At 70.3% G+C, this 109,487-nt stretch carries 109 protein-coding genes (2 of these 109 running past the window's edge); 57 read left to right on the top strand and 52 right to left on the bottom strand.

The features are described 5' to 3' along the window. From hisN to ACAZ03_RS10975, 3 genes are all read right to left on the bottom strand, one after another. Nucleotides 1–715: the 5' portion of a histidinol-phosphatase gene (gene hisN, locus ACAZ03_RS10965; RefSeq protein WP_373353533.1), read on the bottom strand. The gene continues 92 nt to the left of window position 1, outside the view; the window shows 715 of its 807 coding nt (coding positions 1–715); its start codon is at nucleotides 713–715; its stop codon lies off the left edge, out of view. Nucleotides 716–762: 47 nt separating this feature from the next. Beyond that, complete coding sequence (locus tag ACAZ03_RS10970) at nucleotides 763–1,137, bottom strand: helix-turn-helix domain-containing protein (RefSeq protein ID WP_373353534.1); 375 nt, start codon at nucleotides 1,135–1,137, stop codon at nucleotides 763–765. 328 nt (nucleotides 1,138–1,465) lie between these two features. Beyond that, nucleotides 1,466–1,720, bottom strand: a complete 255-nt coding sequence (locus ACAZ03_RS10975; protein ID WP_373353536.1) for a BolA family protein — start codon at nucleotides 1,718–1,720, stop codon at nucleotides 1,466–1,468. A 74-nt stretch (nucleotides 1,721–1,794) separates the two neighbouring features. Between ACAZ03_RS10975 and ACAZ03_RS10980 the strand changes: the two genes are divergently transcribed. Further along, nucleotides 1,795–2,424 (top strand): J domain-containing protein, encoded by a 630-nt coding sequence (locus tag ACAZ03_RS10980; protein ID WP_373353538.1) that lies wholly within the window; start codon nucleotides 1,795–1,797, stop codon nucleotides 2,422–2,424. A 418-nt stretch (nucleotides 2,425–2,842) separates the two neighbouring features. On the opposite strand, the gene ACAZ03_RS10985 is transcribed toward ACAZ03_RS10980, so the two are convergent. Further along, nucleotides 2,843–3,340 (bottom strand): hypothetical protein, encoded by a 498-nt coding sequence (locus tag ACAZ03_RS10985; protein ID WP_373353539.1) that lies wholly within the window; start codon nucleotides 3,338–3,340, stop codon nucleotides 2,843–2,845. Nucleotides 3,341–3,411: 71 nt separating this feature from the next. Beyond that, nucleotides 3,412–4,623, bottom strand: coding sequence for a hypothetical protein (locus ACAZ03_RS10990; protein ID WP_373353541.1), 1,212 nt, complete (start codon nucleotides 4,621–4,623; stop codon nucleotides 3,412–3,414). Between the two features lie 122 nt (nucleotides 4,624–4,745). Between ACAZ03_RS10990 and cobS the strand changes: the two genes are divergently transcribed. Continuing rightward, nucleotides 4,746–5,732, top strand: coding sequence for a cobaltochelatase subunit CobS (gene cobS, locus ACAZ03_RS10995; protein ID WP_373353543.1), 987 nt, complete (start codon nucleotides 4,746–4,748; stop codon nucleotides 5,730–5,732). A 91-nt stretch (nucleotides 5,733–5,823) separates the two neighbouring features. On the opposite strand, the gene ACAZ03_RS11000 is transcribed toward cobS, so the two are convergent. From ACAZ03_RS11000 to ACAZ03_RS11010, 3 genes are read right to left on the bottom strand one after another with little or no spacing between them, the layout of a single operon-like run. Then, complete coding sequence (locus ACAZ03_RS11000) at nucleotides 5,824–6,120, bottom strand: CcdB family protein (RefSeq protein WP_373353544.1); 297 nt, start codon at nucleotides 6,118–6,120, stop codon at nucleotides 5,824–5,826. After that, a complete protein-coding gene (locus tag ACAZ03_RS11005; protein ID WP_373353546.1) occupies nucleotides 6,120–6,359 on the bottom strand; it encodes a type II toxin-antitoxin system CcdA family antitoxin in 240 nt (79 codons plus the stop codon). Before ACAZ03_RS11005 ends, ACAZ03_RS11000 begins: the two co-directional genes overlap by 1 nt. A gap of 49 nt (nucleotides 6,360–6,408) precedes the next feature. After that, nucleotides 6,409–7,299 carry an NAD-dependent epimerase/dehydratase family protein gene (locus ACAZ03_RS11010; protein ID WP_373353547.1) on the bottom strand — a complete coding sequence of 297 codons (891 nt, stop codon included), beginning with the start codon at nucleotides 7,297–7,299 and terminating at the stop codon, nucleotides 6,409–6,411. Between the two features lie 101 nt (nucleotides 7,300–7,400). On the opposite strand from ACAZ03_RS11010, the gene ACAZ03_RS11015 reads away from it, so the two are divergent. The 5 genes from ACAZ03_RS11015 (at nucleotide 7,401) to ACAZ03_RS11035 (ending at nucleotide 12,218) form a co-directional block, all read left to right on the top strand. Next, nucleotides 7,401–8,054, top strand: coding sequence for a glutathione S-transferase family protein (locus ACAZ03_RS11015; protein ID WP_373353549.1), 654 nt, complete (start codon nucleotides 7,401–7,403; stop codon nucleotides 8,052–8,054). 82 nt (nucleotides 8,055–8,136) lie between these two features. Next, nucleotides 8,137–9,033 (top strand): NAD(P)/FAD-dependent oxidoreductase, encoded by an 897-nt coding sequence (locus ACAZ03_RS11020; RefSeq protein ID WP_373353550.1) that lies wholly within the window; start codon nucleotides 8,137–8,139, stop codon nucleotides 9,031–9,033. A gap of 154 nt (nucleotides 9,034–9,187) precedes the next feature. Next, nucleotides 9,188–11,146, top strand: coding sequence for a DNA topoisomerase IV subunit B (parE, locus tag ACAZ03_RS11025; protein WP_373353552.1), 1,959 nt, complete (start codon nucleotides 9,188–9,190; stop codon nucleotides 11,144–11,146). Between the two features lie 203 nt (nucleotides 11,147–11,349). Next, the gene (locus tag ACAZ03_RS11030) at nucleotides 11,350–11,574 is read left to right on the top strand and encodes a RusA family crossover junction endodeoxyribonuclease (protein WP_373357071.1); all 225 of its coding nucleotides are present in this window, start codon (nucleotides 11,350–11,352) and stop codon (nucleotides 11,572–11,574) included. Then, entirely contained in the window at nucleotides 11,571–12,218 is a 648-nt protein-coding gene (locus ACAZ03_RS11035; RefSeq protein ID WP_373353554.1) for a hypothetical protein, read from the top strand. The genes ACAZ03_RS11030 and ACAZ03_RS11035 overlap by 4 nt, the downstream gene beginning before the upstream one ends. Here the strand turns inward: ACAZ03_RS11035 and ACAZ03_RS11040 are convergent. Then, complete coding sequence (locus ACAZ03_RS11040; protein WP_373353555.1) at nucleotides 12,116–12,520, bottom strand: hypothetical protein; 405 nt, start codon at nucleotides 12,518–12,520, stop codon at nucleotides 12,116–12,118. The two genes, ACAZ03_RS11035 and ACAZ03_RS11040, sit on opposite strands and share 103 nt — an antisense overlap. Before the next feature lie 253 nt (nucleotides 12,521–12,773). Here ACAZ03_RS11040 and ACAZ03_RS11045 point away from each other — a divergent pair, with 253 nt between their 5' ends. After that, nucleotides 12,774–13,451, top strand: coding sequence for a hypothetical protein (locus tag ACAZ03_RS11045; protein ID WP_373353556.1), 678 nt, complete (start codon nucleotides 12,774–12,776; stop codon nucleotides 13,449–13,451). Between the two features lie 60 nt (nucleotides 13,452–13,511). Here the strand turns inward: ACAZ03_RS11045 and ACAZ03_RS11050 are convergent, their stop codons facing one another. The 8 genes from ACAZ03_RS11050 to ACAZ03_RS11085 all read right to left on the bottom strand — a co-directional run bounded on the left by ACAZ03_RS11050 (nucleotide 13,512) and on the right by ACAZ03_RS11085 (nucleotide 21,072). Next, nucleotides 13,512–13,910 carry a c-type cytochrome gene (locus ACAZ03_RS11050; RefSeq protein ID WP_373353558.1) on the bottom strand — a complete coding sequence of 133 codons (399 nt, stop codon included), beginning with the start codon at nucleotides 13,908–13,910 and terminating at the stop codon, nucleotides 13,512–13,514. A 47-nt stretch (nucleotides 13,911–13,957) separates the two neighbouring features. Next, nucleotides 13,958–14,641, bottom strand: coding sequence for an ABC transporter ATP-binding protein (locus ACAZ03_RS11055; protein ID WP_373353560.1), 684 nt, complete (start codon nucleotides 14,639–14,641; stop codon nucleotides 13,958–13,960). After that, on the bottom strand, nucleotides 14,634–15,920 hold the full coding sequence (locus ACAZ03_RS11060; protein WP_373353562.1) for a lipoprotein-releasing ABC transporter permease subunit: 1,287 nt from the start codon (nucleotides 15,918–15,920) through the stop codon (nucleotides 14,634–14,636). Before ACAZ03_RS11060 ends, ACAZ03_RS11055 begins: the two co-directional genes overlap by 8 nt. A gap of 84 nt (nucleotides 15,921–16,004) precedes the next feature. Beyond that, the gene (locus tag ACAZ03_RS11065; RefSeq protein WP_373353564.1) at nucleotides 16,005–16,631 is read right to left on the bottom strand and encodes a TetR/AcrR family transcriptional regulator; all 627 of its coding nucleotides are present in this window, start codon (nucleotides 16,629–16,631) and stop codon (nucleotides 16,005–16,007) included. A 267-nt stretch (nucleotides 16,632–16,898) separates the two neighbouring features. Next, on the bottom strand, nucleotides 16,899–17,678 hold the full coding sequence (locus ACAZ03_RS11070) for a 23S rRNA (adenine(2030)-N(6))-methyltransferase RlmJ (protein ID WP_373353566.1): 780 nt from the start codon (nucleotides 17,676–17,678) through the stop codon (nucleotides 16,899–16,901). After that, a complete protein-coding gene (gene cobT / locus ACAZ03_RS11075; protein WP_373353568.1) occupies nucleotides 17,678–19,561 on the bottom strand; it encodes a cobaltochelatase subunit CobT in 1,884 nt (627 codons plus the stop codon). Before cobT ends, ACAZ03_RS11070 begins: the two co-directional genes overlap by 1 nt. Before the next feature lie 429 nt (nucleotides 19,562–19,990). After that, nucleotides 19,991–20,629 carry a glutathione S-transferase family protein gene (locus tag ACAZ03_RS11080; RefSeq protein ID WP_373353570.1) on the bottom strand — a complete coding sequence of 213 codons (639 nt, stop codon included), beginning with the start codon at nucleotides 20,627–20,629 and terminating at the stop codon, nucleotides 19,991–19,993. Nucleotides 20,630–20,694: 65 nt separating this feature from the next. After that, nucleotides 20,695–21,072, bottom strand: a complete 378-nt coding sequence (locus ACAZ03_RS11085) for a winged helix-turn-helix transcriptional regulator (protein WP_373353571.1) — start codon at nucleotides 21,070–21,072, stop codon at nucleotides 20,695–20,697. Between the two features lie 99 nt (nucleotides 21,073–21,171). On the opposite strand from ACAZ03_RS11085, the gene ACAZ03_RS11090 reads away from it, so the two are divergent. The 8 genes from ACAZ03_RS11090 to ACAZ03_RS11125 all read left to right on the top strand — a co-directional run bounded on the left by ACAZ03_RS11090 (nucleotide 21,172) and on the right by ACAZ03_RS11125 (nucleotide 28,024). Further along, entirely contained in the window at nucleotides 21,172–21,768 is a 597-nt protein-coding gene (locus ACAZ03_RS11090; protein WP_373353573.1) for an NADPH-dependent FMN reductase, read from the top strand. A 92-nt stretch (nucleotides 21,769–21,860) separates the two neighbouring features. Further along, the gene (locus ACAZ03_RS11095) at nucleotides 21,861–22,298 is read left to right on the top strand and encodes a TerB family tellurite resistance protein (protein ID WP_373353575.1); all 438 of its coding nucleotides are present in this window, start codon (nucleotides 21,861–21,863) and stop codon (nucleotides 22,296–22,298) included. Nucleotides 22,299–22,379: 81 nt separating this feature from the next. After that, nucleotides 22,380–23,141: a phosphate/phosphite/phosphonate ABC transporter substrate-binding protein gene (locus ACAZ03_RS11100; RefSeq protein WP_373353577.1), complete on the top strand. Its 762-nt coding sequence runs from the start codon at nucleotides 22,380–22,382 to the stop codon at nucleotides 23,139–23,141. Between the two features lie 95 nt (nucleotides 23,142–23,236). After that, on the top strand, nucleotides 23,237–24,022 hold the full coding sequence (locus ACAZ03_RS11105) for an ABC transporter ATP-binding protein (protein WP_373353579.1): 786 nt from the start codon (nucleotides 23,237–23,239) through the stop codon (nucleotides 24,020–24,022). Nucleotides 24,023–24,093: 71 nt separating this feature from the next. Next, nucleotides 24,094–24,819 (top strand): transporter substrate-binding domain-containing protein, encoded by a 726-nt coding sequence (locus tag ACAZ03_RS11110; RefSeq protein WP_373353580.1) that lies wholly within the window; start codon nucleotides 24,094–24,096, stop codon nucleotides 24,817–24,819. A 106-nt stretch (nucleotides 24,820–24,925) separates the two neighbouring features. Continuing rightward, nucleotides 24,926–25,816 (top strand): ABC transporter permease, encoded by an 891-nt coding sequence (locus ACAZ03_RS11115; protein ID WP_373353582.1) that lies wholly within the window; start codon nucleotides 24,926–24,928, stop codon nucleotides 25,814–25,816. A 64-nt stretch (nucleotides 25,817–25,880) separates the two neighbouring features. Next, on the top strand, nucleotides 25,881–26,690 hold the full coding sequence (locus tag ACAZ03_RS11120; RefSeq protein ID WP_373353584.1) for an ABC transporter permease: 810 nt from the start codon (nucleotides 25,881–25,883) through the stop codon (nucleotides 26,688–26,690). Nucleotides 26,691–26,698: 8 nt separating this feature from the next. Next, nucleotides 26,699–28,024, top strand: coding sequence for a glutamine synthetase family protein (locus tag ACAZ03_RS11125; protein ID WP_373353586.1), 1,326 nt, complete (start codon nucleotides 26,699–26,701; stop codon nucleotides 28,022–28,024). 113 nt (nucleotides 28,025–28,137) lie between these two features. Here ACAZ03_RS11125 and ACAZ03_RS11130 read toward each other — a convergent pair whose 3' ends face one another. From ACAZ03_RS11130 to ACAZ03_RS11150, 5 genes are all read right to left on the bottom strand, one after another. After that, nucleotides 28,138–29,781, bottom strand: coding sequence for a BCCT family transporter (locus ACAZ03_RS11130; protein WP_373353587.1), 1,644 nt, complete (start codon nucleotides 29,779–29,781; stop codon nucleotides 28,138–28,140). A gap of 57 nt (nucleotides 29,782–29,838) precedes the next feature. Next, nucleotides 29,839–30,258 carry a universal stress protein gene (locus ACAZ03_RS11135; protein ID WP_373353588.1) on the bottom strand — a complete coding sequence of 140 codons (420 nt, stop codon included), beginning with the start codon at nucleotides 30,256–30,258 and terminating at the stop codon, nucleotides 29,839–29,841. 147 nt (nucleotides 30,259–30,405) lie between these two features. Continuing rightward, on the bottom strand, nucleotides 30,406–31,392 hold the full coding sequence (locus tag ACAZ03_RS11140) for an MDR family oxidoreductase (protein WP_373353589.1): 987 nt from the start codon (nucleotides 31,390–31,392) through the stop codon (nucleotides 30,406–30,408). 180 nt (nucleotides 31,393–31,572) lie between these two features. After that, nucleotides 31,573–32,529 carry an XdhC family protein gene (locus tag ACAZ03_RS11145; RefSeq protein ID WP_373353590.1) on the bottom strand — a complete coding sequence of 319 codons (957 nt, stop codon included), beginning with the start codon at nucleotides 32,527–32,529 and terminating at the stop codon, nucleotides 31,573–31,575. A gap of 103 nt (nucleotides 32,530–32,632) precedes the next feature. Further along, complete coding sequence (locus ACAZ03_RS11150; protein ID WP_373353592.1) at nucleotides 32,633–33,103, bottom strand: peptidase S1; 471 nt, start codon at nucleotides 33,101–33,103, stop codon at nucleotides 32,633–32,635. A 269-nt stretch (nucleotides 33,104–33,372) separates the two neighbouring features. On the opposite strand from ACAZ03_RS11150, the gene ACAZ03_RS11155 reads away from it, so the two are divergent. The 4 genes from ACAZ03_RS11155 to purF all read left to right on the top strand — a co-directional run bounded on the left by ACAZ03_RS11155 (nucleotide 33,373) and on the right by purF (nucleotide 38,041). Continuing rightward, entirely contained in the window at nucleotides 33,373–34,305 is a 933-nt protein-coding gene (locus tag ACAZ03_RS11155; protein ID WP_373353594.1) for a hypothetical protein, read from the top strand. 126 nt (nucleotides 34,306–34,431) lie between these two features. Continuing rightward, nucleotides 34,432–35,853 carry a DNA repair protein RadA gene (gene radA, locus ACAZ03_RS11160; protein ID WP_373353596.1) on the top strand — a complete coding sequence of 474 codons (1,422 nt, stop codon included), beginning with the start codon at nucleotides 34,432–34,434 and terminating at the stop codon, nucleotides 35,851–35,853. Further along, nucleotides 35,853–36,416 (top strand): CvpA family protein, encoded by a 564-nt coding sequence (locus ACAZ03_RS11165; RefSeq protein WP_373353598.1) that lies wholly within the window; start codon nucleotides 35,853–35,855, stop codon nucleotides 36,414–36,416. The genes radA and ACAZ03_RS11165 overlap by 1 nt, the downstream gene beginning before the upstream one ends. 155 nt (nucleotides 36,417–36,571) lie before the next feature. Then, nucleotides 36,572–38,041: an amidophosphoribosyltransferase gene (gene purF / locus ACAZ03_RS11170; RefSeq protein WP_373353600.1), complete on the top strand. Its 1,470-nt coding sequence runs from the start codon at nucleotides 36,572–36,574 to the stop codon at nucleotides 38,039–38,041. A gap of 3 nt (nucleotides 38,042–38,044) precedes the next feature. On the opposite strand, the gene ACAZ03_RS11175 is transcribed toward purF, so the two are convergent. After that, nucleotides 38,045–39,112 (bottom strand): DUF563 domain-containing protein, encoded by a 1,068-nt coding sequence (locus tag ACAZ03_RS11175; protein ID WP_373353602.1) that lies wholly within the window; start codon nucleotides 39,110–39,112, stop codon nucleotides 38,045–38,047. A gap of 308 nt (nucleotides 39,113–39,420) precedes the next feature. Between ACAZ03_RS11175 and ACAZ03_RS11180 the strand changes: the two genes are divergently transcribed. The 5 genes from ACAZ03_RS11180 (at nucleotide 39,421) to ACAZ03_RS11200 (ending at nucleotide 43,181) form a co-directional block, all read left to right on the top strand. Beyond that, nucleotides 39,421–39,678 (top strand): hypothetical protein, encoded by a 258-nt coding sequence (locus ACAZ03_RS11180; protein WP_373353604.1) that lies wholly within the window; start codon nucleotides 39,421–39,423, stop codon nucleotides 39,676–39,678. A gap of 83 nt (nucleotides 39,679–39,761) precedes the next feature. Continuing rightward, nucleotides 39,762–40,403, top strand: a complete 642-nt coding sequence (locus ACAZ03_RS11185) for an SDR family NAD(P)-dependent oxidoreductase (protein WP_373353605.1) — start codon at nucleotides 39,762–39,764, stop codon at nucleotides 40,401–40,403. Between the two features lie 50 nt (nucleotides 40,404–40,453). Beyond that, nucleotides 40,454–41,236 carry a 5'/3'-nucleotidase SurE gene (surE, locus tag ACAZ03_RS11190; protein WP_373353607.1) on the top strand — a complete coding sequence of 261 codons (783 nt, stop codon included), beginning with the start codon at nucleotides 40,454–40,456 and terminating at the stop codon, nucleotides 41,234–41,236. 44 nt (nucleotides 41,237–41,280) lie between these two features. After that, nucleotides 41,281–41,898 carry a protein-L-isoaspartate(D-aspartate) O-methyltransferase gene (locus ACAZ03_RS11195; RefSeq protein WP_373357072.1) on the top strand — a complete coding sequence of 206 codons (618 nt, stop codon included), beginning with the start codon at nucleotides 41,281–41,283 and terminating at the stop codon, nucleotides 41,896–41,898. A 95-nt stretch (nucleotides 41,899–41,993) separates the two neighbouring features. Further along, nucleotides 41,994–43,181, top strand: coding sequence for a peptidoglycan DD-metalloendopeptidase family protein (locus ACAZ03_RS11200; protein WP_373353609.1), 1,188 nt, complete (start codon nucleotides 41,994–41,996; stop codon nucleotides 43,179–43,181). Nucleotides 43,182–43,298: 117 nt separating this feature from the next. Here the strand turns inward: ACAZ03_RS11200 and ACAZ03_RS11205 are convergent, their stop codons facing one another. From ACAZ03_RS11205 to ACAZ03_RS11220, 4 genes are all read right to left on the bottom strand, one after another. Then, on the bottom strand, nucleotides 43,299–44,249 hold the full coding sequence (locus ACAZ03_RS11205; protein ID WP_373353611.1) for a CorA family divalent cation transporter: 951 nt from the start codon (nucleotides 44,247–44,249) through the stop codon (nucleotides 43,299–43,301). 62 nt (nucleotides 44,250–44,311) lie between these two features. Next, complete coding sequence (locus ACAZ03_RS11210; protein ID WP_373353612.1) at nucleotides 44,312–45,874, bottom strand: acyl-CoA dehydrogenase family protein; 1,563 nt, start codon at nucleotides 45,872–45,874, stop codon at nucleotides 44,312–44,314. A gap of 110 nt (nucleotides 45,875–45,984) precedes the next feature. Continuing rightward, on the bottom strand, nucleotides 45,985–46,743 hold the full coding sequence (locus ACAZ03_RS11215; RefSeq protein ID WP_373353614.1) for an SDR family NAD(P)-dependent oxidoreductase: 759 nt from the start codon (nucleotides 46,741–46,743) through the stop codon (nucleotides 45,985–45,987). A 1-nt stretch (nucleotide 46,744) separates the two neighbouring features. Next, nucleotides 46,745–48,595, bottom strand: a complete 1,851-nt coding sequence (locus ACAZ03_RS11220; protein WP_373353615.1) for a feruloyl-CoA synthase — start codon at nucleotides 48,593–48,595, stop codon at nucleotides 46,745–46,747. Nucleotides 48,596–48,724: 129 nt separating this feature from the next. Here ACAZ03_RS11220 and ACAZ03_RS11225 point away from each other — a divergent pair, with 129 nt between their 5' ends. The 12 genes from ACAZ03_RS11225 (at nucleotide 48,725) to ACAZ03_RS11280 (ending at nucleotide 62,083) form a co-directional block, all read left to right on the top strand. Further along, nucleotides 48,725–49,495, top strand: a complete 771-nt coding sequence (locus ACAZ03_RS11225) for a crotonase/enoyl-CoA hydratase family protein (protein WP_373357073.1) — start codon at nucleotides 48,725–48,727, stop codon at nucleotides 49,493–49,495. Next, entirely contained in the window at nucleotides 49,492–49,986 is a 495-nt protein-coding gene (locus ACAZ03_RS11230; protein ID WP_373353616.1) for a MarR family winged helix-turn-helix transcriptional regulator, read from the top strand. Before ACAZ03_RS11225 ends, ACAZ03_RS11230 begins: the two co-directional genes overlap by 4 nt. Further along, nucleotides 49,983–50,861 carry an amidohydrolase family protein gene (locus ACAZ03_RS11235; protein WP_373353618.1) on the top strand — a complete coding sequence of 293 codons (879 nt, stop codon included), beginning with the start codon at nucleotides 49,983–49,985 and terminating at the stop codon, nucleotides 50,859–50,861. Before ACAZ03_RS11230 ends, ACAZ03_RS11235 begins: the two co-directional genes overlap by 4 nt. A 21-nt stretch (nucleotides 50,862–50,882) precedes the next feature. Next, a complete protein-coding gene (dctP, locus tag ACAZ03_RS11240) occupies nucleotides 50,883–51,977 on the top strand; it encodes a TRAP transporter substrate-binding protein DctP (protein ID WP_373353620.1) in 1,095 nt (364 codons plus the stop codon). Between the two features lie 73 nt (nucleotides 51,978–52,050). Then, a complete protein-coding gene (locus ACAZ03_RS11245) occupies nucleotides 52,051–52,569 on the top strand; it encodes a TRAP transporter small permease (RefSeq protein WP_373353622.1) in 519 nt (172 codons plus the stop codon). Beyond that, the gene (locus tag ACAZ03_RS11250; RefSeq protein ID WP_373353624.1) at nucleotides 52,566–53,867 is read left to right on the top strand and encodes a TRAP transporter large permease; all 1,302 of its coding nucleotides are present in this window, start codon (nucleotides 52,566–52,568) and stop codon (nucleotides 53,865–53,867) included. Before ACAZ03_RS11245 ends, ACAZ03_RS11250 begins: the two co-directional genes overlap by 4 nt. 385 nt (nucleotides 53,868–54,252) lie before the next feature. Next, on the top strand, nucleotides 54,253–55,293 hold the full coding sequence (gene alr, locus ACAZ03_RS11255) for an alanine racemase (protein WP_373353626.1): 1,041 nt from the start codon (nucleotides 54,253–54,255) through the stop codon (nucleotides 55,291–55,293). Then, nucleotides 55,290–56,066: an MlaE family ABC transporter permease gene (locus tag ACAZ03_RS11260; RefSeq protein ID WP_373353628.1), complete on the top strand. Its 777-nt coding sequence runs from the start codon at nucleotides 55,290–55,292 to the stop codon at nucleotides 56,064–56,066. The genes alr and ACAZ03_RS11260 overlap by 4 nt, the downstream gene beginning before the upstream one ends. After that, nucleotides 56,063–56,809 (top strand): ABC transporter ATP-binding protein, encoded by a 747-nt coding sequence (locus ACAZ03_RS11265; RefSeq protein WP_373353629.1) that lies wholly within the window; start codon nucleotides 56,063–56,065, stop codon nucleotides 56,807–56,809. Before ACAZ03_RS11260 ends, ACAZ03_RS11265 begins: the two co-directional genes overlap by 4 nt. After that, a complete protein-coding gene (locus tag ACAZ03_RS11270) occupies nucleotides 56,806–57,615 on the top strand; it encodes a hypothetical protein (protein ID WP_373353631.1) in 810 nt (269 codons plus the stop codon). Before ACAZ03_RS11265 ends, ACAZ03_RS11270 begins: the two co-directional genes overlap by 4 nt. Further along, on the top strand, nucleotides 57,612–58,055 hold the full coding sequence (locus ACAZ03_RS11275; protein ID WP_373353632.1) for a paraquat-inducible protein A: 444 nt from the start codon (nucleotides 57,612–57,614) through the stop codon (nucleotides 58,053–58,055). Before ACAZ03_RS11270 ends, ACAZ03_RS11275 begins: the two co-directional genes overlap by 4 nt. Before the next feature lie 431 nt (nucleotides 58,056–58,486). Beyond that, nucleotides 58,487–62,083: a hydantoinase B/oxoprolinase family protein gene (locus tag ACAZ03_RS11280; protein WP_373353633.1), complete on the top strand. Its 3,597-nt coding sequence runs from the start codon at nucleotides 58,487–58,489 to the stop codon at nucleotides 62,081–62,083. 107 nt (nucleotides 62,084–62,190) lie between these two features. Here the strand turns inward: ACAZ03_RS11280 and modC are convergent, their stop codons facing one another. The 4 genes from modC to ACAZ03_RS11300 all read right to left on the bottom strand — a co-directional run bounded on the left by modC (nucleotide 62,191) and on the right by ACAZ03_RS11300 (nucleotide 66,042). Next, nucleotides 62,191–63,279, bottom strand: coding sequence for a molybdenum ABC transporter ATP-binding protein (modC, locus tag ACAZ03_RS11285; protein ID WP_373353635.1), 1,089 nt, complete (start codon nucleotides 63,277–63,279; stop codon nucleotides 62,191–62,193). A 10-nt stretch (nucleotides 63,280–63,289) separates the two neighbouring features. After that, nucleotides 63,290–63,985, bottom strand: a complete 696-nt coding sequence (gene modB, locus ACAZ03_RS11290) for a molybdate ABC transporter permease subunit (protein ID WP_373353637.1) — start codon at nucleotides 63,983–63,985, stop codon at nucleotides 63,290–63,292. Further along, entirely contained in the window at nucleotides 63,982–64,719 is a 738-nt protein-coding gene (gene modA / locus ACAZ03_RS11295) for a molybdate ABC transporter substrate-binding protein (protein ID WP_373353639.1), read from the bottom strand. Before modA ends, modB begins: the two co-directional genes overlap by 4 nt. A 240-nt stretch (nucleotides 64,720–64,959) precedes the next feature. Next, nucleotides 64,960–66,042, bottom strand: coding sequence for a PA0069 family radical SAM protein (locus ACAZ03_RS11300; protein ID WP_373353641.1), 1,083 nt, complete (start codon nucleotides 66,040–66,042; stop codon nucleotides 64,960–64,962). Between the two features lie 165 nt (nucleotides 66,043–66,207). Between ACAZ03_RS11300 and ACAZ03_RS11305 the strand changes: the two genes are divergently transcribed. After that, complete coding sequence (locus ACAZ03_RS11305) at nucleotides 66,208–66,918, top strand: corrinoid protein (RefSeq protein ID WP_373353642.1); 711 nt, start codon at nucleotides 66,208–66,210, stop codon at nucleotides 66,916–66,918. A 75-nt stretch (nucleotides 66,919–66,993) separates the two neighbouring features. Next, a complete protein-coding gene (locus ACAZ03_RS11310; protein ID WP_373353644.1) occupies nucleotides 66,994–67,971 on the top strand; it encodes an alpha/beta hydrolase in 978 nt (325 codons plus the stop codon). On the opposite strand, the gene ACAZ03_RS11315 is transcribed toward ACAZ03_RS11310, so the two are convergent. Next, nucleotides 67,968–68,564: a hypothetical protein gene (locus ACAZ03_RS11315; RefSeq protein ID WP_373353646.1), complete on the bottom strand. Its 597-nt coding sequence runs from the start codon at nucleotides 68,562–68,564 to the stop codon at nucleotides 67,968–67,970. The genes ACAZ03_RS11310 and ACAZ03_RS11315 overlap by 4 nt on opposite strands. Between ACAZ03_RS11315 and ACAZ03_RS11320 the strand changes: the two genes are divergently transcribed. After that, the gene (locus ACAZ03_RS11320; RefSeq protein WP_373353648.1) at nucleotides 68,547–70,151 is read left to right on the top strand and encodes a hypothetical protein; all 1,605 of its coding nucleotides are present in this window, start codon (nucleotides 68,547–68,549) and stop codon (nucleotides 70,149–70,151) included. The two genes, ACAZ03_RS11315 and ACAZ03_RS11320, sit on opposite strands and share 18 nt — an antisense overlap. Beyond that, complete coding sequence (locus tag ACAZ03_RS11325) at nucleotides 70,148–70,810, top strand: DUF1638 domain-containing protein (protein WP_373353650.1); 663 nt, start codon at nucleotides 70,148–70,150, stop codon at nucleotides 70,808–70,810. Before ACAZ03_RS11320 ends, ACAZ03_RS11325 begins: the two co-directional genes overlap by 4 nt. Here ACAZ03_RS11325 and ACAZ03_RS11330 read toward each other — a convergent pair. Continuing rightward, nucleotides 70,761–71,183, bottom strand: coding sequence for a SufE family protein (locus ACAZ03_RS11330; protein ID WP_373353652.1), 423 nt, complete (start codon nucleotides 71,181–71,183; stop codon nucleotides 70,761–70,763). The genes ACAZ03_RS11325 and ACAZ03_RS11330 overlap by 50 nt on opposite strands. Nucleotides 71,184–71,301: 118 nt before the next feature. On the opposite strand from ACAZ03_RS11330, the gene ACAZ03_RS11335 reads away from it, so the two are divergent. Next, entirely contained in the window at nucleotides 71,302–71,793 is a 492-nt protein-coding gene (locus ACAZ03_RS11335) for a hypothetical protein (RefSeq protein WP_373353654.1), read from the top strand. Nucleotides 71,794–72,253: 460 nt separating this feature from the next. Then, complete coding sequence (locus ACAZ03_RS11340) at nucleotides 72,254–72,982, top strand: invasion associated locus B family protein (protein WP_373353655.1); 729 nt, start codon at nucleotides 72,254–72,256, stop codon at nucleotides 72,980–72,982. Between the two features lie 110 nt (nucleotides 72,983–73,092). On the opposite strand, the gene ACAZ03_RS11345 is transcribed toward ACAZ03_RS11340, so the two are convergent. The 4 genes from ACAZ03_RS11345 to ACAZ03_RS11360 all read right to left on the bottom strand — a co-directional run bounded on the left by ACAZ03_RS11345 (nucleotide 73,093) and on the right by ACAZ03_RS11360 (nucleotide 77,348). Continuing rightward, nucleotides 73,093–74,310 (bottom strand): beta-ketoacyl synthase, encoded by a 1,218-nt coding sequence (locus tag ACAZ03_RS11345; protein WP_373353657.1) that lies wholly within the window; start codon nucleotides 74,308–74,310, stop codon nucleotides 73,093–73,095. Beyond that, nucleotides 74,307–74,570, bottom strand: coding sequence for an acyl carrier protein (locus tag ACAZ03_RS11350; RefSeq protein ID WP_373353659.1), 264 nt, complete (start codon nucleotides 74,568–74,570; stop codon nucleotides 74,307–74,309). The genes ACAZ03_RS11345 and ACAZ03_RS11350 overlap by 4 nt, the downstream gene beginning before the upstream one ends. Before the next feature lie 81 nt (nucleotides 74,571–74,651). Then, nucleotides 74,652–75,722 (bottom strand): UDP-3-O-(3-hydroxymyristoyl)glucosamine N-acyltransferase, encoded by a 1,071-nt coding sequence (locus ACAZ03_RS11355; RefSeq protein WP_373353661.1) that lies wholly within the window; start codon nucleotides 75,720–75,722, stop codon nucleotides 74,652–74,654. Between the two features lie 36 nt (nucleotides 75,723–75,758). Further along, a complete protein-coding gene (locus tag ACAZ03_RS11360; RefSeq protein ID WP_373353663.1) occupies nucleotides 75,759–77,348 on the bottom strand; it encodes a murein L,D-transpeptidase in 1,590 nt (529 codons plus the stop codon). 329 nt (nucleotides 77,349–77,677) lie between these two features. Between ACAZ03_RS11360 and ACAZ03_RS11365 the strand changes: the two genes are divergently transcribed. Then, complete coding sequence (locus tag ACAZ03_RS11365; RefSeq protein ID WP_373353665.1) at nucleotides 77,678–78,247, top strand: YcbK family protein; 570 nt, start codon at nucleotides 77,678–77,680, stop codon at nucleotides 78,245–78,247. A 179-nt stretch (nucleotides 78,248–78,426) separates the two neighbouring features. Here the strand turns inward: ACAZ03_RS11365 and ACAZ03_RS11370 are convergent, their stop codons facing one another. Then, nucleotides 78,427–79,323 (bottom strand): AraC family transcriptional regulator N-terminal domain-containing protein, encoded by an 897-nt coding sequence (locus ACAZ03_RS11370; RefSeq protein WP_373353666.1) that lies wholly within the window; start codon nucleotides 79,321–79,323, stop codon nucleotides 78,427–78,429. Between the two features lie 165 nt (nucleotides 79,324–79,488). On the opposite strand from ACAZ03_RS11370, the gene ACAZ03_RS11375 reads away from it, so the two are divergent. From ACAZ03_RS11375 to ACAZ03_RS11400, 6 genes are all read left to right on the top strand, one after another. Continuing rightward, nucleotides 79,489–80,532: an aldo/keto reductase gene (locus ACAZ03_RS11375; RefSeq protein ID WP_373353668.1), complete on the top strand. Its 1,044-nt coding sequence runs from the start codon at nucleotides 79,489–79,491 to the stop codon at nucleotides 80,530–80,532. Between the two features lie 99 nt (nucleotides 80,533–80,631). Continuing rightward, nucleotides 80,632–81,096 carry a hypothetical protein gene (locus ACAZ03_RS11380; protein WP_373353670.1) on the top strand — a complete coding sequence of 155 codons (465 nt, stop codon included), beginning with the start codon at nucleotides 80,632–80,634 and terminating at the stop codon, nucleotides 81,094–81,096. Nucleotides 81,097–81,186: 90 nt separating this feature from the next. Then, nucleotides 81,187–81,609 carry a DUF1178 family protein gene (locus ACAZ03_RS11385; RefSeq protein WP_373353672.1) on the top strand — a complete coding sequence of 141 codons (423 nt, stop codon included), beginning with the start codon at nucleotides 81,187–81,189 and terminating at the stop codon, nucleotides 81,607–81,609. Between the two features lie 240 nt (nucleotides 81,610–81,849). Then, nucleotides 81,850–83,088 carry an aspartate kinase gene (locus ACAZ03_RS11390; protein WP_373353673.1) on the top strand — a complete coding sequence of 413 codons (1,239 nt, stop codon included), beginning with the start codon at nucleotides 81,850–81,852 and terminating at the stop codon, nucleotides 83,086–83,088. An 82-nt stretch (nucleotides 83,089–83,170) separates the two neighbouring features. Then, complete coding sequence (locus ACAZ03_RS11395) at nucleotides 83,171–83,824, top strand: DUF1194 domain-containing protein (RefSeq protein ID WP_373353675.1); 654 nt, start codon at nucleotides 83,171–83,173, stop codon at nucleotides 83,822–83,824. A 109-nt stretch (nucleotides 83,825–83,933) separates the two neighbouring features. Further along, a complete protein-coding gene (locus tag ACAZ03_RS11400) occupies nucleotides 83,934–84,404 on the top strand; it encodes an SspB family protein (protein ID WP_373353677.1) in 471 nt (156 codons plus the stop codon). A gap of 12 nt (nucleotides 84,405–84,416) precedes the next feature. Here the strand turns inward: ACAZ03_RS11400 and ACAZ03_RS11405 are convergent, their stop codons facing one another. Further along, nucleotides 84,417–85,280 carry a hypothetical protein gene (locus ACAZ03_RS11405; protein WP_373353679.1) on the bottom strand — a complete coding sequence of 288 codons (864 nt, stop codon included), beginning with the start codon at nucleotides 85,278–85,280 and terminating at the stop codon, nucleotides 84,417–84,419. A 195-nt stretch (nucleotides 85,281–85,475) separates the two neighbouring features. Between ACAZ03_RS11405 and fumC the strand changes: the two genes are divergently transcribed. Next, nucleotides 85,476–86,867 carry a class II fumarate hydratase gene (gene fumC, locus ACAZ03_RS11410; protein ID WP_373353681.1) on the top strand — a complete coding sequence of 464 codons (1,392 nt, stop codon included), beginning with the start codon at nucleotides 85,476–85,478 and terminating at the stop codon, nucleotides 86,865–86,867. A 307-nt stretch (nucleotides 86,868–87,174) separates the two neighbouring features. On the opposite strand, the gene ACAZ03_RS11415 is transcribed toward fumC, so the two are convergent. After that, a complete protein-coding gene (locus ACAZ03_RS11415) occupies nucleotides 87,175–87,624 on the bottom strand; it encodes a hypothetical protein (RefSeq protein ID WP_373353683.1) in 450 nt (149 codons plus the stop codon). Between the two features lie 160 nt (nucleotides 87,625–87,784). Between ACAZ03_RS11415 and ACAZ03_RS11420 the strand changes: the two genes are divergently transcribed. The 4 genes from ACAZ03_RS11420 (at nucleotide 87,785) to ACAZ03_RS11435 (ending at nucleotide 90,549) form a co-directional block, all read left to right on the top strand. Continuing rightward, nucleotides 87,785–88,024 carry a DUF4169 family protein gene (locus ACAZ03_RS11420; protein WP_373353685.1) on the top strand — a complete coding sequence of 80 codons (240 nt, stop codon included), beginning with the start codon at nucleotides 87,785–87,787 and terminating at the stop codon, nucleotides 88,022–88,024. Further along, nucleotides 88,021–88,242 (top strand): ribbon-helix-helix domain-containing protein, encoded by a 222-nt coding sequence (locus ACAZ03_RS11425; RefSeq protein WP_373353687.1) that lies wholly within the window; start codon nucleotides 88,021–88,023, stop codon nucleotides 88,240–88,242. Before ACAZ03_RS11420 ends, ACAZ03_RS11425 begins: the two co-directional genes overlap by 4 nt. 105 nt (nucleotides 88,243–88,347) lie before the next feature. Continuing rightward, complete coding sequence (locus ACAZ03_RS11430; protein WP_373353689.1) at nucleotides 88,348–90,144, top strand: aminopeptidase P family protein; 1,797 nt, start codon at nucleotides 88,348–88,350, stop codon at nucleotides 90,142–90,144. 63 nt (nucleotides 90,145–90,207) lie between these two features. Then, nucleotides 90,208–90,549: a DUF427 domain-containing protein gene (locus ACAZ03_RS11435; protein WP_373357074.1), complete on the top strand. Its 342-nt coding sequence runs from the start codon at nucleotides 90,208–90,210 to the stop codon at nucleotides 90,547–90,549. A gap of 135 nt (nucleotides 90,550–90,684) precedes the next feature. On the opposite strand, the gene ACAZ03_RS11440 is transcribed toward ACAZ03_RS11435, so the two are convergent. Continuing rightward, nucleotides 90,685–91,596 carry a hypothetical protein gene (locus ACAZ03_RS11440; RefSeq protein ID WP_373353691.1) on the bottom strand — a complete coding sequence of 304 codons (912 nt, stop codon included), beginning with the start codon at nucleotides 91,594–91,596 and terminating at the stop codon, nucleotides 90,685–90,687. Between the two features lie 180 nt (nucleotides 91,597–91,776). Next, a complete protein-coding gene (locus ACAZ03_RS11445; RefSeq protein WP_373353692.1) occupies nucleotides 91,777–93,429 on the bottom strand; it encodes a chloride channel protein in 1,653 nt (550 codons plus the stop codon). A gap of 219 nt (nucleotides 93,430–93,648) precedes the next feature. Here ACAZ03_RS11445 and ACAZ03_RS11450 point away from each other — a divergent pair, with 219 nt between their 5' ends. Then, on the top strand, nucleotides 93,649–95,043 hold the full coding sequence (locus ACAZ03_RS11450; RefSeq protein ID WP_373353694.1) for an FAD-binding oxidoreductase: 1,395 nt from the start codon (nucleotides 93,649–93,651) through the stop codon (nucleotides 95,041–95,043). Next, nucleotides 95,040–96,785, top strand: coding sequence for a helix-turn-helix transcriptional regulator (locus ACAZ03_RS11455; RefSeq protein ID WP_373353695.1), 1,746 nt, complete (start codon nucleotides 95,040–95,042; stop codon nucleotides 96,783–96,785). Before ACAZ03_RS11450 ends, ACAZ03_RS11455 begins: the two co-directional genes overlap by 4 nt. A 264-nt stretch (nucleotides 96,786–97,049) precedes the next feature. Here the strand turns inward: ACAZ03_RS11455 and recN are convergent, their stop codons facing one another. From recN to ACAZ03_RS11505, 10 genes are all read right to left on the bottom strand, one after another. Then, a complete protein-coding gene (gene recN / locus ACAZ03_RS11460; protein WP_373353697.1) occupies nucleotides 97,050–98,708 on the bottom strand; it encodes a DNA repair protein RecN in 1,659 nt (552 codons plus the stop codon). Nucleotides 98,709–98,724: 16 nt separating this feature from the next. Continuing rightward, nucleotides 98,725–99,582 carry an outer membrane protein assembly factor BamD gene (locus ACAZ03_RS11465; RefSeq protein WP_373353698.1) on the bottom strand — a complete coding sequence of 286 codons (858 nt, stop codon included), beginning with the start codon at nucleotides 99,580–99,582 and terminating at the stop codon, nucleotides 98,725–98,727. Nucleotides 99,583–99,723: 141 nt separating this feature from the next. Continuing rightward, on the bottom strand, nucleotides 99,724–100,644 hold the full coding sequence (gene lpxC / locus ACAZ03_RS11470) for a UDP-3-O-acyl-N-acetylglucosamine deacetylase (RefSeq protein ID WP_373353700.1): 921 nt from the start codon (nucleotides 100,642–100,644) through the stop codon (nucleotides 99,724–99,726). Nucleotides 100,645–100,934: 290 nt separating this feature from the next. Then, on the bottom strand, nucleotides 100,935–102,590 hold the full coding sequence (ftsZ, locus tag ACAZ03_RS11475; protein ID WP_373353701.1) for a cell division protein FtsZ: 1,656 nt from the start codon (nucleotides 102,588–102,590) through the stop codon (nucleotides 100,935–100,937). A 699-nt stretch (nucleotides 102,591–103,289) separates the two neighbouring features. Beyond that, nucleotides 103,290–104,624 (bottom strand): cell division protein FtsA, encoded by a 1,335-nt coding sequence (ftsA, locus tag ACAZ03_RS11480; RefSeq protein ID WP_373353703.1) that lies wholly within the window; start codon nucleotides 104,622–104,624, stop codon nucleotides 103,290–103,292. A 222-nt stretch (nucleotides 104,625–104,846) separates the two neighbouring features. After that, complete coding sequence (locus ACAZ03_RS11485) at nucleotides 104,847–105,725, bottom strand: cell division protein FtsQ/DivIB (RefSeq protein ID WP_373353705.1); 879 nt, start codon at nucleotides 105,723–105,725, stop codon at nucleotides 104,847–104,849. Further along, complete coding sequence (locus ACAZ03_RS11490; RefSeq protein WP_373353706.1) at nucleotides 105,713–106,627, bottom strand: D-alanine--D-alanine ligase; 915 nt, start codon at nucleotides 106,625–106,627, stop codon at nucleotides 105,713–105,715. The genes ACAZ03_RS11485 and ACAZ03_RS11490 overlap by 13 nt, the downstream gene beginning before the upstream one ends. A gap of 85 nt (nucleotides 106,628–106,712) precedes the next feature. Next, on the bottom strand, nucleotides 106,713–107,669 hold the full coding sequence (gene murB / locus ACAZ03_RS11495) for a UDP-N-acetylmuramate dehydrogenase (RefSeq protein WP_373353708.1): 957 nt from the start codon (nucleotides 107,667–107,669) through the stop codon (nucleotides 106,713–106,715). Nucleotides 107,670–107,714: 45 nt separating this feature from the next. Next, a complete protein-coding gene (locus ACAZ03_RS11500) occupies nucleotides 107,715–109,268 on the bottom strand; it encodes a hypothetical protein (protein ID WP_373353709.1) in 1,554 nt (517 codons plus the stop codon). Nucleotides 109,269–109,317: 49 nt separating this feature from the next. After that, nucleotides 109,318–109,487, bottom strand: the 3' portion of a protein-coding gene (locus ACAZ03_RS11505; RefSeq protein WP_373353710.1) for a DUF2484 family protein. 82 nt of this gene lie beyond the right edge of the window; only the last 170 of its 252 coding nucleotides appear in the window; its start codon lies off the right edge, out of view — the gene reads right to left on this strand; it ends in the stop codon at nucleotides 109,318–109,320.

Here is a 109,487-nt window from a genome sequence, read left to right on the forward strand (position 1 = left end):
CGCCCTGCCAGTCGGTCACCACTCCACCGGCCGCCTCGATGACGGCGATGGGGGCGACGATGTCGTAGGCGTTGAGCCCGGCCTCGATCACCAGGTCGATCTGCCCGGCGGCGAGCAGCGCATAGGCGTAGCAATCCATCCCGTAGCGGGTGAGGCGGGCACGGCGCGCCACCGCCTCGAAACCGGCGCGCTCGGCGGCGCTGCCCACCTCGGGGAAGGTCGTGAAGACCAGCGCCTCGGAGAGCGGGCGGGGGGCGCGGGTGGCGAGCAGGCGCTCGCCGAAGGGCCCGTCCATCCGGGCGAGCCCGGGGCCGCCCTCGAAGCGCTCGCCGATATAGGGCTGGTCGATGAGGCCGAGGACGGGGCCGTCCCCGTCCGTCACGCCGATGAGGACGCCCCAGGTGGGCGTGCCGGCAAGAAAGGCGCGGGTGCCGTCGATCGGATCGAGCACCCAGGTGAGGCCGGTGGTGCCGGTCTCGCGCCCGAATTCCTCGCCGAGGATCGCGTCGTCCGGGCGCCGCTCGGCGAGCACGGCGCGCATGGCCTCCTCCGCCGCGCGGTCGGCGAGGGTCACGGGGTCGAAGCCCTCCGCCGCCTTGTTCTCCGCCCCGATGCCGGTTCGGAAATGCGGCAGGATGGCGCCCCGGGCCGCATCGGCGAGGGCGCGGGCGGTGCCGATCAGCTCGGCGGCGAGGGGCGGCGGCAGACGGTCCATCCCTTGCGGGTAAGGAGCGGCGGCGGGCCGGTCAAGCCGGCGCCGGTTCAGGCCGCCTCCGACAGAACCCGCGCCAGCTCGAAGAGCCGCTTCCGCTGGTTTTCCGGGATGGCGTAGTAGGAGCGCAGGAGCTCCAGCGCCTCGCGGTCGGACAGGATGTCGCCGGGCAGCGCGCTGGCGGCGGCCGAGGCGCCCTCGCCCTCGCCCTCCAGCCCCTCGAAGAAGAACGCCACCGGCACGCCCAATGTCCGGGCGATCTCCCACAGGCGGGAGGCAGAGACACGGTTCATCCCCGTCTCGTATTTCTGGATCTGCTGGAACTTGATGCCGACCTTTTCGGCCAGCTGCTGCTGGGTCGTGCCATTGAGCCAGCGGCGATGCCGAATACGTTTGCCAACATGAACATCGACCGGGTGTTTCATGCCACTTCCTTGTAACCGTCCCGTTTGCCCACGCGGATACGGGCCGCAAACGGCCCGCCTCACGCCTGCCTCAGAAGGCCCTAATGCGGAGTGAACGCATGCTCGGGCGCATGGTCTGGATCAAACACGCGGCGGTTGAACTTGTCATCCTGACCTTTTGGGCAGGTCGCGTTGAGCCGGTGGGATCAATTTGCAGAAAATTCGCGCATCGTTGTCCGGATCGGGCCCGATCCGGGCCGCAAGTGGCTCTACGAGCTGCGAATCGCTCCGGCCCGGGGGGCGGCCGGGCGGCCGGATCGGAGGCGGGGCACCGGCCCCCCTGCCCGTTTCAGGCGATCTGGATCGTCAGCGCGTGGATGCGGCCGATCACATCCTCGCCAATCGCCGCGTGAACGGCGCGGTGCCGGGCGACGCGGCTGAGCGGGGCGAGCGCCGGGGCGCCGATCACGATCCGCCAATGGCTCTCGCCGGAGCCATCATCGCCTGCATGTCCGGCATGCAGGTGGCTTTCGTTGACGATCTCGAGCGCCTCCGGGGCGAAGGCCTCCGTCAGCCGCTGGTGCATCAGGGCTTCCACATCCATTTTTGCCAAAGTTCCTTCCATCTGCCGATGGGGGAGTTACACTCTCGCCTCCGAGTCGGAAAGGAGCCCCGAAGATGCCCAAGGCTGACCCTTTCGGTTTCGACATCTCCGTGTCGGCCTCGAAGAAGAAGAACCCGCGCGGGCGGCGCGGCATGTCGGGTGCCTTCGACACCTCGACCCGCGTCTGCGACCATCCCGGCTGCGAGGAGGCGGGCAAGTACCGCGCGCCGAAGAGCCCGGATTCGCTCGAGGACTTCTTCTGGTTCTGCAAAGACCATGTGCGCGAGTACAATCTGAAGTGGAACTTCTTCGACAGCACGAACGAGGAGGAGTTCCAGCACCAGGTCGACAACGACCGGGTCTGGGGCCGCTCGACCAAGCCCTTCTCGAGCGAGGAGCAACGCGCCTGGGCGCGGCTCGGCGTGGACGATCCGCATCAGGTGCTGGGCCAGAACGCGACGCGCAACCCGGGCAAGGCCGTCACCGGCCAGCGCCGCCTGCCGCCGACCGAGCGCAAGGCGGTGGAGATCCTCGAGGTGAAGGACAGCGCCTCCCGCGCCGAGATCCGAAAGGCCTACAAGGCGCTGATCAAGGTGCTGCACCCCGACATGAACGGCGGCGACCGCAGCCAGGAGGAGCAGCTCGCCGAGGTCGTCTGGGCCTGGGACCAGCTCAAGACCAGCCGGAACTTCCGCGACGAGTGACGGGGGCGGGCCTCGGCCGGCCCCAGGCGTAGGGTGGGTTTTCAACCCACCTTCCCCTTTCAACCGAGCGCCCCGTCGCCGCGCAGGGCGAGCGCCGGCCCGGGGGTTGGCGCTCCAGCGGCTGGCCGGCGCGCTTTATGGTGCAACCAACCTCCCCGCCCTGACGCGGCGCCCAGCCTCACCAGAGCGCCAGCCCGCGGGACGGGCCGGCGCTCGCCCTGCGCGGCGACGGGGCGTATCGGGCGGGGACGCAGCACGACCGTCGGACAACCCGTAGGGTGGGTTTGCAACCCACCGCCCACGGCTCAACCGGAAAAACGGTTCCGTGCGGGGCGAGGGCCAGGGGGTGGCGATGCAACGATTGAGCGGCGCGCTTTATAGCGCAAGCCACCTCCCCGCTCTGAGGCTGTGCCCAGCCTCACCCCTCCGGCTGCCAGCGCATAAGCGTGTCCCGCTCGCGCCGCCAGTCGATCATCGAGCGGTGAAGCCGGGCGAAGGCGACGAGCCAGATGACCGCCAGAAGCGGCGCGCCGGCGAGGATCGTCACCAGCGCGAAGGGGCCGAACATCGTGCCGTAGAGCGGCAGGGCGAGCGAGCCGCCGAGGATCCCGGCCAGAAAGCTCGCGAGGACCACGCCCCAGAGGAAGCGGACGAGCCCCCAGCGCCCCTCATGCCCGTAGTGCCGCCGGACGAGCCAGAGCCCCGCCGCCGCACCCAAAGCGCCGGCCAGAGCCACCCAGAGCCCGTAGAGCGGCCCGAGGGCGGCGCCGTCGTTCAGCCGCATCGCCCCGCGAAGCGCCACCGTGGCGCCCACGGCAGCGACCGTCGCCATGGCGAGCGCGACGCGGCGCTCGCCCCCATGCTCGGGGGTGAGCAGCCAGCCGATGCCGCGCAGAAAGGGGCCTTCGTCGTTCATCCGCCCCGCCTCGCAGGCGGGGGTGGCAGGGGTGTGGCGGTTTGGAGGCGGACCGGGGCCGCCTGCCCCCCCTATTCCAGCACCGGCGCCACGCGGGTGAGAATAGGCGCTTCGGGGGCGGGATCGCCGGAGACGCCGAGCTCGGCGCCCTCCGGCCAGAGATCGCCGGGAAGCTGCAGCATCACCTCGCCGCCCGGGCGGATGGCCCCGAGCGGCTGGGCCGGGCCGGCGGCGGGCAGCAGCCAGAGCCAGTAGCGCAGCTCCTCATCGCCCTCGGGCGCGAGCACCGGGCCGAGCTCCGCCGTCAGCCGCCCCGCGGCGACGCTGGCGTCGAGCGCCGGCCCCGTGGTGGCTGCCGGCGCGGCGGCCTCTTCCTCCGCGACCGGCGTCGTCGCCTCGGGCAGCTCGGCATCCGTTACCAGGCCGAAGCGCACGGCAAGGATGAGCACGAGCGCCGCCAGCGCCCCGCCCGCGATCGCCGGAACGATCCCGAGCCGCCGCCAGAGCGGCTGCGCCTCCTCGCCGAACAGGCGCGCGACGAGCCGCGCGCGGAGCTCCGGCTCCGGCGGCACCGGCGGAATATCCTCCGCGAGAAGGGCGAGATGCAGCTCCCAGGCCGCGACCTCCTCCGCCAGCTCGGGGAGGACGGACTCTGCCTCGGCGAAGGCCTCCGCCTCTTCCTCGGTCAGAAGGCCCAGCGCACGCTCGGCGGCGAGGACGCGGTATTCCGAGAGGTCCTCGAGCCCCGGCTCCTCGCCCGCCACCTCGCCGCGCATGAGCTCGAGATTGTCCTCCATCCAGTGGCGGACGCCGGCGAGCGGTAGGTCATGCAGCTTCGCCAGCCGGTCGTAGCCCAGCCCGAAGATCCAGGCCTGGCGGATGGCGATCAGCGCATCGGGGTCGAGCGCCCGTGCCTCGGGATTGGCGGCGAGATAGGCCTCCGGCTTCGGCAGTTGCGGCGGCTCGCCCATCGGCGGCCCGAGCCGCTGACCGGCCGCCGCCCGGTGAAGCCGGAGCGCCGCCCAGGGCCGCGCCGGGATGCCGCTGGCCGCGCGGCGGGGCGCCTCCGCCCAGATCGCCACCAGCGCCGCCTCGAGCGCCTGCTCCGCCGGCCTACCCTCGCCGAGCATGGCGCGCGCCAGACCGTTCAACCAGGGCACGAGCGCCGCGAAGAGCTCCGACGCCGCGCCCCGCTCTCCCCGGCCCACACCGTCCACAACCTTCGCCAGCGTCTCTTCGGCCACCCCGCCCGCCCCCGTTTTTCGCCCTGCGGACATGACCATGCCGCAAGCAGCCGAAAACGCAAGCAACGGCAGGAAAGGGCCGCCCCGGACCCTGCCCTCGGCTTGCGCTCGCCAAGCGAACGTTGCAGGAGAGGCGGGACCCGAAATGAGGAGGGATGGGAATGGCCGAGCAGGACCTCGACAGCAAGATGGTGCCGACGGAAGATATTTCGGTCCGTGAGGTCTTCGGCATCGACACGGACATGAAGGTGCGTGGATTTGCCAACACCACCGACCGCGTCCCCGCCATCGACTCGACCTACAAGTTCGACCCCGACACCACGCTCGCGATCCTCGCCGGATTCTCCCACAACCGCCGCGTCATGATCCAAGGCTATCACGGCACGGGCAAATCGACGCATATCGAGCAGGTCGCTGCCCGGCTGAACTGGCCGACGGTGCGCGTGAACCTCGATTCACACATCTCCCGGATCGACCTCATCGGCAAGGATGCGATCAAGCTGCGCGACGGCAAGCAGGTCACCGAGTTCCACGAGGGGATCCTGCCCTGGGCGCTGCGCAACCCCGTCGCCATCGTCTTCGACGAATACGACGCCGGCCGGGCCGACGTGATGTTCGTCATCCAGCGGGTGCTGGAGCATGACGGCAAGCTGACGCTGCTTGACCAGAACGAGATCATCACGCCGAACAAGCACTTCCGCCTCTTCGCCACGGCCAACACGGTCGGCCTCGGCGACACGACGGGCCTCTACCACGGCGTGCAACAGATCAACCAGGCGCAGATGGACCGCTGGTCCCTCGTCGCGACGCTGAACTACCTCAGCCACGACGCCGAGGCCGCGATCGTGCTGGCCAAATGCCCGCATTACAACACGGCGCAGGGCCGCGAGCAGATCAACCAGATGGTCACCGTCGCCGACCTCACCCGGACGGCCTTCATGAACGGCGACCTCTCGACGGTCATGTCCCCCCGGACGGTGATCAACTGGGCGCAGAACGCCGAGATCTTCCGCAACATCGGCTATGCCTTCCGGCTGAGCTTCCTCAACAAATGCGACGAGCTCGAGCGCCAGACGGTCGCCGAGTTCTACCAGCGCTGCTTCGACGACGAGCTGCCGGAGAGCGCGGTGAGCATGGCGGCGGGGTAAGACCTACGGCTTCGGGAGGATGGGGGGCGCCGCTGGTCGGCGCCCTTTGCTTTGGCGCCCTGCGATTGTCGCGCGACTTCCGGGCCTGCGCTCAAAAGCCGGAGAACACCATGTCGAGCGCGCGCCGGATGGCATCGGCCTCGGCTGCGCCAGACGCGACCGGCTCGCCCTTCAGAATATGCCGCGGAACCGCGGCCATCTCGGCCGTGTGAAGCACATGGCCCCGTCCGTCGATCTCGATGACCGGCTCCAGACGTGTGAGGGGCCGCGGCCCCTCTCCTGCGGGGATCAGCGGAGCGACAACGCGCGGCGGCAGGTCGAGAAGGTCGGTCTGCAGGTCGAGGACGAGCCCGACGCCCGGCAGGCGATAGACATCGAACTGGGCCATCAGCCGAGCTTCAGAACCTGCACACCGGCAAGCGGCGCGCCCCGCTCCTCGATCCAGGCCCGCCGCTCGGCGAGCGCCTCGGCATTCTCCTCCGCCCAGCGCCGCGCCTCGGTGCGCCGCACCTCCTCCGCCAGGGCCCGCTCGCTGATCGCCGAGACGTTGAGCCGAAGCGCCCGGGCGGCCGACAGCACCTCGCCGTCGATCGTCACGGTGGTGCGTTGCTTGGTCAGGTCCGACATGGGCACTCTCCGGGATGCATACTCATGATATGCACCCGCCGGTCGCGCCTCAAGCCCCCAGCACCTCCCGCCACGAGTGCTTCGGCTGGAACCCCACCAGCCGCTTGGCCTTACCGTTGGCGTAGAACGTCTCCCGCTCGCCCATCTCGCCCTTCATCGGCACGCCCTCGTAGAAGCGCCCCATGATCTCGGCGGTCGTGGCGCCGACCGAGGCATCGTCGTTGGAGACGTTGAAGACCTCGTAGCCGAGCCCGTCCGTCGCCAAACAGCAGTTCACCATCTGCCCGAGGTCGCGCGCGTCGATATAGGCGAAGATGTTGCGGCGGCGGAGGCTCGGGTCCTCCAGAAACGCCGGGAACATCTCAGCATATTCATGCGGTTCGATGACGTTGTTGATGCGGAGGCCATAGATATCCGCCCCCGTCCGCGCCTGGAAGCTGCGGGCCGTCACTTCGTTCGCCACCTTCGACATCGCATAGCTGTCCTCCGGGACCGTCGGGTGGTCCTCGTCGACCGGCACATAGTCGGGCTTGCGCTCGCCTTGGGCGAAGCACACCCCGTAGGTCGTCTCGGACGAGGCGAAGATCACCTTGCGGATGCCGAGCCGGGTCGCCGCCTCCAGCACGTTGTAGGTGGCGAGCACGTTGATCCGGTAGGTCTCGCTGTCCGGCACCAGCAGGATCCGCGGCACCGCGGCGAAATGCACAACGGCATCGTAGCGCGGCACGCCCGGCGCGGCGTCGAGATCGGCGAAGCTCGCCGCCCCCGCCATCGATGAGTACACCTGCCCGGCGTCGGTCAGATCCACCCTCAGGTTGTTGACCCCCTCCAGCTCCAGCGGCTGAAGGTCGATATTCGTCACCTCATGCCCCGCCGCCATCAGCTCGGGGATCGCATGGCGCCCGGCCTTGCCGGCGCCGCCCGTGAAATAGACCCGCATCCTCGGCCCTCCATTTGTGCTCCCCCCGTCCTCCCCCGGACGGGGCGGCGTGACAAGAGGGGCCGGCGCGGCTAGACCCTCCCCCGAAGAGGGGCACGCGCATGGCAATCCTTTACGGCACCTGGCGCAGCAGGGCGCTGCGGGTTCTCTGGCTCGCGGCGGAGATCGGCCTGCCGATCGAGTTCCGCCGCGTGATCCAGGCCTATCGGCTGGACGACCCGCTCGCGGACGGCGCGCCGCTCAACACGCTTTCGCCGGAGTTCCTCGCCGTCAGCCCCGCCGGCGCCGTGCCGGTCCTGGACGACGGCGGCTTCATCCTCAGCGAGAGCCTTGCCATCAATCTCTACCTCGCGCGGAAATACGGGCCGCCCTTCGGGCCCGAGACCCCGCAGGAAGATGCCGAGATGCAGCAATGGGCGCTCTACGGCGCCACCTCGCTGGAGGAGGACGCCCTCGCCATCCAGCTCGCCCTCACCGGCGGCGCCCCGGCGGAGGATGTGGCGGAGGAGGCCGCGCGCCTCGCCCGGCCCCTTGCCGTCCTCAACGCGCATCTGGGGCGGCACGGGCATCTCGTCGGCGGCCGCTTCACGGTGGCCGACATCAACATGGCGGAAATTGTGCGCTACGCCCAAGCGCACCCGACGCTGCTCGGCGCCTACGGCGCCCTCTCCGCCTGGCTCGCCGCCTGCCAGTCCCGCAACGCCTTCTGCGCCATCTGGGCGGAGCGCGAGAAGGAACCCGTCAACTTCGCCTGAGCCTTTCGTAACCTTAGTTGTTGCGGTACCTGCTCGTCCAACCTATATCGTCACCTCGTTCGTTACATGAATCAGGTGATACATGACCCAGGCAGACGTCCTCATCATCGGCGGCTCCTTCGCCGGCCTCTCCGCCGCCATGCCGCTCCTCCGCGCCCGCCGGCGGGTGACGATCATCGACGCCGGCGAAAGGCGGAACCGCTTCGCCGCCCAGGCTCATGGCGTCATTGCCCTCGACGGCCTGCCGCCGGGCGAGATCGCCGCCCGCGCCCGCGCCGATGTCTCCGCCTATCCGACCTTGTCCTGGGTTGAGGGCCGCGCCGAGGCCATCGAGGCCGGCCCCGCGGGCTTCACCGCCACCCTGGCGGACGGCACGACGCAGAGCGGTGCCCGGCTCATCCTCGCCACCGGCGTCACCGATGAGCTGCCCGATATCCCCGGCCTCGCGCCGCTCTGGGGGGCCCGCGTCTTCCACTGCCCCTATTGCCACGGCTACGAGCTCGGCGGCCGCCCCGTGGCGGTGCTGGCCACCGGCCCGGCGTCGCTCCATCAGGCGCAGCTTATCCGCGACTGGGGCCCGGTCACGCTCATCGCCAACGGCGCCCTGCCGCTCGACGCCGACACGCGCGCCGCCCTCGCCGCCCGAGACATCACCATCGAGGAAACCCCCCTCGCCCAAGTCGCCCCATCCGGCGCCACCGACATCATGCTCCGCCTCGCCGACGGCCGCGCCCTGACCTTCGCCGGGCTCTTCACGGCACCGCCGCAGCGCCCCTCCTCCGACTTCGCCGCCCGGCTCGGCTGCGAGATGATTGCCGGCCCAACCGGCCCCCTCGTCCGGACCGACGCCATGCAGGCCACCAGCCACCGCCATGTCTTCGCCTGCGGCGATGCCGCCGGCCCCCAGTCGCTGCCCTTTGCCATCGGCACCGGCACGATGGCCGGCACGGCGGCCCATCGCTCGCTCCTCTTCCCCTGACCCTCTCGCTTTTCTGCAAGTACCCGCGGGGGGAGTCGCCCTCCCGGGGGCCTACTGGGGCCGACGGGGGCAGCGCCCCCCTTCCGACATTGCCCATCGCCGCCCGCCCTGTCACAATGCGGCCCACAGGCTCTACCTAACGAGAAGAAGCGGCATGCCCGACGACCTCCTTTCCGGGGCCGAGCCCGGCTCCTACGACGCATCCTCCATCGAGGTGCTGGAAGGGCTCGAGCCCGTCCGCAAGCGCCCCGGCATGTATATCGGCGGCACCGACGAGCGGGCGCTGCACCACATGGTGGCCGAGATCCTCGACAACTCGATGGACGAGGCGGTGGCCGGTCATGCCAACCGGATCGAGGTCGAGCTTCATGCCGACCACAGCGTCACGATCCGCGACAACGGCCGCGGCATGCCCTTCGATCCCCACCCCAAGTTTCCCGGCCGCTCGGCGCTGGAGGTGATCCTCTGCACGCTCCATGCGGGCGGCAAGTTCTCCGGCAAGGCCTACGAGACCTCGGGCGGCCTTCACGGCGTCGGCGCCTCCGTCGTCAACGCGCTCAGCGACCGGATGGTCGTGCAGGTCGCGCGCGACCGGAAGCTGGTGGAGCAGAGCTTCTCGCGCGGCGTGCCGCAGGGCCCGGTGGAAGAGATCGGCGGCGCCCCCAACCGGCGCGGCACCACGACCACCTTCCACCCCGACGAGGAGATCTTCGGCCACCACCGCTTCAAGCCGGCGCGGCTCTTCCAGATGGTGCGCTCCAAGGCCTATCTCTTCTCCGGCGTCGAGATCCGCTGGAAGACCGAGATCGACGATGGCGAGACGCCTCTCGAGGCGAGCTTCCACTTCCCCGGCGGCCTTGCCGATTACCTCGGCGAGACGCTGGCCTCCGCCACCACCTATGCCGATGCCCCCTTCGCCGGCACCGTTTCCTTCCAGGAGAAGTTCGGCGAGCCCGGCAAGGTGGAATGGGCGATCAACTGGACGCCCGTCCGCGACGGCTTCATCCAGTCCTATTGCAACACCGTGCCGACGCCCGAGGGCGGCACGCATGAGGCGGGCTTCTGGGCGGCGATCCTCAAGGGCATCCGCGCCTATGGCGAGCTCGTCTCGAACAAGAAGGCCGCGCAGATCACCCGCGACGACCTGACGAGCGGCGCCTGCGCGCTGGTCAGCTGCTTCATCCGCGAGCCCGCCTTCGTCGGCCAGACGAAGGACCGGCTCTCCACCGAGGCCGCGGCGAAGATGACCGAAGGCGCGGTGCGCGACCATTTCGACAACTGGCTGGCCTCCGACACCAAGTCGGCCAACGCGATCCTCGATTTCCTGGTGCTCCGCGCGGAGGAGCGGCTCCGCCGCCGCGCCGAGAAGGAGACCGCCCGGAAGTCCGCCACCAAGAAGCTCCGGCTCCCCGGCAAGCTGGTCGATTGCTCGAATGCGGCGCGGGAGGGGACGGAGATCTTCATCGTCGAGGGCGACAGCGCCGGCGGCTCCGGCAAGGCGGCGCGCGACCGCAAGACCCAGGCGATGCTGCCGCTCCGGGGCAAGGTGCTGAACGTGCTGGGGGCGGCCTCGTCGAAGCTCTCGAGCAATGCCGAGATCAAGGATATCTGCGATGCGCTCGGCACGGGCATGGGCACGAAGTTCCGCCTGGATGACCTCCGCTACGACAAGGTCATCATCATGACCGACGCCGATGTCGACGGCGCCCATATCGCCTCGCTCTTGATGACCTTCTTCTTCACCCAGATGCGGCCGCTGATCGACGCGGGGCATTTGTATCTCGCCTGCCCGCCCCTCTATCGGCTCACCCAGGGCGCCAAGCGCGTCTACTGCGCGAGCGAGGCCGAGCGCGACGCCTGGCTGGCCAAGGGCCTCGGCGGCAAGGGCAAGATCGACACCTCCCGCTTCAAGGGCCTCGGCGAGATGGACGCCAAGGACCTCAAGGAGACGACCATGGACCCGGCGACGCGCCGGTTGATCAAAGTGTCTCTCGTCGACGAGTTTCCGGGGGAGACGGGGGATCTGGTGGAGCGGCTGATGGGCAAGAAGCCGGAGCTGCGGTTCCAGTACATCCAGGAGAACGCGCGGTTCGTGGAGGAGCTGGATTTGTAGTGGAAGTTGGCGAACCATATCCGGACCTTCCCATTGAATTCGCGGTGCCCGGAACGCCGGTTTCAGCGCAGGCTAAGGGCGGTTCGAAGAAGGCATGGAAGCTTGAAGTGGCGACTGCAGCCCAAGCTGTGGTCGCTACAGATGCTTGGATTTTTAGGGAAACGTCTCTATCTATTACGATCTATGACTTTCCCTCAGACCCAGTGTCGGGAGATGTAGATAACATTGTAAAACCGATACAGGATGCTTTGGTAAGAGTACTATATGTCGATGACAATATTATTCGAAGAGTAGTCGCGCAGAGATTTTTGCCCTTTGAGGTCGCTACCCTCTCACCCGTCCCGGCTTTGCTCGCCAGAGCTCTAGCGACTGACCCGCCATTTGTTTATATTCGGATATCAGGTGATCCGCTCGGAGAAGCCCAATGACTATCAGAGAAGAATTGGCAATTGCCAGCCAGGCAATTTTTGATGAGTATATCGGAAACGGCTACTCGGCAGCCTCTCAGCCTACGAATGCTGAGGCGCCAATACTTGCGCGATATCGACCTGATTTCATCTTCTCGAAGGATGGCAAGCGCGTGATCGTAGAGGTCAAGTATCGGCGCAATGGGGCGATCGACGGGCAGCTAAATGAAATTGCGCGAAAGGTCAGTGAACTCCCCGACACCGAGTTTCGCGTGGTATACGTTGAGGATGGGAGCCAGAGGAGGTTTCGGTCGTACACTTTTCCTCAAATCCAAAGTGCACTGGATGAAGTCGAGGAGCTTTCAAGGGCGGGCCAGACTCGACCTGCTCTATTGCTTTGCTGGTCAGCATTTGAAGCTGCCGCAAGGTATCTTCACGGACGCACTTTTGCAAAGCCTCAAACTCCAGGCCGAATCATCACGGAACTCGCCCAAAGAGGCGTCATTACACCCAATGAAGCTAATACAGCAAGAACCCTAGCTAATGCTAGAAATGCACTCATTCATGGAGAATTGCAAGTTACACCGACCAGTGGAGACATATCGAATCTAGCCGCCATTGCACGAAAGGTGGCGAGCGAAAAGCGGCAAAAGACGACATCCTGACCCCCTACTCCACCCCCCCTGAACACCACCTCCGCCACCACCTCGTCGCCATACATCAGCTCCACCCCCGGCAGGCCCTCCGGCACCAGGTAGACCATGCGGCGGAGCGCCGTTTCCCCCACGCTCACCCCGTTGAACTGCCTGTCCATCAGCTCGCTCATGAAGCGCTCGCCCACCAGCGGCAGGTCGCCGAAGGCCGGGGAGTTGAGGCGGAAGTCGGTCGTCATCCAGTAGAAGCGCTCGTCCTGCTCGAGCTCGTTCGACTTCAGCCCCGTGACTGCCATCTCGATGTCGGCCAGCACTCAACCGTCGGGCGGGGTCAGGCGGCTCTGGACGGCCGCCGTGTCGCGGCCCGTCGTCAGCTCCAGCTCCAGCTTCCGGCTTAGGGCCGCGTCCGTCACCGCGAAGCGCGCGAAGGCGGTGAGGGGCTAGGGCGTATGCTGGGTCGAGCCCGCAACCAACGACCCGCCCTCCGAGGAGAGCCCCCGGACGAGCACGCGAAAGTCAACTCGGGGGCCCCTTCCCTCCGCCCCGGCGCCGGTGCAGTCTTTCCCCATGCGTTCCCTCCTCGCCGCCCTCCTCCTCCTCGCCGCCTGCGGTCGCCCGCTGACCACCGACGAGACGCGCTTCGCCCGCGCCTTCCTCGGGCCGGATTTCGATACCGAGTCCGTCCGGCTGAGGGGCGATCTCGCAGAGGAGCGGCCGAGGTCGATTGCCGTGCGGCCCCGGACCACCTGTCAGGAGCGGATCTATCCCGAGTCGCAGACCGCCACGATCGAGGTCGTGACCGGCGCGCTCACGGCCTTTCAGACCGTCTACTTCCGCCCCGGCCGCTATCTCGACGATTACCTCGAGGGGCTCGGCGGCGAGGTGGTCTCGCTGCCCGCCGCCATGCTTTTCGCCCATGAGATGGTGCATGTCTGGCAATGGCAGAACCGCGCCACGACCGGCTATCACCCGCTCAAGGCCGCCTTCGAGCATGTGCAGAGCGCCGATCCCTATCTCTTCGACCCCGAGACGGAGGCGGATTTCCTCGACTATGGCTGGGAGCAGCAGGGCTCGATCTTCGAGGAATATGTCTGCTGCCGCACGCTCGCGCCCGAGGCGGCGCGGACCTCGCGGTTGCACGAGACCCTCGGCAAGTATTTCGACCTGCCGCCGCTCGATGCGAACCTCGCGCAGAACGTGCTGATCCCCGTCGGCGGCGATGCGCTCGAGGGGATCTGCGACTGAGGGGGGGCGCCGCGGCGAAGTTGGCCCCCCTGCGGCCGGGCCCCGCCCCGCAGGCCGCTGCTACTCCTGGATCCCCGCGAGGTAGTTGGCCACCGCCAGAAGCGCGGCCGGCACGGGGGTGCCGACGCCGGCCTCGTCCTCGACGATCACCGTCGGGCCGAGATCGCCGGCGCCGAATTCCGGCATGACCTCGGCGTAGAGCCCGCCGCGATGGTAGCCGTCCACGTAGCTCATCACCTGGTCGCGCGGGAAGACGCCGCCGTTCATCGCGGAAAGCTGCGTCAGGTCGGCCGGCGGCACCGGCAGGCCCTCGGCCAGCTCGCCGTCGCCGTGGCCCGTGGGCCCGTGACAGGCGGCGCAGTTGGTCTCGTAGAAGGTCGCGCCATCGACCTCCTCCGGGCCTTCGATGCAGGCGGAGAGCAGCGCCGGCAGCGCGAGGGTGGCGAGAATGCGTTTCATGGTCGATCCTTTCAGGTCAGTCCGGGCCCGGTGCGGCCGGGGGGCGCTCAGGGGAGCGCCACCACCTGGCCGGCGTCCAGCCGCAGCCGCCGGTCCATCCGGGCGGCGAGGTCGAGGTTATGCGTGGCGATGAGCGCCGCGAGGCCGGTGCCCCGCACCAGCGCCATCAGCGCCCCGAACACGCGGTCGGAGGTCTCGGGGTCGAGGTTGCCCGTGGGCTCATCGGCGAGGAGGAGCCGCGGCCGGTTGGCGAGCGCCCGGCAGAAGGCCGCCCGCTGCTGCTCGCCGCCGGAGAGCTCCGCCGGGCGGTGATGGCCGCGGTCGTCCAGCCCGACCTCGGAGAGGAGCGCCTCCGCCCGCGCCTCCGCCTCGCCCCTCGCCACGCCGTTGGCGAGCTGGGGGAGGATGACGTTCTCGGCCGCCGAGAACTCGGGGAGAAGGTGGTGGAACTGGTAGATGAAGCCGATCTCCTGCCGGCGCACGATGGTGCGCCGCCGCTCGGAGAGGCCGGTCATAGCCCGCCCGCCGATCTCGAGAAGGCCCCCATCCGCCGTATCGAGGAGCCCGGCGATATGAAGGAGCGTCGACTTGCCGGCGCCGGAGGGGGCGACCAGCGCCACGACCTCGCCCGGCTCGACGGCGAGCGAGATGCCGCGCAGCACCTCCACCGGGCGGGCCGTGTCGCCATAGGTCTTGGTGACCCCTTCGAGTTTCAGCGCGGTCTCACTCATAGCGCAGCGCCTCCACCGGGTTCATCCGCGCCGCGCGGCGGGCGGGAAAGATCGTCACGACCCATGAGAGGACCAGCGCCAGCGCCACGGCCGAGCCGACATCCCCCGCCTCCAGCTTCGCCGGCAGCGCGTAGATGCCGCGGATCGAGGGGTCCCAGACCCCGCCGCCGGAGAGGTAGTTCACCGCCGCGAAGATCGGGTCGATCCAGATGGCGAAGGCGCAGCCGAGGAGCACGCCGAGGAGCGTCCCGATCGTGCCGATCGAGGCGCCGCAGAGGAAGAAGATGCGCAGGATGGAGCCTTCCGAGAGGCCCATGGTGCGCAGGATGCCGATGTCGCGGCCCTTGTTCTTCACCAGCATGATGAGGCCGGAGATGATGTTGAGCGAGGCGATGAGGACGAGGATCGAGAGGATCACGAACATCACGTTGTCCTCCACCGTCAGCGCCCGGAGGAACGAGCCGGAGCTATCCTTCCACGTCCAGATCAGCGCGCCGTCACCGGCGGCTGAGCGGAGCGCGGGGATCATCGCCTCGATATTGTCCGGGTCCTCGACCATGACCTCGATCTCGTCGACGACGCCGTCGCGGTTGAAGAAGCTCTGCGCCTCGTCGAGCGGCATGTAGACCCGCGTCCGGTCGATGTCGTAGCGGCCGGCGGTGAAGATGTAGGTGGCGTCATAGGCCGACGTCCTCGGCGACGTGCCGAAGGCCGTCCGCGCGCCGTTGGGCGAGATGATGCGGATCCGGTCGCCGAGAAAGGCGCCGAGCTCGCGGGCGACGCCGGAGCCGATGGCGATGCCGGAAGGGAAATCGGCGAGGCTGCCCTCCGCCGCCTCGGGCCGGGCGATGCGGGGAATGTTGGCGAGGTCGTCGGGGGCGATGCCCATGACCTCGACGCCGACATTGGCATTGCGCAGGTTCGCCATGACCTGGGCGCGGACGAGCGGCGCGGCGGAGGTGACGCCGGGCACCGCCTCGAGCCGCTCCACGAGGGCGTCATACTCGGCGATGGTGCGCGAGGTCTGGCCCGTCTCGCTGACCGTCAGCTCCTGATAGATCGTCGCATGGGCATTGGCGCCGAGGATCGTGTCGACGAATTCGGCGCGGAAGCCGGCGCGGACGGAGAGCGTCGCGATCAGCGCGGCGACCGAGAGCATGACGCCGAGGAGCGAGATCCACGTCATGACGCTGACCCCGCCCTCGGCGCGGCGGGCACGCAGATAGCGCCAGGCGATCAGGAATTCGAACCGGGCGAAGGGCGGCGGGGATGTGGCCAAGGCCTGCTCCTTTTTGCGGCGACCATGCGGGCGCCGGAGGGCCGGGTCAAGGCGGGGCGGCCGCCGCGCGGGGGATCGGCGGCCCTATCGCTCCCCCGCGCCGGTCAACCGGCGGAGCGCCGCCGGCGCATGGGCGAGCGGCGCCCTTGGGCCGAAAAGCCGGACGGAGGCGAGGATCCCCTCGATTAGGAGCCAGACCGCCTCCGCCGCCGGCTCGGGCGGCTCCAGCCCCTCGGCCCGGGCGCGCCCGGTGAGATCGGCGAGGAGCCGCTTCTTGACGGAGGCGGCGGCGGCATGGACCGGGTGGAACGGGTCGGAATATTCCGCCGCCGCTACCTGGAAGGGGCAGCCCATCGCCCAGTCCCGCGCCGCCCGGCGGATCACCGATTCGCCCCAGGCGGTCAGCGGGCGCGGACCATCGGCCGGCGGGGCGGCATCCTGCAGCGTGGCGCCGACACGCTCCAGCCAGGCGACGATCAGCACGTCCTTGGAGGGGAAGTGCTTATAGAAGGTCGCCTTGGCCACGCCTGCCTCGGCCAGCACGCGATCGATGCCGGTGGCGCGGTAGCCATGCTGGTAGAAGAGAAACCCCGCCGTCTGCAGCAGGCGCTCGCGGAGGTCGCGGCGGCTGGCATCGGGCGGCGGGGCGAGGCCGGGCGCCGGCTGTGCGGCCCGGTCAGCTGCGGGGGGGAATGGATCGGTCTGAGACAAGGGCCCTCCGGGTCCGGCACCCCCCGGAGCCGGATGGCGGGAGGGTAACGCAGCGGCAGGGGGAAGGGAACAGGCGGCGGCGGGAGGGCTGGCGGAGGCGGGGGGCGCTGCACCCCGTCGCCTGAACGGCGACTCCCCCGCGGGTATTTGGAGAAAAGTGAGGGGGGGGAGTTCGGGGCGGCGGGCGCGGACCCGGATGCCCGGGCGCGGCGGGCTCAGTCGCGGGCGCGGTTGGTGGACAGAGAGCCGGCTGCCCGCGCGCCGCGGTCAGAGGGCCTTGAGGCGGGCCATGATCTCGGTCAGGCGGGCCTGTTCCTCGTCGAAGCCGTAGGGCGCGCCCAGGAGGATGAGGCCGGAGCCCTCCATCCGGTGGCCGGGCTTCGGCGGGCGGAGCGGCACCTCGAAGCGGAGCGCGCCGGGGAGCGCGGCGAGGCTTTCGGCCATCTCGCGGTGGGGCGCCGAGGCGAGGATGGGATACCACAGGATCTTCACGCCGACCGGCCAGCGCTTGTGGAGCCGGCGGAGGAGCGTCGCCATCGCCGCGTAATCCTCCTTCACCTCATACGAGGGGTCGATGAGCAGGAGCCCCCTCCCCGGCTCCGGCGGCAGGAGGCGGGTGGCGAGGGCGGCGCCGTCTTCCTTGACCACCTCCGCCCAGCCGCCCGCCAGCCGCTCAAGAGCCGCATGTTCCTGCGGATGGAGCTCGGCGAGGTGCAGCCGGTCGCCGGCCCGCGCGAAATGCTTCGCGACGAGGGGCGAGCCCGGATAGGCCGTGGCGCCATGGGCGGCGCGGGTGGCGTCCAGCACCGCGCGGAAGGGGTGGTCCGCCGGAAAGAGCGGCTCGGCGAGCGCAATGCCGGCGGCGGCCTCGCCGGTCTTCGCCGCCTGCGGAGCGGCGAGGTCGTAGAGACCCCGGCCCGCGTGGGTCTCCACATAGGTGAGCGGCTTATCCTTGGCGGTGAGGTAGGCGAGCACCCAGGACAGGACGGCGTGCTTGTGCACGTCGGCCCCGTTTCCGGCGTGGTAGCCGTGCTGGTAGCTCAGCATCAGCCGGCCTTTCTCAGCGCCCCGGCCATGCCCATCACCTTCGCCCGCGCCCGTGGATCGTTGTCGAAGAGCGAGGCGAGCTGCTCCGTCATCGCGCCGGCGAGCTGCTCGACATCGGTGATCGTCACGGCACGCTCGTAATAGCGCGTCACGTCATGGCCGATGCCGATGGCAATGAGCTCCACCGCCTTGCGCTTCTCGACCATGGCGATGACATCGCGCAGATGCTTCTCGAGGTAGTTGGCGGGGTTCACCGAGAGGGTGGAATCGTCCACCGGTGCGCCATCGGAGATCACCATCAGAATCTTGCGCTGCTCCGGCCGGCCGAGCATCCGCTTGTGGGCCCATTCGAGCGCCTCGCCGTCGATGTTCTCCTTGAGGAGCCCTTCCTTCATCATGATGCCGAGGTTCTCGCGGACCCGGCGCCAGGGCGCATCGGCGCGCTTGTAGACGATGTGGCGAAGATCGTTCAGCCGCCCCGGCAGCGCCGGCCGGCCGGCATTGCGCCAGGCCTCGCCCGCCTGCCCGCCCTTCCAGGCGCGGGTGGTGAAGCCGAGAATCTCCACCTTCACCTGGCAGCGCTCCAGCGTCCGCGCCAGCACGTCGGCGCAGATGGCGGCGATGGAGATCGGCCGCCCCCGCATCGAGCCGGAATTGTCGAGAAGGAGCGTCACCACGGTGTCGCGGAACTCGGTGTCCTTCTCGCGCTTGAAGGAGAGCGGCGTCGTCGGGTTCGCCACCACGCGGGCGAGGCGGCCGGCATCGAGCGTGCCCTCCTCGAGGTCGAACTCCCAAGAGCGGTTCTGCTGGGCCTGCAGGCGCCGCATCAGCTTGTTGGCGAGCCGGCTGACGGCGCCCTTCAGCGGGTCGAGCTGCTGGTCGAGATAGGCGCGTAGCCGCTCGCGCTCGGCGGGCTCGGCGAGGTCCTCCGCCGCGATCTCTTCATCGAAGCTCGAATCGTAGACCTTGTAGTCGGGGTCGGCCTCGGAATGCGGGGCGGGCTGCGGAGGCTCCTGGGGCGCGTCGCCCTCGGGGACGAGCTCTTCCTGCATCTCCTCGGCATCGCCGCCGTCCTGCTCCATCGAGGCCTGGGCCTCGCCTTCCTCTTCCTGCTCCTGCTGGCTCTGCTCGGGGGTGGCATCCTCGACATCGCCGCCGGAATTCTGGTCGTCCTCGCCCTCTTCGGTCTCGGGCTCGTCCTCGGCATTCTCCTCCGACAGATCGTCCTCGGCATCGGGATCGTCGCCGAGCTGGTCGCCGTAGCCGAGCGCCGAGATCATGTCGCGGGCGAAGCGGGCGAAGGCCTGCTGGTCGTCGAGAAGCGTGTCGATCTCGCTCAGCCGGTCGCCGAAGCTCTCCTCCAGATGGCCGCGCCAGAGATCGAGGACGTTCTCGGCCCCGCCCGGCAGCTTGCGGCCGGTGGCGAGCTGGCGGACGAGATAGCCGGCGGCGGCGGCGAGCGGCGCCTCGGAGGCGTCACGGACCTGGTCATAGCCCTTGCGGCGCGCCTCATTGCCGATCTTGGCGTCGATGTTCTTGGCGGTGCCGGGCATGTAGCGGGCGCCGAGCGCCTCGACCCGGGCGGTCTCCATCGCGTCATAGAGATCGCGGGCCATGGGGCCCTGCGGCAGGTAGCGGTTGGAGAGGGTGGCATCGTGCAGCTTGTGGCGGAGCGCCAGCGCATCGGCGGTGCCGCGGGCCAGCAGCACCTCCTCCGCCGTCATCCGGCGGGAGATCTGCGGCAGGCGGATCGAATCGTTGCTGCCGCCCGGCGGGTCGACGGAGAACGAGACGGCGAGCTCGGGATCGTCGGCCATCACCTTGGTGGCTTCGGCAAGCGCCTTCTTGAACGGATCGGCCGGGTTGTCGTTGGGCTTTTTCATGAGGGTCATTAAGCACCCGGGCGCGCTGGCGGCAAGCCGGGTTGGCGCTAACGGATAGGTGGGGGGAGGCCCTTGGACCGGGAGAGATGGGGCCGTGCGCGGCGAGCGCCCGGACGGTGGCGCTCCGGTTGGGGGCAAAGTTCCGACCGCCCCGACAAGGCGTAGGGTGGGTTTGCAACCCACCGCCCCCTTCTCATCCGGGAGAAACGGCGCCGCGCAGGGCGAGCGCCGGCCCGGGGGTGGCGCTCCTGCCGGTCCTGCATCGCACTTTATAGTGCCGCCACATCCGCCGCCCGACCGCCAGCGCTGCCCCACGAGAGCGCCGACCCGCGGGACGGGCCGGCGCTCGCCCTGCGCCTGCGGCGCGTACCGGACGGGGGAGCCGCACGGGCGTTGCGCCATCGTTGGGATGCGGCGGGTCGCCGGCCCCTACCCCACGCTCTCGTAGAACGCCCTCGTGTCCTCGCAGACAGAGAGCGCCCGCTCGTAGCAGGCCCTCGCGCGCACCCGGGCGAGATAATCGCTCACCACCTCGTCGAACTTGAACCGCGCGCCGTAGCCGGCCTGGTTCAGCGCGTAGACGACCGAGATATCGGCGGCGGTGAAGGCCTCGCCGGCCATGTAGGGCGCCTTGCCCAACTGGCGGCGGACGAGGTCCAGCCGGCTCTTGAAGGTCCAGAGCGTGTGGCGCGCCGTGGGGTTGGTGCGGTCGGCCTCGGTGGGGAGCCTCAGCGCGTTCGTGTAGTAGAACATCGGCATCGAGAGCCCCGCCTCGCCCATCAGCAGGAACTGCAGCCAGAGCGGATAGCGCGGATCCTCCGGTGCGACGGCCAGATCCGTCGGCCCGTGGCGGGCCATCAGGTACTGAAGGATGGCGATGGATTCGACCATCGTCACCTCGCCGTCGACCAGCGCCGGGATGAAGCCCGCCGGATTGATCTTGAGCAGCTCCGGGTCGTTCTCGACCCCGGCGAGGAGGTCGACGCCGCGCAGGCGATAGGGAAGCCCCATCTCCTCGAGGAGCCAGACGACGCGAAAGCCGCGGCCTTCGCCATTGACGGTGAGCATGCAATCCTTCGGGCGGCCCTTGTCCGGCCCATCATGCCCGCGCCCCGCGGGGGCGGAAAGCCCGCTCAGGCGGCGGCGGCCGCGCCGTCGCGGGAATCGTAGGCGCGGCGGGCGGCGTCGATCTTCTCGGCATTCTCCACCGTCCAGCTCGCCAGCGCGCCGACGGGGCAGAGGAGATCGCGGCCGAGATCGGTCAGCGCATATTCCACCATCGGCGGCGTCACCGGCGTGACCGTCCGCGAGACGAAGCCGTCGCGCTCGAGGTTGCGCAGCGTCGCCGCCAGCATCTTCTGGCTGATGTCGCCGATGTCGCGCTTCAGGGCATTGAAGCGCATCGGCGCGGGCTCGAGGGCGCGGATGACGAGGATCGTCCATTTATCGCCGACCCGGGACAGAAGATCGCTGATCCGCGAGCAGGTTTCCTCGGTCTCACCTACTTCCATTTCTGTGCCTTCCTTTCCAGATCGTGCCTTCTTGCGGGAGGAATCGCGCTCCCCAATATGCAGCTAGTTTCGAATCGTAACTACTGCAAGGAACCCCCGATGTCCAAACTTCGTATCGCGCTCATCCTCTCCACGACGCGCGAAACCCGCTTCGCCGACAAGCCGGCCGCCTGGCTCCACGAGGTCGCCGCCGAGCGCGACGACATGGTGCTCGAGACGCTCGACCTGCGCGATTTCGACCTGCCGTTCTTCGCCGCCCCGGCCTCCGACCTCTGGATGCCGGCGAGCGACCCCAAGGTCATCGCCTGGCAGGAGAAGCTGGCCGAATATGACGGCTATGTCTTCCTGACCGCCGAATACAACCACTCGGTTCCGGGCGAGCTCAAGAACGCCATCGACCAAGCCTACATGCCCTTCGTGCGCAAGCCGATGGCCGTCTTCGGCTATGGCGGCGTCGGCGGCGCCCGCGCGGCCGAGCACCTGCGCGGCATCGCAGTGGAGCTGCAGATGGCCCCCGTCCGCGCCGGCGTGCATCTCGGCGGCGGCGAGTTCATGAAGGTCTCCCCGCTCGGCGCCAATGGCCCGATGAGCGAAGTGGATGCCATCCTGAGGCCGACCGCCGTGACCATGCTCGACGATCTGGCCTGGTGGGCCAATGCCCTGAAGCCGGCCCGCGAGGCCGCCGCTTCGGCCTGAGCCGCGTCTGCCTGAGCCGCACTGGCACAGGCAAGCTGACAGCTTCGGGAGGGCGCTGGCATCGGCCGGCGCCCTGCCCTATCTAGGCGATCATGTTTCGCAACCTCCTCCAGCGCCTCAGCGAACCCGGCCCCGAGCGGCTGCCCGAGCCCGACGAGCGGCTCGCCCTTGCCGGCCTTCTGGTGCGCATCGCCCGGACCGACGGCGATTATGCCGAGGCCGAGATCCGCCAGATCGACGCAATCCTCATCCGCCGCTACGGACTTTCCCCCTTCGAGGTGGCGCGCCTGCGCGGTGATGCCGAGGCGCTCGAAGCCGAGGCGCCGGATACCGTGCGTTTCACACGTGCTCTCAAGGATGCCGTGCCCATCGAGGAGCGCGAGGCGATCATCGCCGCAGCCTGGGCCGTGGCGCTGGCCGACGGGCAGCGGGATACCGACGAGACCTCGCTGATGCGCCTCGTGGCAAGGATGCTCGGCATCGACGACACCGCGTCCAACCGCATCCGGCTGGGGCTCGAGGATGGCTAGGGCCGGCGCCACGGCGCCGGGTGGAGGCTCTGATTCCACACCTCCGAGGTATTTTTGGCCAGATGAAAGGGGATCCGGGGCGTGATCGCGGCTCTGCCGATGTACCAGCGGGCGGAGAATGCCGCGGCGCATGGCGTGCTCTGGGGGCTGATCCGGGACGGCCTCCGGGCGCGCGGGGTCTCGGCGCCGGACGCGCTCGATACCGAGACGGATCACAAGGAGGGCTGGGCGCGGCCGGATCTGGTGCTCAGCCAGATCTGCAACCTGCCCTACCGGGCGCTCTTCAAGGGCCGGGTGACGCTGATCGGGGCCTCGGATTACGGGCTGGATGGCTGCGGGCCGGGCGAGTATTTCTCGTGGTTCATCGTGAGGCGGGACGACCCGGCGGAGCGCCCCGAGGACGCGGCCGCCTATCCGCTCGCCCATAACGACCCGATCAGCCAGTCCGGCTGGGGCGCGGCGCAGCTCTGGGCGCGGGCGCGCGGCTTCACCTTCCCGGCCGGAGAGGAGACCGGCGCGCATTCCGTCTCGCTGCGGCGTGTGGCCGAGGGCCGGGCGCGGCTCGCGGCGATCGACGCCGTGACCTGGCGCAGCCTCGAGCGCTGGGCGCCGGAGGAGGTCGCCGCGGTGAAGATCATTGGACGAACGGAGGCGAGCCCCGGCCAGAGCTTCATCACCCGCGCCGGGGAGGATCCGGCGCCCTATGCCGCGGCCATCGCCGATGCCATCGCCGCCCTGCCGGCGCCCGAGGCGGCGCTCCTCGGCCTCAAGGGGATCGTGCCGCTGCCGCCCGAGGCCTATGACCTGCCGCTGCCGCCCAAGCCTGAGGCAACTGCCGCCTGATCGGGCATTTGCCCGACCGGAACGTGCCGGCACTTATTGCCATGGCCGGGAAAATAGGCTCGACTGGCCGGCAACAAGGGAAAAACCGCCAGCCGATGACGACACCGCCGAACCTGCCTCCGGTCATCGAGATCCGCGATCTCCATAAATCCTATGGGCAGCTCGAAGTGCTCAAGGGCGTCGATATCGCCGCCCCGGCGGGGCATGTCGTCGCGATGATCGGCTCTTCCGGCTCCGGCAAATCCACGCTCCTGCGCTGCTGCAACTTGCTGGAGGACAGCCAGCAGGGCCATATCTGCGTCAACGGCGAGGAGGTGCGCTGGCGGGGCCAGGGTCCGAACCGCCGGCCGGCGGACCATGCCCAGCTCGTCCGCATCCGCACGAACCTCTCGATGGTCTTCCAGCAGTTCAACCTCTGGGCGCATATGACGATCCTGCAGAATGTCATGGAGGCGCCGCTCACCGTGCTCGGCCGGCCGAGGGCCGAGGTGGAGGAGAAGGCGCGCCATTACCTCGACAAGGTCGGCATCGGCGACAAGGCGGGCGCCTGGCCCGCGCAGCTTTCCGGCGGGCAGCAGCAGCGGGCCGCCATCGCCCGGGCGCTCTGCATGGAGCCGAAGGCGCTTCTCTTCGACGAGCCGACCTCGGCGCTCGACCCCGAACTCGAGCAGGAGGTGGTGCGCGCCATCAAGTCCCTCGCCGAAGAGGGACGCACGATGCTGCTCGTCACCCATGACATGAAGATGGCGCATGACGTGTCGGATCATGTCGTCTTCCTGCACAAGGGCAGGATCGAGGAGGAGGGCCCGCCGTCCCGGCTCTTCGGCGACCCGCAGACGGAGCGGCTGAGACAATTCCTGTCCGCCAGCAAGGCCGCGTGAGGCCGGCGGACAGGCAAGACCCGGGCCCCGCCCGGACCAGAGAAACGACCCGGATCAACAGGGAGACCAACATGAAGAAGCTGATCCTCACCACCGCCACCCTGGCGCTCATCGGCGGCGCCGCCGCCGCGCAGGATGTCGTCCGCCTCGGCACGGAGGGCGCCTATCCTCCGTATAACTACATCGACGACACCGGCGAGGTCGCCGGCTTCGAGCGCGAGCTCGGCGACGAGCTCTGCGTGCGCGCCGAGCTGACCTGCGAGTGGGTCACCAACGACTGGGATTCGATCATCCCCAACCTCGTGGCCGGCAACTACGACGTCATCATCGCCGGCATGAGCATCACCGCCGAGCGCGACGAGGTGATCGACTTTACGCAGGATTACTACCCGCCGACCGCCTCCGCCTATGTGGCGAGCGCCGAGGATGTCGACGTCATGGGCGGCGTCGTTTCCGCCCAGACCGCGACGATCCAGGCCGGCTATGTCGCCGAATCCGGCGCGACGCTGCTGGAATATGCGACGCCGGACGAGACCATCGCCGCCGTCCGCTCCGGCGAGGCCGATGCCGTCTTCGCCGATTACGACTACCTCGCGCCGGTCGTCGAGGCCTCCGGCGGCGAGCTCATGTTCGTCGGCGAGCGCGTGCCGCTCGGCGGCGGCGTCGGCATGGGCATCCGCGAGAGCGACGCCGAGCTGAAGGAGGCGATGGACGCCGCCATCACCTCGATGAAGGAAGACGGTTCGCTGAACGAGCTTCTGGTGAAGTGGTTCGGCGACGCGGTCATGACCTACTGAGCCAAGACGGGCGGGGCGGCTCTGGCCGCCCTGCCCCCGCCGCTCGCCTCATGCGACAGTCCCGACCAGATAGCGCCGCGCCCGCCGGCAGAACCGAGGGGCGCTGATGTTCGACTTCTGCACCGACCCGTCGGAGCTGGCGCGCCTGCCGTGGCTCGCCTGCTACCTGACGACGGGCAAGCACATGGCGATCTACTGGTCGGTGGGCACCGTGCTCCTGCTCCTCGCCATCACGGCACCGGTGGCGCTGGCCTTCGGCTTCGGCGGAGCCGTGGCGGCGCGGAGCCGCTTCGCGCCGCTCAGATGGCTCGGCAAGGGCTATATCGCCATCGTCCGCGGCGTGCCCGACATCGCCTTCTTCCTCTTCTTCGTCATCGCTCTGGACCAGCTCTTCGAATACATCCGCCACCGGGTGAAATGCCCGGAATGGGAGAATTCCGTCTGGCAGGGCAACGATTTCATCGTCTGCCAGGAGGCGAAGCTGCCGCTCTCCTCGGCGCCGCAATGGGTGCACGAGGGCTACGGCTTCGGCCTCGCCGTCATCACCTTCGCCATCGTCTTCGGCGCCTTTGCGGCCAACGTGCTCTTCGGCGCCATGCGCGCCGTGCCCCATGCGCAGCTCGAGACGGCGGAGGCCTACGGGCTCAGCCGCGCCCAGACCTTCCGGCGCATCCTCGTGCCACAGATGTGGGTCTATGCGCTGCCGGGCCTCTCCAACCTCTGGATGGTGCTGGTGAAGGCGACGCCGCTCCTCTTCCTTCTCGGGGTGGAGGATATCGTCTACTGGGCGCGTGAGCTCGGCGGCACCAAGACACCGCAATTCACCGCCTATCCGCATGGCGACTGGCGGGTCTGGTATTTCGCGGCGCTGCTGGTCTTCTACCTGGCGATGACCAAGGTCTCCGAATGGCTGCTCGGCAAGCTCTACGACAAGCTGAGCCACGGCCAGGCCACCGCCTCGGGCGAGCGGCTCCGGCGGGCGGAGGTGACGGCATGAGCTGCGGCCTCGCGCTCCGGCGAACTCCCGATGGCTACCGCCGCCGGCCCGAGGGCCTGCGCCCATGACCTGCCTCGAGACGATCCAGGCCTATGCGCTCCGCTCCATGGGGATCGGCGAGCGGCTTCTGCCGCAGACGGATTTCACGCTCTGCCAGCAGATCACGCTGATCGGCTCCGGCATGCTCTGGAACATCTATTTCGGCACCATCGCGCTCGTCACCGGCTTTTTGCTCGCCAATGCCGTCGCCGTCGCCCGCAACTCCCACCGGCGCTGGCTCTCCTGGCCGGCGGACTGGTTCATCCTGATCTTCCGGGGCTCGCCGCTCTTCATCCAGTTCTTCTTCGCCTATTTCGCGTTTCTCTCGCTGAAATCGGTGCATCCGGCCTTCGACCCCTTCACCTCGGCCTGGCTCGGGGCGGCGCTCGTGCTCTTCCTCAACACCTCGGCCTATTCGGCGATGATCTTCTACGGGGGGCTGCAGTCGATCCCGAAGGGCGACCTCGAGGCGGCCGACGCCTATGGCCTCTCCGGCTTCGCACGCTGGCGCCGCGTCGTCTGGCCGACGACGATGCGGCTCGCTTGGCCGGCCTATACGAACGAGGCGATCTTCCTCTTCCATGCGACGACGCTGGTGTTCTTCTCGGGCTTCCCGGCGGTGCGTCAGCGCGGCGACGCGCTCTATTACGCCTCCTATTTCGCCGACAAGACCTTCAACCCTTTCGTGCCCTATCCGATCCTCGCCTGCTACTTCATCCTTCTGACGCTGTGCATCATCGGCGTCTTCGGGCTGGTGAACCGGCGGCTGAACCGCCATCTTCCAGGGGAGCGGCGGGCGCGCCTGCGCCTGCGGCCCGCGCAACTTATCCGGTAGTTTCCCAAATGAACGGCCCCCCATCGACGATCCGCAACATCCGCGCCGGCGCGGCAGACCTCAATGGCGTCGCCCGCGGCAAGCGCGTGCCCTGGCGCTTCGCGGCCAAGCTCGAGGAGGAGGGGATGCGCTTCCCGCTCTCCGTCCTCAATCTCGACATCTGGGGGGAAGACGTCGAGGACAGCCCGCTGGTCTTCGAGATCGGCGACCCCGACGGTGTGCTCATGCCGACCGAGCGCGGCTACGTGCCGATGCCCTGGCTCGAGACGCAGACGGCGCTGCTGCCGATGTGGATGTATACCGAGGAGGGCGAGGCCTTCGCCGGCGATCCCCGCCATGCGCTCGCGCGGGTGGTCGACGGGTTCAAGGCGCTCGGCCTCACCCCCGTCGTCGCCACGGAGATGGAGTTCTACCTCATCGACGACAGCGGCCACGAGATCCGCCAGCCGCCCTCCCCCCGCTCCGGCAAGCGCCGGCCGGGGGCGGAGATCCTGAGCCTGCGGGCGCTCGATGCGTTCGACGTGTTCTTCACCGAGCTCTATGACGCCTGCGACATCATGGGGATCCCGGCCGAGGCGGCGATCAGCGAAAACGGCGCCGGCCAGTTCGAGGTGAACATGGTCCATGCGCCCGACGCGCTGAAGGCCGCCGACGACGCCTGGCTCTTCAAGATGCTGGTCCGCGGCCTCGCCCGGAACCACGGCATGGCGGCGAGCTTCATGGCGAAACCTTACGAGGAATACGCCGGCTCGGGCCTGCACATGCATTTCTCCGTCCAGGACGAGGCGGGGGAGAATGCCTTCGCCAACGGCACCTTCGAGGGCTCCCAGCTACTCCAGTACGGCATTGCCGGCTGCCTACGCGGCATCCCCGACCTCGCGCTTCTCTTCGCGCCGCATGGCAACAGCTACGACCGGCTCGTGCCCGAGAGCCATGCGCCGACGGGGGTCTGCTGGGCCTACGAGAACCGGACGGCCTCCGTCCGCGTGCCCGGCGGCTCCTGGGGGGCGCGGCGCATCGAGCACCGCGTCGCGGGGGGCGATGTGAACCCCTATCTGTTCATGGCCGCCGTGCTCGGCTCGGCGCTGACGGGCATCCAGGATGCGGTCGCCCCGCCGCCGCCGATCTCGGGCAATGCCTATGAGCAGGAGATGGCGCAGATCCCCGCCACCTGGGAAAGCGCCATCGACGCGCTGGAGGAAAGCGCCTTCGCGCGGCGCATCTTCCCCAACCTCCTCATCGAGAACCTCGTGCGCACCAAACGGCAGGAGGCGCGCTACTTCGCCGAGCTGACGAAGCGCCAGCAGCTCGAACTCTATCTCGATACGGTCTGATCGGGGGCCGGGAGGTCTTCGGGGAAGGCTCTGCCGCGGGCGGTGGCTCCGGGTCGGGAGCATAGACTGGGGGATGGGGCCGCCCCGAGATCGGGGGCGGCCGCCGTTTTTACTCAGCTCCGGCGTTCGGCCATGAGGCCGCGCCAGATGGCGACGCACATCACCAGAAGCACGATGGTGAAGGGCAGGCCCGTCGAGATCACCATCGATTGCAGCGAGGCGAGCCCGCCGGCGGAGAGCAGCAGCACGATGGCCACCGCGCCCTCGAAGATGCACCAGAACACCCGCTGCGGCACCGGCGCGTCGACCTTGCCGCCCGCCGTGATCGTGTCGATGACCAGCGAGCCGGAATCCGACGAGGTCACGAAGAACACGATGACGAGCACGATGCCGATGATCGAGGTGATCCCGGCCAGCGGCAGCTCCGCCAGCATCTTGAAGAGCTTCAGCTCCAGGGGCGCGTCCTGCGCGGCCGTGTAGCCGTCCGAGACCACCTGATCGACGGCGACGCCGCCGAAGACGCTCATCCACAGGATGCAGACGAGCGAGGGGATCAGCAGCACGCAGACGATGAACTCGCGCACCGTCCGGCCGCGGGAGACGCGGGCGATGAACATGCCGACGAACGGTGACCAGGAGATCCACCAGGCCCAGTAGAAGCTCGTCCAGCCCTGCTCGAAGTTCAAGTCTTCCCGGCCGACCGGGTTCGACAGCGCCGGCAGGTGCTGCAGATAGGCGCCGAGATAATCGACGAAGCCGGTCAGCGTCGCCAGCGTCGGCCCGACGAGGAGCACGAAGAGGAGCAGCAGGAACGCCAGCCCCATGTTGATCTCGGAGAGCACCTTCACCCCGCCGTCCAGCCCGCGCAGGACCGAGACGAGCGCGATGGCGGTGATGCCCGAGATCAGCAGCACCTGCGTCGTCGAGCCGATCGGCACGCCGAAGAGCTCGTTGAGCCCGGCATTCGCCTGGGTGGCGCCGAAGCCCAGCGAGGTGGCGAGACCGAAGAGCGTCGCGAAGACCGCGAGCACGTCGATCACATGGCCCCACCAGCCCCAGACCCGTTCCCCGAGGATCGGGTAGAAGGCCGAGCGGATCGTCAGCGGCAGGCCCTTGTTGTAGGAAAAGAGCGCGAGCGCGAGCGCCACGACGGCATAGATCGCCCAGGGGTGCAGGCCCCAGTGGAAGATCGTCGCCGCGAATCCGAGCCGTTCGGCGGCGATGACATCGCCCTCGGCCCCGCCGAGCGGCGCCCAGTCGGTGCGCACCCCGTTCTCGCCGACGGTGACGCCGCCGAGCGACGTACCGAAATGCGTGAGCGGCTCAGAGACGCCGTAGAACATGAGGCCGATGCCCATGCCGGCGGCGAAGAGCATCGCGAACCAGCCGATGTAGCCGTAATCGGGCCGCGCCTCCGCCCCGCCGAGCCGGACGGAGCCGACCGGGGTGACGATGAGCAGCAGGCAGAAGAGCACGAAGATGTTCGCGGCCGACAGGAAGAACCAGTCGAAGCTCTTCGTCACCGTGTCGAAGAGCCAGGAGAAGACGGACCCCGCCTGCTCCGGCAGCGCCAGCGTGTAGAAGACGAAGACCACGATGGCGAGGCCCGAGATCATGAAGACCGGGTTATGGATATCGAGGCCGAAGGGGCCGATCTGTGTCTCGATATTGTCCTGACCGACGGAATATTCCGTCTCGATGACATCCGAGGCGCCCTCCGGCGCCGGGATGCCATGGTTTTCTGTGTCATCTGACATACTGTCCTTCCCTTTGGTCAGGCCGTTAGCCGGCCTTGTGGTGTGGGTGCCGGGCCGTCAGAGGCCGCGGATGATGAAGGTCGAGACCTTCGCGTGGCGCGCGATCTTGCCGCCGTTCGACGGCCAGAGGTGGTCGGCAAGGCCGGGCACATGGCTGGCCATGGCGATGAGATCGGCGCCGATCTCGTCCGCCGCGGCCAGGAGCTTGTCGTCGAGATCGACGGCGGGGTCGTGGCTGACGACGTCGTGCGCGGCGGTCTCGATGCCGTGGCGCTCAGCCTCAGCGGCCGCGAAAGCCCCGAGCTTGCTGGCAAATTCTTCGGGCGTATGCGCCACGCTGCCGGGCTCGCTGCCGTGGACGGCGACATAGGTGACGCGCGCGCCGTAGTGCCGGGCGAGCTCGCCGGTGGTTTTCAGCGCCGCCTCGATCCGACCCGCATGGGCAAGATCGACCGGCGCCATGATATGACGGAACATGTCCCCTCCTCATGGTTCTGGCCGCCGGAGGCGCCGGCGACCTCTCGGTCTCGTGACACTGTGTCATAGGATGGCGCTGCAGGAAACGGCAGCGACACGAAGTGTCGCATTTTGGCATCAAGGGCGGGAGGGGACCCGCCCCCGTGATCAGCCGTTCACATCGACGACGACGCGGCCGCGCACCTGGCCCTTGAGGATTTCCGCGCCCAGCCGCGGCAGATCGGCGAGGGTGGCGGAGACGCTGATCTCTTCGAGGAGCGCCATGTCCATGTCCGCCGCGAGGCGCGCCCAGATGGCGCGGCGCTCGTCCACCGGGACGTAGACGGAGTTGATGCCGAGGAGGTTGATCCCCCGCAGGAGGAACGGCGTCACCTTCATCGGCACCTCCGCCCCGCCGGCGAGGCCGATGGCGGCGACGGAGCCGCCCGCCACGACCTGCCCGAGCAGCCTCGCCAGCATGGCGCCGCCGACATTGTCGACCGCCGCCGCCCAGCGCTCGTGCTCGAGCGGTTTGCGCGTGACCTCGGCGAGCTCCTCCCGCGCGACGATCTCGGTCGCGCCGAGTGAGCGCAGATAGCCCTCCTGCTCCGGCCGGCCGGTGACGGCGGCGACCTTGTGCCCGGCCCGCGACAGGAGCGCCACCGCGACGGAGCCGACGCCGCCCGAGGCGCCGGTGACGAGGACGGGGAGCTCCCCCTGGGTGAGCCCCTGCGCCTCCAGCGCGCGAATGGCCATCATGGCGGTGAAGCCGGCGGTTCCGAGCGCCATGGCCTGGCGCGTCGTCATGCCCTCCGGCAGCGGCACCAGCCAGTCGGCGCTGACCCGCGCCTTCTGCGCATAGCCGCCCCAATGCCGCTCGCCGACACCCCAGCCGGTGAGGATCACCTTGTCGCCGGGGGCGAAGCGCGCGTCGTCCGAAGCCTCGACCGTGCCGGCGAAGTCGATGCCGGGCACATGCGGATAGGTCCGCACGAGGCCGCCGCCGGGCCCGATGCAGAGCCCGTCCTTGTAGTTGAGCGTCGAATGCTCGACCGCGACGGTGACATCACCTTCCGGCAGGCGCGACTCGTCCAGCTCCTGCACGCTGGCGCTGGTGCCGCTGTCCGTTTTCTCGACGAGGAGTGCTTTGAACATGGGGGCCTCCGGTGGGGCTGCTGCTCGCGCGAGCTTGGGCGGGCGGAGGCACTGGGTCAAGCGACGGCGCCTGGGGGCCCTGCCCTCCGTGGGCCTCTGCTGGCCGACTCCCCCCGCTTGTATCTGGAGAAATACGAGGGGGAGCGGCGGCGGCGGCTCGAGCCCCTTGCCGATGGCGGGTCAGCGGCGGCGGAGCGTGGCGATGATCTCTGCGAGGATCGAGACGGCGATCTCCGCCGGGGTGACGGCCTCGATGTTCAGCCCGATGGGGGCATGGATGCGCTCGAGCGCCTCTGCAGGCTGGCCGGCCGCGGCCAGACGCTCCAGCCGCGCCGCATGGGTGCGGCGGGAGCCCAGGCTGCCGATGTAGAAGGCGGGCGTGGCGAGCCCGGCAAGGAGCGCGGCATCGTCGACCGGGTGGTCATGGGTGAGCGTGACGAGCGCCGTCCGGGGGTCGGGCCGGGCGGCGGCGATGGCCTCCGCCGGCGGCGCCGTGATGACCGGCGCGGCGGAGAAGCTCGCGGCGATATCGGGGCGCGGGTCGATGACCTCCACCGTGAAGCCGGCGAGGCGCGCCATCGGCACGAGCGCCTCGGCGATCTGGCCGGCGCCGGTGACGAGGAGCCGGAGCGGCGGCGTGTAGAGGGCGACGAAGACCCCCTCCTCCTCCCCAGAGCGCCCGGTGCGGAAGCGCTCGGGCCAGGCGGCGGGGCCGTCGAGGCGGGGCGGTGGCCCGGGCGGCAGCGGGGTGACGAGGGCGAGCGAGCGGCCCTCTGCCTCCGCCTCCGCCAGTTCGGCGAGGAGCGGCTCGGGCAGCGCCGGGCCGACGGGTTGCAAGAGCACGCGGATCGCGCCGCCGCAGGCGAGCCGGGCGGCGCGGGCGGTCTCGTCGGTGACGATGAGGCTCAGCTCGCGGGCAGCGCCCTCGGCGAGCGCCGCGAGGGCCTCGGGGATGACCCGGGCCTCGACGGCGCCGCCGGCGAGCGTGCCCCGGCTCTCGCCGCTGCCGCAGATCGCCAGCATGGCGCCGGGCCGCGTGGGCGCGGAGCTCCAGGCCTCCGTCACCGTGGCGAGCACGGCGCCCTCGCCGGCGCGGTGCCAGGCGAGAAGGGCTTGCAGGATCGTCGGCTCGGCCATGGCGGGCTCCTTTGCCGGGAGCCTAGCGCCGACCTTTGCCCCCGAAAAGCGGAACGGCCGCGGAGGTGCCCCCGCGGCCGCTCGTCAGGATGCTGGGACCGCCTTACCAGCTGTTGAGCTCGGTGATGACGAGCTGGCCGGGGTTGCGGCGCGAGCCGTCATAGGTGCCGATCCAGATGTCATAGAGCCCCTGCTGGGGGTTCGAGAAGGTGATGGCCGGATTGAAGCCATTGGCATCGTCATTGTACCAGAACGTCCCGTCCGGGGCGCTGACGAGCAGGATGGAATCGACGTTGGCCTGAACGGCGATCGTCAGCTGGCTGGAGCTGCCCGTCCAGTAGAGGTCGAAATCGGGGCGCGAAGTCGTGTAGCCGGCCCAGTTCTGGCCGAGGCAGCCCGCGAGGCTCTGCGTGCCGCCGGCGGTGATGTTGCGCCGGTAGGGATCGGGCACGAAGCCGGCGTTGAGCCGGATCTCGCCGAAATAGGGCGCGCCGCGCCAATCGGGGCAGGCTTGCGCGGCGCTGGCGCCGAGGCCGAGAGCAAGCACCAGACCCACGATAAATTTCTTCAACATGTTCTTCCTCCTTGGCGCCGGAAATGGGCGGCGCTCCCTATGATGCGATGTAAATTCCCTCTTCACGATCGATTGAGTCAACGGGGAACCGGCCCCCGTCGCTCCCCGGTGGGGAAATCCTGACCCCGGCCCCACGCACCGACCGGCGAGCTGACCTGCGTGCCGCAATTCACCGGGGCGTGAACGCCGTGTTTCCATTCCTAAGACTTTGCTAAAATGCAAGCAAATGTCACAATGGGGGCCAGAGCAGCCGCCACTCAAGAGCCCCGATGCCGGATTACGACGAGATCCCGAGCCCCGATCTGTCGCTCAGCGACCTGCCGGCCGAGGCCTGGTCGGCCGAGCTGGCGCGCCTCGGCGAGGCGCAGGGGCATTACGAGCAGGTGGGCCCCGATCACGCCGCGCTGTTCTGCGAGGCGGGGCGCAACCTCCTCGTCACCTTCACGAGCTTCGAGGAGGCGCGGCGGGCGCCCGGCGCCCTGCCCTTCGGCTACCGGCTCGCCGCGCGGCTCGGCTGGTCGCATCTGGCGGTGCTGTCCCGCGGCGAGACCTGGTTCCGCGACAGCAGGCTCTGGGGCTATTTCGACAGGATCTGCGACGACGGCTTCCTGGAGGATTTCGACCGCGTCCTCTTCTACGGCGCCCATGCGGGCGGCCATGCGGCGGCTGCCTATTCGCTGGCCGCGCCCGGCGCGCGGGTGCTGGCGCTGCGCCCCGTCGCCACGCTGGAGCCGTCGCTGGCCGGCTGGGACAGGCGGCATATGGAGGCGCGGCGGCTCGACTTCACCAGCCGCTACGGCTTCGCCCCCGACATGATCGAGGCGGCCCGCGCGGCCTATGTCGTCTATGACCCACATCTCGGCGCCGACGCCGCCCATGCGGCGCTCTTCCGCTCCGAGCCCTGCCTCGCCCTGCCCGCCCGCTTCGCCGGCGCCGGGCTCGAGCCGATGCTGAAGCGGCTGGGGCTCCTCGAGCCGATGCTGGAAGCGGCGATGGAGGGGAGCCTTGAGCCGGAGGGCTTCGCCCAGCTCTGGCGGCACCGGCGAGAGGATCCCTCGTGGCTGCGCGCCCTTGCCCGCCGGCTGGAGGGGCCGGCGCATCGTCGGCGGCTGAAGGCGGTCGCGACCTATGGGGCGACGACGAAGGACGCCGGCTATTACCGCCGGGTGCTCGAGACGCTGGAGGCGGTAGAGGCGGCCTGAGGGGTTGCGCGGGATGAGGGGTGAAGAGTGGGGGCGCTGCCCCCACACCCCCGAGGTATTTCTGGCCAGATGAAAGGGGATCCGGGACCGGATGGACGGGGCGCGCGCGCCCTGCCAAAAGGGCGCATGGCCAAGGATCTGCCCTATGTCTGCTCCGCCTGCGGCGCCGCCCATCCCAAATGGTCGGGCCAATGCGATGCCTGCGGGGCCTGGAACACCCTCGTGGAACAGACCGCCCTCAGCGCAGGGCCGGGCTCCAAGAAGCTCGTCGCCCGCGGCACCAAGCTGGCGCTGACCGACCTCTCCGCCCAGGCGGAGGAGGCGCCGCGCCGCCCGGCCGGCGTCGCGGAGCTCGACCGGGTGCTCGGCGGCGGGCTGGTGCCGGCCTCGGCGATCCTCCTCGGCGGCGATCCCGGCATCGGCAAGTCGACGCTCCTTCTGCAGGCTGCCGCCCGCTTCGCGCGGGGCGGGCTGCGCACCGTCTATGTCTCCGGCGAGGAATCCGCCGCGCAGATCCAGCTCCGCGCCCGCCGGCTGGGGCTGGAGGAGAGCCCGGTGCAACTTGCCGCCGCGACCAGCCTCCGCGACATCCTGACGACGCTGGACGAGGACCCGCCCGGGCTCGTCATCATCGATTCGATCCAGACCATCTGGCACGACGGGCTCGAGGCGGCGCCCGGCTCCGTCAGCCAGCTCCGTGCCGTGGCGCAGGAGCTCGTGAGCTTCGCCAAGCGCCGGGGCTCTGCGCTGGTGCTCGTGGGGCACGTCACCAAGGAGGGCGCCCTCGCCGGGCCGCGTGTCATCGAGCATCTCGTTGATACGGTTCTTTATTTCGAGGGCGAGCGGGGCCACGCCTTCCGGCTGCTCCGCGCCGTCAAGAACCGCTTCGGGCCGGCCGACGAGATCGGCGTCTTCGAGATGACGGGCAAGGGGCTGGCGGAGGTGAAGAACCCCTCCGCCCTCTTCCTCTCCGAACGGGGGGCGGAGGTGCCGGGCTCGGCCGTCTTCGCCGGGATCGAGGGTACGCGGACGCTGCTCTGCGAGATCCAGGCCCTCGTCGCCCCCGCCCCGCCCGGCCAGTCGCGCCGTTCGGTGCTGGGCTGGGACGCGGGCCGCCTGTCGATGCTGCTCGCCGTCCTCGAGGCGCGGGCCGGCATCTCCTTCGCCGGGCATGACGTCTATCTCAACGTCGCGGGCGGGCTCAGGATCACCGAACCGGCCGCCGATCTGGCGGTGGCGGCGGCGCTCCTCTCCGCCCGCGAGGGCAAGGCGCTGCCCGGCAGATGTGTCTTTTTTGGCGAGATCAGCCTCTCGGGCGGGCTCCGCCCGGTGCCGCAAACCGAAAATCGGTTGAAAGAGGCCGAGAAACTTGGTTTCACCGCGGCGGCGCTGCCCCGGCTTCGGGGCCGCGGCGCCGGCAGCCGCAGCACCTTGCAGCTGACTGAACTGGACGAGATCGCCGGCTTCGTCGCGGAAACCTTCGGGGAGACCGCGGGAGACAGCCGAGACAGCAGCCCTCGCGAAGATGGGCGAAGGCAGGAGAGCTGATGGACGGTTTCACCCTGATCGACGGCGTGGTCGCCATCGTCATCATCCTTTCCGCGCTTCTCGCCTATGCCCGCGGGCTCGTGCGCGAGGCGCTGGCCATCGCCGCCTGGGTCGGCGCGGCGATTCTCGCCTTTATCTTCGCCGACGAGGTCCGCCCGCTGGTCGAGCAGATCCCGGTCGTCGGCGATTTCATCGGCGATTCCTGCGAGCTTTCGGTCATCGCCGCCTTCTTCACGGTCTTCGCCGTGGCGCTCATCGTCTTCTCGCTCTTCACGCCGCTCTTCTCGAGCCTCGTGCAGCGCTCCGCCGTCGGCGGGATCGATCAGGGGCTCGGCTTCCTCTTCGGCGTGGCGCGCGGCATCCTGCTCGTCGCCGTGGCCTTCTTCGTCTACGAGACGGTGCTCTCCGCCCAGGCGATCCCGATGGTCGACAACAGCCGCGCCGCCGCCGTCTTCTCGCGGCTGACCGGCTCCATCGCCGAGCAGAACCCCGAGGGCGCGCTCACCTGGTTCCAGACGCAGTATGCGTCGCTCGTGGCCGATTGCACCGGCGAGGCGATCTGAGGCGAGGCACCCGCCGAGGGTGAACACCGGCGGGGCGCTGTGGCGCCCCTGCCCGCCTGCCGCCGGGTCAGGCCCGGCTCATGTGATCGTTCCGTGACAGCGGCGCCGCGAGCGTCTATGCAGCGGCCAGCTGCCCCAGACAGACGGAGCATGACTTGCCCCATCCTGCGCCCGCGCATCCCTTCGACGATGACAAGCTGAAGGAGGAATGCGGTGTGTTCGGCGTCGTCGGCACCGCCGATGCCGCCAATTTCGTCGCTCTCGGGCTTCATGCCCTGCAACATCGCGGCCAGGAGGCCTGCGGCATGGTCACCCATGACGTGGCCACCGGCTTCCACTCCGCCCGGCGGATGGGAATCGTGCGGGACAATTTCACCTCGCCCGAGGTGATGGCCACCCTGCCCGGCGAGATCGGCATCGGCCATGTCCGCTACTCGACCGCCGGCAACAAGGGCCAGACGGCGATTCGCGACGTGCAGCCCTTCTTCGGCGAGTTCTCCATGGGCGGCGCGGCGCTGGCCCATAACGGCAACATCACCAATGCCGCCTCGCTGCGGCGGGAGCTGATCGAGCGCGGCTCGATCTTCCAGTCCTCCTCCGACAGCGAGTGCATCATCCACCTGATGGCCCGCTCGATGGGCAAGACCATCCCCGACCGGATGGAAGAGGCGCTGCGGAAGACCGAGGGCGCCTTCTCCGTCGTCGCCATGACGCGCACCAAGCTGATCGGCTGCCGCGACCCGCGCGGCGTCCGGCCTCTGGTGCTCGGCAAGCTGGCCACCGGCTGGGTCCTGTCGTCGGAGACCTGCGCGCTCGACATCATCGGCGCAGAGTTCATCCGCGACATCGCCCCCGGCGAGATGGTCGTCGCCTCCGCCGAGGGCGGCGTCGAGAGCTACTTTCCCTTCCGCCAGAAGGGCTCGCGCTTCTGCATCTTCGAGCATGTCTATTTCTCGCGCCCCGATTCGATCCTCGGCGGCCGCTCCGTCTACGAGACGCGCGAGGCCATCGGCCGCGAGCTCGCCCGCGAGGCGCCGGTGGAGGCGGATCTCGTCTGCCCCGTGCCCGATTCGGGCACGCCGGCCGCCATCGGCTATGCGGCGGAGAGCGGCATCCCCTACGGGATGGGCATCATCCGCAACCAGTACATGGGTCGGACCTTCATCGAGCCCTCCGAGCAGATCCGCAACATGGGCGTCAGGCTCAAGCTCAACGTCAACCGGGCGCTCATCCGCGGCAAGCGGGTGATCCTGGTGGACGACTCGGTCGTCCGCGGCACCACCACGCGCAAGATCAAGGAGATGATCCTCGATGCCGGCGCGGCGGAGGTGCATTTCCGCATTGCCTCGCCGCCGACGGCCTGGCCCTGCTTCTACGGCGTCGACACGCCGCAGCGCGAGAAGCTGCTCGCCGCGACGATGACCGAGGAAGAGATGCGCGAGCATCTGGCCGTCGATTCGCTGAAGTTCATCTCGCTCGACGGGCTCTACCGCGCCGTGGGCGAGGCCGGCGGGCGGGACCCGGCCCGGCCGCAATATTGCGACGCATGCTTCTCGGGCGAATATCCGATCGAGCCGGCCGACATGATCGAGCAGGGTTTCCAGCTCAAGACGGCGGCCGAATAGGCTCTATTCGGCCAGCCGCGCCAGCACCTCCGCCACATCCACCGACCAGGCCCAGGCCTGACGGCCATAGAGCCGCCGGGGCAGCGTCTTGACGCGCGCCGCGAGCGGCGGGGCGGCGAGCGGGGCGCTGCCGCTGACGACCTCGTGGCGGAGGCCGAGCGCCAGGGTGGAGACAGCCATCCAGGGCTCGTCCACCGCCGACGGGCGGAGCTCGACGACACGGGCGCCGGGGGCGAGGTGGATGAGGTTGCCGAGCGCCGCGCCGCTCGGGCCGGCGAGCGTCCGCGCCCCGCGCGCCGCCTCGGCCTGCGCCCGCGCGCTCATCCCCTCGGGCCGGATCACCCTGCCGCCGCCCTGCAGGATGGCCCGCTCGAGCCGCGCCTCCTCCAGCAGCACCCGGCTCCAGACGCCTCGCCGCGACAGGTAGAGCGCGCCGGCGAAGGGCCCGGGCCCGGGCGGCGGCGGGGGCGCCGCGGGCCGGCCGAGCCGCGCGGCGGCGGCGAAAAGGAGGCCGTCGCCCCGCTGCAGGTAATGGTTGATGCTGGTGAGGATCACCGCCTCCCCGACGTTCACGGCCGCCTCGCGCCGGATCAAGGGCGCCGGCAGGCCGGCCATGGCGAGGATCTCCCGCTGCCAGGCGGCAAGGGGCGGCGCCAGCGGCGGATAGGCGGCGCCGACGCCGCTCTCGTCCAGCCAGGTGAGCCCCGGCAGCCCGTCGAAGAGGAAATGCCCGTAGTTGCGGCAGGCGCCCTTGCCGAGCCAAATGGCGGCACGCGGGATCCGCGGGGCGGAGCCGGGCGCCTCCGGCAGCGGCCTGTCGCGAAGCCGCGAGGCGCTGTGCGCATGGGCCGGGACCCGCCCGTCCGCCAGCCGGACGAGCCCGAGCCGCGGCCAGATCGTCACGTCCCTCGCGTAGAGCAGCCGCACATCGCCGACGGCATGGCCCCCCGCCTGTCGCGGCGGCTCGATCACTGCCTGCGCCGGCCCCTCGGGCGGCGTGCCGGCCGCCAGTGCCGCCGCCAGCCCCTCAACCTCGGGGAAGAGCCGTGCCTCGTCCTCGATCTCGCTCATGCGCCCGCCGTCCGCCCTGCCCCGCTCTTCGGCCGGCACGCTAGGCGGCGGGCCGCCCCGGCACAACCGGGCGCGCCCACCCGGCGAGTCGGCGCCCCTTGCAAGAGGGGGGTTTTCCGCTCGGCTTGTCCTGGCCGATGCCGCCCCCCCTGTTGCGCAGATCGGCGCGCATGGACCCCGCCCCCCCTTTCGCCGCCGCGCCGCCGCCCATAGGCAGCGCCACGTCCCCAGTGCCCGCTCCGGCCCGCTGCCCCCGCCCGGGCGGCAGGCCGGGGCGGGCGCCTTTCTTCAAGAGTTGAGCCTTTAGCATGACCGACCAGACCCCGCCCGATGTCGACGCCGCCGCGACCACCCGCATCGAGGTGCCCATGGAGGGCATCCTTCTGCTCGGCACCTTCGCGGCGCCCGGCGGCGGGGCCGCGCTTCTCAGGCTCTCCGACGGCTCCATCGCGCGGGTGACGCCCGGCGAGGCGACGGGCGCCGGCGAGGTGCTGGCCATCGCGGCCGGTCAGGTGACCTTCCGCCGCAGCGGCGGCGAGGAGATCACGCTCGGGATGCCCGGCTAGGCTCCCCCGGGCCGGGGCTCCCGCCGCGCTCGCGCCGCGCGCCGCCCCTTGACCTCGCCCGCCCCCTGCCGCATCCCGCCGGCATGACGACGCCCGCCCTCATCACCGGCGCCAGCCGCGGCCTCGGCCATGCCATCGCGCTGGCCCTCGCCCCGACCATGCCCATCGTCGCCGTCGGCCGCACCACCGGCGCGCTCGAGGAGCTCGACGATGCCATCCGCGCCAAGGGCGGCGAGGCCGTGCTCGCGCCGATGGACATCAACGTCGACGCCGCCATGCAGCAGCTCTGCCGGTCGATCTACGACCGCTGGGGCGGCATCTCGCTCTGGGTGCACACCGCCATCCATGCCGGCCCGCTCGCCCCCGCGCCGCATCTGGCGGAGAAGGATTTCGACAAGTCGGTCAACACCAACATCACCGCCACCCGGCGGCTGATCACCTATGTGGCGCCGCTCCTCGGCAGCTCCGGCCGGGCGATCTTCTTCGACGATCCGCGCGCCGGCGAGCGCTTCTTCGGCCATTACGGGGCCACAAAGGCGGCGCAGATCGCGCTCGCCCGCTCCTGGGCGGCGGAGGCGGAGAAGATCGGGCCGCAGGTCCGCATCCTGACGCCCAATCCGATGCCCACCGCCACCCGCGCCCGTTTCTTTCCCGGCGAGGACCGTGCGCCTCTGGCCACGCCCGAGGCGGAAGCGGCGCGGCTTCTGCCCGAAATCCTGGGCTGAGCTTGCCGCAAGCTGCCCCCTCGCCTAGACGGGGGCAAAAGGGGCGGGGCATGCGGATCCTTCTGACGAATGACGACGGCATCAACGCGCCGGGGCTGAAGGTCCTGGAGCATATCGCCGCGGCCATCGCCGGCACCGGCGGCGAGATCTGGGTCGTGGCGCCGGCCTTCGAGCAATCGGGCGTCGGGCACTGCATCTCCTACACGCATCCGATGATGATCGCCGAGATGGGCCATCGCCGCGTTGCCGCCGAGGGCTCGCCGGCCGATTGCGTGCTGGCCGCCATCCATGACGTGATGCCCCAGCCGCCCGACCTCATCCTCTCCGGCGTCAACCGCGGCAACAATTCGGGCGAGAACGCGCTTTATTCCGGCACCCTCGGCGGGGCGATGGAAGGGGCGCTGCAGGGCGTGCGCTCCATCGCGCTCAGCCAGTTCTACGGGCCGGACAACGCCGAGCTCGACGATCCCTTCGAGGCCGCGCGCCAGTTCGGCGCCGGGCTCGTCCGGCGGCTGATCGACAAGGCGCCCTGGGGCGCCGGCGATTACGGGCTCTTCTACAACGTGAACTTCCCCCCTGTTCCGGCGGCGGAGGTGAAGGGCGCGGTCTCGTCCCGCCAGGGCTTCCGCCCCGATACGGGCTTCTCGGTCGAGCCGCATATGTCGCCCTCGGGCCGGCGCTTCCTCTGGATCAGGGGCGCCAAGCAGGCGGTGGAGACGGGCCGCGGAAGCGATGTCACCGCGAACCTCGCGGGCTATATCTCGGTCACGCCGATGCGCGCCGACCTCACCGCCCACGAGAGCCTCGCCCCCCTGGCGGAGGCGCTGCGGTGAGCGAGGCGGACGAGGACGGCCCCGACGGCCCGGCCGTCACCAAGATGCAGTTCCTCTTCGCGCTGCGCTCGCGCGGCGTTACCGACAGCGCCGTCCTCGGCGCCATGGAGAAGATCGACCGCGCCCCCTTCGTGCGCGGCATCTTCTCGGCCCGCGCCTACGAGGACATGCCGCTGCCGATCGCCTGCGGGCAGACGATCTCGCAGCCCTCCGTCGTCGGGCTGATGACCCAGGCGCTGGAGATCAATCCCCGCGACAAGGTGCTCGAGGTCGGCACCGGCTCGGGCTATCAGGCTGCGATCCTCAGCCAGCTCGCCCGGCGGGTCTACACGATCGACCGCTACCGGCGGCTCGTCACCGAGGCGCGGGTGGTCTTCGAGGACCTCGGGCTGCACAACATCACCGCCATCATCGGCGACGGCAGTCACGGGCTGCCCGACCAGGCGCCCTTCGACCGGATCCTCCTGACCGCGGCGGCCGAGGACCCGCCGGGGCCGCTCTTGGCCCAGCTGCGCGTGGGCGGTATCATGGTGCTGCCCGTCGGCCAGTCGGACCAGGTGCAGAGCCTCATCCGCGTCCGGCGGAGCGAGGCGGGCTTCGATTACGAGGAGCTGAGGCCGGTGCGCTTCGTGCCCCTGATCGAAGGGCTGGGACAGGAATGAAACCGGCCCCGAGAGCCGGACGAGCGAACGAACGAAGATGGGCAGAGCGGAGTTTTGACATGCGGGCAACGGTGACGTTGAGCGGGCCGGGCAGGATGCGGGCCGGAGCGGCGGCGGGGCTCTGCAGCCTCGTGGTGCTGGCAGGCTGCCAGGACGGGCGCTTCGACTTCGATCTCCGCGGCCTCTCCCGCGGCTCCTTCGAGACCAGCTCGGCGCTGCAGACGCTGCCCGAGCGCCCGGCGCCGGATGCGCGGGGCGTCATCTCCTACCCGACCTTCCAGGTCGTCGTGGCCCAGCGGGGCGAGACGGTGCGGGGCATCGCCCAGAGGCTTGGCCTCGATGCCGAGGCGCTCGGCGCCTATAACGGCATCAACCCCGACACGCAGCTCCGCCGCGACGAGATCGTGGCGCTGCCCGGCTCCGGCGCCGGGACGGGGGCCGGCACCGCAAGCGTGCCGGCCGCGCCGATCCAGCCCTCCGGCACCGCCGTCACCACGACGACGCTCGACCCCGCCCCGGGCGGCACCCCGGCCCCGGTGACGACGCCGAGCCCGGCGCCCGCGGCCCCCGTGCAGACCGGCACCGAGCCGATCCGCCACCGCGTGGCCAGCGGCGAGACGGTCTACATCATCGCGCGGCGCTACAACGTGCCCTCCGATGCCATCGCGCGCTGGAACGGGCTCGATGCGAACCTGACGATCCGCGAGGGGCAGACGCTGCTGATCCCGCAGCCCGGCGATGCGCCCTCCACCGCCGCGCTGGCGCCGCCGCCGGAGACCACGGCGCCCGGCGTCGGCTCGCCGACCCCTGTGCCGCCCTCGGCCGCCGCCCCCCTGCCCGCAGAGACGCCGGCCCCCGCCGCCGTGGCGGAGCAGACGCCGCCGCCCGAGACGGCCCCCGACCTCGGCGAGAGCCAGACCCCGGCCGCCGACACGTCGCAGCTCGCGATGCCCGTCTCCGGGTCGATCATCCGCGGCTATGCGCCGGGCCGGAACGAGGGGATCGACATCGGCGCCGCCGCCGGCTCCCCCGTCCGTGCCGCCGATGCCGGCACCGTGGCGGCGGTGACGACGGATACCGGCGGCGACAATATCGTCATCATCCGGCATTCGAGCGACCTGCTCACCGTCTACATGCGCATCGACAGCCTGACCGTGGGCCAGGGCGACCGCGTCAGCCGGGGCCAGCAGATCGCCGAGGTCGCCGCGGGCGATCCGGCGAACCTGCATTTCGAGGTCCGCCTCGGGATGGAGAGCGCCGACCCGACCGACTACCTGCCCTGAGGGGGCGCCCGGTTGAAAGCGGGGAGCCGGGGGGCTGTCTGCCCCCCGTCGCCTTGCGGCGACTCCCCCCGAGGATGCCCGGGAGCAAAGACGGGGGAGGCCCCGGGGCGCCGGGGCCTAGAGCATCCGCTTCCAGCGGAAGAAGGCCCAGGTCAGCGCCGCGCTCGCCACCATGGCGGCGACGGCGATCGGGTAGCCGAGCGGTGCGTCGAGCTCGGGCATGAAGGCGAAGTTCATGCCGTAGAGCGAGGCGATCAGCGTCGGCGGCAGGAAGATCACGCTCATGACCGAGACGATGCGCACCGTGGCGGACTGGTCGAGGTCGATCATGCCGAGCGTCGTGTCGGTGATGAGGCTGAGCCGGCTGCCGAGGAAATCGGCATGAAGCTCCAGCGCGTCGATATCGCGCTGCCGCGCCTTCACCGCCGCCTTCACATTGCCCCGGGCATTGCCCCGCCGCGCCAGGAAGAAGCCGAGCACCCGCTCGATGGAGAGAAGCCCGAGCCGCACCCGGCTCATCACCTCGCCCTGCCGCCCAAGCTCACGGAGAAGCTCGCGCATGTCGCCCTCCTCCCGGTCCTCCGCCTCGTAGACGCCGCGCGCCGCCGCATCGAGCGCCCGGCCCACCGCCTCCAGCAGGTCGGCGGCGCGGGCCACGATCTCTTCCATGAGGCCGAGGAACAGCGTCTCGACGCTCTCCGTCCCGACGGAGCTCTGCCCGGCCCGGGGCCCGAAGGTCTCGAAGGGCTGCGGCGCGTGATAGCGCACGGTCAGAAGCTGCTCGGGCGTCAGGATGAAGCTGACGGGGCCGGAGGTCTGCGTGCCGTCCGGCAGGCGGCCGGGCAGGATCGCGGTCATCACCTCGCGGCCGCCCTCGACATAGAGCCGGTTGGAGATCTCGATCTCCTCCATCTCCTCATGGGAGGGCACGGGGAAGCCCAGCGCCTCCACCTGTGCCACCTGTTCGGGCTGCGGGTGATAGAGGTCGATCCAGAGCGCGTCGGCCAGCGGCGCGCCGGGCTCGAGACGGGTGAGGGCCTCGCCGTCGCGGCCCCAGGCATAGAGCATGACTGTCCTCCCCTTTCGGCGCCGGTCCGGTCGGCCTCACCTCGCCCTGGACGGCGCCCGGGTCAAGGGGCGAGCGCGGCCTCGACCTCGGCGGCGTGAAGGGCGAAGCGCTCCGGCAGCGCCCGGCGGAGGATGCGGGCCGAGGCGGGGTCGATCGCCTCGATCCGGCCCGCGAGCCAGCCGGTGACGGCGCACCAGCCGGCGCGGAGGAACGCATCCGCCGCCGCGAGCCTGGCCGGCTCCGGCGCGGCGGCGATGCGCTCGGCGAGCGCGGCGAAGCGCGGCGCCTCCGCCCGGGCGAGGAAGGCGGCGAGCCCCGCCTGCCCCCGCACCACCCGCCGCTCGAGAAAGTCGATGGCCTGCATGCCCGAGGTGCCCTCGTAGATCGCCAGCACCCGCGCGTCGCGCAGCATCCGCTCCAGCGGGTAGTCGCGCGTATAGCCGGCGCCGCCGAGCACCTGGATGGCGCGGTGCGGCGCGTCGAAGCCCGTCTCGGCCCCGAAGGTCTTCACGAGCGGCATGAGGAAGGCCGCGAGCGCCTGCGCCTCGGCGCGCTCTTCCGGCTCGGGCGCCCGGGCGGCGAGGTCGATCTGGCAGGCGAGCTCGAGAACGGCGGCGCGGAGGAGCTCCGTCTCCGCCCGCAGCTGCCCGAGCTGGCGGGCGACGTCGGGATGGGTGGCGATGGGCACCGGCGGCGCGGCCGGGTCGCCGCCCTGCCGGCGCTCGGCGGCATAGGCCTCCGCCAGCTCGGCGGCGGCGGTGGCGAGGCCGAGCCCCTGCACGCCGGTCTGCAGGCGCATGAGCTCGATCATCGCGAAGAGCTGGGGCAGTCCCCGCCCCTCCTCGCCGATCAGCCGCGCCTCCGCCCCGTCGAAGGCCAGCGCGCAGGTGGGGGAGCCGTGAAGGCCCAGTTTCTCTTCGATCCGCAGGAGCGTGACGCCCGGCGCGCCCCGCCGCGCCGGGACGAGAAAGAGCGACAGGCCGCGGGTCCCGGGGGCGTCGGATGTGCGCGCCAGCAGGCAATGGCCGATGATCGGGGCGAGGTCGTGATCGCCGAAGCTGATCCAGATCTTCTGGCCGGTGACGCGCCAGGCGCCGCCCTCGCGGGTGGCCTTTGTGGCGATCCGCCCCACGTCGGAGCCCGCCCCGGGCTCCGAGATGCAGATCGTCGCCGCCCGCTCGCCGGCGATGAGCGCCGGCACCCAATCGGCGAGACCCTCGCCGCCGTGCTGTGCCAGAAGATGCGCTGCCGAGCGGGCGGCGCCGGGGGCCATGAGGAAGGCCGGCGCCTCGGCATCGAAGAGCGATTCCGCCGCGGCCTGAAGGGCGACCGGCAGGCCGGAGCCGCCCAGCGCCTCCGGCAGGTCGAGCCCGATCCAGCCGCCGCCGGCCACCTCAGCCCAGGCCCCCGCGAAGCCCTCGGGCAGCACGACGCGACCATCCTCGACGCGCGCGCCGACCCGGTCGGAGGCTTCGGCGATCGGCCGCAGCACGCCACGCGCCAGCCGCCCGGCCGCCGCGAGCACCTCGCCCGCCACCTCGTCATCGACATGGCCAAGCGCGCAGAGCCGCCGCCACCCCGGCGTCACCCCCAGCATAGCCAGAAGCCGTTCTTCCCCCGTCACCCCGTTCCCCCAGTCTTTGCTCCAAAGAAATCCTCAGGGGGGATCTCGGGGGGCGCGAGCGCCCCCCGAGGCGGGGGGACCGGGGGGCCTGCGGCCCCCCGCGCGCCGCCTCACTTCGGCGGCAGCCGCGTCGCCGCATCCAGCCGGATCACTTCCCCGTTCAGATAATCGTTCTCGACCATGTACTTGACCGTATGCGCATATTCCTCGGGCTCGCCGAGCCGCACCGGGCCCGTGATCGTCCGCGCCAGCGCGTCCTGCGCCTCCTCCGGCAGGCCGTCGAGCAGCGGCGTGCGGAAGATCCCCGGCGCGATGGTGTTCACGCGGATGGCGAAGCGGGCAAGCTCGCGGGCCGCCGGCAGCGCCATCGAGACGATGCCGCCCTTCGAGGCCGCATAGGCGGCCTGACCGATCTGCCCCTCGAAGGCCGCGACCGAGGCGGTGTTGATGATCACACCCTTGCAGCCCGTCGGCCCGTCCGTGAGGCTGATCTGATGCGCGGCGATGCGCATCACGTTGAAGGTGCCAATCAGGTTGACCCGGATCACCTTCTCGAAATCCGACAGCGGCATCACCCCGTCGCGGCCGACGATGCGGCTGGCGCCGCCGATGCCGGCGCAGTTCACCACGATGCGCGGCACGCCGAAGGCCTCGCTCGCCACGTTGAACGCCGCCCAGACCAGCTCGGAGGAGGTAACGTCGACCGCCAGCCCGTGGCCGCCGATCTCCTTCGCGAGGTCTATGGCGCCGCCCTCGTTGCGGTCCACCACCGTGACCTTCGCGCCTTCCCTCGCCAGCATCCGCGCCGTCGCCGCGCCGAGGCCGGAGGCCCCGCCGGTGACCAATGCGCTGGTTCCCTCGATCTTCATCCTACCTCGCCCTTTCGCCCGCATGAATGACACCGGGACCGCCCTCGTAGAGCGCGGCCACGGCCCCTTCCCTGCGGTTCAATACGGCGCGTTGGTTTACGGACCCTTTGTCCGTCACCTCTCCGGCATCGAGCTTTAGAGGTTCGGTTAAGAGCAGCGCCCGCACCACGCGGCTGGCGGAGCCGGTGGCGGCGCGGGCATGGGCGGCGAGCTTGTCGGCCAGCGCCGCATGGACGGAAGGATGGGCGAAGAGCTCTTCGTCGGAGAGCTTCGCGCCGCCCTCGACCAGCCGCTCGAGCCCGGGGCGGAAGGGCACGAGGAGCGCCCCCAGCTCCTCCTGCCCCTCGCCGGCGATGACGCAATCGCGGATCAGCCCGTCCATCGCGTCGATGAGCTTGGCCCTGAGCGCGCCGACGGCGACCCAGGTGCCGGTCTGCAGCTTGAAGTTCTCGGCGATGCGGCCGTCGAAGAAGAAGCCCTTCTCCGGCCGCCCGGGCTCGGCGAAGCGGAGCGCGTCGCCCATCCGGTAGAAGCCCTCCTCGTCGAAGGCCTCGGCGGAGAGCTTCTCCGCCCGCCAGTAGCCGGGCGTGACATTCGGGCCCTTGAACCGCGCCTCCAGCTTGTCGCCGGAGGGGACGAGCTTCAGCGTGACGCCCTGCGCGGGCACGCCGCAATTGCCGGGGCCGGGCTGCGGCTCGGTGCAGAAGATGGCGAAGGGCGCCGTCTCGGTGGAGCCGAGCCCGGCGCACATGAGCACGCGGGCGCCGATTGTCTCTTCCGCCAGTTCTTCGAGCCGCCGCCAGGTATGCGCGGCCATGCCGGCGCCGGCATAGAGCAACATCTTGACCCGGCTGAAGAATTTTTCGCGAAGCGCGGAATCCTCTTCCATCGCTTCGATCAGCATCTCGAATCCGGCGGGCACGTTGAAGTACCAGGTCGGCGCGATCTCGCGCAGGTTGCGGATCGTCTCTGCCATGTCGTCAGGCGTCGGCTTGCCGGCATCGATATAGAAGGTGCCACCGTTGTAGAGCGCGATGTTGAAGACCTTCGTGCCGGAGGCGACGTGGTTCCAGGGCGCCCAGTCGACCAGCACAGGCGGCTCGTCGCGCAGCCAGGCATAGCAGTCGAGCACCTGCTCCATGTTGGCGCAGAGCATCCGCTGGGTCTGGATCACCGCCTTGGGGCTGCCGGTGGTGCCGGAGGTGAAGAGGAACTTCGCCACCGTATCGGGGCCGGTGGCGGTGCGGGCCTCCTCGGCCTCGGGTCCGGCCTCCGTCGCCATGACATCGGCCCAGCGCAGCACCTGCCGGCCGGGGATCTCGCCACGGGCGGCGATGACCGGCACATCGGCGCCGAAAACCGCGGCGATGGCCTTGGCGAAGGGGCCGGCATCCTCGACGAAGAGCGCGCCGGGGGTGATCTGGCCGGCGATGTCCTTCAGTTTCGCGTAATCCTTGCTGACGAGCGCGTAGGCCGGCGCCACGGCGGCGGAGGGCACGCCCACATATTGCGCCGAGAGCGCCGCCACCGCATGGGCGAGCGAATTGCCGGAAAGGATCATGAGCGGCCGCTCGGGCGAGAGCCCTAGCCCCAGAAGCGCCGTGCCCACCCTGGCCATCGCGTCGGCGAGCCCGGCATAGGTCATCTCCGCCCAGCCATCGCCATCGCGCTCGGCCATCCAGGTGCGATCCGGCGCCGCCTCGGCCCAGTGGAGGATCCTGTCGGAAAGCCTGTCGGGATAGGCGCCCAGCGCGTCCTCGCGCCAGACCAGCATCGAGCCGTCGGGGCGCTCCTCAAAGCCGATCCGGGGCTCCCAGATCGTCACCTCGCGTATCGGCGCCTTTGCCGCCATGGCCATCCTCCCTGCCTTGCGGCCCGGAGTATCAGACACGCGGAATTAGTTTACAAGGAAAATACCCTCGCCTAAGCTGCGCCCGACTGAACGGGAGTGCGACGGGTGAGTGACGGCAGCGCCGAAACCATGGTGACTTATGAGCTGCGCGGCGATGTGGCGCTGATCGGCCTCAACCGGCCGGAGAAGCGCAATGCCATCTCCGACCGCTTCGTCGGCGAGATCGAGGCCGCCGTCCTGCGTGCCCGCTCCGAGGCGCGCGCCGGGGTGATCCACGGCCACGGCAAGCATTTCTGCGCCGGGCTCGACCTCGCCGAGCATGTGCAGAAGACGCCGCTTCAGGGCGTCGAGGGCAGCCGCAAATGGCATGACGTCTTCACGCTCATGGAATTCGGCCGCATCCCGTGGTTCTGCGCGCTGCATGGCGCCGTCGTCGGCGGCGGGCTGGAGCTCGCCTCGGCCACACATGTGCGCGTGGCGGACGAGACCGCCTTCTTCGCCCTGCCCGAGGGCACGCGCGGCATCTTCGTCGGCGGCGGCGGCTCGGTGCGGGCCGCGCGGCTGATGGGCGTCGCCCGGATGACCGACATGATGCTCACCGGCCGCTCGGTGGATGCCGAGACGGCGGAGCGGTGGAACCTCGTGCAATATGTCGTCCCCGAGGGGCGGGCGCTGGAGAAGGCCGTCGAGCTCGCCGCCCGCGCCGCCACCAACGCCGATTTCTCCAATTACGCCGTCATCAACGCCCTGCCCCGCATCCAGGCGATGGCGCGGGACGACGGGCTCTTCGTCGAGAGCTTCATCTCCTCCTTCTCCGCCACGACGCCGGAGGCGGAAGAGCGGCTCCGCGCCTTCCTCGAAAAGCGTGCCGGCAAGGTTGCCGCGCCGGGCCGCTCATGAGCCGGGCCGACACCCTCCCCGCCGCCGCCAACGCCGACGCCGGCACGGCAAGGGTCGAGCTCGGCGAGCTCGGCACCTCGCTCGGCTTCATGATGCGCATCGCGCAGCTCCGGCTTTTCGAGCGTTTCTTCGAGCGCTTCGGCGGGCTCGACCTGAAACCGGGCGAATTCTCGCTGCTCTGGGTGATCCATCTCAACCCCGGCATCCGCCAGGGCGGGCTGGCCCATGCGCTCCGCATCAAGCCGGCGCATATGACCAAGCTCATCCGCAAGCTGGAGGAGCAGGGCATCGTCACGCGCCACATCCCCGACGACGATCGCCGCTCGGTGGAGCTGACGCTCACCGAGCCGGGCAAGCGCTTCGTCGAGGAGCGGCAGGCCGATTTCTTCGGGGCGGACGATTACCACGGCAATGCCCTCACCCGCGCCGAGCGGCTGCAACTCGCGGAACTCCTCCAGAAATACTGCGGCCCGGACTGGTGGCACGAATGATAGACCTCGAGAAGATCCGCGCCATCGACATCCATACCCATGCCGAGGAGCCCTGCTGCGGCCCGCGCGACGATGGCTATGACGAGTTCCAGGCCGGCATGGCGCGGTATTTCAAGAACCCCGCCGGCAAGGAGGGGATGCTCCCCTCGGTTCAGGAGACGGCCGCCTATTACCGCGAGCGCAACATCGCGGCGGTGATCTTTCCCGTGGATGGCGAGCGCGAGACGGGCTTTCGCCGCTATTCCAACGAGGAGGTCGCGCAGATCGCGGCCGAGAATGACGACATCCTGATCCCGTTTGCCTCCATCGACCCCGCCAAGGGCCGCGCCGGCGCGCGGGAGGCCCGGCGGCTGGTGAAGGAGTTCGGCATCAAGGGGTTCAAGTTCCACCCCACGATGCAGGGCTTCTACCCCAATGACCGCTTCGCCTATCCGCTCTACGAGGCCATCGCCGAGGAGGGCTGCATTGCGCTCTTCCACACCGGCCAGACCGGCGTCGGCGCGGGGATGCGCGGCGGCATGGGAATGAAGCTGAAATATTCCAACCCGATGTATCTCGACGATGTCGCGGTGGACTTCCCCGACATGCCGATCATCGCCGCCCATCCCTCCTTCCCCTGGCAGGAAGAGGCGCTGGCGGTCGCGACGCACAAGCCGAATGTCTACATCGACCTCTCCGGCTGGTCGCCCAAGTATTTTCCGAAGATCCTGCTGCAATACTGCAATTCGATCCTGCAGGACAAAATGCTTTTCGGTTCCGACTGGCCGGCGATCACGCCCGATCGCTGGCTGGACGATTTCGCGAAGCTGGAAATGAAGGAGAGCGTGATCCCGAAGATCCTGAAGGAGAACGCTCGAAAACTACTGAAGCTTTGAACGCAATCCAGGGAGGACCTCATGTTCAAAGATAAAGTGATCGGCGCTTTCGTCGCCGCCGCTGTTCTCGGGGGCGGCGCTGCCGCCCAGGCTCAGGAGCTGCGGCTTGCCCCCGCCGCGCCGCCGGCCCACCCGGCCTATTACATGTACGAGCATTTCGCCGAATTCCTCGCCGAGGAATCGGACGGCGCCATGACCGGCACGATCCTCGGGCCGGAAGTCGTGGCCCTGCCGCAGGTGAAGGACGCGCTGCAATCCGGCCTCGCCAATGTGGCGAACGGCCTGCCGCTCTATTTCGCCGCCGACTTCCCCGAGACGGGCGTCGCCGGTGACCTGGCGCTCCTCGGCCGCAACCCCCATGCGATGGCCTGGGCGATGACCGAGTTCGGCGTCAATTGCGAGCCCTGCCAGGCGGAGTTCAACGCCTTCGGCTCGGTCTTCCTCGGCGCCGGCTCGTCGGATGTCTACGTGCTTCTGACCACCACCCCGGTGCGGACGGCGGAGGACCTGCAGGGCCTGCGCCTGCGCTCCGGCGGCGCGCCCTATTCGCGCTGGGCCGAGCATTTCGGCGCGACGCCCGTGAACATCGCCGTCGGCGACCAGTTCGAGGCGATGAGCCAGGGCACGATCGACGGCACGATGGCCTCCATCGTCGACATGCTGTCCTACCGGCTGATCGACGTGGCGACCTATGTCACGATGATCCCGCTCGGCACCTACCACGTGACGTCGAACTTCACGACCTCGCTGGAGACCTGGGAAGGCATGAGCGTCGAACAGCGCGAGATGTTCGTCGCCGCCGCCAACCGCGGTGACCCGCAGCTCACCGACCGCTGGGCCTTCCAGCTGCCGGCCGAGGCGACCGCCGCCGTCGAGGGCAATGCCAACATCGAGGTGATCCAGCCGGACGAGGCCTTCATCAGCGCCTCCAACGCCTTCGCCGCCGAGGACATCCAGGCCCGGATCGACGCCAACCCGCTCGCCGGCGACTTCGCCGCGCTGGTGGAGAAGTGGACGGCCATCGTCGAGGAGGTCGGGGAAGACCCCGAGGCCCTCGCCGCCCGCGCCCAGGAAGAGATCTGGTCGAAGGTCGACCTGTCCACCTACGGGCTCTGAGCCGAGCCGCAAGACCGGCCCCGGCCCGCACCACAGGCGGGCCGGGGCTTTCCATCGGGAGGGGACGTCAGGGATGCAGGGGCTGGCCAGGCTGGCAGGCGGGGTGAGCCGGGGGCTCGCCTATCTGGGGGCGTTCGCGGTCATCGCGATGATGCTGCACATCTGCCTCGATGTGCTTTTGCGCAATCTCTTCAACATCGCCATGAACACGACGCCCGAGATCGTGGCCCGCTACTACATGACCGGCATCGCCTTCCTGCCGCTCTCCTATCTGGAGTTCCGGCGGCAGATGATCTCTGTCGAGCTTCTCGATTTCGCCCTGAGCGACCGGATGCGCAGGGGCTCCGACGTGCTCGTCATGCTCGTCGCCTGCGGGACCTACGTGCTCCTCGCCTGGGCCAACTGGCCGAAGGCGCTGAAGGAGGCGCAGGCCGGCACATTCGTCGAGCTCGTGAGCCTGCAATTCCCCGTCTGGCACAGCTATTTCGTGCCGGCCGTGGGCTTCACGCTGGCGGCCGTCGCCAGCCTCTTTGCCGCCTGGGGGCTCATCAACCCGCGCGTCGCCACCGAGCTCGGGATGCAGGAAGAATGAATGTCGATATCGGTCTTTGGGGGATCGGCATCCTTGCCCTCCTCCTCGTGCTGCGCCTGCCGGTCGCCCTGTCGCTGATCCTCGTCTCCTTCGGGGGGATCTGGTCGCTGATCGGGCTGAACCCGGCCATCGGCATCCTCGCCAACACGCCGTATTCCTTCGTCGCCTCCTGGACGATGTCGGCCGTGCCGATGTTCCTCCTCATGGGCTTCGTCGCCTTTCACACCGGCATGACCGGCGGGCTCTTCGAGGCGGCCAAGGTCGTGCTGGCGCGGCTGCCGGGCGGGCTCGCCATCTCGTCGATCTTCGCCTGTTCGGGCTTCGCCGCCGTCTCGGGCTCGTCGCTCGCCTGCTCGGCCGCCATGGGCCGCATCGCCATCCCCGAGATGGTCAAGGCCGGCTACCGCCCCTCCGTCGCCGCCGGCTGCATCGCCGCGGGCGGCACCATCGGCGCGCTGATCCCGCCCTCGATCCTTATGATCATCTATGGCGTCATCGCCGAGACCTCGATCACCCAGGTCTTCGTCGGCGGCATCTCGATCGGCATCCTGACGGCCTTGGGCTATTGCCTCGTGGTGCTGGTGATCTGCTGGCTCCGGCCCGACGTGATCCCCTCCCGCGCCGAGATGGCGGACAACCAGGGCTATGGCGCCCTCGCCAAGGTGCTGCCGGTGCTGGCGCTGGTGCTCCTCGTCTTCGGCGGGCTCTTCTCGGGGCTCTTCACGGCGACCGAGGCGGGGGCCGTCGGCGCCCTCGGCACCATGCTTCTGGCGCTCGCGACGCGGACGCTGAGCTGGGCGGCGCTGCGCACCTCGCTGATCGAGACGGTGACGACCACCGGCTCGCTCCTCATCATCGGCATCGGGGCGACGATGTTCACCCGCTTCCTCGGCATCTCGGGCCTGTCGAACTTCATCTCGCAGGCGGTGGCGGGGTCGGACCTGTCCTATTTCGCGCTCATGCTCATCATCGTCGCCATCTACCTCGCGCTCGGCACCTTCATGGAGCCCTTCGGCGCCATGCTGGTGACGCTGCCGGTCTTCCTGCCGGTGCTGGAGGCCCAGCAGATCTCGCTGGTCTGGTTCGGTGTCCTCGTCGTGAAGCTCCTCGAGATCGGCATGATCACGCCGCCGGTGGGGATGAACGTCTTCGTCATCAAGAACGTGGCGGGGAAATACGTGAGCGTGACGCAGGTCTTCGCCGGCGTGCTGCCGTTCCTTCTGTCGGATCTCTTCGTGGTGGCCATCGTGGTCGCGGCGCCCTCGCTGGTGCTCTTCCTGCCGCAGCTTCTGCAGTAGGGGGGCGGCCGGGTGGTGGGTTACAAACCCACCCTACGCTAGGGCCGTCCGTTCGGCGCTGTCCCGCCCCACGCGCAACGTCGCAGCGCAGGGCGAGCGCCGGCCCGGGGGTGGCGCTCCAACGGTTCCGCGGCGCACTTTATGGCGCAACCAACCTCCCCGCTCACCGGCCGGGCCCAGCCCCACCAGAGCGCCAGCCCGCGGGACGGGCCGGCGCTCGCCCTGCGCCGTGCCGGCGCGTACCGGGCGGGGGCACATCTCGACCGTTGGTCCAGACGTAGGGTGGGTTTGTAACCCACCACCCCGCATCCCCGCGCCCAACGGTCCCACCCCCCGTCCCCGCCCCGCTCTTGACGGGCGCGCCCCACCTGTCAGAAGGGTGCCCATGAGCACAGGGCTTCTGACCATCCGCCTCGACGCGATTGCCGAGAACTGGCAGGCGCTTGCCGCCAAATCCGCCGGCGAGACCGGCGCCGTCGTCAAGGCCGATGGCTACGGGCTCGGCGCCAAGCAGGTGGCCCGCGAGCTGGCCCGCGCCGGCGCCCGCTCGTTCTTCGTCGCCGTGGCGGAAGAGGCCGTGCCGCTCCGCCCCGTCCTCGGCGAGGAGCCCGACATCTACGTCTTCTCCGGTCACATGGCCGGCGATACCGAGATGATCCGCGACCTCGGCCTCGTGCCGCTCCTCAATTCCATCGACCAGCTCACCCGCCATGTGGAGGCCCTTCCGGGCCATCCCTTCGGCATCCAGCTCGACACCGGCATGAACCGGCTCGGCATGGAATGGGAGGAATGGTCCGCCGTCGCCGAGATCGCGCTCGAGGCCGGCGCCTCGCTCCTGATGTCGCATCTCGCCTGCGCCGACGAGCCCGACCATCCGATGAACGCCTACCAGCTCGACCTCTTCCGCCAGATGACCGACGGCACCGGCGTGCCGCGCTCGCTGGCCGCGACCGGCGGCATCCTCCTCGGGCCGGATTACCATTTCGAGCTGACGCGTCCCGGCATCGGCCTCTATGGCGGCCTGCCCTTCGCGGGTGCCGCGCCCGCCGCCCGGCTTGACCTGCCGGTGGTGCAATGCCGGACGCTCACCCCGGGCGAGGTCGTCGGCTACGGCAACACCTGGCAGGCGGAGCGCGAGACGCGGCTCGCCACCATCAATTGTGGCTATGCCGACGGGATGCTGCGGAGCGCCTCCGGCAACGGCCTCACCCTCTGGTACGAGGGCGTGCCCTGCCCGGCCGTCGGGCGCATCTCGATGGATCTCATCACCGTCGACGTCACCGATCTCGGCCGCGACCCCGAATACTTGTCGCTCCTCTGCCCGGAGAGCCCGGTGGACGAGGTGGCCGCCGCCGCCGGCACCATCGGCTACGAGGTGCTGACCTCGCTCGGGAGCCGCTACCAGCGGCGCTACGCCCGCTCATGACCGCCGCCCTTGCCGGGATCGGCGCGCGGGCGCTTCGGCTCCTCGCCGCGCTCGGCGCGCTGGTGATCTTCACCGGCCAGGCGCTCGGCCGGCTCTTCCGCCGCCCCTTCGAGGCCCGCGCCTTCGGCACCGCGCTCCTGCAGATCGGCTGGCTGTCGCTGCCCGTCGTCGGGCTGACGGCGATCTTCACCGGGGGCGCGCTCGCCTTGCAGATCTATGCCGGCGGCTCCCGCTTCTCGGCCGAGCAGTTCGTGCCGCAGATCGTCGCCGTCGGCATGGTGCGCGAGCTCGGCCCCGTGCTCGTCGGCCTGATGATCGCCGCCCGCGTCACCTCCTCCATCGCCGCCGAGATCGCGACGATGAAGGTGACCGAGCAGATCGACGCGCTGGTGACGCTCTCGGCCTCGCCGATGGGCTATCTCGTCTCGCCCCGCCTGCTGGCGGCGACGCTGACAGTGCCGGCGCTCGTCGCCATCGGCGACGTCATCGGCATCCTCGGCGGTCAGCTCGTGGCGGTGGAGCGGCTCGGCTTCAACGCCTCGACCTATGTCGCCAACACCTGGGCCTTCCTCGAGCCGCTCGACATGGCCTCCTCGCTCGCCAAGGGCGCCGTCTTCGGCTTTCTCGCCGCGCTGATGGGCTGCTGGTACGGCATGGGCTCGGCGAGGGGGGCGGAGGGCGTCGGGCGCGCCACCAAGGGCTCCGTCGTCGCGGCGGCCGTGGCGATCCTCGCCGCCAACTTTCTGCTGACGGGGGTGTTCTTCTCGGCATGATCGCGCTCGACGGCCTTCAGAAGAGCTTCGGCGACAACGCGGTGCTTCGCGGGATCAGCCTCGAGGTGCCGAAGGGCCAGTCGCTGGTCGTCATCGGCGGCTCGGGGACGGGCAAGTCGGTGCTGCTCAAGTGCATCCTCGGGCTCGTGCGGCCCGACGCCGGGCACATCCGCTTCGAGGGCAAGGAGATGGACGGCCGCGCCCGCGCCGCCTTCCTCTCCCGCTTCGGGATGCTCTTCCAGGGCGGCGCGCTCTTCGATTCCCTGCCGGTCTGGGAGAACATCTCCTTCCGCCTGACCCGCGGCCCCGGGCGCCTGCCGCGCGAGAAGGCGAAGGCGCTGGCGGTGGAGAAGCTCGCCCGCGTCGGGCTCGGGCCGGAAGTGGCGGAGCGCTTTCCCGCCGAGCTCTCGGGCGGCATGCAGAAGCGCGTCGCCCTCGCCCGCGCCATCGCGGCCGATCCCGAGGTGATCTTCTTCGACGAGCCGACCACCGGGCTCGACCCGATCATGGCGGGTGTCATCAACGAGCTGATCCGCTCCATCGTCACCGACATGGGGGCGACGGCGATCACCATCACCCATGACATGGCCTCCGTCCGCGCGATTGCCGACGAGGTGGCGATGATCCATGCCGGCAAGATCCGCTGGAAGGGCCCGGTCGGCGAGATGGACGCGGCGGAGGATCCCTACCTCCGCCAGTTCGTCACCGGCGCCGCGGAGGGGCCGATCGAGACGATCCGATGAGGGGGCCGGTAGCGCCCGAGCTCCCGGTCTTCATCCACGTCCCCAAGACGGCCGGCTCGACGCTCAACGCCGCCCTCTTCGCCCATCACGCCGCCGGCCACCCCGCCCTGCCGCTCCTGCGGACGCTGCCCGGGGGGCTTCGCGACAATTCCGTGTTGCTCCGCCGCCTGGGCCCGAGCGTCGCCGAGGGCGTTCCCCATATCGGCCATTACGAGGGCGATCCGGCGCGGATGACGGGGCTCCTGCGGCAGGCCTCCTGGGTCTCCGGCCATATCCAGCGGCGGCGCTTCGCTTCGTTCCTGGAGGAAGCCGGCCGCATCCCCCGCTGGGTGTCGCTCATCCGCGACCCGACCGAGCAGGTCGCCTCGCATTACCAATGGTGGATCGAGATCCACGACCGCGGCTGGCTGCGCTTCCGCCGCTACCCCGCCTTCTTCCGCCAGCTCTCGGCGGACATAAGGGCGGCGGACAACAACGACCCCAAGGCGGTCATTCATTTCCTGGCGCTCCACCATACATTGTTCCTGAACCTGCAGGCGGATTACCTGATGCCGGACGGACGGGAGACTTCGGTGGAGGACATGCCGGCGGCGCTGGCCGATTTCGCCGGGCTCGGCCTCGGCAGCGACATCGCCCCGGCCTTCCGCGCCATGACGGGGGCGGAGGCGCCGCCGCTCCCCCGCCGCAACACCTCCCGTTCCGCCTTCGACCGCGCGGTCTTCCGCACCGAGCGGATGCGCGCCTTCCTCGCCGAGCACAACGCTTTGGACGAGCGGCTCTGGGCGCTGGCCGGGGGGCGGGGATGAGCCGGGCGCTCAAGGTCGCCAATCTGGCGCTCCTGGTGCTCTTCCCGCTCTCCTGGTTCGCGCCGCTCATGCGCGCGGGGATGCTGCCGCTCTTCGGGCTGGAGGAGATCTCGGTGATCTCGGGGCTCCAGTCGCTCTGGGAGGCGGATGTGGCGCTGGCGCTCCTCGTCACCTTCTTCGCGCTTGTGGCGCCGATGCTGAAGGTCATCGGGCTGGCGCTCATCCAGTTCGGGCTCCTGTCAGCGCGCGTCCACGGGGCGCTGATCTGGCTGGGGCGGCTGGCGATGGGGGATGTCTTCCTCATCGCGCTCTACGTCGCCATCGCGAAGGGCATCGGCATCGGCCGCGTGGAGACGGCCTGGGGGCTCTGGCTCTTCACGGCCTGTGTACTGGGGTCGCTGGCCGTGTCGGCGCTGTCTCGACGCGGCGAGGTGGGGTGAAGCCCCTTTAGCGGGGGAGACGACCGGGTGCCGCATGTCGTAGGGTGGGTTTCCAACCCACCACCCCCTTCGCCACCGGGCGCTACCTCGCCGCGCAGGGCGAGCGCCGGCCCGGGGGTTGGCGCTCCTGCCGGTGGTGCGGCGCGCTTTATGGTGCAGCCATTCCTTCGCTCTGAGGCCAGGCCCAGCCCCAGCAGAGCGCCAGCCCGCGGGACGGGCCGGCGCTCGACCTGCGCCGTGCCGGCGCGTACCGGGCGGGGGCACGGAACGAGCGTTGCGCCGACGGTGGGTTACAAACCCACCCTACGCCGGAATGCATGCCCCCCGATTTTCGCCCGAAAATCGCGCCCCGCCCCGCCGGCGCCCGAGCGCTGCCCTTGACCTCCTCCCGCCCCTCGCCCACCCATGGCGGACCATCGAGGGAGCATCACATGTGGGATTTCTGGATCGACCGGGGCGGCACCTTCACCGATGTCATCGGCCGCGCGCCGGATGGCCAGCTCCACCCGCTGAAGCTCCTCTCCGACAATCCCGAGGCCTATGAGGATGCCGCTGTAGAGGGCATCCGCCGGCTGCTCGGGCTGAAGGGCGATGCCCCCCTGCCCGAGGGCAAGGTCGGCCGCATCCGCATGGGCACCACGGTCGCCACCAATGCGCTGCTCGAGCGCAAGGGGGCGAAGGTCCTCCTCCTCACCACGCGGGGCTTCCGCGACGCGCTCCGCCTCGGCTACCAGGCCCGGCCGGAGATCTTCGCCAAGGAGATCCTCCTGCCCGAGATGCTCTATGCCGAGGTGGCGGAGGTCGACGAGCGCCTCGCCGCCGACGGCTCCGTGCTGACGCCGCTCGATCCCGCCTCCGCCGAGGCCGCCCTCCGCACCGCCTGCGAGAAGGGCATCACCGCCGTCGCCATCGCGCTCATGCACGGCTGGCAGAACCCGGCGCACGAGATCGCACTGGCCGAGATGGCCCAGGGCCTCGGCTTCACCCAGATCAGCACCAGCCACGAGACCTCGCCGCTCATCAAGTTCGTCGGCCGGGGGGATACGACGGTGGCGGATGCCTACCTCTCCCCCATCCTCTCCGCCTATGTCAGCCGGGTCGCCAAGGCGCTCGGCACGACGGCCGACAAGGGCCCGCGGCTCGAATTCATGATGTCCTCCGGCGGGCTCACCGCTGCCGACCGCTTCCGGGGGAAGGATGCGATCCTCTCCGGCCCTGCCGGCGGCGTCGTCGGCATGGTGCTCTCCGCAAAGGCCGCCGGCTTCGAGAAGGTCATCGGCTTCGACATGGGCGGCACGTCGACCGACGTCGCCCATTCCGCCGGCGATTACGAGCGTGCCTTCGACACCGAGGTCGCGGGCGTGCGCATCCGCGCACCGATGATGCGCATCCATACGGTCGCCGCGGGCGGCGGTTCGGTGCTGCATGCCGAGCCCGGGCGCTTCCGCGTCGGCCCCGACAGCGCCGGCGCCGACCCCGGCCCCGCCTGCTACCGCCGTGGCGGCCCGCTCACCGTCACCGATGCCAACCTCATGCTCGGGCGCCTCCGCCCCGAGTTCTTCCCCGCCATCTTCGGCCCCGGGCAGGACCAGCCGCTCGATGCAGACGCGGTCGAGACGGCGTTCCAGGAGATCGCCGCCCGCGAGGGCAAGGCGCCGGAGGAGGTGGCCGAGGGCTTCCTGCGCATCGCCGTCGCCAACATGGCGAACGCGATCAAGAAGATCTCCGTCCAGCGCGGCTACGACGTGACGCGCTATCTGCTCAATTCCTTCGGCGGTGCCGGCGGGCAGCATGCCTGCGCCGTCGCCGATGCGCTTGGGATGGAGGCAGTGCTGATCCACCCGCTCTCCGGCCTCCTCTCCGCCTATGGGATCGGCCTCTCCGGCATCTCGGCCACCCGCAACCAGGGGCTCCTGAAGCCGCTGGAGGAGGGCTCGCTCGACGCCATCGGCGCGCTGCAAGGCGAGCTGGCGAAGGCGGTCTCCGCCGAGATCGCCGCCCAGACGGAAAAGCCGCAGGAGGCCGCCACGCGGCTCCACCTCCGCTACGAGGGCACCGACACGGCGCTGCCCGTGGCCTGGGACGGCGCCATCGCCCCCGCCCGTGCCGCATTCGAGGCGGCGCACAAGGCGCAGTTCGGCTTCATCAGCCCCGGCCGCACCCTCGTCGTCGAGGCGGTCGAGGTCGAGGGCTGGGAGGTCCCCGACGATGCCGCCCCGCCCCGCGAGGAGCCCTTCGAGGCGCACGAGCCCGAGGCCCCCCGCACCGGCCGGCTCCATTCCGGCACCTGGCACGAGGCCGGCATCTGGCGGCGCGAGGAGCTGACGACCGGCGCCCGGATCACCGGCCCCGCGCTCATCATCGAGCCCAACCAGACCATCGTCGTCGAGCCCGGCTGGGCGGCCGAGCTGACCCGCGGCGACGAGATCCTGATGCGCCGCACCGAGGCGGCAACCCGGGAGGAGGTGCATGGCGCGGCGGAGGCCGACCCGATCCTCCTTGAGGTCTTCAACAACCTCTTCATGAACATCGCCGAGCAGATGGGCGTGGCGCTCCAGATGACCGCCCAGTCGGTCAACATCAAGGAAAGGCTCGACTTTTCCTGCGCGGTTTTCGATGCCACCGGTGCGCTGGTGGCCAACGCCCCGCACATGCCGGTGCACCTCGGAAGCATGGACCGCTCCGTCGAGGCGATCATCCGCCAGAACGAGGGCAAGATCCGCCCCGGCGATGCCTGGGCGCTCAACGCCCCCTATAACGGCGGCACGCATCTGCCCGACATCACCGTCGTCTCGCCGGTCTTCGACGAGGCGGGCGAGCGCCTGCTCTTCTGGGTCGCCTCGCGCGGCCACCATGCCGATGTCGGCGGCACGGCGCCGGGCTCGATGACGCCGCTCGCCACCAATGTGGATGAGGAGGGCGTCCTCATCGACAACCTCCTGATGGTGGATCGGGGCGAGTTCCGCGAGGAGGCGCTCCATGCCCTGCTGACCGACCACCCCTGGCCCTGCCGCAACCCGGGGCAGAACATCGCCGACCTGAAGGCCCAGCTCGCCGCCAACGAGCGCGGCGCCGCCGAGCTCCGCCGGATCACGGGCGAGTTCGGGCTCGAGGTGGTCGAGGCCTATATGGGTCATGTACAGGACAATGCCGCCGAGGAGGTCGCCCGCCTCATCGCCAAGCTGGGCGATGCGGAGTGCCGCTACGAGACCGACACCGGCCAGGTGATCGCGGTGAAGATCCGCGTCGACCGCGAGGCCCGGCGGGCGACGGTCGATTTCACCGGCACCTCGGAGGCGGCGGAGAACAATTACAACGCCCCCGAGCCGGTGGCCCGGGCGGCGGTGCTCTATGCCTTCCGCGTCATGGTCGAGGCGCCGATCCCGATGAATGCCGGATGCCTCAGGCCGATCGACATCGTGATCCCCGAGGGCTCGATGCTCCGCCCCGCCTATCCGCGCGCCGTGGTGGCGGGCAATGTCGAGACCTCGCAGCATGTGACCAACGCTTTGTTCCAGGCCCTCGGGGCGCTGGCGAATGCGCAAGGCACGATGAACAACACGACCTTCGGCAACGAGACCTACCAGTATTACGAGACGATCTGCTCCGGCTCCCCCGCCGGGCGGCTCAACGACGGCACGGGCTTTGCCGGAACGGGAGGGGTGCATACGCATATGACCAATTCCCGCCTGACGGATCCCGAGATCCTCGAGACCCGCTATCCGGTGCTCTTGGAGGAGTTCTCGCTCCGCCCCGGCTCCGGCGGCGGCGGCGCCTTCCCCGGCGGCGACGGCACGCGGCGGGTGCTGAGGTTCCTCGAAGAGATGGACCTCGCCATCCTCTCCTCCCACCGCCACCGCCCGCCGAGCGGCATCGCCGGCGGCGGCGACGGGCAGGTCGGCAAGACGGAGGTGCGCCGGGCGGACGGCACGCTGGAGGAGCTGCCCCACGCGGCGCAGACGCGGCTGAAGGCCAGCGAGGCGGTCATCATGACCACGCCGACCCCGGGGGGCTACGGCGAAAAGTAAGCGCCCCGCCCCCCTGTCTCTGCTCCCAAAAAATCCTCAGGGGGGTCGCCATTGGTGCGCCATCGGTTCGTGCGCCAATGGCGACGGGGGCAGAATGCCCCCCGTACTCAACCGCCGAGATCCGCCGGCCCGATGGCCACCGACTTGACGATGGCCGTCAGCGCCAGCCCCTCCCGAAGCCCCATCGCCTCCGCCGAGCGCGCGGTGATGCGGGCGAGGAGCGCCTCGCCCCCGCACTCCAGCCGCACCATGACGCCCGGGCCGCGCCCGCGGTGGAGGCCGGCCACCCGGCACTCCAGCATGTTGAGCGCCGAGAGCCCGACGGGCGGCGTCAGCGCCAGGATCACGTCGGAGGCCGCGATGCGCACCGGGATCGCCGCACCCGCCGCCGCCGTGACGCCGGGCAGGTGCAGCGTGCCGCCGGCGAGGCGCACCTCCGTCAGCCCGTCCGGCGCCGTCCGGCCGACCCGGCCCTGAAGCACGGCGCCCGCCTCGCGCGGGCCGAGGAATTCCGCCGCCTCCGGGTCGGCCAGCAGATCTGCCGCCGGCCCGGCGCGGAGGACCCGCCCCTCCCCCATCAAGACGATGCGCGCGGCGAGGCGGGCGACCTCGGGCAGGGAATGCGAGACGAAGAGGATGGGCAGGCCGGCATGATCGCGGAGGCGCTCGAGCCAGGGGAGGATCTCCTCGCGGCGGGCCGCATCGAGCGCGGCAAAGGGCTCGTCGAGCATCAAAAGCCGCGGCTCGGCGAGCAGCGCCCGGCCGATGGCGACGCGCGCCGCCTCGCCGCCCGAGAGCCCGGCCGGCCGGCGGGCGAGGAGCGCGCCGATGCCCAGCATCTCCACGATCTCCGCCTCGCGGGCCGGGTTGGCGGGCAGCCCCAGCGCCCGGCGCCCATAGCGGAGGTTCCGCAGGACGGAGAGATGCGGGAAGAGGCGCGGTTCCTGGAAGACCAGCCCGAAGCGGCGGCGGTGGGGCGGCAGGTCGACGCCCGCCGCGCTGTCGAAGACCGGCGCGCCCGCCATGGCGATGCGCCCCTCGTCGGGGCGAAGGAGCCCCGCAACGGCACGAAGCACCGAGCTCTTCCCCGCGCCCGAGCGGCCGAAGAGCGCCGTGACCCCGGGCGGCGCCTCGAAGGCGACGTCGAGCGCGAAGCCGGCGGAGAGCCGGTGGCGAAACGCGACCTCAAGCGTCATGCCGCCCCCATCAGGCCCTGATCCGGGCGGCGACGCGGCGCGCCAGCCATTCCGAGGCGAGAAGCGCGGCGAGGGAGAGGGCGATGGAGACCAGCGTCAGCCGCAGCGCCGCCCCCTCGCCCCCCGGCGCCTGCAGGAAGGCATGGATGGCGCTGGCGATGGTGCGCGTCTCGCCCGGGATATTGGCGACGAAGGTGATCGTGGCGCCGAATTCACCCAGCCCCTTGGCGAAGGCCAGCACCCAGCCGGCGAGGAGCCCGGGGGCGATGAGCGGCAGGATCACGGTGGCGAAGATGCGCGCCCGCGCCGCGCCGAGCGTGCCGGCGGCCTCCTCGAGCCGGGCATCGACAGCCTCCAGCGACAGGCGGATGGCGCGGACCATGAGCGGGAAGGCCATGACGGCCGCCGCCAGCACCGCCCCCGTCCAGCGGAAGGCGAGCGGCAGGCCGAGGGCGTCCAGCGCCCGCCCCGCCGGCGCCTCCGGCCCGAAGGCGAGGAGGAGCAGGTAACCGGTCACGACCGGCGGCAACACCAGCGGCAGGTGCACCAGGGCAGAGAAGAGATCGCGCCCCGGAAAGCGCCCCCGGGCCAGCGCATAGGCAGCGGCCAGCCCGAAGGGCAGCGAGACGAGAGCCGCCACCAGCGCCACCTTGAAGGAGAGCGCCACCGCCTGCCATTCCGCCGGGCCGAGCCAGGCCCCGGTCACCGGGCGGGCTCCGGCGGGTCGGTGAACCCGGCATCCGTAAAGAAAGCTCGGGCGGCGGGGGTCTCAAGGAAGGCGAGGAAGGCCTCGGCAGCGCCCGGGGTCAGCGCGGCGCCCGGATAGGTGATCGGGGCGTGGCTTTCCGCCGGGAAGGTGGCGACGACATGGACGCGCGGCTCGGCCCCGGCATCGGTCGCATAGACCACCCCGTAGGGCGCGGCGCCGAGGGCGACGAAGGCGAGCGCGGCGCGCACGCTGTCCGCCTCGGCGAGCCGGGGGGCGAGAGAATCCCAGAGGCCGAGCGCGGTCAGCGCCTCGCGGGCGTAGATGCCGGCGGGGACGGAGTCGGTGAGCCCTGTGGCGAGGCGCCCGCCGCCGAGGGCAGAGGGCAGGTCTTCGAGCGCCAGCGCCCCCGGCGCGGCCGCGACGAGGACGAGCGCATTCCCCCAGAGATCGCGCCGGCTGCCGGGCACGATCCGGCCGGCCGCCTCCACCTCGTCCATCCAGGCCGCATTGGCGGAGAGAAAGACATCGGCCGGCGCCCCGGCGAGGATCTGCCGCGCCAGCGTCGACGAGCCGCCGTAGGAGAGGACGGCCTCGTGGCCGCTCTCCTCCTCCCAGAGCGCCGACGCCGCATCGAGCGGTCCGGCGAGGGAGGCGGCAGCGAAGATCGTCACCCGCTCGGCCAGGGCCGGCAGGGGCAGGAGCGCGAGGAGGAGGGCAAGGCCGCGGAGCATGGCGCCATCCTCCTCCCTGCCGCGGGGCGTGGCAAGCGGGGGCGCGTCGTGCATCCGGCTGTTCAAAGGAGCGCCTGCGGCGCATTCCTTTGAGTGCGGTGGGGGCGCTGCCCCCACACCCCCGGGATTTTCGGGAGCAAAGACAAGAGCCTCCTGCCTCCTGCCCCTTTTCAAACACCCTTCGGGGAGCGCGAGGGGCAGACGGCCCCTCGCTCCTGCCCTCTCCACCCGCGCCACGCTTCAGAAGAGCGCCAGCTGATCCCCCACCTTCGGCGGCACCTTGAAAAGGTCCGTCCGGAGCGGCGGCAGGCTCCGCGCCAGCCCGTGGCGTTCGAGGGCCAGCATGAAGCGGTGGCGGAGGAGCGCGGCCCAGGGCCCCTGCCCGCTCATCCGCCGGCCGAAGGTCGCGTCGTAGTCGCGGCCGCCATGCAGCTCCTGCACACGGCCCATCACCCGCGCGGCGCGGTCCGGGACATGCGCCGCCAGCCAGTCGCGGAAGAGCGGCGCCACTTCGAGCGGCAGGCGGAGGACGATCATGCTGGCGGCGACGGCGCCGGCCTCGGCCCCGGCGGCGACGATCTTCTCCAGCTCGTGATCCGTCAGTGCCGGCACCACCGGCGCGATCATCAGCCGCACGGGGATCCCCGCCGCCGAGAGCCGCCGGATCGTCGCCAGCCGCCGCGCCGGCGAGGGCACCCGCGGCTCCATCGCACGGGCGAGCCCCGCATCAAGCGTCGTGACGCTGATGCCGACGCGCACCAGCCCCTCCGCCGCAAGCGGCGCCAGAAGCTCGATGTCGCGTTCGATAAGCGTGCCCTTGGTGGTGATCGCCACGGGATTCCTGTGCGCCGCCAGCACCTCCAGCACCTGCCGCATCACCCGCCGCTCCTTCTCGAGCGGCTGGTAGGGGTCGGTGTTGGTGCCGATGGCGATGACCTCGGGCCGGTAGCCGGGGGCGGAGAGTTCCTTCTCCAGCATCGCCGCGGCATCGGGCTTGGCGATCAGCCGGGTCTCGAAATCGAGGCCGGGGGAGAGGCCGAGATAGGCATGGCTCGGCCGGGCGAAGCAATAGATGCAACCGTGCTCGCAGCCGCGATAGGGGTTGATCGAGAGGTTGAAGGGCAGATCGGGCGAGGTGTTCTTCGAGATGATCCGCCCGGCGCGTTCGTCCGACACCTCGGTGCGGATCGGCGGCAGTTCCTCCGGCAGATCCCAGCCGTCCCAGACGCGCTGGCGCACCGCCGCCTCATAGCGGTTGGCGGGATTTCCCCGCGCGCCACGGCCGCGGCGCCTTTGCTCGTCCACCACATCCATGGCCCACATATAGAACAAACCGGGAACACATGAAAGGTCTTCATCATCTCTTCCGGCTATTTTCCATTGACCACTGGTCGGTTGCACCGCAACTGATGTCGCATTTCAGAAAGCCGCCCGCCGCGTCTTGCCGCAGGGAGGGAGGCGAGACACTTGCCGTGAAAGGGCACGCCCATGGCCGAGGACGACGCCGAGATCATCCTCTCCGAGCTGAACGACGAGGATCTGGTCAACCAGATGTTCGACGACCTCTACGACGGTCTGAAGGACGAGATCACCGAGGGCGTGAACATCCTTCTGGGGCGCGGCTGGGCCCCCTACCGGGTGCTGACCGAGGCACTCGTCGGCGGCATGACCATCGTCGGCGAGGATTTCCGCGACGGGATCCTCTTCGTCCCCGAGGTGTTGCTCGCCGCCGGCGCCATGAAGGCCGGCATGGGCATCCTCAAGCCGCTTCTGGCCGAGACCGGCGCGCCGCGCATCGGCAAAATGGTGATCGGCACCGTGAAGGGCGACATCCACGACATCGGCAAGAACCTCGTCGGCATGATGATGGAGGGCGCGGGTTTCGAGATCGTCGATATCGGCATCAACAACCCGGTCGAAAGCTACCTCGAGGCGCTGGAGCGCGAGGATGCCGACATCCTCGGCATGTCGGCCCTGCTGACGACGACCATGCCCTACATGAAGGTCGTCATCGACACGCTGAAGGAAAAGGGCATCCGCGACGATTACATCGTGCTGGTCGGCGGCGCCCCCCTCAACGAGGAATTCGGCCGCGCCATCGGCGCCGATGCCTATTGCCGCGACGCCGCCGTGGCGGTCGAGACGGCGAAGGCGATGATCGCCCGCAAGCACAACCAGGGCGTCGCCCGCACCGCCTGACCGTTCCGCCCCAATTGTCGGGGCGGGAACGAACCGCTACTCCGGGCAGGGCAAACCGCCCGGAGGAGACGCCCGATGCCCAGCCCCGAAGCACTCGCCGAAATCGGCAGGCTGCGCGCCCGGTCGGAGGCGCCCGCCGCCACGCTGGATGAAGCGCGCGCCGCCTGGGCGGCCGAGGCGGCGGCGGAGCCCTTGCCCGAGGGCACCCAGATCTCCGCAGAGACCATCGGCGGCATTGCCTGCGAGCGCGTGACGGCGCCCGGGGTGGCTCCGCCCGCCGGGGCGCAGGAGGCCGCCGAATGGGCGGCGCTCGGCGCGCTTTCGGGCGGGGCGCCGGGGGCCATGCCGCCGGGCAACATCGGGCTGATCGTCCTCCTTCATGGTGGCGGCTATGTCAGCGGCAGCCCGGTCACCCACCGCAAGCTGGCGGCGCATCTGTCGGCGGCGAGCAGGTTGCCGGTCATCGTGCCCGACTACCGGCTGGCGCCGGAGCATCCCTTCCCCGCCGGGCTCGACGATGCCCATGCCGTCTGGCAGGCGCTGACGGGCGGCGGGCTCGGGCCGGAGCGGATCGTGCTTTGCGGTGACAGCGCCGGCGGCGGGCTCGCCCTGGCGCTGATGCTGCGCCTGAAGGCGGAGGGCGCCGCCCAGCCGGCTGGCGCCGCGCTCCTTTCCCCCTGGACGGACCTTCTCAGCCGGGGCGACAGCTTCGAGTCCAACCGCGACAGCGACCCCTCGATGACTCGGCAGAGCCTGATGGAGGCCGCGGCGCATTACACGGGCGAGGCCGACCCGCTGGATCCGCTCCTGTCGCCGGTGGAGGCCGAGCTTGGCGGGCTGCCGCCGCTTCTCGTCCATGTGGGCGGCAACGAGATCATGCTGAGCGATTCCCTCGCCCTCGTCCGCAAGGCTGAGACGGCGGGCGTGTCCACCACGCTCACGCTCTGGGACGGGCTCTGGCATGTCCATCAGCATGCGCTGCCGCAAGTGCCGGAGGCGGCGGCCGCCGTGGCGGAGATCGCCGCCTTCGCCCGCGAGCGGCTGGAGCTCTAGAGGTTGCCGAAATCCCGCCCGAGGCGGCTGTAGGCGCCGTGCAGCGCCAGCCCGCCGGCGGCGGCGGCAAAGGCCAATGCGAGCATGAAGGGGATTCGCGCCTCGCTTCTCCGGGCGGCATCCTCGACGAGACTCTCTTCGGGATGTGCCCGCATGAAATGCACCTGAACCGGGTCGCCGGCATCGAGCTGGCGCCAAAGCGCCTCGCTCACCGCATGACCGCCACGGTACTCGGCCCCGCCCGTCTCGAACGCATAATCGAGCCGCCATTCCTCCGGCAATCGCGTGCCGGGAAGATCGAGCGGGCCTTCGGGGAAAACCTCTTCCTTCTGAACCACTTCCCCAGTGACGACGGTGCCGTGCATGATCCGCGCCGTTGCCAGGATATCGTAAAGGCCGATAAGGCCCGCAATTGCCGCCGAGACCACAAGAACGGCCAATAGAGAAAGCTGCCTTTTCACCGGGCGAAGGTTATTGCGGCCTTTCATCTCAGGCAATGGGCAGTGCTCCTCTTGTGCGAGATAAAGTCCGGGTCCATGCTCTTTTTCGGCGAAATCGCGATCCGGGGGAGAGCGATGGAAGACGAAAACCATTTCGCCGGCCTGGCCCGGCTGCAAACAGCCATGACGCCGCCGCTCTTTCAGGCCGGCTGGCCCGGCTACATGCGCGGCTGGCTCGCCTGCCTTGGTGTCGCACTGCTGCCGCTCCTCGTGCCGCTCCTCGTCGCCCTGCTCTCCGGCCCGGCCCCCGGCCAGCCGATTGAGGCGGCCGAGCCCCCGACACCCGCCGCGCTCAGTGCGGCGGAAGAGGCGAGCGGCACGCTCCTCGCCTCGCCATCGCCGCCGCTTGCCACCCGCCCCGCCGAGCTGGCGGAGGATATTGCGGCGCTCCGGGCGCTTGCCGCGGATGCGGAGCCGGCGCCCGCCGCCGCCGCCGATGACGCCGCCGACTCCGACGCCGCCGAACCTCCGGCCCGGCCGCCGCATGCCGTCTATCAGGCGCGGGTGCGGGCGCTGCTGGCGATCTTCGCGACCATCGCCCTGGCCCTCGCCATGGCGGCGGCGCAGCGGCAGATCATCGACCGGCATACCGAGGATTTCTGGCCCGCCGGCGATCTCGGCCTGCCCGTCCTTCGCGATGGCAAGCTCGAGGGCTACCGGCCGGTCTATCTCGGCTGGGCCATCCTCGGCACCGGCAGCATCGCCGGCGCGCCGCTCCTCGGCCATGCCGGGCTCGTGCCGCCCTGGCTGGCGCCGCCGGCGCCGCTTCTCGGCCAGCCGGGGCTCTGGGCGATCCTCCTCGCCTTCGCGCTTTCCTGCGTCGCGCTCGCCGTGGTGATGACGGCGCTCGGCGCCCGCATCTTCGCCGGCAATTACCCGGCGATCGGCGATGTGGAGGAGATCGGCAAGGCGATCCGGCGGGGCGCCACGCTCCGCCGGGCGAAGCTGGCCGCGCGGGAGGCGAACATCCTCTTCGACGCCCGCGCCGTGCCGGTGGAAGACACGCGCTTCGACGCCACGGAGCTCGCCAAAGATGCACTCTACCTGGCCGAGCAGGACCCGGCGCCCCGCCCGCCCGTGCCCGTCAACCGCAGCCTCGCGCCCGCGCATCTGAAGGCGGCGCTCGATGCGCTGATGGTGGCGCTTCTGCCGGTCGTCGTCGCCGGGCTCGTCGCGGGGGCGCTCTGGCTCGACCTCGCGGAAATCACCGGCAGCGGCGGCGCGCCGGTGGCGGAGGCGCTGGCCGGCAGCAGCGACGTTCTGATGATCGCGGCCGGTCTGGGCGCCTCGGCGATGCTGGCGCTGATCTACCTGCCGGCGGCGACGCGCCTTGCGCCCTATATCTCCGCCGCTGCCGATGCCGCGGCGAAGCCGGCCGCCGCCGCCCCGGCCGAATGGCGCTTCGGCGCCGCGCCCTCCGAAGCGGCCGACGGCAAGGGCCGCAGCGCCGAGATCGTCATGTGGGAGCCGGCGCCGGAGCCGGGCCCGGGCGAATGGGACAAAGAGATCCGCTTGCGGCTCGGCTGCACCCGGTCCAAGTTCATCGCCATCATGCAGGCCGCACATTACGGCGGCGGGCTGCACGAGATGCTCGAGAAACTGGGCTCCGCCCGCCTGAAGGAGGCCGCCGGCCTCCTCGCCCCCACCGCAACCGGATTGCTACTGGCCCTCATCGGATGATCCCCTCTGACGCGACCTTGACGGAGACCGGCCTCGCCCCGGCCGGCACCGGCCGCGTGCTGGTCATCGCCTGCGGCGCACTCGCCCGCGAGATCCTGGCGCTGAAGGCCGCGGGCGGCTGGGATCATCTGGATCTCGCCTGCCTGCCGGCGATCCTCCACAACCGCCCGGGCAAGATCCCCGCCGCCGTCGAGGCGGCGGTGGCGGAGCACCAGGCCTCCTACGAGACGATCTTCGTCGCCTATGCCGATTGCGGCACCGGGGGGATGCTGGCCGAAACCTGCGCCCGGCTCGGGGTGGAGATGCTCGAGGGCCCGCATTGCTACGCCTTCTTCGAGGGCAATGCCGCTTTCGCCGCCCGCGACGAGATCGACGCCTTCTATCTCACGGATTTCCTCGCCCGGCAGTTCGAGGCCTTCGTGGTCAAGCCGCTGGGGCTCGACCGGCATCCCGAGCTGAAGGAGATGTATTTCGGCAATTACACGCGGCTCGTCTATCAGGCGCAGACGGAGGATGCAGCGCTTACCGAACGGGCCGAGGCGGCGGCGCGCTATCTCGGCCTCGCCTTCGAGCGGCGGGTGACGGGCTATGGCGAGCTCGGGCGCGACCTCAGCCGGCTTGCGACGCGAACGCCTGGATCCGGCCGATCATCGCCCTGAGCCCGTTGGAACGCTGGGCGGAGAGGTTGTCCTCCAGCTTCAGCCGCGCCAGCTCGGCCTTCGCGTCGACCTTCGCCACCTCGGCCAGCGTCAGCCCGGCATAGAGCGCATGGAGGACGGCGATGAGCCCCTTGACGATGGTCGCGTCGCTGTCGCCCTGAAAGTCGAACCGCGCTTTTGGCCCCTCGCCTTCGAGCTCGGGGACCAGCCAGACCTGGCTCGCGCAGCCCTCGACCTTGGTGGAGGGGATCTTCAGCGCCTCGTCCAGGGGGGGCATCGCCTTGCCCATGTCGATCACATGGCGGTAGCGATCTTCCCAGTCGTCGAGGAAGTCGAAGGTTTCGGCGATCTCTTCGAAGGCTTCGGTGGCCATGGGCATCTCCTTGGCCCTCCGAGCTAATGTGCCGGGGGCCTGCCGTCCAGTGCACGCTTTTCAAGCGGGGGCGATTGCGCTACCCGGAGCCAAGGCCGCCGTTGAAGGAGAGCCCGAGATGATCCGCCCTGCCCCGCTCCTGGCCCTTGCCCTGGCGCTCGGCCTCGCCGGTTGTGCGAGCTGGCAGAGCTCGCGGCTCAACCCGATGACCTGGTTCGGCGGCGGCTCCGTGCAGGCGGCCGCGGCGCCCTCCGGCCCCGTGCGGCCGCTGGTGGAGCCGGGCCAGGTGGGGGTGGTCGCCGATGCCCGCGCCCCGATCGCGACCGTCACCGCCGTCGAGATCGCGCCGACGAGCACCGGCGCCATCGTCCGCGCCACCGGCACGGCCGCCGGTCCCGGCTGGTACAATGCCGAGTTGGTGCGCATCGGCATCGAGGGGTCGGTCCTGCGCTACCAGTTCCGCGCCGAGGCGCCGGAGGTGGGCGGCACGGGCGTGCCCGTCGCGGCCCGGCAGATCACCGCGGCCGACCTGCTGACCGCCGCCGAGCTCGCCGGCATCACCGGGGTGCGGGTCGAGGGCGCCAGCAACGCGCTGCAGGCCCGCCGCTAGGGACCCGGGCGCCGCCCGGCAGATCCATCGCCCTCCCCATTCGTCGTGAATGGAATCTTAAGCTTTGTGGGTCAGTTTCGACGTGTCCGGCCCTCCATTCCTCCCCGGGGAGCCGGATTGACTTCCTCCCTGTCAGACTTGCCGCGCCCTCGGGCGCGGCTTTTTTGAACGCTCCGGAGGGGCCCCGGGCCGCACCTCTATCAGCGAAATTTTGCCTGTTGACCTGTGGTTGGCCTTCGCCTAGCCTCCGCGTCAATTAGTCGGCCAAGTCCGGCAGGGAGAAAGCGAAAAAGGGGCCGCCGCTCGGCCCCTTTTTCCATTGTTGCAATAGCTTGCAGCCCTTTCCTCATGCGAACTCTCGCCATCGTCAGACCGCCGCCGGCCACCGCCCCCTGACAGGGCGCGACGGAGGTGCTACATGGGCAAAAAACGGATCACGGGAAGGCTTTCCATGCTCATCATGCCCAAGACCTGGCTGCCGGCCGCCGCCGTCGCGCTCGCCGCTCTCGCCCCGGCCCTGCCGGCCATCGCGCAGGACGACACGACCACCGAGCCGGCCGCCGACACTGCAGCCGAGACGCCAGCCGAATCAGACGATGCCGCGACGCCCGAGGCGGATACCGCCGCGGACGGCGAGACCGAAGGCAATGCCGAGACCGGTACGGAGCCCTCGACCGACCCCGATGTCTTCGACCTCGGCACCCCCGCCGATGCGAGCGGCGACAGCTCCACTCCCGGCAGCGCCTATGTTCGCGAGGAGTTCCAGGACTGGCAGATGCGCTGCCTCGTCGCCGAGGAAGGACCGGACCCGTGCCAGCTCTACCAGCTCCTCATGAACGAGGACGAGACGCCGGTCGCCGAGTTCACGCTCGTCCCGCTCCCCCCGGGGACGGAGGCCGTCGCCGGTGCCGTCGTCATCGTGCCGCTCGAGACGCAGCTCACCGAACGGCTGACCATCTCCATCGATGGCGGCCAGGCGCGGCGCTATGAGTATGACTTCTGCAATCTCGGCGGCTGCGTCGCCCGCTTCGGCCTGACCGCCGACCAGATCGCCTCGTTCAAGGCCGGCAATGCGGCGACGGTGAGCATCGTCCCCGCCGCGGCGCCCGATCAGCGCGTCGATCTCAACCTGTCGCTGTCCGGCTTCACCGCCGCCTTCGACTACACCGAGAACCCGCCGGAGGAGTGATCCTCCCCGGTCAGCGAGGGGGCGCGAGGGGGAGGCCCTTCGCGCCCTTTTTGCATTCGGGAGGGCGATTTCTCTCGAGACGCGTGCCGGGCACCATGGCCCTCGGGCCGTCAGGCCGCCTTCAGCGCCAGCACCGCGTTGTGCCCGCCAAAGGCGAAGGCGTTGGACAGCACCGCCCCCACCCGCGCCTGCCGCGCCTCGTTCGGCACCACGTCGAGCGCGCAATCGGGGTCGGGCTCGCGGTAGCCGATGGTGGGCGCGATGACCCCGTCCCTCAGCGCCATCAGGCAGGCCAGCAGCTCCACCGCCCCCGTCCCGCCGATCAGATGCCCGTGCATCGACTTGGTGGAGGAGATCATCAGCCGCTCGGCATGGGCGCCGAACGCCCGCGCCACCGCCAGGCATTCCGTCCTGTCATTGGCGGCCGTGCCCGTGCCATGCGCGTTGATGTAGCCCACCGCCTCCGCCGGCAGCCCGGCATCGGCCAGCGCGCCCGCGATGGCGCGCTCGGCACCCTCGGCGGAGGGGGTCACGATGTCGGAGGCGTCCGACGTCATGGCGAAGCCCGCCACCTCGGCGAGGATCTCTGCCCCCCGGGCCATGGCATGGTCCCAGTCCTCGAAGACGAAAACCGCCGCGCCCTCGCCCTGCACCATGCCGCTGCGATCGGCCGAGAATGGGCGGCAGGCCTCCTTCGACATGACGCGCAGACCCTCCCAGGCCTTGATGCCGCCGAAGCAGAGCATGCTTTCGGAGCCGCCGGTCAGCATCACCGGCGCCGCGCCGGAGCGCACCATCTGGAAGGCGAGGCCCATGGCGTGGTTCGACGAGGCGCAGGCGGTCGAAACGGTGAAGCTCGGCCCCATGAGCCCGTGCGCCATGCTGACCTGCGCGGTCGCGGCATTGTTCATCAGGCGCGGCACGATGAAGGGGTGAACGCGGTTCTTCCCCTCCTCGTAGACGGCGCGGAAGTTCTCGTCCTGCGTCGAGAGCCCGCCGCCGGAGGTGCCCAACACCACGCCCGCGCGCATCCCGAGCTCGCCGGCGAAGTCCAGCCCCGCCTGCCCCACCGCCTGCCTGGCGGCGAGCAGCGCGAATTGCGTGAAGCGGTCGAGGAGGCTCAGCTCCTGGCGGGAGAAATGCGCGGCCTCGTCATAGCCGCGGACCTGCCCGCCGATGCGGATCGCGAGGCGCTCGGCGTCGCGCACGTCCAGAGGGCCGATGCCGCAGCGCCCCTCGCGCATCGCGGCGAATGTCGCGGGCACATCGGCCCCGAGAGGGTTGATCGTGCCGGCGCCGGTGACGGCGACGCGCCTGAGGCCGCTCATACCTCGGCTTGCGCCTTCACCAGCCCGTCCACCTCGCGGATGATGCTGCCGACCGACGAGATGTCGAAGCCGGAGCCGGCGGGGTCGTTGGCGTTGAAGGGCACGGAGATGTCGAAGGCCTCCTCGATGGCGAAGATGCTCTCCACCAGGCCGAGGCTGTCGATGCCCAGCTCCTCCAGCGATTGCTCCTCGCTGATGTCCGAAGGTTCCAGCACCGCCTGTTCGGCGATGATGGCGATGACCTTGTCACGCACGCCCATGGCCGCCACTCCCAATCGTCACGCGCTCATGTAGTGGCTCGAGGCGCATTTGAAAACCGCATTTCGGGGGGAAGGCCGGGCTCAGGCGCCCCCCCGCCCCAGCCGGGCGATGAGCCGCGGCAGGCGGCGGAGCGCCTTGTAGCTCTCCAGATGCCGGGTCAGCGGCATGGCGGGATAGCCGAGCATCACCCGCCCCGCGGGCACGTTCGACAGAACGACGCTGCCGCCGCCCAGCACCACATCGGCCCCTATGGTGAGATTGTCCGCCACCCCGGCCTTGCCGCCGATCACCGTGCGGTCGCCGACGCGGGTGGAGCCGGCGACACCGGCCTGCGCGGAGAGCAGCACATGGGCGCCTAATGTGACGTTGTGTCCCACCTGGCAGAGGTTGTCGATCTTGCAGCCCGGGCCGATCCGCGTCGGGCGGATCGTGCCGGCATCGACGGTGGCATTGGCGCCGATCTCCACCTCGTCGCCTATTTCCACCCCGCCGAGGGAGTGGATCTTGTGCCAGCGCGGGTCAGTGAGGACGGGCGGCGGCGCGTCGCCGCCGGTCTTGCGCGACAGCTCCAGATGGTTCGGCTCGGCGGTGGTGAAGGAAAAGCCGTCGGCCCCGATCACCACGCCCGGATGGAAGAGGCAGCGGGCACCGATGCGCACGCGGGCGCCGATCCGGCAACCGGCATGGAGCACCGTCTCTGCCCCCACCTCCGCCCCCGGCGCGACGCTGACATGGGGGCCGAGCCGGGCGCCCGCGCCGATCTTCGCGCCTTGGCCGATGACGGCGAAGGGGCCGATGCCGGCGCCCGGGCCGATCTCGGCGCCCTCTTCGACGATCGCGGTGGGGTGGATCCCCTCGGGCAGGCCGGAGCCGCCGCCGAGCACTTCGGAGAGCCGCGCCATGGCGAGCCGCCCGCGCGGCGCGGCGATGGCCCCCTTGAGGCCGAGGCCCTGCCAATCGGCGCCGTCCCAGAGCAGCGCGGCCTCGGCGCGGCCCGAAGCCAGACCCTCCGCCCAGGCGGGGCTGAGCGCGATGGCGAGCTGGCGCGGGCCGGCGGAGGCGGGCTCGGCCGCTCCCTCGATCACGAGACCGCCGTCCCCCATCAGCTCAGCGGAGAGGGCGCGGGCGATCTCGGCGAGGGTCAGCGGCATGAGGCAGGCCTTTCGGGGGGCAGGTCCCCCCGAGGCTTAGCTCTGCGGGGCCGCGATCTCCACCCCTTCGGCGGCGAGCAGCTCCCAGAGCCGCGCGTCGCGGCCGTAGACATCATTGCGGAACTGCAGCTCGCCTTCGACATTCGTGAAGGCGGTGAAATAGACGAGATGCACGGGGATCTGCGTCTGCAGCTCCACCGGGGTCTCGGCACCGGTGCGCAGCCGCGCCTGGAAGAACTCGACCGGCTCCTCCACCTCGCGCGAAAGCAGCTCGTAGGCGAAATCGAGCGGATCATCGAGGCGGATGCAGCCATGGCTGAAGGTCCGCACCTCGCGCTGGAAGAGGCTCTGGCTCGGCGTGTCGTGCAGATAGATGTTGTAGGGGTTGGGGAAGAGGAACTTCACCTGCCCGAGCGCATTGCTCGGCCCCGGCGGCTGGCGCATCGAGAAGGGGAAGGACGAGGCGGAGAAGCGCGAGAAGTCGTTCGCGCGGCTCACCACCCGGCCCCGGCTGTCGATGATCTGCATATGGCCGTTGGAGCCAGGGTTGGCGCGCAGCGCCGGCAGATATTCGTTCACCACGATCGAGCGGGGCACATACCACGACGGGTTGATGACCATCCGCTCCATCACGTCGGAGAATTCCGGCGTCTGCCGGTCGGCGCTGCCGGCGCCGATGACGGCGCGGGTCTCGAAGGTCACCCGGTCAAAATCCACGATCTGTGCGGTGAAATCCGTGAGGTTCACCCAGACATGCCGGTCGCCTAGGTCGTAGTTCATCCAGCGCAGCCGCTCCATCGCCGCATAGACGGAATGGAGCCGCTCGGTGGCGGGAACGTTGATGGCGGCGAGGGTCGAGTCGCCAACGATGCCATCGGCCTCGATGCCGTGGTCAGTCTGGAAGCGCATGACCGCCGCCGTGAGCGCGCCATCATAGGCGGTGACGGCGGTGCGCGGCAGATAGCCCATGGCGATCAGCCGGTTGCGGAGCGCGACGACCTGCGGGCCGCTGTCGCCGGGGTCGAGCCGGCCGGGCCGAAGCTCCGGCCCCCAGCCGCCGGAGGCGATGGTCTCTTCCAGCCGCATCCGCGCCCGCATCAGACGGGCATATTCGGGGTTGGAGGGCGCGAGGGAGAGCATGTAGGCGGCCGGATCCGCCGCCTCCGCGAGGCCGGCGAGCACCGCGGCGCCGTCGAAATCCGGCAGCTCGCGCTTGATGAGGGAGGAAACCGCCCTCGGCTCGATCATCCCCCAGCCGACGTCATGCGCATAGGCGAGGAAGGCGCGGGACAGCGCCACCTCCATCTCGCCCTTCTCTTCATCCGTCGCCGCGGCCTGCAGGGCGGCGATCACCGTCTCGGGGTCATAGAGATGCGCGGGGATGCCATGAAGCGGCGCGTTGGCGAAGGCGGCCAGCAGCGCGTTCCGCCGGGCGATGGCGGCCTCGTCGGCGCCGGACCAGAGCGGTGCGAAGCCGCGCGCCCGGTAGAAGGCGGCGAGCCCGTCATCGCGCGCGGCGCTTTCGGCAACGGCCTGCCGGAAGGGCGAGACGACCTGGGCGGAGGCGGACAGGGCCGGCAGGGCGAGCGCGGCGGCGAGGGCGAGAACTTTGAAATGGGGATACATGCGTGACAAACCGAGATGACCTTCCCTTCGTTGATCGGGCCGGGCCACGCCCGCCGTCCAGTGGCTAAAGCCCCGGAAGGGGGCCCTGGTTCCCGTTTGTTGCGCCTCTGCCGCGCCGGCGTGGCGGCAAGGCCGCAAAAAGTTCCCTCCCGTGCAGGAAGATCCGGTTTTCTGTGCAACTTTCCGCCGATTACCCCCGCGTTCACCCTCTTTGGTTAAATCGTCCCTTGGTCAGGGAATCGAGCTATGGCATCAATGCCGTGCATCTGGGGATGAGATGAAAAACCCTCGCGTCAGCGGGGCAATGGGCGGCAGGACAGGCTGAAACCATGACAAAAAACGTGTCTACGGGCATTTCCCGGCGCGCGCTTCTGCGCGCCTTCTCCGCAACGGCCGTTGTGGCGGCCCCGACCTACTCCAAGGCGGCCGGCTTCCTTCGGGGCGGCGGCGACATCCGCAAACTCGAGATGTATTCGGGCCGGACCGGCGAGCAGATCAACACGATCTACTGGATCGACGGCGAGTATATCGGCGAGGCGATTCGCGAGATCACCATGTTCATGCGCGACTGGCGCAACAACAGGGCGATCAACATCGACACCCGCACGATCGACATCATGGCCGCCTCGCACCGGCTTCTCGACACCTCCGCCCCCTACATGCTGCTCTCGGGCTACCGCAGCCCCGAGACCAACGCGATGCTGCGCGCCTCCTCCTCGGGCGTCGCGCGCAATTCCCTGCACATGCAGGGCCAGGCCGCCGACCTGCGCGTCGAGGGCCGCTCGGTCAACCAGATCGCCGGGGCGGCGACCGCCTGCCATGCCGGCGGCGTGGGCCGCTACTCGAGCTCGAACTTCGTGCATATGGATTGCGGCGCCGTCCGCAGCTGGGGCGCCTGAGCCCCTGACCCCTCGCGGTTTTCAAAGGCCCCGCTCCGGCGGGGCTTTTTGATTCGGGGCGGAGGCAGGGCGATTTGCGGGCGCCGGTTGGTTCGGGGGGCCGGCCCGTACCGGGCCGGGTGGAGGCTCTGCCTCCACACCTCCGAGGTATTTTCGGCCAGATGAAAGGCAGATCCGCCTCAGGCGGAGAGCTGGGCGCGCATCTCGGCCCCGTCGCGGCCGGGCGGGGCGCCGAAGAGCCGGCGGTATTCGCGGCTGAACTGCGAGGCGCTCTCGTAGCCGATCGCATAGCCGACCCGGGCGACATCGGCCCCCTCGGCGAGGAGGAGGCGCCGCGCCTCCTGCAGGCGAATCATCTTCTGAAACTGGACGGGCGTCATCGCCGTCACCGCCTTGAAATGCCGGTGGAAGGTCGCGGGGCTCATCCCCGCCAGCGCCGAGAGCTCGGCGATGCTGAGGGGTGCCGCGAATCGGGCGCGGATATGCGCGACGGCGCGGGAGATGCGCGTCACATGGCTCTCGGCGAGGCCGATCTGGCGAAGGTTGGGGCCGAGCGGCCCCTGCATTAGCCGCCAGACGATCTCGCGCTCGGCGAGCGGCGCGAGGACGGCCACATCGGCGGCGGGGGCCCGGCAGAGCCGCATGAGCCGGTGAAGCGGCTCGATGAGCCCGGCGTCCAGCGGCTCGACATCGAGCGCAGCCCGGGGCGCCGGCGGCACCACGGCGGGGGCCGGCGGCAGGGCAAGCAGCAGCTCGGCCACCAGCGCCGCGTCGAGGCCGAGCGAGAAGGCGAGGTAGGGCTCCGCCGCCGAGGCGCCCGTGATCTCTGCCCGGATCGGCACGTCGAGTGAGGTGATCAGGCATTTGCCCGCGTCATAGCGGAAGGCCCGCTCGCCCAGCAACGAGGTCTTGGAGCCCTGCAGCACCACGCAGAGCGATGGCCGGTAGAGCGCGTGGATCGGCCCCTCCGGCTGGCGGCGGAGCGTGATGCGGAGGCCCTCGACGGGCAGCGGTTCGATCCCCGCCTCGCCCAGGGCCCGCGCCTCCGCCTTCAGATCGTCGAATGTGAGTGCCATGGGCCTGACTACCTTCCGGGCCGCCCCCGGTCACCCCCGAAGGCGTCGCTCTGAGAGGATCGTGCAGGAATTCGACAGGATCGGCGTCGCGCCCCGGCCCCGCCCCGGCCCATATCGGGGCAAGGGCGGCCCGCAGCGGGCAGCCGCCAGGAAAGGACCTCACCCATGCGCTATCGCAAACTCGGCCCCTCGGGGCTTCTCGTCTCGGAACTCTGCCTCGGCACCATGACCTTCGGCGGCGAGGGAGATCTCTGGGGCAAGATCGGCCAGCTCGGTCAGGACGAGGCCGACGGGCTCGTGAAGACCGCGCTCGACGCCGGCATCAACTTCATCGACACGGCGAATGTCTACGGCTTCGGCAATTCCGAGCGGATCCTCGGACAGAGCCTACGCAACCTCGGCGTGCCCCGCGACGAGGTGGTGATCGCCACCAAGGCCATGGGCGTGATGTCCGAGGGCCCGAACGGCGCCGGCGCCTCGCGCTATCACCTCCTCTCCCAGGCGGAGGAGAGCCTGAAGCGCCTGCAACTCGACCATATCGACCTCTACCAGATCCACGGCTTCGACTCGCTGACCCCGCTGGACGAGACGCTGGAGGCGCTGGATACGCTCGTCCGCCATGGCAAGGTCCGCTACATCGGGCTCTCCAACTGGGCGGCCTGGCAGATCATGAAGGCCATCGGCATCGCCGGCGCTCGGCAATTGGCGCCTATCCTGTCGCTACAGGCCTATTACACGCTCGTCGGCCGCGATCTCGAGCGCGAGCTGGCGCCGATGCTGAAGGATCAGGGGATGGGCCTGATGGTCTGGTCGCCGCTGGCGGGCGGCTATCTCTCGGGCAAGTATTCCGGCGAGGGAGCCGGCACGGAGGGGCGGCGCAAGGCCTTCGACTTCCCGCCCGTGAACCGCGAGCGCGGCGAGCCGGCGATCGAGGCGATGCGGGGCATGGCCGAATCGCGGGGCGCCAGCATCGCGCAGATCGCGCTGGCCTGGCTCCTCCATCAGGAGGTGGTGACGAGCGTCCTCGTCGGCGCCAAGCGGCCCGAGCAGCTCACCGACAATATCGGCGCGACGGAGATCCGGCTCGGCGATGACGAGCTCGCCACGCTCGACGGGCTGACGGCGCTGCCGCCCGAGTATCCCGGCTGGATGCTGGAGCGGCAGGGCACCTACCGGACCGGCAAGCACCAGCCCGGCCGCCCCGCCTGAGCGGGACGCGGCGCGCCGGGATCCCCTCGGCGCGCCGACGCTTGACGAATCCGACTCTTTCGCTCAGGTATTGGGAGACCTCTCAGCCGGAGCCCCGCCATGCCAGCCTCCTCCCCCCTGCCGCCGCGCGGCGCCGCCCCCGTCGGCCAGCTCGCCGAGCTCGGCACGATCGAGACCGGCGCCGTCCTGGCCCTCCGGCTCTGGGGCGACGGGGCGCAGGGCGATCTCGGCCTCTCCGGCGCCGGGCTCGATGCGCTGGGGGGCGCCATGACGCTCCTCGCGCGCCACGGCCGCCGGCGGCTGATGCGGCATGGCACCACCTGCGCCTGCCTCGGCGGCGACGAGGCCTGCTTCGCGCAGCTCGTCGCCCTCGCCGCCGCCGGCGAGGAGGAAGAGGCGCTGATGCTGGCGATGCTGATGGTGCGCGGCGACCGCGCGCCGGAATTGTCGCACCATGCCGGCTGCCTCGGCCGGGCCATCGCCGCGGCCTGCGCCCGCGCCCACATGTCCGGCGGGGACTCCCCCGCGCCCCGGACGCATCCGGGCCATGTGGTGCTGCACTGACCCCCATTGCTGCGGCGCCCGGACGGCTTATGTTAAGGATTCTCCGGCACAATCCCGCCGGGGCCGACCGATGCCGCGACAGATTGGGCCATGATCCGCTACGCACTCTCCTGTGCCGAAGGGCATGAATTCGAAAGCTGGTTCGCCAGCGCCGATGCCTATGACACGCTCGCCGCCACCGGTCATCTGAGCTGCGCGGTCTGCGGCTCGCCCAAGGTCTCCAAGCGCCTCATGGCGCCCGCCGTCGCGGCGGAGGAGCCGGCCGACAAGTCCAGGCTCGGCACCCCCCGGACCGAGGTGGAGCAGGCGCTCGCCGAATACCGCCGCAAGGTGGAGGCCGAGAGCGATTACGTCGGCCTCTCCTTCGCCGAGGAGGCGCGCGCCATGCACGATGGCGACCGGCCGAAGCGCTCGATCTACGGCGAGGCACGGCTGGAAGAGGCGAAGCGCCTCATCGAAGACGGCATTCCTGTCGCCCCCCTGCCCTTCCGCCCCCGCGCCAAGTCCAACTGAGCCCCCCGCAGCGCTCCGGCGTCCTCCGTGCCGGCGGATGCGAGGGGCTGTCTGCCCCTCGCGCTCCCCGAAGGTATTTCGAAAGGGGCAGAGGCAGATGCGCCCCCCTGCTCTTGCCCCTTTTCAAATACCTCGGGGGTGTGGGGGCAGAGCTCCCACGCAGCTCTCGCCCACGCGCAGCCATTGCGGAGCCCGCACCGCTTGATTAAGACCCGCCCGGACGTTTGACGGGAAGACCTCATGCCCATTCTGGTGATGAAATTCGGCGGCACCTCGGTCGCCACGATCGACCGCATCCAGCGGGCCGCCAAGCGGGTCTCGCTCGAGGTCGCCAAGGGCTACGACGTGATCGTCATCGTCTCGGCCATGGCCGGCAAGACCAACGAGCTGGTCGGCTGGGTGGGCGAGACCTCGCCGCTCTATGACGCGCGCGAATACGATGCCGTCGTCTCGTCGGGCGAGAACGTCACCGCCGGGCTCATGGCGCTCCGCCTGCAGGAGATGGACGTGCCCGCCCGCTCCTGGCAGGGCTGGCAGGTGCCGGTGAAGACCACCTCCGCCCATGGCTCGGCGCGGATCGAGGCGATCCCGACCGATAACATCCTGAAGAAATTTGCCGAAGGCATGCGCGTCGCCGTGGTCGCCGGCTTCCAGGGCGTCAGCCCCGAGGGCCGGATCACCACGCTCGGCCGCGGCGGCTCGGATACGACCGCCGTCGCCTTCGCCGCCGCCTTCGATGCCGAGCGCTGCGACATCTACACCGATGTCGACGGTGTCTATACGACCGACCCGCGCCTCTGCGAGAAGGCCCGCAAGCTCGACCGCATCGCCTTCGAGGAGATGCTGGAGCTCGCCTCGCTCGGCGCCAAGGTCCTGCAGACCCGCTCCGTCGAGCTGGCGATGCGCTACAAGGTGAAGCTGCGGGTGCTCTCCAGCTTCGAGGAACCGTCTGACGCGGCCGGCACCCTGGTCTGCGACGAGGAGGACATCGTGGAAAGCAACGTGATCTCGGGCATCGCCCATTCCCGCGACGAGGCGAAGATGACGCTGATCTCGGTCGCCGACCGCCCCGGCATCGCCGCCGCCATCTTCGGGCCGCTGGCCGAGGCGGGCGTGAACGTCGACATGATCGTGCAGAACATCTCGGAAGACGGCCGCACGGACATGACCTTCTCCTGCCCGACCGACCAGGTGCTCCGCGCCCAGACGGCGCTGGAGGCGGCGCGGGATGCGGGACACATCAACTTCCACGACCTCGATTGCGACAATGGCGTCGCCAAGGTGTCCGCCGTCGGCATCGGTATGCGGAGCCACGCGGGCGTCGCCGCCAAGATGTTCAAGGTGCTGGCCGAGGAGCGGATCAACATCAAGGTCATCACCACGTCGGAGATCAAGATCTCCGTCCTGATCGACCGCAAGTACATGGAGCTGGCCGTGCAGGCGCTCCATGATGCCTTCGGGCTCGACAAGGCCGCCTGAGCGGGCGCCCCCCCGGGCGCCCCCCGGGCGCCCCGCTGCCGAGATCCTTGCGCCACGCCGCCCGGGCGGCCACCATGGGCGCATGATCCGGCGCCTCGCCCTTCTCGCCTCGCTCAGCGCCGCCCCGGCGGCCGCCTGCGATACGGCGCTCCTTCTGACCATCGACGTCTCCAATTCCGTCGACACCGCCGAATACCGGCTGCAGGTGGACGGGCTGGCCGATGCGCTCCTCGATCCCGAGATCGCCCAGGCCGCCGTCGACGGCCAGGTGGCGCTGGCGGTGATGCAATGGTCGGGCGAGGATCGTCAGGCGCTGTCGATCCCCTGGCGCCGCATCGGGACGGCGGCGGATCTGCCCGCCCTCGCCGCAGAGGCGCGCGCCCTGCCGCGGGCCTTCACCCTCTCCGACACCGCGCCGGCGGAGGCGATCTTCGCCGCCCTGCCGCTCTTCGCCGAGACGGCCGATTGCCGGCGCCATGTCATCGACATCTCCGGCGACGGCACCGCCAATGCGGGGCGGGACGTCGCGCTCTCGCGGGCCGCCGCCGAGCGCGCCGGCGTCACCATCAACGCCATCGCCATCGAGGCTCTGGGCCGCGGCCTGCCGATCACCGGCTTCTACGCCCGCCGCGTCACCACGCGCGACGGGTTCACCGTCACCGCCCGCAGCCACGCCGCCTATCCCGCGGCCATCCGCCGCAAGATCCTGCGCGAACTCGCGCGCGTCTTCGGCTGAGGCCCCCGTCCCCCGGGGCACCTCGCCCCGGCCGCATCCGCCCTTTTCTCTGCCGGCGAATCCCTTATGCTCCCGCACGTCCCCCCGAAGGCAGAAGAGCGAGCCTCCCTTGTCTCAATCCATCGACTACGGAAAGATGATGCACCGGGCGCTCCGCGGCCTGATCCAGGCCGTGCTCACCCGGGTCTCGGACGAGGGCCTGCCGGGCGCGCACCATTTCTTCATCACCTTCGACACGCGGCATCCCGGCGTCGCCATCGCCGACTGGCTGACGGATCGCTATCCCGAAGAGATGACGATCGTCCTGCAGCATTGGTTCGCCGATCTGGAGGTGGGGGACGACGGCTTTGGCGTCACGCTCAACTTCGGCGACAAGCCCGAGCCGCTCTACATCCCCTTCGACGCCATCCGCACCTTCGTCGACCCCTCCGTCGAATTCGGTCTGCGCTTCGAGACGCAGGATGAAGACAGCGACGAGGATGACGACGAGGACGCGCCCGAGGCGGACGAGGCGGAGGAGGACGACGCCCCCCGCAAGGATGCCGAGGTCGTCAGCCTCGACAGCTTCCGCAAGAGCTGAGGGGCGTGCCCTTCAATCCCGCTCGTCCTTCAGGACGAGATTGAAGAGCCGGCCCTTCACCACCCAGCCGACGCCGAAGGCGACGAGGGCCGCGAATTCGCACCAGAACATCCCGTCCTTCGGCTTCCACCAGGCAAAGCCGTCGCCCCGCATCACGTCCTTCATGACGAATTGCGCCAGCATCAGCCCGGCCGCCACGGCGATGACCAGCGCGGTTGCGTAGTAGATCATGTTGCGCGTCGCCTTGGTGCGGGTGATCCGGCCCGTCCCGTCCGTCTGCTCGCCTGTCGATTTCGCCGGGAAGATCCGCAGCGCGTACCAGAGGAGGAAGAGGAAGAGCACGATGGCGCTCACGTAGTGGAACACCTCCGCCGCCGGCACGAAGCGGAAGGCATCGGCCCCGAAAAGCTCGAAGCGCGGCAGCGGGCCGCCGGAGGCCTCGTCGATCACCAGCGCCGCCCCGCCGTCGAAGCTCATGAGCGGCCGGCCGGTGAAGCCCCGCCCGTCGTCGCAGCCATGCTGCGATGTGGGGAAGAGCGCCACGGCGATGGCCGCGACCCCGGCGATGCTGGCGAGCACGTTCTCCATCAGCCGGTCGCCGCGATAGGCGATGAGGAAGGCGCCGATGAAGGCGAGGGCGGCGACGAAGACCGTCCCCGGAAAGGCGCTGTAATAGAAATGGCTGATGGAATCGCGCATGCATTCGCCCGTCGCCTTCGGCCAGAGCCAGAGGAAGACCGGCAGGAGGATCGCGACGAGGCCGACCAAGCTCGCCATGATCTTCTCGTTCAGCCTGTAGTGCCGTTCGGCGGCCAGGCGCATCGCCCCCGGCGCCACGCGCCGCTCCGGCGCCAGTTTCGTCAGCATCTGCCGCATGATCCGCCCCCTGCCGGCTCCAACCCGCTGGCGTCGAGACTGCCCTGCCCATGCGGCAGGCGCCAAGCCCGGAATTCCTGCCCTCATGCGGCCGGCCCTGCGACGCCCCGCCGTGCCGCCGCCGTGCCGCCGCCGATTGAACTGGCCTGCCCCGAGGGCTAGACACGCGCCAGCTTTGCCGCAGGGAGAGAGACAATGAGCGCCACCCGCACCGAGACCGACAGCTTCGGGCCCCTCGAGGTCGCCGCCGACCGCTACTGGGGCGCGCAGACCCAGCGGAGCCTCATGAACTTCCCCATCGGCTGGGAGAAGCAGCCCGTCGCCATCGTCCGCGCGCTCGGCGTCATCAAGCAGGCCTGCGCCGAGGCCAACAAGGCCCGCGGCAAGCTCTCTGGCGAGATGGCCGATGCGATGATCGCCGCCGCGGCCGAGGTCGTGGCCGGCAAGCTCGACGATCACTTCCCGCTGGTCGTCTGGCAGACCGGCTCGGGCACGCAATCGAACATGAACGCCAACGAGGTGATCTCCAACCGCGCCATCGAGATGCTGGGCGGCGAGATGGGCTCCAAGGCGCCGGTGCATCCGAACGACCATGTGAACATGGGGCAATCGTCCAACGACACCTTCCCGACCGCCATGCATATCGCCGTGGCGATGACGGCGCGGGACGTGACGATCCCGGGGCTGCGCAAGCTGCTGGAGGCGCTCGAGGCGAAGGTTCAGGAGTTCGACGGCATCATCAAGATCGGCCGGACGCATACGATGGACGCGACGCCGCTGACGCTGGCGCAGGAATTCTCCGGCTATGCCCATCAGGTGCGGATGGGGATCGAGCGGGTGGAAAGCGCCCTGCCCCGGATCTACGAGCTCGCGCAGGGCGGCACCGCCGTCGGCACTGGGCTCAACTCACCCGTGGGCTGGGGAGAGACGGTGGCGGCCAACATGGCGCGGATCACCGATCTGCCCTTCGTCACCGCGCCCAACAAGTTCGAGGCGCTGGCGGCGCATGACGCGATGGTCGAGATGTCGGGGCAGCTCAAGGTCGTCGCCACCTCGCTCTTCAAGATCGCCAATGACATCCGTCTGCTGGGCTCCGGCCCCCGCTGCGGGCTCGGCGAGCTGATGCTGCCGGAGAACGAGCCGGGCTCGTCGATCATGCCGGGCAAGGTCAACCCGACCCAATGCGAGGCGCTGACCCAGGTCTGCGCCCATGTGCTCGGCAACGACGCGGCGGTGGGCTTCGCCGGGAGCCAGGGGCATTTCGAGCTCAACGTCTACAAGCCGATGATGGCCTATAACGTGCTGCAGTCGATGCAGCTTCTCGGCGACGCGGCCTCTGCCTTCACCGACAATTGCGTCGTCGGCATCCGGGCGAATACCGACCGGATCGAGAAGCTGATGCGCGAGAGCCTGATGCTGGTGACGGCCCTCGCCCCGACCATCGGCTACGACAACGCCACGACGGTCGCGAAGACCGCCCACAAGAACGGCACGACCCTCAAGGAAGAGGCCGTCAGGCTCGGCTTCGTCGACGAAGAGACCTTCGAGCGCGTCGTTCGGCCGGAGGAGATGATCGGCCCGAAATAGGGCTGCGGGGGAGGCAATGGGCAACGGATGGCCCTTGGCGTAGGGTGGGTTTGCAACCTACCTGCCCGGCCCGCCAACGGCACCACGGCCCGCACGCCGGCCCGTGGGGTGGCGCCCCGACGCCGGTGCGGTGCGCTTTATGGCGCGACCCACCTCCCCGCTCCGAGCGAAGCACACAGCCCCACCAGAGCGCCAGCCCGCGGCGACGGGCCGGCGCTCGCGCGGCGGCCTGCGGCCTTGATTCCGCGCGGGGGGATCAGGCGGCGACGGTTCTCCAGCGGCCTACGGCGGGCCTCCCCCCCTCCTCTCAGAAGAACCCGCAATCCCGCGCCAGCACCTGACTGATCGCCGTGTCGGAGCCGTTCAGCCGCACATTGCCGAGCTCGCCGCGGCGGTAGAGCCCGAGCTTGAGAAGGCTGCCGATGCGCAGCCCCTCCACCGTGCTCTCCGCCATCTCCATCGAATCGAACTCCAGAAGGCAGCTCCCGCCGGTGCATTGCGCCGCGATGAGCTGCTCGCCGTAGCTGTCGACCTCCCAGACGAAGATGTCGCTCTCGGCGCCCGGGTCGTAGCCCTTCACGAGCACGGCCGGCAGCCCGCCATTGCCGCATTCGACAACGACGGAGAGCCCGCGCTCGCCCATGCCGATGGCCTGGCCGGAGGACAGCGGGCCGGGGTCGTAGAACCACTGCGCGGCGGCGGGGGCGGCGAGGAAAGCAAGGGCCGCGGCGAAGGTCGAGGCGAGAGGAATGCGCATGACGGGACTCCGGAAAAGGTCACAGGACAATGCGCCGAGAGTGGCGTCGCGCCCGAGCTCCGGTCAAGGTGGGAATGCCCGCCGCTTTTCCCCCTCCCGGCCCCGCGCTAGGATGGCGAGGCGGCGGGGGCCGCCAGAGCGCCGGCAAAAGGGAGGGCCGATGGCCGAAATCGTCAACTTCCGCCGCGCCCGCAGGGCCCGTGCCCGCAGCGACGCCCGCCAGGCCGCGGACGAGAACGCCGCCCGCTTCGGGCGGACGAAGGCCGAGCGCCGGCTCGAGGAGGCGCGCGCGGTGAAGGACGAGGCGCGGCTCGACGGGCACCGGCTCGAGCCGGAAGACCCCGACCCCGACCCCGACGCCGACCCCGACCCCGACCCCGACCCCGACGGGACGCCATGAGCGACGGCCGGCCGGTCAAGCGCTCGCTGACGCTGAAGGGCCACCGCACCTCCGTCTCGCTCGAAGACAGCTTCTGGCGGGAGTTCCGCCGGCTCGCCACCGCACGGGGCACCGGGATCAACGGTCTCGCGGCCGAGATCGACGATGGCCGGGGCGAGGTGGGGCTCGCCAGCGCCATCCGCGTCTTCGTTCTGGCCGAGGTGAAGGCCGGACGGTAGTCGCGCGCGGGGGCCGACGCCCCCTCGGCATCTGAAGATGAGCGGCGGCGCTGGCACTCCCGGGGAGGGGCTGGCATGTAGGGCCCGAAGGAAAGGGCGAAAGACATGTTCCAGACATTCGAGGTGGCCAGCAATCCCGAGCAGGGCCCGCCGCGGCTGGCAGCGCTGAGGGGCGCGCTGGGGCCGGCCGGGCTCGGCGGCTTCATCGTGCCGCGCGCCGATGCGCATCGGGGCGAATATGTCGCCCCCGCCGATGCCCGCCTCGCCTGGCTCACGGGCTTCACCGGCTCGGCCGGCTTCGCCGTGGTGCTGGACGAGACCGCCGCCATCTTCGTCGACGGGCGCTACCGCGTGCAGGTCCGCTCGGAGGTGGATCCGGTGTTCGCCCCCGTCGACTGGCCCGAGACCTCGCTCGCCGACTGGCTCATCGCCCATGCCCCGGCGGGCGCCGTCATCGGCTTCGACCCCTGGCTCCACAGCGCCGGCGAGATCGCCAAGCTGCGGGAAGCGCTAGAAAAGGAGGGTATCGCGCTGAAGCCCGCCCCCAACCTGGTGGACGGTCTCTGGGAGGATCGCCCCGCCCCGCCCGCCGCCCCCTTCTTCGCCCAGCCCGAGGAGCTGGCCGGCGAGAGCGCCGCGGACAAGCGGGCGCGGCTGGCCGGAGAGCTCCGCGAGGCCGGCCAGCGGGCGGCGCTGCTGACGCTGCCCGATTCCATCGCCTGGCTCCTCAACATCCGCGGCCGCGACATCGAGCGGAACCCGGTGCCCCATGCCTTCGCGCTCCTGCATGACGATGCGCGGGTCGAGCTCTTCTGCGGCCCCGGCAAGGCGGATGCGGTGGCGGATCACCTCGGCCCCGAGGTCGCCATCCTGCCGGCCGACGGGCTCGTCGCCGCGCTGCAGGATCTCGACGGGCCGGTCCGCTATGACCCCGCCTCCGCCCCCGAAAGGCTGGCCGAGGCTCTCGGCGACCGCGGCGTGGAGGGGCCGGACCCCTGCCTCCTCCCCAAGGCCATCAAGAACCCGGTGGAGATCGCCGGCATGCGCGTCGCGCATCTGCGCGACGGCGCCGCCATGGTGCGCTTCCTCGCCTGGCTCGATGCCGAGGCGCCGAAGGGCGGGCTCACCGAAACCGCCGTCGTCCGCGAGCTCGAGGCCTTCCGCCGCGCCACGAATGCGCTGGAAGACATCTCGTTCGAGACGATCTGCGGCGCCGGCGAGCATGGCGCCATCGTCCACTACCGGGTGAACGAGAAGACAGACCGGTCTGTCCGCCCCGGCGAGCTGCTGCTTGTCGATTCCGGCGGCCAGTACCGCGACGGCACCACCGACATCACCCGGACCATCGCCGTGGGCCCGCCGCCCGAGGGCGCGGCGGAGGCCTATACGGCCGTCCTTCGCGGCATGGTGGCGCTCTCCCGCGCCCGCTTCCCCAAGGGCGTCACCGGCGCGCATCTCGATGCGCTGGCGCGCTTTCCGCTCTGGCTCAAGGGGATGGATTACGACCACGGCACGGGCCATGGCGTCGGCGCCTATCTCTCCGTCCACGAGGGGCCGCAGCGCTTCAGCCGGACCTCCCACGACATCGCGCTGGAGCCCGGCATGGTGCTCTCCAACGAGCCCGGGCATTACCGCGAGGGCGCCTATGGCATCCGCATCGAGAACCTCGTCGTGGTGGAAGAGGCGGAAGCCCTGCCGACCTCCGACCCCGGCCGCATGCATCTCTCCTTCGAGACGCTGACCTTCGTGCCCTTCGACCGCCGGCTGATCCTCGCGGAGGTGATGGCGCCGGACGAGCGGGCCTGGATCGACAGCTATCACGCCGAGGTGCTGGACAGGATCGGCCCGCAGGTCGATGGCGCCGCGAAGGACTGGCTGGAGGCCGCCTGCGCGCCGCTCTGACATAAGTTGAAACTCCGCCCGTCATGCCCATGTCATGAGCTGACGCGCACATTCGGAGGCATGATGGCTGACCATATCAAGATCGCACCCGCCGGCGGGCACTGGGTGGTCCGGGCCGGCGGCGCCGTGCTGGGCGAGACCGAGCGGGCGCTGGAGCTGACCGAGGGCGACTACCCGCCGGTCATCTACTTCCCGCGCGAGGATATCGCCATGGCCTTCCTCGAACCCTCGCCGACGCGCTCGCAGTGCCCCTGGAAGGGCGAGGCGAGCTATTACGGCATCGTCGCCAAATCCGGCGTCATCGCCGATGCCGCCTGGTCCTACGAGACCCCGAAGGACGATGTGGCGGAGATCGCCGGCTATCTGGCGTTCTACCCGAACAAGGTCGCCGTCGAGAAGGTCTGAGGGGCGGACGGACCGGTCTGTCCGGGGCGGCATGCGGGCGCCGGCCCTCTCCCCCTCGCTTTCTTCCAAACACTCCGGGGGGGAGTTGCCGTTCAGGCGACAGGGGGCAGCGCCCCCCTTTGCCCCGGCCCCCGGCTATTCCGCCAGCACGGTCTGCAGAAGAAAAGCGGCGGGATAGACCCCGCCGCCGGTGATGACGATCGTGGGCAGCGGCGCCGCCGAGACGCGCCCCTCCGCCCCGGCCGGCAACCCGGCGGCGAGCGCATCGAGGAGCGCCCGCGCCTCCTCCGGCGCGGCGGCGGGGAGGATAAGAACGCCCGCATCGGGGCCCGGCGCCGCGATATCCGCGATGAGAAACGGCATGGGCCCGGCCGGCAGGATCACCACGCTCGCGAGGACGCTGCCCTCCGGCACGGGCGCCGCATCGAGCGCTGCGAGGAGCGGCAGGAGCGTCTCGCTCTCCGCCAGGCGCGGCGGGCCGGGGCGGCTCAGCGCCGCGATGCCCGCCCAGTCGGGCGCGCGGTAGACGAGGTCGCCCGCGATGGCGATGCGGGTCGGCCCGCCCTCCGCCCCGCCGAGCGGGTCGCCGGGGGCGGGCGGCAGCGCCTCGCCCTCGCCGCCGAGCGCCCAGATCTGCAGGTCATAGCCCGGCGCGAGGATGAAGCCCCGCGCCTCGAGCGCCAGGCCGATCCGCTGCCATTGCAGGCCATGGACGCGCATCAGCCGCCAGTCGAACCCCTCCCCCGTCACACGCAGCATCTCGTCGAGATCGCCAGCCCGGAGCCCGAGCGCTGCGTTGATCCCCCCGAGCATCGCCGCCACCTCCGGCACCAGCGCCGGGCCTGTCGCCCGCGCCACCGCCTCCGCCGCCGCCTCCGGCCCGGTGGGGGCGGTGGAGAGCGGGCGGAGCGCCACGGGCTGGGCATAATCGAGGCGGAGCACCTCCGCTGCCGGCAGGGCGGCGAGGAGGGCGCGGAGCGGATCCGTCAGCCCCTCCGCCGCGGCGGGCGGGGCGAGGAGGAGGGCGAGGGCGAGCGCGCGGATCATGGGGCGAGCGTGGCAAGGACCGCGGGCCGCGTCCATCCGCCATTTCGGGCGGGGCGCGGGGGGAGAGCTGCGTGGGGCGCTGCCCCCACACCCCCGGAGTATTTGAAAGAAAGCGGGAGGGGGAGCGGAGGAGATCGGGGCGGCGGGTGGCCCTGCATCAAGGGGGCGGCGCCCCTCCCCTCAGGAATGCGCCTCGGCCGCACGGCGGCTCAGGGCGCGGTTGAGGGTGCGGAGCGCGTCGACATGGAAGAGCGCGCCGCGCAGCTCCGGCGGGGCGTCGCCGCTGGCGAAATGGACGACGGGCAGCGCGGGGGCGCCGGTCGTCTCGAAGAGCGGCATCGCTTCCTCCAGCGTCTGGCCTTCGCGGAGCCAGGTGCCGCCGGAGATCAGCTCCCTCAGCGCCGCCTCGTCGGCCGCCCTTGGGTGGGACATGGCGCGCATGACGCTCTCCACCCGGAACGTGCCGAGGAGCCAGGCCTGCGGGCCGGCGGCGAGATGCACACCGCGGCGCTCCAGCTGGGTGAGAAAGAACGATCTGTCTACCATCGCCGAGGAGACGGCGGTCGAAAGCGAGACGGAGACCATGACGGCGAGCCCGGCCTGCCAGTCTCCCGTCAGCTCGAAGACGATGAGGATGGTCGAGATCGGCGCGCCGAGCACCGCCGCCGCCACCGCCCCCATCCCGGCGAGCGCATAAAGCCCGGTGCCGCCCGAGAGCTCCGGCGCAAGATGGGTGGCGACGATGCCGAAGGCGAGGCCGGTCAGCGCCCCCAGCATCAGCGAGGGCGAGAAGATGCCGCCGCCCATCCGCCCCGCCATGGTGATGGAGGTGGCGGCGACCTTCACCGCGGCGAAGATAACCGCCTGCCAGAGCACGAGCTCGCCCGTCAGCGCGCGGCTCGTCGTCTCGTAGCCGACGCCGATGATATGCGGGAAGGGGATGGCGATGGCGCCGAGGAGTGCGCCGGCCAGCGTCGGCCAGGCCCAGCCGGGCAGCGGCGCGCGCGCCCGGAGCCGGAGCGCCAGGCTGTCGGCCCAGAAAACGGCGCGCATCAGGATAACCCCGGTGACGCCGCAAACGAGGCCGAGGATCAGGAATGCCGGCAGCTCGACGTAGAATTCCAGCGCGTTCTGGAAGGGGAGCTGGAACTCCGTGATGTCGCCGAAGACCAGCCGCCCGGCCACCGTGCCGGCGGCGGAGGCGATGACGATGGGCGCGAAGGCCTGCACAGCGAAGTGCCTGAGGACCACCTCCATCGCGAAGAGCGCCCCGGCGATGGGCGCGTTGAAACTGGCGGAGACGGCGGCGGCGACGGCGCAGCCGAGCAGCTCCCGCCCCTCGATGCCGGAGGCGCGGGTCCAGGAGTTGACGTAGGAGGCCATGACGGCAGCCAGATGCACGACCGGGCCCTCGCGACCGGTGGAGCCGCCGGTCGAGAGCGTGATCAGCGAGGCGAGCGCCGAGACCAGTCCGCGCCGCCGCTGCACCCGCCCGTCATGGAGCGCCGCGGCCTCGATGACATCGGCGACGGAGCGGACGCGGCCATCCTCCGTCAGCCGGTCGACGAGGAGGCCGACGACGAGCCCGCCGCAGATCGGGATGGCGAGGAGCCAGTACCAGTCGAGCCCGGCGGCGAAGCTGTGGATATGGGCGGGGTCGTCGGTGCCGTAGACCAGCGCCTGCAGCCAGGCGATGCCGAGCCGGAAGAGCAGCGTCGCGAGCCCGGCGGCGAGGCCGATCACCAGGGCCAGCGCCCAGAGCCGCGCGCGGAGCCCGCCCCGCCGCGCCTGCGCCCGCATCCAGGCCCGTCTGCCACCCTGCCCCGCGTCCATGCCCCTACCTGCGCCGGTTTCGGGCGGCTCGGCAAGTGGGGCGCGCTTCGGGGTGGGCCGAGAGGGCGGGACTGGGGGCCGGCCCCCACACCCCCTGGGATGAGCGACGGGAGGGGAGCCATGGGCCCCGCACCGCGCAAGGGGAAGATTCGCCCCGCTTGCGCCTTTTCACGAAGCTGACCAGCCCGTAACCTTCCGGTGACGAAAGACCAAAAGACAATGGCTTATTCAGACGCCCTCGAGGATCTCTCCCAACTGCTCGGCCCGCGGCTGACGCGGGGCGAGGCCGAGCGCGCCGCGCATGGCCAGTCGGAAAGCTGGTTCGCCCCCGCCCCGCCCGATGCCGTCGCCTGGCCGGAGAGCACCGGGGAGGTGGCGGCGATCCTCAAGATCTGTTCCCGCCACGGCCTGCCGGTCATCCCCTTCGGGGCCGGCACCTCGCTCGAGGGGCAGACGCTGGCCCCCATGGGCGGCCTCGCGCTCGACATGAGCCGCATGGCGAAGGTCGTGGCCCTGGCGCCGGAGGACATGGACGTCCGCGTCCAGCCCGGGATCACCCGCGGGGCGCTCGATGCCGAGCTTCGGACCAGCGGGCTCTTCTTTCCGGTCGATCCGGGGGCGGATGCGAGCCTCGGCGGCATGGCCTCCACCCGCGCCTCGGGGACGACGACGCTCCGCTACGGCGGCATGCGCGAGAACGTGCTCGGGCTCGAGGTCGTCCTTGCCTCCGGCGAGGTGATCCGCACCGGGGGGCGGGCGCGCAAATCGGCGGCGGGCTACGATCTGACGGCGCTCTTCCTCGGAGCAGAGGGGACGCTCGGCGTCATCACCGAGCTGACGCTGCGCCTCCACGGCCGGCCCGAGCATGTCGCCACCGCCACCTGCGCCTTCCCCGATGTCGCCGCGGCCGTCGCGACGGTGACGGAGACGGGGCAGGCCGGGCTCCGCCTCGCGCGGATGGAGCTGATGGATGCGGCCGTTGCCCGGGCGGTGAACGCGGCCGATGACGCGGGCTTCCCCGAAGCGCCGCATCTGCTGGTGGAATTCCATGGGTCCGAGCAGGCCGTCGCCGCCGAGGTGGCGCTCTTCGAAGCCATCGCGGAGGGGCATGGCGCCAGCGGCTTCGCCTGGGCCAGCCGGGAGGAAGACCGGCGCGCGCTCTGGCGGATGCGCCACCGCGCCTATTGGTCGATCCTCGCCGGGCGGCCCGGCGCCCGGGCCATCGTGACCGACATCTGCGTCCCCGTCTCCCGCCTCGCAGAGGCCATCGCCGAGACGCAGGCCGACATCGCCGCCTCCGGCCTCGCCGGGCCGATCCTCGGCCATGTGGGGGACGGCAACTTCCATGCCATCCTGATGGTGGATGGCTCGGTGGGCGAGATCGCCACGGCCAAACGCCTCGCCACGGCCATGGGCCGGCGGGCGCTGGCCATGGGCGGCACGGTGACGGGCGAGCATGGCATCGGGCTCGGCAAGGCGGGGCTCCTCGAAGAGCAATACGGGCCCGCCGTCGCCACGATGGCGGCGCTGAAGGCAGCGCTCGACCCGCAGGGCATCCTCAACCCCGGCAAGATCTTCCGGGCGCCCCCGGCCGGCCAGGAGGGCGCGGCATGAGCGATGGCGCGCGCGGCGACGACAAGCATCTCGAAGAGGATGTGATCCACCGCATCTACGAGGTGGCCATCGACCCGAGCCGCTACGAGGCGCTCATCGACCGCTGGCAGAGCCTCATGAACCGCCGCCTGATGGAGGGCGGCGAGGCCGGCGACCTGCCCGGCGTCGCGCCGCATGTCGCCCGCGCCGGCCAGACGCTCGGCCGGCTGATGGAGGCGGAGGAGCGGACGGCCGAGGCGCTTCTGAGCACCATCCAGCACAATGCCGCCTTCGTCGTGGACGAGGGGCTGGTGGTCACCGCCGCGAACCGCGCCGCCACCGCCAGCCTCGGCCTCGCCGCCGGGGCGCGGCTCGGGGATCTCGGGCGGCTCCTGGTGGAACCGGCGCCGCTGGAGGACGGGGCCCGGCGGGCGCTCCGCGGCAATTCCGCCGCCCCGCATATCCTGCGCCTGCATGGCTCGCGCACAGGGCGGACGGTGCTCGTCTCGTTCCGCCGGCTCCTGGGCGAGAGCGGCGCGCCCGAGCTCCTCGCCATTACCTCCGAGCTGACATGGCCGCCGGCCTTCGGCGAGCTCCTGCGCGAGACCTTCGACCTGACCGGCGCCGAGACGGAGGTGATGCGGGCCCTCGCCGAGGGCACCTCGCTCACCGACATCGCCTCGGCCCGCGGCCGCTCGGTCGAGACGGTGCGCGCCCAGCTCAAGTCGGTGATGGGCAAGACCGAGACCTCCAGCCAGATCGAGCTGATGCGGCTGACGCTCTCAATGCTCGAGATCGCCCGCTTCTCGGAAGCGCAGGGCGACATGGGCGAGGCGGAGGGCGAGATCTCCCGCTCCGGCCTCGCGGCGCGGCCGGTGCAGAGCCTCGCCCTGCCGGACCGGCGGGAGATGGATTACCTGATCCTCGGCGACCCCAAGGGCCAACCCTGCCTCTACCTGCCGCTCGATTACGGGCTGACCCGCTGGCCGGCGAGCGCCGAGGCGGCGGCGCGGCGGGCGGGCATCAAGGTGATCGTGCCGATCCGCGCCGGCTACGGCCGCTCCACCCCCGTGCCCGGCAAAGCCGACGTGCTGGCGACGCTGGTGGCGGATCACATCGCGCTGCTCGACGCGCTGAAGGTGAAGGCCCTGCCGGTGATCGCCATGGGCGACGATGCCGCGCTGGCCTTCCGGCTTCATGCCATGGCGCCGGAGCGGGTGAGCGCGCTCATCTGCTGCGCCGGGGTGCTGCCGCTCGCCAGCGCCGAACAGGTCGAGCGGATGGACAAGTGGTACCGCTTCATCATGGCGGGCGCCCGCTACACGCCGCACCTTCTGCCTTTCATGGTGCAGGCCGGCTTCGCGCTGGCGCGCAAGGCCGGCAAGCGGGCCTTCCTCGAGAGCGTCTACCAGAACTCCGCCGCCGACATGGCGACGTTCCAGGTGCCGGAGGTCTTCGAGGCGCTGGTCAGCGGCTCCGACGTCGCCCTGTCAAAGACGCATATGGCCAACGAGGCCTTCACGCGGGAGCTGCTCTTCAAGGTCAACACCGACTGGAAGCCCGATGTCGCCTTCGCCGAGGGGCGGGTGCCCGTGCACTACCTCTCCGGCCTGCAGGATCCACAGGTGCCGGAGGCAACGCTGCGCGAGCATCAGCGCGACTATCCCTGGATCGATTTCCGAATCTATCCGGACGCCGGGCAGCTCCTGTTCTTCCTGAAATGGCGCGAGGTTCTGCCTCTGATCCTGCGCTATCTGGGCTAGGCCGTGGAAAATCGTTTCATCGTGATAAATTCGTTAATCCCTACCCCATATGGGGTATGCGAAATTTGACCATGCGGTCTAATCCCTACGTCATTGTTGAGCAGGGCCCAAAGCTTCGGCGGAGGGTCCGTATTTCAGGCCAGGGGCGGTGAGTGGCCCCGGTGCCGCAATGACGGACGGGGCGGGTCGGGCAACCGGGCCGCCCTTATTTCGCGTAGGCTCTCGCCGGACGGGCGGACCCAGGCTTGCGGAGCCCGCGCCCCCTCAGGAGGCCGCCAGCAGGGCCTCCGCCGCCGCTTTCGCCTCGGCCGTCACATCGGCGCCGGCGAGCATGCGGGCGATCTCGGCAATGCGCTCTTCCTCGCCCAGCGGCGCCACCTGGCTGAGCGTCGCCGTGCCGCCCTCCGTCTCTTCCTTCTGCACCCGGAAGTGATGCGCCCCGCGTGCCGCCACCTGCGGCGAATGGGTGACGACGAGCACCTGCCCCGCCTCCGCCAGCCGCGACAGCCGCCGGCCGATCGCATCCGCGGTGGCGCCGCCGACGCCCCTGTCGATCTCGTCGAAGATCAGGATCTGGCCCTCGGCCCCCGCATGAAGACAGACCTTCAAGGCGAGGAGAAACCGCGACAATTCGCCCCCGGAGGCGACCTTCTCCAAGGGCCCCGCCGGGGCACCGGGGTTGGTGGCCGCGGTGAAATGCGCGGCATCTGTGCCCGAGGCGCCCGGCTCGCCCGGCGCGATCTCGACGTTGAAGACCGCCCGCTCCATCTTGAGCGGCGGCAGCTCCTCCGCCATCGCTGCCTCGAGCCGCCCGGCCGCCGCATGGCGAAGGCCGCTCAGATGCGCCGCCGCAGCGTCGAAGGCCGCCTCCGCCTCCGCCACCCGCGCCTTCAGCGTGCCGATGTCGCCCTCGGAGGCGTCGAGCGCCTCGAGCTTGGCGGAAAGGTCGGCGCCGAGCGCCGGCAGCTCGTCGATCTGCACCCCGTGCTTGCGCGCGAGGGCGCGGAGGGCGAAGAGACGCTCCTCTGTCCGCTCCAGATCGCCGGGGTCGAACCCCAGCGCATCGAGCGCCGCGGCCACCCCCTGCTCGGCCTCGCCGAGCGCATCCACGGCGCGCGAGAGCGCCTCGAGCGGCGCATCGAGCGCGCCCTCGGCGGCATCGGCGGCGCCTTCGAGCCAGCGGATCGCGTCCATCGTCAGCCCCTCGGCGCCCTCGCCGGTGAGGGCGGCATGGGCGCGGGCGATGTCCTCGCGGATGCGGGCACCGGCCTGCATGCGCCGGCGGGCGGTGTCGAGCGCCTCTTCCTCGCCGGGCTCGGGGGAAAGCGCCTCGATCTCGGCGGCGGCGTGGCGGAGGTATTCCTCCTCCTCGCGGAGCGCCGCGAGCCCCTGTTCGGCCTCGGCCAGCGCCTTCCGCGCGGCGCGAAGGCCGGACCAGGCCATGCGGGTCGCGACCAGCGGCTCCTCGGCATCGGCGAAGGCATCGAGGAGGCCGAGGTGAGACCTGGGGTCTAGCAGCGCCCGGTCATCCCCCTGCCCGTGCAGCTCCACCAGATGCTCGGAAAGCCGCCGCAGGAGCTCGCCGGAGGCCGGCCGGTCGTTGACCCAGGCGCTCTTGCGGCCGGAGGGCGTGTTGACGCGGCGGAGGATCAGCTCGTCCTCGACCTCGATCCCCGCCTCCTCCAGCACCGCCAACGCCGGATGGCCGGGCCCCAGTTCAAAGATGGCCGTCACCTCGCCCCGCTCGGCGCCCTGCCGCACGAGCTCTGCCCTGCCCCGCCAGCCGAGCGCGAAGCCGAGGGAATCGAGAAGGATCGACTTGCCCGCCCCGGTCTCGCCGGTCAGCACGTTGAGCCCCGGCCCGAACCCGAGCTCGGCCCGGCGGATCAGCAGCATGTCGGTGATGTCGAGCTGCCTCAGCATGGGGCGCCCCGGGGGCTCAGAGCCATTCTCCCAGCACCATCTGCCGGTAGACCTGTGCCAGCCAGCTATCGCCCGCCGGCTGCGGCTCCAGCCCGCGGCCGGTCAGCAAGGCATAGCTGTCCTCGTACCATTCGGTGGACTGGAAGTTGTAGCCGAGGATCGCACCGGCCGTCTGCGCCTCTTCCGGCAGGCCGAGCGCCAGATAGGCCTCCACCAGCCGGTGCAGCGCCTCGGGCGTGTGGCTCGTCGTCTGGAAATCCTCCACGACGACGCGGAAGCGGTTGATCGCGGCGGCAAAATGGTTGCGGCGGAGGTAGTAGCGGCCGATCTCCATCTCCTTGCCGGCGAGATGGTCGAAGGCGAGGTCGAACTTCAGGATCGCCGAGCGGGCGTATTCGCTGTCGGGATAGACCTCGATCACCACGCGCAGCGCCTGCAGCGCCTGGAAGGTCAGCCCCTGGTCGCGGCCGATCTCGTCGATCTGGTCGTAATAGCTGAGCGCCAGCAGATAGGCGGCATAGGCGGCGTCGCTATCCGTGGGGTAGAAATCGAGGAAGCGCTGCGCCGAGGCGCGCGCGTTCTCGTAATCCCCGTCGCGGTGGTAAGCCATCGCCTGCATGACGAGCCCGCGTTTGGCCCATTCCGAATAGGGATAGAGCCGCTCGATCTCGCCGAAGTAATAGGCCGCATCATCGGCGCGGCCGCGGTCGAGCTCGACCTCGCCGCGCTGGTAGATCTCTTCCGGCCCGTAATTGTCGAGCGGCGGGCGGGATTGGAATGCGCCGCCGCCACAGGCGGCAAGGAGGGTCAGGCTCAGCCCCAGGGTCACGCCCCAGGCCAGCCGCCGCGCATTGGACCAGCTCGTCTGCCTCACTGTCAGATGCCCCCCGGGGTCTTTGTCTTGTCCGGCCTGCGGCTAGGATGCCCCGCCCGGCGGCCTCGGGTCTAACACGATTGCTTTGGGGGCAAAATGCCTTTTGCGCCATCGATGCGTGACGGCAGCGCTGCCCCGCCGTCAGGCCACCCGCGCCAGATCGGCGGGCGCGAGCCGGTAGCCCGGCAGGCGGCGCGCGGTGGCCTCGTCGACCTCCACCCGGCGCCATGCCGTGGGCTCGGCGAAGAGCGCCCGCAGGAGCTGGTTGGTCATCGCATGGCCGGCGCGCACGCCGGTGTAGCGCCCGAGGATCGGCGCGCCGGCGAGGGCCAGGTCGCCGAGCGCATCGAGCATCTTGTGGCGCACGGGCTCGTCCCGGTGGCGGAGCCCGCCGGGCGAGAGCACGCGGTCGCCCTCGACGACCACGGCGTTGAAGAGCGTGCCGCCAAGCGCCTTGCCGGTCGCGCGCATCGCATCCACATCCGCCTGCCGGCAGAAGGTCCGGGCATCGCAGAGTTCGCGGAGGAAGGCGCCGTTCGCCATGTCGAGCGTCTTCACCTGCCGGCCGATGGCGGCATCGGGAAAGTCGATCGCGAAGGAGACGACGAGCCCTGCCCCGGGGTCGAGCCGGGCGGAGGCGGCGCCGGCGCGCGCCTCGACGGGCCGCAGGATCTCGATCGCCTCGAGCGGCGCCTCCTGCCGGGCGAGCCCGGCGGAGAGGATGGCGCGCGCGAAGGGGGCCGACGAGCCGTCGAGCACCGGCACTTCCGGCCCGTCGATCTCGATCACCGCATTGGTGAGCCCGGTGCCGGCGCAGGCGGCCATCAGGTGCTCGACGGTCGAGACGGTCACGCCGAAGGCGTTCTGAAGCTGCGAATTGAGCGGCGAGGGCGTCACCAGATCCCACCGCGCGGGGATGCGGGCACCGGGGCCGGCGACGTCACGGCGCAGGAAGCTGATGCCGGCGCCAATGGGGGCCGGCTTCAGGACAAGCCGCGCCGGCCGACCGGAATGGAGCCCGGTGCCGCTGAGGCTGATCTCATGGTGCAAGGTCGTCTGCACGTCTTCCCCATCCATCGCACGTCTGCCCCGCCTGCCGGGGGCGCGCGTTTGTCAGGGAGGAGTTAAGGAAGGGTGAAGCGCGGGACAACTCACCTTTTGCAACATGATGTAACAGGCGTGGCCTGCCCGCCTGCCCTGCAGGCGCAAGCGCCCGCCCGCCCGTGATCGGGTCCCGCGAGTGTGATGCGCCCGTGACGCCGGTGGGAGGGGATCTGCCGATCCGGCCCCAAACGGAAACCGGCCGCCGGGGATCTCCCCCGGCGGCCGGTCCCTTCGAAGCGGTCCGGTTGTCAGTTTGCCTGGCGACGCAGGAACGCCGGGATCTCGATGCGCTCCTGTTCCGGATCCGCCTCCTCCTCGTCCCAGGAGTTGACGCGGGGCTGCTGGCGCGGCGCCTGCGGCTGGGCGGCCGCGGCGCTACGGGCGACGGTGTCGGGCTGGTTGGCCATGCGGCCGAGAAGCCCGCCGATGCCGGAGCGGCGCGGCGGCTCCTCCGCCTTGCGCGCGGCGGGCGCGGCGGCGGCGGCCGGAGCGCGGGCCGGGGCCTCGCCCGAGCGGCGGGCGGTGAGCGCACGGAGGCGCGCGACGGCCTCCGGCGTCGGCGTGCCGGCCGGCGGACGTGCAGGGGCGACGAAATCCTCGGCCGGCCGGGTCACCGGAGCCTCGGAGCGCGGGCGATAGGCCGGGGGCGGCAGGTCGTCGGCGACGGCCTCGTCCTCGTCATACTCGCCCTCCTCGTCGAAGGCGCTGTCGAAGAGCCCGGGCTCGGGCTCCTGGTAATGCGCCATCTCCTCGCGGCGGGCCGGCGCGGCGGCGGGCTCGGCCTTCGGCTGCGACACGGCCTCGACGGCGGCGGCGCGGCGGGCGGCGATGCGCTCGGCCGGGGTCTCCTCGACCTCCGCCGGGGCGGCGGTCGCCGGGGCCTGGGCCAGCGGCTGGGCCATCTTGCGGCGCGGCACCGGCATTTCGGCCGGGCGCTCCGCCGCGTCGATGCCGGTGGCGACGACGGAGACGCGCATAGCGCCTTCCATCGACGGGTCCAGCGTCGAGCCGACGATGATGTTGGCGTCGGGATCCACCTTCTCGCGGATCTTGTTGGCAGCCTCGTCGAGCTCGAAGAGCGTCAGGTCATGGCCCCCGGTGATGTTGATGAGCACACCGCGCGCGCCCTCGAGGCTGATCTCGTCCAGCAGCGGGTTGGCGATGGCATTCTCGGCGGCGATGATGGCGCGATCCTCGCCCTCCGCCTCGCCGGTACCCATCATGGCCTTGCCCATCTCGTCCATCACCGCGCGGACGTCGGCGAAGTCGAGGTTGATGAGGCCGGGGCGGACCATGAGATCGGTCACGCCCTTCACGCCCTGGTAGAGCACGTCATCGGCCATCGAGAAGGCCTCGGTGAACGTGGTCTTCTCGGTGGCGATGCGGAAGAGGTTCTGGTTGGGGATGATGATGAGCGTGTCGACGACCTTCTGCAGGGCCTCGACGCCCTCCTCGGCCTGACGCATCCGCTTGGAGCCTTCGAACTGGAAGGGCTTGGTGACGACGCCGACGGTCAGCACGCCGAGCTCGCGGGCGGCCTGCGCGATGATCGGCGCGGCGCCGGTGCCGGTGCCGCCGCCCATGCCGGCGGTGATGAAGCACATATGCGCGCCGGCGAGATGGTCGAGGATCTGCTCGATGCTCTCCTCGGCGGCGGAGGCGCCGACCGTCGGGCGGGCGCCGGCTCCGAGGCCCTCGGTCACCTTGATGCCCATCTGGATCTTGGCGGTGGCGCGGCTCTGCTGCAGCGCCTGCGCGTCGGTGTTGGCGACGACGAACTCCACGCCGTCGAGCGCCTTCTCGATCATGTTGTTCACGGCATTGCCGCCGGCCCCGCCGACGCCGAAGACCGTGATGCGCGGCTTGAGGTCGTCCTGCCCGGGCATGGAGAGATTGAGTGTCATGTCGGTCTGCCTGTCCTCATTGTTGTCGTCCGGCCCGTCCCCCGGGCGCCCTGCCTCTTTGTGCTGGTGATTCTAGCGGGCCGTTGGCGGTGCGTCACGCGTAAACCGCATAATAACCACGAAATATGCTATAAACAGGCCGGCGACCGGCGACATGATGCCGATCAGACGAGCCCTAGGAGGCGGCAGACTGCCGCCTACGACATATTGGGCAGACAGGAGCACGCGCCGGAGCGAAGCTCCGCCGGTGAGTCGGCCCTCTCGCGATGTTCAGACGACTGCCCGTCTGCCTTGATCGGCCGCTCGAACGGCGGCCTTCGGGATGTCACTACCATGACCCGGCGAGGCCGTCACCCCCGGTGGTGGGGAGGACTGCACGTCCAGCCTACTCCCGGGCGAACCGTCGCCGACAATTCCCCGCGCGGACTCCAGGCCGTCAGGCCGCCGCGCGAGCGCCGGCCCGTCCCCGCGGGCTGGCGCTCTGGTTGGGCTTGGCGCTTCGCTCGGGGAGGGGAGGTGGGTCGCGCCATAAAGCGCGCCGCGGTGCCGTCGGAGCGCCAGCCCACGGGCCAGCGTTCGGGCGTTGCGTGGGTTGAGAGCGGGAAGGTGGGTTACAAACCCACCCTACGCATCGGGCATCTCTCTGCCCGCGCAGGATCTAGGTCGCAGCTCCAAGATCGGGTCGTCCCGAGCCGCCCCTCACCAGTTTTCCTTGAACCACTTCACCGCGCGCCGGAAGGAGCGGGTCGACTGGCTCTCGGCCGGCACGTCGAAATCCCACCATTCGTCCTGCGGGTTGGCGGCGAAGAGCGCCAGGCCCACGGCCGAGGAGAAGGCCGGCCCGGTGGTCGCCTGCGGCAGGCCGGCGACGCGGAGCGGCCGGCCGAGGCGCACCTGCTGGCCGAGGATGCGGCTCGCGAGCCCCTCCAGCCCCGGCACCTGGCTGCCGCCGCCCGTCAGCACGATCTGCTGGGAGGGCATGTAGTCGAAGCCGGCGGCATCGAGCCGGGCGCGGACCTCCTCGAGGATCTCCTCCAGCCGCGGCCGCATGATGCCGATCAGCTCGGCGCGGGAGACGCGGCGGCGGTCGTGATCCCAGTCGCCGGTGTCGCCGCCGATCTCGATCATCTCGCGGTCGTCCATGCCGGTGGCGGTGGTGCCGCCGTGCTTGGTCTTGATCCGCTCCGCCTGGGCCCAGGGCACCTGCAGACCCATCGAGATGTCGCCGGTCACGTGATCGCCGCCGAGCCGCACGGCATCGGCAGAGATCATGTGGCCCCGGTAGAAGATCGAGATGCCGGTGGCGCCGCCGCCGAGGTCGATGCAGGCGGCGCCGAGTTCCTGCTCGTCCTCCACCAGCGAGGAGACGCCGGAGACATAGGAGCCGGAGGCGATGCCCGCGACCTCGAGGTCGCAGCGCTCGATGCAGGTCAGAAGGCTCTCCACCGTCTGCCCGTCGACCGTGAGGATATGCAGATCCGTCGATAGCCGGCCCCCCGCCTGCCCCCGCGGATCGGCGAGGCCGTTCCGGTGGTCGATGGCGAAGTTCACCGGCTGGGCATGCAGCACCTCGCGGCCCTCGCCGTAATCCGGGCTCTCGCAGGCGGCGAGCACCCGGCCGATGTCGAGATCGGTGACCTGCTGGCCATGGAGCTCCACCGCGCCCTCGAGACCGTAGGAGCGGGGCCGGGCACCGGAGATGCAGGCGATGGCGTGATCGACACGCGTCTCGGCCATCTTCTGCGCCGACTGGATGGCGGTGCGGATCGCCCGCTCCGCCTCGCCGATGTTCACCACCTCGCCATGGCGCATGCCGCGCGCCCGCGTCGTGGCGGCGCCGATGACGCGGAAGGCGCTCTGCCCCGCCATGGAGCCGACACCGTCAGCGCCCGAGAAGCGCTCCGGCCCGTCGAACCGCAGGATCAGGCAGGCGATCTTCGAAGTCCCGACGTCGAGCACGGCTATCACACGCCGCTGCACTGCCGCCTTGCGCAGAGCCCGCATCCGGCGCTGCCGCTGATAGAGGTCTTTCATCAACAATCTCCGTCAGGCGCGCCCCAGCGCGCCGGCTGGCCGTCAAAAAGCGCAGTGTCCCCTTGCGCCGCTCTGCGGTGATGCGCGTGCCCCGCGCATCGCCTTTGGGGGCGCCGCGCCTACCTCGCGCGCCGCTCCTCGCTGTGGCGGGGCGCATACCGGGCCCCCGCCCGCCACCGGGCAGCCCCTGCCCCCCGGCTCCGTCGTGCTTGAGGGCGCCCGTCACTGGCGCCGCTCCGCCACCGCGCGCAGGTGCTCTTCGGCGATCGTCGACAGACGGATCGTCGGGCGCTGCGCGGAGCGCATGTCGATGATGGTGATGTCGAGGTCGAGCATCCGTTGCGCCTCGTGCAGCGCGAGGACCCTCTCGAGCGCCGGCACGGCGCCCTCCTCGGGCAGAAGGATGCGCTGGCCGCGGTCGAGCACCACGTCCCACCGCCGCTCGCCCATGCGGACGAGGCCGCGCAGCCGCGGCATGATCGGCTCGGCGGCCCGGAAGAGCGCCATGGCCTCGGTCGTCGCCTCGCGGGCGCCGTCGCCGGCGATGAGCGGCAGGTCGGGCCGGTCGCCCCGCGTCTGGATCATGCCGGTCAGCACGCCCTCGCCATCGACGAGGCGGAGCCCGTCGACATGCCGCCAGATCGCGACCGGGCGGCGCTGCGTCACGTCGATCTGCAGGACCCCGCCGGGGCGGACACGGACGGCCGCATCCTTCACCGCGGTCAGCGCCGTGATCTCCTCCCGCAGCGCCGGCAGGTCCAGCGCGAAGGAGGTGACGGGGAAGCCGAAGTCGAGAAGCCCGTTGATCGCGCCGGCCAGCGCGATGTCGGCACCGCGGATGTCGCTGGAGGTCACCATGAATTCCGGCCGCTCCTGCACATTCTGCACGAGCGCCTGCCAGCGGCTCTCGATCGCAGCCCAGTGGTCGTCATCCGTGAGCCAGGCGACGGAGAGGACGAAGAGCAGGAAGACCGGCAGGAGCACCCGCAGGAAGATGCGGAAGAGCGGCGTCAGCCAGAGCCGGTGGAAGCGGTAGCCGAGCCGCGAGGGCGCCGGATCGCGCCGGGCGGCGGGTTTGCCCCCCGCTCTCAGCGCGAACATGACGCATCCTCCACCAGCATGGCGCAGAGCTCGGGGAAGCTGATCCCCTCCGCCGCCGCCTGTTCGGGGGCGAGCGAGGTGGGCGTCATCCCCGGCTGGGTGTTCGTCTCGAGGAGGTAGAGCCCGTCGAGCCCCCGGGTCTCGTCCCAGCGGAAGTCGCTGCGGCTCAGCCCCCTCGCGCCGAGCACGCTATGGGCCCGGAGCGAATAATCGAGGCAGGCCGCGAAGATCTCGTCGGGCACCTCGGCGGGGATCACATGGCGCGAGCCGCCTTCGGCGTATTTGGCGTGATAATCGTACCAGCCCTCGGTCTGGATATCCGTGACCGTCAGCGGCCGGTCGATGAGCACGGCCGTCGTCAGCTCGCGGCCGGGCACATAGGTCTCGACCATCACCTCCTCCGGCATCTCGCGGGCGAGCTGCGGCGGGCCGTTGGCGGCCTCGGTGACGATATAGACGCCGACGGAGGAGCCCTCGTTGTTCGGCTTGATCACATAGGGCGGCGGCAGGACATGCGCCGCCTCGGCCTCCCGGCGCGAGACAATGCGGCTGTCGCAGACGGGGATACCGGCGGCGGCGAACACCTCCTTCGAGCGCTGCTTGTTGAGCGCGAGCGCGGAGGCGAGGACGCCGGAATGGGTGTAGGGAATGCTCATCCATTCGAGGATGCCCTGCACGCAGCCATCCTCGCCCCAGCGGCCATGAAGCGCGTTGAATGCAACATCCGGCCGGTCGGCGGCGAGCCGCGCGGGCAGGTCGGGCCCGCAGTCGATCTCGGTCACGTCGTATCCGGCGGTGCGCAGCGCGGCCGCGCAGCCCTTGCCGGTCGAGAGGGAGACCTCTCGTTCCGCGGACCAGCCGCCCAACAACACGGCAACCTTCGGGAGAGCCCCGCTCGCCATTCCACTGCCTCAATGCGGGCCGTTGGCGGCCCTGCGTTATGGGTGAGCGCAAAGCGCTCTCTGCCTCCTCCAGCTCTGCCGGAGGTTACTGCTCGTCACCCGAGCGGCGTTCAGCTTCGTTTGAATGTGCCGGTTCGCCGACCCGCATGATTTCCCACTCTAGCGTGATGCCGGACGAGGCGTAAACCCTCTTTCGGATCTCTTCGCCCAATGACTCAAGGTCGTCCGCGGTGGCGCCGCCGGCATTGGTGAGGAAATTCGCATGTTTGGGATTCATGATCGCGCCGCCGCGCGTCGCCCCGCGCATCCCCGCCTCCTCGATGAGCTTCCAGGCCTTGAGGTCGTGCGTGTCGTCGGCGCGGCCGGTGGAGGAATAGCCCGCCGGATTGCGGAAGGTGGAGCCGGCGGTCCTGTCCTTCACGGGCTGGGTCTCGTCGCGGCGGGCGAGCTGCTCCTCCATCCGCTGGGCGAGCTCCGCCGGCTCGCCCGCGGGCGGGCGAAAGGTGGCGGAGAGGACGACGGCGCCGGGCGGGAGCTGCGAGGAGCGGTAGGCGAGGCGGAGCGCCGCGGCCGGCCGCTCCTCGATGGTCCCGTCGCGGAGGACGAGCCGGACGGAGACGAGCGTATCGGCGACATAGGTGCCGTAGCAGCCGGCATTCATGGTGACCGCCCCGCCGATGGAGCCGGGGATGGTGCGCAGGAACGTCAGGTCCCGCCCCGCCTCGGCGGCCCTGCGCGCCACGAAGCTGTCGGGGGCGGCGGCGCCGGCGGTGACGGTCTCGCCGTCGATCTCGACGCCGTTGAAGCCCCGCCCGAGCCGGATGACGACCCCCCGGATGCCGCCGTCCCGCACGATGAGGTTCGAGCCGACGCCCATGGGGAAGACGGGGATCTCCGCTGGCAGGTCGCGCAGGAAGGCCGCGAGGTCCGCCTCGTCGGCGGGTTGGAAGAACCACTCCGCCGGCCCGCCGACGCGGAGCCAGGTGAGGTCATCGAGAGGCCGGTTCGGGGTCAGCGCGCCGCGCGGGGTCGGGAGTGTCATGGGGGAGGTGGTAGGCGAGAAGGCGGGGGATGGGCAAGGTGGCCCTTAAAGCCAGAAATCTTTCAGCCACCCCAGCAGTTGCCCGATAGTGGTGATGCGTTTGTTCCACTTGATCGCGTCGTCCACTCCCTTGACCACCCTAGCGCCACGCTGCTGGTAGACCGCGACTGTCGCCCCGATCTTCGCCATCTGGAAATTGCGCTCCCGGGCGTAGCTCTCCTTCGCCGCCTCGCTCGAAGCGCCGTCCGCCCGGCGCATCAGCCGGTCGAGACCGTCGAGCACCTCCTGTAGCACGGCCCGATCAGCATCGCGCAAGGGCGGCAGAGCGCCGCTTTTGCCTGCCCTCGTTCGGTCCACCTGCTCGCGGAGGCCGACGATGATGGCCCAGGGCTCTTCCCCCTCCCCGAGCGGCAGGTCACGCAGCACGAGGGAGCGGGCGAGCGCATGCGCGAAATGCGCGCTGATCAGCCGCTTCAATTCCTCGATATTCGTCGTCAGCGCCCGCAGCGGGCCCGGCCCGAGATGGTCGCGAATGTCTTCACTGGTCGCTTCCTCATCGAGGATGCGGCCGATCTCGATGAGCTGGCCGATATTGAGATGCGGATAATCCTCCGCATCGGCCATGAGGTTGCAGACCTCGTCCAGGTAAGTGCGGATGAAGCCGACATTCCCGTAGCCGCCAGTGGTGGCCAATGCTCGCGCCAGCGTCGCCAGGCCACGCCGCAGCGCCTCGGCATCTCTGAGAAAGGCGGTGAGTTCGTCGGGGTCATCCAGATGCCGCCAATCCTCGATCGGCTGCACCGCGCGCATGACCCCTTCGATCTGATCGAAGGAAAAATCGAAGATCGCGCCTCGCAGTACGGCCTCTGTATCGACGGCTGAGCGGAAGTTGCGCTCTATTTCTGCGATCAGCGGGTTCACCTGTTCCGGGCCTTTGTCCCAATCGTCCGGCGCGATCAAGGCGACCTGTTCAAGCAGGGCCACGGGGAGTGGCTGGCCACAGAGGTGGCCTTCGTACCAGCGGATCCAGAAGTCCCAACCCTTTCCTTGCCAGCGTCTGCGAACCTGTTCCCACGAGTGCGCGTCGATAGAATGTTCCCCAAACAATGGCATCCAAACAAATCCGTCTGCGAGCCAGCTACAGTCATTCCGAACGTGTTCCCAGCTTTTTGCGGCGACAACGCGGGTGGCAAAGGCGGAAGATTGGGCAGCGCGGCCGGCAGCGTGGGCGGCACCGGCGTATTCAACAGCAGAGGCAGAGGCAGCTGCATGGGCCGCGGCATATGCAGCGTCGGCTGCGGGGGCCGAAGCGGAGAGAACAACGTCGGCGGCGTCGGAGGCGGCCGCGCTGGCGGCAGCGGTAGATTTCTGGATTGCCGGAGTTGGAAAATCAACGGAAACAAAAGCAATCAAACTTGCGCGCATCACCTGCCAGCTTGTCGAATCAGGAGCACCGGTAGCGACAATCGGCAAAACTCGCAGCGCGGCGCGGCTCGCGAGCGTCACGGCGAGAACCCGACGCAACTCGTCGTCGCCCGGAGAGGTCCTTATCCATCTCTCCAGTTTAGTAGGCCCGTCGATCTCATCCACATCCACCATAGGCGCAGCCTCGCCCAAGGCTGCCCCCGGCGGCAAGAGAAACCAGCGCTCAACCCGCAGTCACCCGCCCCCACACCCACCTGAGCGCGAACCACAGCGGCCAGCGCAGGATGCTGGCGGCGGCCACCAGCAGGGCGGTGCCGAGCCACCAGGGTTCCAGCCAGAAGCTGAACCCCACCAGCGGCACCAGCGCGGCGATCAGCCAGCGGGCGGCCGTCC

The sequence above is a fragment of the Pseudoroseicyclus sp. CXY001 genome (assembly GCF_041714655.1).
Lineage (GTDB): Bacteria > Pseudomonadota > Alphaproteobacteria > Rhodobacterales > Rhodobacteraceae > Pseudoroseicyclus_A.

Bases quoted from the DNA above. Each gene is read 5' to 3' on its own strand.
- cobS (WP_373353543.1), top strand. From the start codon at position 4,746: ATGGCCGAGCAGGACCTCGACAGCAAGATGGTGCCGACGGAAGATATT.
- ACAZ03_RS11380 (WP_373353670.1), top strand. From the start codon at position 80,632: ATGCCAGCCTCCTCCCCCCTGCCGCCGCGCGGCGCCGCCCCCGTCGGC.
- ACAZ03_RS10990 (WP_373353541.1), bottom strand. From the start codon at position 4,623: ATGGTCATGTCCGCAGGGCGAAAAACGGGGGCGGGCGGGGTGGCCGAA.
- ACAZ03_RS11015 (WP_373353549.1), top strand. From the start codon at position 7,401: ATGGCAATCCTTTACGGCACCTGGCGCAGCAGGGCGCTGCGGGTTCTC.
- ACAZ03_RS11005 (WP_373353546.1), bottom strand. From the start codon at position 6,359: ATGTCGGACCTGACCAAGCAACGCACCACCGTGACGATCGACGGCGAG.
- ACAZ03_RS11280 (WP_373353633.1), top strand. From the start codon at position 58,487: ATGTGGGATTTCTGGATCGACCGGGGCGGCACCTTCACCGATGTCATC.
- ACAZ03_RS11235 (WP_373353618.1), top strand. From the start codon at position 49,983: ATGATAGACCTCGAGAAGATCCGCGCCATCGACATCCATACCCATGCC.
- ACAZ03_RS11450 (WP_373353694.1), top strand. From the start codon at position 93,649: ATGGCTTATTCAGACGCCCTCGAGGATCTCTCCCAACTGCTCGGCCCG.
- ACAZ03_RS11155 (WP_373353594.1), top strand. From the start codon at position 33,373: ATGCCGGATTACGACGAGATCCCGAGCCCCGATCTGTCGCTCAGCGAC.
- surE (WP_373353607.1), top strand. From the start codon at position 40,454: ATGCGGATCCTTCTGACGAATGACGACGGCATCAACGCGCCGGGGCTG.
- ACAZ03_RS11185 (WP_373353605.1), top strand. From the start codon at position 39,762: ATGACGACGCCCGCCCTCATCACCGGCGCCAGCCGCGGCCTCGGCCAT.
- fumC (WP_373353681.1), top strand. From the start codon at position 85,476: ATGAGCGCCACCCGCACCGAGACCGACAGCTTCGGGCCCCTCGAGGTC.
- ACAZ03_RS11050 (WP_373353558.1), bottom strand. From the start codon at position 13,910: ATGAAACGCATTCTCGCCACCCTCGCGCTGCCGGCGCTGCTCTCCGCC.
- ACAZ03_RS11205 (WP_373353611.1), bottom strand. From the start codon at position 44,249: ATGCTCTATGCCTGGGGCCGCGACGGCGAGGCCCTCACCCGTCTCGAG.
- modA (WP_373353639.1), bottom strand. From the start codon at position 64,719: ATGCTCCGCGGCCTTGCCCTCCTCCTCGCGCTCCTGCCCCTGCCGGCC.
- ACAZ03_RS11105 (WP_373353579.1), top strand. From the start codon at position 23,237: ATGACGACACCGCCGAACCTGCCTCCGGTCATCGAGATCCGCGATCTC.
- ACAZ03_RS11355 (WP_373353661.1), bottom strand. From the start codon at position 75,722: ATGCCGCTGACCCTCGCCGAGATCGCCCGCGCCCTCTCCGCTGAGCTG.
- ACAZ03_RS11385 (WP_373353672.1), top strand. From the start codon at position 81,187: ATGATCCGCTACGCACTCTCCTGTGCCGAAGGGCATGAATTCGAAAGC.
- ACAZ03_RS11330 (WP_373353652.1), bottom strand. From the start codon at position 71,183: ATGGCCACCGAAGCCTTCGAAGAGATCGCCGAAACCTTCGACTTCCTC.
- ACAZ03_RS11490 (WP_373353706.1), bottom strand. From the start codon at position 106,627: ATGGCGAGCGGGGCTCTCCCGAAGGTTGCCGTGTTGTTGGGCGGCTGG.
- ACAZ03_RS11365 (WP_373353665.1), top strand. From the start codon at position 77,678: ATGACAAAAAACGTGTCTACGGGCATTTCCCGGCGCGCGCTTCTGCGC.
- ACAZ03_RS10980 (WP_373353538.1), top strand. From the start codon at position 1,795: ATGCCCAAGGCTGACCCTTTCGGTTTCGACATCTCCGTGTCGGCCTCG.
- ACAZ03_RS11010 (WP_373353547.1), bottom strand. From the start codon at position 7,299: ATGCGGGTCTATTTCACGGGCGGCGCCGGCAAGGCCGGGCGCCATGCG.
- ACAZ03_RS11435 (WP_373357074.1), top strand. From the start codon at position 90,208: ATGGCTGACCATATCAAGATCGCACCCGCCGGCGGGCACTGGGTGGTC.
- ACAZ03_RS10970 (WP_373353534.1), bottom strand. From the start codon at position 1,137: ATGAAACACCCGGTCGATGTTCATGTTGGCAAACGTATTCGGCATCGC.
- ftsZ (WP_373353701.1), bottom strand. From the start codon at position 102,590: ATGACACTCAATCTCTCCATGCCCGGGCAGGACGACCTCAAGCCGCGC.
- ACAZ03_RS11345 (WP_373353657.1), bottom strand. From the start codon at position 74,310: ATGAGCGGCCTCAGGCGCGTCGCCGTCACCGGCGCCGGCACGATCAAC.
- ACAZ03_RS11115 (WP_373353582.1), top strand. From the start codon at position 24,926: ATGTTCGACTTCTGCACCGACCCGTCGGAGCTGGCGCGCCTGCCGTGG.
- ACAZ03_RS11045 (WP_373353556.1), top strand. From the start codon at position 12,774: ATGCGTTCCCTCCTCGCCGCCCTCCTCCTCCTCGCCGCCTGCGGTCGC.
- ACAZ03_RS11245 (WP_373353622.1), top strand. From the start codon at position 52,051: ATGCAGGGGCTGGCCAGGCTGGCAGGCGGGGTGAGCCGGGGGCTCGCC.
- ACAZ03_RS11305 (WP_373353642.1), top strand. From the start codon at position 66,208: ATGGCCGAGGACGACGCCGAGATCATCCTCTCCGAGCTGAACGACGAG.
- ACAZ03_RS11055 (WP_373353560.1), bottom strand. From the start codon at position 14,641: ATGAGTGAGACCGCGCTGAAACTCGAAGGGGTCACCAAGACCTATGGC.
- ACAZ03_RS11420 (WP_373353685.1), top strand. From the start codon at position 87,785: ATGGCCGAAATCGTCAACTTCCGCCGCGCCCGCAGGGCCCGTGCCCGC.
- ACAZ03_RS11195 (WP_373357072.1), top strand. From the start codon at position 41,281: ATGCAGTTCCTCTTCGCGCTGCGCTCGCGCGGCGTTACCGACAGCGCC.
- ACAZ03_RS11375 (WP_373353668.1), top strand. From the start codon at position 79,489: ATGCGCTATCGCAAACTCGGCCCCTCGGGGCTTCTCGTCTCGGAACTC.
- ACAZ03_RS11445 (WP_373353692.1), bottom strand. From the start codon at position 93,429: ATGGACGCGGGGCAGGGTGGCAGACGGGCCTGGATGCGGGCGCAGGCG.
- ACAZ03_RS11310 (WP_373353644.1), top strand. From the start codon at position 66,994: ATGCCCAGCCCCGAAGCACTCGCCGAAATCGGCAGGCTGCGCGCCCGG.
- alr (WP_373353626.1), top strand. From the start codon at position 54,253: ATGAGCACAGGGCTTCTGACCATCCGCCTCGACGCGATTGCCGAGAAC.
- ACAZ03_RS11350 (WP_373353659.1), bottom strand. From the start codon at position 74,570: ATGGGCGTGCGTGACAAGGTCATCGCCATCATCGCCGAACAGGCGGTG.
- modC (WP_373353635.1), bottom strand. From the start codon at position 63,279: ATGACGCTTGAGGTCGCGTTTCGCCACCGGCTCTCCGCCGGCTTCGCG.
- ACAZ03_RS11225 (WP_373357073.1), top strand. From the start codon at position 48,725: ATGGTGACTTATGAGCTGCGCGGCGATGTGGCGCTGATCGGCCTCAAC.
- ACAZ03_RS11095 (WP_373353575.1), top strand. From the start codon at position 21,861: ATGTTTCGCAACCTCCTCCAGCGCCTCAGCGAACCCGGCCCCGAGCGG.
- ACAZ03_RS11200 (WP_373353609.1), top strand. From the start codon at position 41,994: ATGCGGGCCGGAGCGGCGGCGGGGCTCTGCAGCCTCGTGGTGCTGGCA.
- ACAZ03_RS11340 (WP_373353655.1), top strand. From the start codon at position 72,254: ATGCCCAAGACCTGGCTGCCGGCCGCCGCCGTCGCGCTCGCCGCTCTC.
- ACAZ03_RS11135 (WP_373353588.1), bottom strand. From the start codon at position 30,258: ATGTTCCGTCATATCATGGCGCCGGTCGATCTTGCCCATGCGGGTCGG.
- ACAZ03_RS11070 (WP_373353566.1), bottom strand. From the start codon at position 17,678: ATGCTGAGCTACCAGCACGGCTACCACGCCGGAAACGGGGCCGACGTG.
- ACAZ03_RS11485 (WP_373353705.1), bottom strand. From the start codon at position 105,725: ATGTTCGCGCTGAGAGCGGGGGGCAAACCCGCCGCCCGGCGCGATCCG.
- ACAZ03_RS11220 (WP_373353615.1), bottom strand. From the start codon at position 48,595: ATGGCGGCAAAGGCGCCGATACGCGAGGTGACGATCTGGGAGCCCCGG.
- ACAZ03_RS11035 (WP_373353554.1), top strand. From the start codon at position 11,571: ATGACTATCAGAGAAGAATTGGCAATTGCCAGCCAGGCAATTTTTGAT.
- ACAZ03_RS11125 (WP_373353586.1), top strand. From the start codon at position 26,699: ATGAACGGCCCCCCATCGACGATCCGCAACATCCGCGCCGGCGCGGCA.
- ACAZ03_RS11265 (WP_373353629.1), top strand. From the start codon at position 56,063: ATGATCGCGCTCGACGGCCTTCAGAAGAGCTTCGGCGACAACGCGGTG.
- ACAZ03_RS11320 (WP_373353648.1), top strand. From the start codon at position 68,547: ATGGAAGACGAAAACCATTTCGCCGGCCTGGCCCGGCTGCAAACAGCC.
- ACAZ03_RS11315 (WP_373353646.1), bottom strand. From the start codon at position 68,564: ATGGTTTTCGTCTTCCATCGCTCTCCCCCGGATCGCGATTTCGCCGAA.
- ACAZ03_RS10975 (WP_373353536.1), bottom strand. From the start codon at position 1,720: ATGGATGTGGAAGCCCTGATGCACCAGCGGCTGACGGAGGCCTTCGCC.
- ACAZ03_RS11500 (WP_373353709.1), bottom strand. From the start codon at position 109,268: ATGGTGGATGTGGATGAGATCGACGGGCCTACTAAACTGGAGAGATGG.
- ACAZ03_RS11145 (WP_373353590.1), bottom strand. From the start codon at position 32,529: ATGGCCGAGCCGACGATCCTGCAAGCCCTTCTCGCCTGGCACCGCGCC.
- ACAZ03_RS11165 (WP_373353598.1), top strand. From the start codon at position 35,853: ATGGACGGTTTCACCCTGATCGACGGCGTGGTCGCCATCGTCATCATC.
- ACAZ03_RS11270 (WP_373353631.1), top strand. From the start codon at position 56,806: ATGAGGGGGCCGGTAGCGCCCGAGCTCCCGGTCTTCATCCACGTCCCC.
- ACAZ03_RS11440 (WP_373353691.1), bottom strand. From the start codon at position 91,596: ATGATCCGCGCGCTCGCCCTCGCCCTCCTCCTCGCCCCGCCCGCCGCG.
- ACAZ03_RS11150 (WP_373353592.1), bottom strand. From the start codon at position 33,103: ATGTTGAAGAAATTTATCGTGGGTCTGGTGCTTGCTCTCGGCCTCGGC.
- ACAZ03_RS11455 (WP_373353695.1), top strand. From the start codon at position 95,040: ATGAGCGATGGCGCGCGCGGCGACGACAAGCATCTCGAAGAGGATGTG.
- radA (WP_373353596.1), top strand. From the start codon at position 34,432: ATGGCCAAGGATCTGCCCTATGTCTGCTCCGCCTGCGGCGCCGCCCAT.
- ACAZ03_RS11370 (WP_373353666.1), bottom strand. From the start codon at position 79,323: ATGGCACTCACATTCGACGATCTGAAGGCGGAGGCGCGGGCCCTGGGC.
- ACAZ03_RS11130 (WP_373353587.1), bottom strand. From the start codon at position 29,781: ATGTCAGATGACACAGAAAACCATGGCATCCCGGCGCCGGAGGGCGCC.
- ACAZ03_RS11175 (WP_373353602.1), bottom strand. From the start codon at position 39,112: ATGAGCGAGATCGAGGACGAGGCACGGCTCTTCCCCGAGGTTGAGGGG.
- ACAZ03_RS11430 (WP_373353689.1), top strand. From the start codon at position 88,348: ATGTTCCAGACATTCGAGGTGGCCAGCAATCCCGAGCAGGGCCCGCCG.
- recN (WP_373353697.1), bottom strand. From the start codon at position 98,708: ATGCTGAGGCAGCTCGACATCACCGACATGCTGCTGATCCGCCGGGCC.
- ACAZ03_RS11120 (WP_373353584.1), top strand. From the start codon at position 25,881: ATGACCTGCCTCGAGACGATCCAGGCCTATGCGCTCCGCTCCATGGGG.
- dctP (WP_373353620.1), top strand. From the start codon at position 50,883: ATGTTCAAAGATAAAGTGATCGGCGCTTTCGTCGCCGCCGCTGTTCTC.
- ACAZ03_RS11405 (WP_373353679.1), bottom strand. From the start codon at position 85,280: ATGCGGCAGATGCTGACGAAACTGGCGCCGGAGCGGCGCGTGGCGCCG.
- ACAZ03_RS11335 (WP_373353654.1), top strand. From the start codon at position 71,302: ATGATCCGCCCTGCCCCGCTCCTGGCCCTTGCCCTGGCGCTCGGCCTC.
- ACAZ03_RS11110 (WP_373353580.1), top strand. From the start codon at position 24,094: ATGAAGAAGCTGATCCTCACCACCGCCACCCTGGCGCTCATCGGCGGC.
- ACAZ03_RS11020 (WP_373353550.1), top strand. From the start codon at position 8,137: ATGACCCAGGCAGACGTCCTCATCATCGGCGGCTCCTTCGCCGGCCTC.
- ACAZ03_RS11085 (WP_373353571.1), bottom strand. From the start codon at position 21,072: ATGGAAGTAGGTGAGACCGAGGAAACCTGCTCGCGGATCAGCGATCTT.
- murB (WP_373353708.1), bottom strand. From the start codon at position 107,669: ATGACACTCCCGACCCCGCGCGGCGCGCTGACCCCGAACCGGCCTCTC.
- ACAZ03_RS11140 (WP_373353589.1), bottom strand. From the start codon at position 31,392: ATGTTCAAAGCACTCCTCGTCGAGAAAACGGACAGCGGCACCAGCGCC.
- ACAZ03_RS11395 (WP_373353675.1), top strand. From the start codon at position 83,171: ATGATCCGGCGCCTCGCCCTTCTCGCCTCGCTCAGCGCCGCCCCGGCG.
- ACAZ03_RS11325 (WP_373353650.1), top strand. From the start codon at position 70,148: ATGATCCCCTCTGACGCGACCTTGACGGAGACCGGCCTCGCCCCGGCC.
- ACAZ03_RS11260 (WP_373353628.1), top strand. From the start codon at position 55,290: ATGACCGCCGCCCTTGCCGGGATCGGCGCGCGGGCGCTTCGGCTCCTC.
- ACAZ03_RS11275 (WP_373353632.1), top strand. From the start codon at position 57,612: ATGAGCCGGGCGCTCAAGGTCGCCAATCTGGCGCTCCTGGTGCTCTTC.
- ACAZ03_RS11425 (WP_373353687.1), top strand. From the start codon at position 88,021: ATGAGCGACGGCCGGCCGGTCAAGCGCTCGCTGACGCTGAAGGGCCAC.
- ACAZ03_RS11180 (WP_373353604.1), top strand. From the start codon at position 39,421: ATGACCGACCAGACCCCGCCCGATGTCGACGCCGCCGCGACCACCCGC.
- ACAZ03_RS11390 (WP_373353673.1), top strand. From the start codon at position 81,850: ATGCCCATTCTGGTGATGAAATTCGGCGGCACCTCGGTCGCCACGATC.
- cobT (WP_373353568.1), bottom strand. From the start codon at position 19,561: ATGAAAAAGCCCAACGACAACCCGGCCGATCCGTTCAAGAAGGCGCTT.
- ACAZ03_RS11090 (WP_373353573.1), top strand. From the start codon at position 21,172: ATGTCCAAACTTCGTATCGCGCTCATCCTCTCCACGACGCGCGAAACC.
- ACAZ03_RS11080 (WP_373353570.1), bottom strand. From the start codon at position 20,629: ATGCTCACCGTCAATGGCGAAGGCCGCGGCTTTCGCGTCGTCTGGCTC.
- ACAZ03_RS11230 (WP_373353616.1), top strand. From the start codon at position 49,492: ATGAGCCGGGCCGACACCCTCCCCGCCGCCGCCAACGCCGACGCCGGC.
- ACAZ03_RS11300 (WP_373353641.1), bottom strand. From the start codon at position 66,042: ATGTGGGCCATGGATGTGGTGGACGAGCAAAGGCGCCGCGGCCGTGGC.
- ACAZ03_RS11415 (WP_373353683.1), bottom strand. From the start codon at position 87,624: ATGCGCATTCCTCTCGCCTCGACCTTCGCCGCGGCCCTTGCTTTCCTC.
- ftsA (WP_373353703.1), bottom strand. From the start codon at position 104,624: ATGAAAGACCTCTATCAGCGGCAGCGCCGGATGCGGGCTCTGCGCAAG.
- ACAZ03_RS11215 (WP_373353614.1), bottom strand. From the start codon at position 46,743: ATGAAGATCGAGGGAACCAGCGCATTGGTCACCGGCGGGGCCTCCGGC.
- ACAZ03_RS10985 (WP_373353539.1), bottom strand. From the start codon at position 3,340: ATGAACGACGAAGGCCCCTTTCTGCGCGGCATCGGCTGGCTGCTCACC.
- ACAZ03_RS11250 (WP_373353624.1), top strand. From the start codon at position 52,566: ATGAATGTCGATATCGGTCTTTGGGGGATCGGCATCCTTGCCCTCCTC.
- ACAZ03_RS11000 (WP_373353544.1), bottom strand. From the start codon at position 6,120: ATGGCCCAGTTCGATGTCTATCGCCTGCCGGGCGTCGGGCTCGTCCTC.
- ACAZ03_RS11360 (WP_373353663.1), bottom strand. From the start codon at position 77,348: ATGTATCCCCATTTCAAAGTTCTCGCCCTCGCCGCCGCGCTCGCCCTG.
- parE (WP_373353552.1), top strand. From the start codon at position 9,188: ATGCCCGACGACCTCCTTTCCGGGGCCGAGCCCGGCTCCTACGACGCA.